The organism is Paenibacillus agri (genome assembly GCF_013359945.1).
GTDB lineage: Bacteria > Bacillota > Bacilli > Paenibacillales > Paenibacillaceae > Paenibacillus_AQ > Paenibacillus_AQ agri.
The window spans coordinates 1-115,343 of sequence record NZ_JABWCS010000218.1 but is presented as its reverse complement, the minus strand read 5'-3'; the positions used below and the strand labels follow the sequence as shown (position 1 = coordinate 115,343).

Sequence of the window (115,343 nt, the reverse complement as noted above, 5' to 3'; positions counted from 1 at the left end):
TGCGGCTGACGCTGCATAAGGGCGGCGTCCGGCCGGATTATCGCGGCGACAAAGGGCTGCATGAGTGTACGTATTCTTTCTATCCGCATGATGAAGGCTTTGCGGCGTCTTCCGTTATTCAACCGGCGTATCAGCTGAATTGTCCGCCGCTTGTGATCGCCGGACAGACGGAGATCGCTCCGCTGGCAACCATTGCAGCGGACAATGTCATTATCGAAACAATCAAGCCGTGCGAAGATGGGGAGCGGGCCTTCATCCTGCGGCTGTACGAGGCGGAAGGCACGTATACAAGAACTCATCTGAAGCTGGGTAGCGCAGGACTGACCGCACAGGCCTTGACCAACATGCTGGAAGAGCCGCTGGAGCCGCTTGGCGGAAGAAGCGAGGCGGAGCTGGTCTTCCGTCCATTTGAGATTAAGACCGTCAAGATTGCTTATTAGAGCGGAGGGAAGATATGAACAAACGTATCTATTTGGATGCCGGCTATTCTGATCAGGAACGGGCAGAGGATCTTGTCAGCCGGATGACACTGGAGGAGAAGGCGGCACAGCTATTGCATCAGGCGCCGGCCATCGAACGGCTAGGTGTGCCGCAATACAACTGGTGGAATGAAGGGCTGCACGGGGTGGCGCGTGCCGGCACAGCGACGATATTTCCGCAGGCAATTGCACTGGCTTCTATCTTTGATGAAGCGTATCTTCAGGAGATTGCAGCTGTGATCGCTACAGAGGCGCGGGCTAAATATAATGAAAGTCTGCGCAAGGGAGACAGGGATATCTATAAAGGACTGACAATGTGGGCGCCGAACATTAATATTTTCCGTGACCCCAGATGGGGGCGGGGACAGGAAACCTATGGAGAATGCCCGTATTTGACGGAGCGTCTGGGCGTGGCCTATATAAAAGGGCTTCAAGGCCAAGGAAAGCGGCTGAAGGTCGCCGCCTGCGCCAAGCACTATGCAGTGCACAGCGGCCCGGAACAGGGACGGCATGAATTCAATGCGGTTGTCTCGCTCAAGGATTTGTATGAGACTTATCTTCCAGCTTTTGAAGCCAGCGTGAAGGAAGGTAAGGTAGAGAGCGTGATGGGCGCCTATAATGCGGTTAACGGTGTACCCTGCTGTGGCAATCATTTTTTGCTGGAAGAGATTTTGCGGCAGAACTGGGGATTTGACGGACATGTCGTCTCGGATTGCGGCGCGATCTGTGATTTCCACAATCATCACAAGGTAACGGCCAATGCCGCAGAGTCCGCCGCAGTGGCCTTGAAGAATGGCTGTGATATCAACTGTGGACATACGTATCTCCATTTAATGCAAGCTTACCGCGAGGGGCTTATCAGAGAGGAGGAAATTACGACGTCAGCCGTGCGCCTGATGCGGACGCGCATTCGGCTGGGGATGTTCGACGAGGCCGGAGAGTACGACAATATTCCTTATGAGGTGAACGATTGCCAGGAGCATCGTGACAAATCATTGGAAGCGGCGCGCAAATCCATGGTGCTGCTCAAAAATAACGGCCTGTTGCCGCTGAACAAAAGCAGCATCTCCTCCATCGCTGTTATTGGCCCTAACGCCGACAGTCAGACCATGCTGCGGGCCAACTATTTTGGCACAGCCTCGAAGTATGTGACGATCCTGGAGGGGATTCAGGCGGCAGTCGAACCAGGCACCCGTGTCTATTATTCCGAAGGCTGCCATCTACTGCGCAGCTCTGTGGAGGAAGGTGCCCGCCGAAATGACCGTCTGTCGGAAGCACTCGCGATGGCTGAGCGCTCCGATGTCGTCGTGTTATGTCTGGGGCTTGACGCTGACATCGAAGGCGAAGAGGGGGATGCCAGCAATCCTTATGCCAGCGGTGATCGGGTTGACCTGGGCCTGCCGGGTGTCCAGCAGGAGCTGCTGGAGCGGATTACTGCTGTAGGCAAGCCGACCGTGTTGATTTTGGGGACGGGAAGCGCGCTGGCTGTGAACTGGGCCGATGAGCATTGCGATGCGATCCTCAATGCCTGGTATCCGGGTAGCCTGGGTGGTATCGCCGCCAGCGATCTGCTGTTCGGGGAATACTCGCCGAGTGGCAAGCTGCCAATTACCTTTTACCGGAGCACGGATGATCTGCCAGCATTTACGGACTATAGTATGGTTGGACGGACCTATCGATATATGGAGCAGGAGAGTTTGTACCCATTCGGCTTTGGCCTGACGTATTCCAGAACGGAGCTGTCCGGCCTGCTTGCGAGAGAGGAAATTGCTGAGGGAGAGGTCTGTGAGGCAACAGTTACGATTACGAATACAGGGGCCTATGCCATCGAAGAGGTGATTCAGCTTTACGTGAAGGATCTGGAGTCGGCTTATGCCGTCACCAACTACAGTCTGGCGGACTTCAAACGTGTGGAGCTGCCGGTCGGGGCGTCACAAACCGTAACGTTGCGGGTTCGACCTGCCTCCATGCAGGTTGTGACAGAGGCGGGAGAACGCCAATTCGACAGCCGGCGCTTCAGAGGATATATCGGCACCTCGCAGCCGGATGAACGGAGCGTGGTGCTGTCCGGAAGCACACCGCTGTCTTTTGAGTGGGGTCTCGTCTAAACCGGCTTCGTTGTATCGTAAAGGATATCTTTTTTCGTTATGAAAACAGGAAAGCGGGCGCTTCTCCCATTATGGGGAAACGCCCGCTTTGCATTTTTTGGTTATAGCTGCTGTAGTCTGTAAATGTGGGTCTCAGGGAATTTCTATTGCTGCAGTTCTTTCTCCAGCGCCGTTCCCATTTCGCGAGAGCGTTCCGCACAGCGGTTCACCGCAGCGATGACGTTCTCGAAGAAATCACCGCGCTCTAGTACTTCAAGCGCCGCCTGGGTGGAACCGTTCGGCGAGGTAACCTTCTTGCGCAGGGCCGCCGGTTCCTCACCGGTCTGCTGTACCATCCGGGCTGCGCCGAGTACGGTCTGGACCGTCAGCTCCGCACTTTGCTCAGAGGATAGCCCGCCACGGATACCGGCGGCGATCATGGCCTCCATCATGTAGTAGATGTAGGCAGGACCGCTGCCGGAGATGCCAGTCAGCGTCTCCATGCGTTCCTCATCGATAACGGTTGTGATGCCTACCGCATCGAAGATGTTAAGTGCCAGACGGCGGCTGTCTTCATCCACTTCTTTGGAGAAGGCCAGGCCGGTTGCGCCAAGCCCGATGGAGCTGGAAGTGTTGGGCATCGAGCGTACAACAGGCTGCGGAGTGCCTAGCAGCCCTTGCATCGTGCGGATGGACATTCCGGCAATCACCGAGATGACAAGCTGGCCGGGAGAGAGCAGCGGTCCCAGATGGCGCAAGGCCTCTGCGGTATCCTTTGGTTTCATAGCCAGCACAATCACGGGAGCGCTGCGGAGATACCCGTTTTTCTGCTCAGGGTCATTCGATCCCTGAACGCCATAGCGGGCCCGAAGCTCAGCCAGGCGTTCGTTGCTGCTGCGGTTCAGCATGATGATATTTTGCGAAGATACCACATTGCGGTTAATCAATCCGCGGACAATAGCTTCAGCCATGGAGCCCGCACCGTAGAACACGATCTCATGATTAAGCAATGGAATGGATTGCTGTTGACACATAAGGTTAACGCCCCTTTGAATAATGAATTTAGCCCCGGATCTGGCCGTTGCCGTATACTTTATATTTTGTTGATGTAAGTGCTGGGAGTCCCATAGGACCACGGGCGTGCAGCTTCTGCGTGCTGATGCCGATCTCAGCTCCGAATCCGAATTCGAAGCCGTCAGTGAAACGGGTGGAAGCATTATGGTATACGGCAGCCGCGTCGACTTCTTGCAGGAAGCGGGCTACATGGTCGGTAGTTTCAGACACGATACACTCCGAATGTTTAGTTCCGTATCGTTCAATATGCCCCATTGCTTCATCCAAATCCCCGACGATTTTGATGTTCAGAATATAATCGTTATATTCTGTCGCATAGTCTTGCTCCGTCGCCGGAAGCGCCCAAGGCACAAGAGCCACGGTCTCTGGACAGCCGCGTAGTTCTACATTGGCTTCGCGGAAGGCTTCAGCCAGCGCTGGCAGATGGACCTGTGCATAGTCCCGGTTTACAATCAAGGTTTCCATGGAGTTGCAGACGGAAGGACGCTGGGCCTTGGCGTTAAGGCTGATATTAAGCGCCATTTCCGGATCTGCATCCGCATCCAGATACGTATGGCAGATCCCGGCACCAGTCTCAATGACAGGTACGGTAGCATTCATTACCACGTTCTGGATCAAAGAGCTGCCGCCGCGCGGGATGATGACATCCAGCAGACCGTTCAGCTTCAGCATTTCATCGACAGAAGCACGGCTAGGGTCTTCGATCAGTTGCAGGGCATTTGGCGGGAGCGCTGTTGTGGCCAGGGCCTTATGCAACACTTCCACGATCTTTCGGTTGGAGGAAAGGGCGGAAGAGCCGCCACGCAGCACAACTGCGTTGCCAGTCTTCAGGCAGAGTCCTGCCGCATCCACTGTGACGTTGGGACGGGCTTCATAGATGATGCCGATCACGCCCAGTGGCACGCGGATTTTCTCAACAGACAGGCCGTTCGGCCGTTCAAAGGTTTCCAAGGTGTCACCTACTGGGTCGGGTAGTACGGCAATTTGCCGCAGTCCTTCAGCGATCCCCGCAATCCGAAGCTCATCCAGTGCCAGCCGATCCAGCATCGATTCTGGCGTGCCATTCTGACGTCCGCGCTCCAGATCTTCAGCGTTGGCGGCGATAATCGCAGCTGCTTCATGCTGAAGCGCTGCAGCCATCACCAGCAAGGCTTCATTTTTCTGGTCGGTGGTCAATTTAACTAAGGATCCTACGGTCTCTTTGGCCAAGGTTGCTTTGTTTACAACTTCACTCATAATATTTCCCCCCTGATTATAAATAGTATGAAAAAGACCCTCTTATCTCAGTGTAATCCATTCGTCGCGGTGGATAACCTCCAACCGGTGAACCTCTCCGAGCTTCGGCACGATTTCGCGGCTGGGCAATCCTTGGATGCTGCGGAGCTGGCTGTCGTCATAATTGACAATGCCGCGCCCCAGCAGATGAGCGTCCGGTCCCAGCACCTCAACAACATCGCCAGCATGAAAGCTGCCGTCAGTTTGCTTGACCCCGATCGGGAGCAGGCTGTGCCCGCCGTTAAGTAGAGCTTCAACGGCTCCTGCATCAATATGCAAGGTGCCGAGTGGGGTAGACATGAAACCCAGCCATTGCTTCTTAACCGGCAGAGAAGATAGGGTAGTGGCGAAGTAAGTGCCTTTGCCGGTTCCGTCGGCTGCAAGCCGGAGATCGCCCGGATCGGCGGCCCTGCCGATGAAGACCGGGACACCGCCACGCGTAGCAATCTTGGCGGCATCGATCTTGGAGCGCATGCCACCGGTACCGACACTGGAGCCAGCTCCCCCGGCGATCGCGTATATCTCGGGCGTGATCTCATCAACTTGATGATACTTCACAGCATCCGGCGTTGTGCGCGGATCACCACTGTACAGGCCGTCCATATCCGTAAGTACCAAGAGGTGGGAAGCCTTGAGCAGATTGGCGACCAGTGCTGACAGCGTGTCATTGTCGCCGAACTTCAATTCATCGACAGAGACCGTGTCGTTCTCATTGAATACGGGTACAGCCCCCTGCCGGAGCAGCTCTTCCACGGTCATTACGGCATTGTTCATGGCCCGGCGGCTGCAAAAGTCAGTCCGGGTGAGCAGGATTTGCGCTGCGATGATACCATGCTTGGTGAAAGCCTCTTGGTAGGCCTGCATAAGCAGCGCCTGGCCTACTGCGGCAGCGGCTTGCTTCTCATGCAGCAGCCGCGGGCGCACCGGGTAGCCGATGCTGCGGAACCCGGCGGCTACCGCTCCGGAGGTGACCAGCAGCACCTCCGCACCCCTCTCGCGCAGCCCGGCAATCTCGGCTGCGAAGAAGGCGATAGCGGCATGGTTCAGGCCGCCCTCCGGTCCGGTCAGCGAGCTGCTGCCGATTTTGACCACTATTCTTGTCGTCACTTTGTGCTTCACTTCCTCAAGATTGATAAGAATCTTCTGAATTCTGGGTAAATGCAAAAAAGCCCCCATCCTTAGACTTAGCAAAGGACGAAAGCTTGAATTCACTTCCGCGGTACCACCTTCATTGATGAGGGTTCATCCGACTTCATTCTCATAACGGGAGGGTCCGTCCTGCTGCATGCAGGCCGCTCAGGGGTAGGCTTCAGAACAAAACCGCGGTAAATTCTCTCAGCCTTCCGGAATTTACTCTCTGGGCGCGGGTGGACTCGTTCTTACTGGTCCCGTCAGCACGTTTCAGTATTTGTCCTATAGAATAACATGGCAAAGGGCGGTTTGCAAAGGGTGGACGGCCTTTTTATTTTAGGAGACTAAAGTGTCCTGAAAAAGATGTTTATCCTCGGGGAGAACGGGTAAAATACTTATAATCTGTTACCAGGAGGTGGATGCAACTTGAGTAAAGACAACAATACCAAACAGGAACAGAACCAATCCGCAAAGGAATCCGCTGAGATTCAGAGCAACGCGTTGCGCGAGTTCATCGAGGACAAGACCGGCAATCCCGGAACCAAAGGACTGGTGGACGAAAGCACTGCAAGACTCTCTGATGATCAGAACCGATTGATTACTCAGCATAATTTACGTAAATAAGGCTGCAGATGTTCTAAATATGGAGACGAAAGAAGCCGCCGGACAACCTTGCAAGGTGTCCGCGGCTTTTCTCATGTGTAAGGACCCGACAGTAAACGCCGGGTTTATCTCATAGCAGAGGATAACAGTTTTTGCATAGTATGCTGTTATGCTTCTTCATCCGTCAGAGCAGCCACAGTTGTGCGAAACGTCTTCATAAAAGCTTCCGCTGCCTTGGAGAGATAACGGCCCCGGCGGTATGCGAAGACCAGCGTCCGGCTCGGTACAGGCTCAGCCAGCGGCAGGTAGACAGGCACAAATTCACTGCGCGGTGCCCGGGCGATGAAATGAGGCACAAGCGTAACCCCCATGCCTGTAGCCACCAGTGACTGCACGGTCTCCATATTGTTGCTCTCAAAAACAATCTTCGGCTCAAACCCCGCCTCCCTGCACAGCTCAATGGTCAGCTTGCGGAAGCCCTGGCCTTCCTTCAGTACAATAAAAGGCTCATTCTTCAGCTCCTCCAGCGAAGTGCGGATTCCATCCTTGCTGCGGGCTGCAAGAGGGTGATCGGCGGGAACCGCCAGATCAATCCGTTCCTCTCCCAGCACTTCATAGGCCAGTGCAGGAACCTCTAAAGGGAGAGACAGCAGACTAAGGTCGGTTTGTCCCCCAGCGGTCAGCTTCTCCAGATTCATAGAGGAGTCTTCGAGCAGCGCAATCTCAATCTCCGGATAGCTTTGCTTGAAGATCGGCAGCACATGCGGAAGCAAATGTGCGCCTGTAATCGGCATGCTGCCGACCACGACACGGCCGGAACGCAGCTCCGAGATATCGGACATTTCCTGGCGGAGCAGCTCTACAGCATCGATAATGATCTGGGCTTGCTCTACAAATTTTGTCCCGGCATGGGTCAGCTCAACGGAGCTGGTATTCCGCTGGAAGAGCAGGACCCCCAGCTCCTTTTCCAGCTTGGAGAGCTGCTGGCTGAGCGAAGGCTGAGCGATATGCAGCTTCTCTGCTGCCCGCGAGAAATTTCTTTCGGCAGCGATTTGTAGTGCATATTGTAATTGTCTGAATTCCATATTCCAAAACTCCCCGGTGTTAAATCACTTCTCTTATAAGTATAACCTATGACCATAACATTTAATATAGGAATCCTGCTGTCAGCCACGGTGGATCTTGTCGATCACCTCACTGCTTCGGCTATTTCGCTTTGTTCATTTTGTTTTTACGTACTGAAAATCATTTTAACGTTCCCTTTATATTAGAACGCTTTTAATTGAATGATATAGAAATTAATGAAAATTTTCGGCGAACAATGTGATTACCCAGCGTTTTTTCTTTACGTATCCGTTCGATTCGGTTAATACCAAACTTATATTCGGACGGTATCTTATAGATGTGGGAACGATCTCATACCTATAAGCGGAGGTAAGCTATGAGCAATATCAAAGAGATCGCTCTTCTATCAGGTGTATCCAAGTCTACTGTATCCAGAGTGATTTCGGGACATGGTTATACAAGCCAGGAGGCCAAAGACAAGGTTCTGAAGGTGATTCAGGAGCTGCAGTACAAGCCGAATGCGATCGCCAGAGCGATGGTCTTGCAGCGTACGCATAATATCGGGATTCTGATCTACCGGAGGGATTATCCCATCGTGTCCCATCCCTTTTACGGTAAAATCATCGACGCCATTCTGGCTACAGCTGCAAGGATGAATTACTCCGTATTTGTAACGACGGACCATGAAATGTCGCTAAGATCCGCCGATTTCATGATGGAGAAGCGGGTAGACGGGCTGATCTTGATCAGCCGCCTGGAGCAGAATGTGATCGATCATATTAGTAAATTCGGCGTTCCTTATGTAATGGTTAACGGCTCCACGAATGTGGATGGTGTGGTTCATATCGTGAACCGGGATCAGGAAGGGGGGCGTGAGGCTGCCCGGCATTTAACCGGCCTTGGACACCGCAAGATCTTCATGCTGGCCGGTCCGCAGGACCATCGAAGCCATCATTTGCGGCTGGAGGGATTTCGGGACTATATGCAGGAGCATCACCTGGATATCTCGGAAGATGCTATCGCCTATCCCGTAGCCTCAACGTTCGAAGCAGGCTACAGAGCGATGAGCGAACATTGGGAGCATTTTAGACAAGGGGCTTATACTGCAGTATTCGGTACCAATGACATGATCGGGCTGGGGGCCATGAAATTTTTGCACGAGCAAGGCCTTAGCGTCCCGGAGCAAGTGGCGGTAATGGGCTTCGATGATATAGATATTTCTTCTATCACGAACCCGCCCTTAACGACCATTCGAGTCGATACCCAGCAAATGGGCCATGTTGCCTGTGTCATGCTAGACAAGCTGATTCGCGAGAATTCTGTCAAAGAGACAATACTGGAGCTTAAGCCTGAACTGGTGATCAGGCATTCTACATCACATCAGGACACTTAATGATTGGAAGGAGCAGGACATGTAATGAAGTGGTATTTAAAATCACTGGGTCCAAAGAAAATTATCGAATTTGTCGCTCTAATCATCTTCGTGATCTTTTTCATGGGACCTCTGTTGAACCTGGCTATTCTCGCATTTACAGGGAACTGGAATTACCCGGACATGCTTCCTAGGGAATGGTCGCTGAAATGGTGGAAGTTTGTCTTCCAGCAGGAGGGAGTCTCGCAGTCTATCGCTCTTTCCTTCCTGATCGCTACTATCGTTACTGCTGTATCGATCGTGCTTTGTGTTCCGGCAGCGTATGCCTTTGCCCGAATTCGTTTTCCGCTCAGCAAGTTCTTCTTGTTCTCGTTCCTGCTGACGCACGCCTTTCCTAAAATGGGGCTATACGTCTCCATCGCAGTGCTGTTCTATAAGCTTGGTCTGATGAACACCCTGCTCGGCGTCATTCTGATTCATATCATCAACGTGCTGATGTACATGACCTGGATTCCGACCTCAGCGTTCCGTAATGTTCACACGGCGCAGGAAGAATCGGCCCGCGACGTAGGGGCAAGCCCGTTCCGGGTCTTCCGCAGTATTACGCTGCCGATGGCGATGCCAGGTATTATCGTCGCTTCAATCTTTACCTTTCTCAACTCTCTGGATGAAGCGCAAGGGACGTTCCTCGTCGGCGTACCCAATTTCAGAACGATGCCTGTTGTGATGTATGGCATTATTAGCGATTACCCGGCTTATGCCGGTGCGGTCTTCTCAATTATTCTGACAGCTCCGACGATTATTTTACTGCTGGCGGCCCAGCGTTTTGTCAGCGCGGATGTTCTGTCGAGCGGCTTCCAGATCAAATAAACTGACGTGCAGGACAGGAGGACATTATGGGAATCCAATTATCCATTCAGAAACTGACAAAACGTTATAAAACAGGCGATGGAGTAAGCGATATTTCACTGGATGTCGGCAAAGGAGAGATGGTCACCCTCTTGGGACCGTCCGGCTGCGGGAAGACAACATTGCTGCGCAGTATCGGCGGCTTCCTTGATCCAGATGCCGGAGACATTCTGATTGAAGGTAAAAGTGTATTAAAAGCACCACCGGAGAAACGTCCGACCTCTATGGTCTTTCAGGGCTACAATCTGTGGCCGCATATGACGGTGTACGATAATTTGGCGTTCGGTCTGAAAATCCGCAAGGTGAAGAAGGCAGAACGTGATCAGGCAATTGAGCAGGTGCTGGAGCTGGTTCGTCTGCCGGGTGCAGGAAAGAAATATCCTGGACAGCTGTCCGGCGGTCAGCAGCAGCGGATCGCCGTGGCCCGCTCACTGCTGTTGAAGCCTGCGGTGCTGCTGCTGGATGAGCCGTTCTCGGCACTGGATGCCAAGCTGCGGCACGAAATGCGGGAGGAACTGCGCGAGATTCAAGCTGACCTCGGTCTGACCATGGTCTTTGTCACGCATGACCAGGAGGAGGCCTTATCGATTTCTGACCGGATTGTGGTGATGAATCATGGACATATCGAGCAGATTGCCACTCCGCAGGAAATATACGATGAGCCCAAATCACTATATGTGGCCCAGTTTATCGGGAAAATGAACTTCTTGAAGGGGGTGGTTGCTGAAGGCGGGATTAAGGTAGGGGAACTGAGTTTCCCGAACCCTAATAAGCTTTCAGGTAAAGTTACGGTGGCTGTCCGGCCGGAAGATATTCAGTTCGGTGGGGGCGCAGAGAGTAGACTACAGGGGACGATTAAGCAGATTATGGTGCTTGGTCATTATGCCGAGGTGTCGGTCGATGTTCAGGATCATGGCACGGTACGTGCATTCCTGGCTCGCGACGAGGTCAGATCGCTTCATCATGGTCAACAGGTGTCGGTAGGCTTTGCCAAGATTCTAGCATATCCGGAACAGTAAAATGAGCAAACACTCAAGGAGGAAATTAGTTCATGTCTAACAAGAAAACAGCATTCACCCTTTTGACAAGTTTGGTTCTGGTCGGATCTTTACTCGCAGGATGTGGAGACAAGAATAGCAATGATTCGGCTGCTGCCGGTAATGGCGCTACGGCTGAGCCTGCTGCCAAGACGACGGAATTCTCTTTCTATTACACAGGCTCCCAGAACGTTGACGATCTCTGGAAAACACTGATTCCGATGTTCGAAGCGAAGAACCCGGATGTTAAGGTCAAGCCGGTGTATGTTGCTTCAGGCACAGGCGCTCAGCCTACCTATGACCGCATTCTGGCTGCCAAGCAGGCGAATAAAGGCTCAGGCGACATTGACCTTTATGAGGACGGCATTGATTCCGTCAACAAAGGCAAGAACGATGACATCTGGGATACGCTCAGCGAGAGCAGCATTCCTAACCTGAAAAATGTGGATGAGAATACCCTGAAAGACGTCTCTAACCTGGCTATTCCTTATCGTGCTTCCGCGGTACTGCTGGCGTATAACAGCGACAAAGTGAAAGACGCGCCGAAGACACTGGACGAGCTGTATGACTGGATTCGTAAAAATCCAGAAAAATTCGCTTACAATGATCCATCCACCGGCGGCGCAGGCAGCTCCTTCGTAACTACAGCCCTCTATAAATTCTTGCCTGAAGAGGCTATTCATAACTCTGATCCAAGCATCATGAGCCAGTGGGGTCAAGGGATCGACCTCTTGAAGGATCTGGGCAAATACGTATACGGTAAAGGCATCTATCCGAAGAAAAACCAAGGTACACTTGATCTCTTGGCTAGCGGAGAAGTGGATATGATTCCGGCCTGGTCTGATATGGTACTTGATCAAATCTCCAAGGGTCAGCTTCCGGCAACAACGAAGATGCAGCAGATTACACCGGGCTTCAACGGCGGACCGACTTACCTGATGGTACCGAAGCTGTCGGAGAAGAAGGACGCAGTATACAAATTCCTCGACTTCGTCGTTTCGCCTGAAGCACAGACTGAAATTGTTAACAAAATGCACGGCTTCCCGGGCATCAAGCTGAGCAACATGCCGCAGGAGATTCAGGATTCCTTCAAAGGTGCTTCAGAAGGCTACCGTACCTTTAACCTTGGCGACCTGGGCAAAGAAATCAACAAAAAATGGCAAAGTGAAGTTGCTGCTCAATGAGTAAACAAGCAAGAAGGGGGCTGCTGGGGATTTCCCTGGTCCTCCCTTCCTTTCTCATTCTGGTGCTAATCGTAGTGCTGCCGATTCTGGGATCTTTGAAGGAAAGTCTCACGAATCACAGTGGCGGTTACGACTTGTCCAATTATAAGTATCTGTTCACTGATAAACTGATGCGCTCGAATATTATTTTTACGCTAGAGGTGACGATTGCTTCCACACTGCTGGTCCTGGTCATTAGCTATGTTCTGGCTGTGTACATGCGCTTTAATCAGGGCATGGCGGTCAACTGGATTCGGCGGATGTACATGATACCGATCTTTATTCCTTCGGTCATTGCTACCTATGGTCTGATCCAATTGCTTGGCAACCGTGGCTGGGCAGCGCGGATCCTTTATCACTTTGGGTCTGAAAGCTTTCCGCGGATTATTTTTGATATGAAAGGGATTATTATCGCCAATCTATGGTTCAACATCCCGTTCACCACAATGCTTCTAGGTTCAGCCTTATCTGCCGTACCGAATTCCGTAATTGAAAGTGCCAAGGATGTGGGTGCAGGGAAGCTCCGTATTTTTTTCAAACTGATCCTTCCATTGACGTTCAAAACACTGCTGGTTGCCTCCACCTTCGTATTCATGGGTGTGATCGGCTCGTTTACGGCCCCGTTCCTGATCGGACCTAATGCGCCGCAGATGCTCGGAGTCTCTATGGAGCAGATCTTCGGGGTATTTCAGGATCGTCAGCTTGCCGCAGCAACTGCGTTCTTCACCTTCCTGATGTGTTCGTTTGTCGGTTATTTCTATATTCGCTCAATGATTAAAGAAGAAGGAATGCGTTCATCATGAAGACTGTTCTCGTAGACGCGCAAGGGAAAGTAACTCCTGCAGGTTCCAAATCGCATATTGCGTACCGTTTCTTTGTTCCAAATGCAGCAGACCGGCTCGGCGTTCATTTCACTTACGGGCCTAAGTATTTAGAAGATCAGGAGAAGGCTAAGCTGCTGATCGAGCAGGGAATCGAGGCCTATTTTGAGGCTGAATATTTGGAGCAGGCAAAAGCACGCTGGCAGTCCTATCTGCCGCTGCAAAATCTAATCACCGTATCTGTCGATGCCCCTGACGGACATCGCGGGGCCGCTCACCGGCATGACCGTGAGCAACTGCATGTTCTATCGCGGCATGAAGCCACTCCGGGACTAGCACAGGGTGAGATCATACCGGGCATGTGGGAGGTCACTTTAAGCCTGCATGCGATTGTGACCGATGTCTGCGATTATACACTAAAGGTCTGGCTGGAAGAGGAGGGTACGCGATGAAATGGGTAGCCTGCGAGCTGCACACACATACATTCCACAGCGACGGCCGGCAATCGCTGGCTGAACTTGCAGCAGGGGCCAAAAATCTTGGCTTCGACTGCATCGCATTGACGGATCACAACACGATGACAGGGCTTGCGGGTAAAGAAGTCATTGAACGTGAGACAGGGCTATCGATCATATCGGGGATGGAATGGACTACATTCTTCGGTCATATGGTGACGATTGGACTGGATGAATTCCTCGACTGGCGCCCGGTCGGCCCGGGTGATATCCATGCCGGACTGTCACGTGTTCATGAACGGGGCGGCCTTGCCGGAATGGCGCATCCGTTCCGCGCCGGCAGTCCGATGTGTACAGGCTGTTACTGGGAGTTTGAAATCAGTGACTGGAACGATATTGATTATATTGAGGTATGGTCAACAACGTTTGCACCTGTGAAAAATAATAACATCCGCGCCTTCCGGTTATGGACGGAGAAGCTGAATGAAGGCTACCGGATTGCTGCCACGTCCGGACGCGATTGGCATCACCAGGACCCTACGGACGATCCGTTGTCCGTAACCTATCTTCAGCTTGAAGAAGGGGATGCACCTATCACCGCGAAGGTTGTGGGGGCCTTATCAGCCAGCCGTGCCTCTGTTACGCTGGGGCCGCTGCTTAATCTTGAAGTGACTTCGCGCGGGACTAATTACGGTATCGGTAGTGCTGTACCGGGAGGCAGAGCGTCTGGAAGCACTTTTGTTGCCGCTGTGTCGGCAGATTTCCAGGTGCGCAAGGGTCACTGGAAGTTGGAAGATCAGCGTTATACACTGAAGCTGGACAGCAACAAGGGAATACTGGCTGAGGAAATCATTACATCAGATGCTCCGCGGCTTGAAGCCGAGATCCCGGATGAAGATTTGCTGTGGATTCGTGCTGAGCTTTGGGGGATGGTGAAAGGTGTGCGTACGATCATTGCCTTTACCAATGCAGTCTATTTCGATTGAAGCAAAGGAGCCGAGAAAATGACTGGACATTTTCCATGGATTACAGCTCATACGGGATGTATGGATACTCTAGACAACACTTTAGCCTCTGTGGAAGAGGGAATCAGGCTGGGAGCAGATATCATAGAGGATGATATCCGGGTCACCCGGGACGGAATCGCGATTCTGGCTCATGATGATATCTGGCAGAGCGTTAATGGCCGTACTATTCAGATCTCAGCATTAAGCTTCGAAGAGCTTAAGAGTGTAGAAGTGATAGTGGACTATGCCGGCAAGACGGGAAAGATGACCTTCTCGACGCTGGAAGATCTGCTGCTGCTGATTAAAGGTTCAGGCCGAACGGTGAATCTGGATCTTAAAGTGAATGAAGCCATCGATGCAGCGGCAGCTTTGGTGCATAAGCACGATATGCTGGACCAAATATTCCTGTCTGGTTGCGGAGCAGACCGGGCCCTGCTGGCACAGCAGCGTCATCCCGAGCTTAAGAAGCTGCTGAACGCTGATAGTGAGCATTTTCTAAACCGATCCTATGAGGAAGCCCTGGAACAGACAGTAAGCGATGCATTGGCTGCAGCCTGCTTCGGGATTAATATCTACCATGAGTTCGTCAAGCCGGAATTAATCGAGCAAGCCAAAGCGAACGGCCTCAAGGTCTATGTCTGGACCGTCAATGATGTCTCGCTAATGAAGCACTATGCGGCACTTGGTGTGGACTCCCTAACCACACGGGCCGTGGAAGATCTGGTACAGCTGAAGAAAAGTATGCAGCAATAATGAGACAAGGTTCAGCCTTATATAAAGCAGGCTGGGCCTTTTTGTGCGTTGTAAGTGACGATCCAGCCGGGGGCATTCTCGCTTATAGTTTACACCGTGATGCTAGTATCTGGAAATCTTTATCTTCATACGGATAAGTACCATGGCGTCCAAGACCACAGCACGGGAGGGCGTTAAGCAGATAGCGGAAAAACAGCCCTATTGCCCGGCCTGAAAACTGCAAGGCGACGGGTTATAGCAGCCTCATCATAATGCATTGCACATCACTAATCCCTCGATTGCTTGGATATAAGCTATTCACAATACACCTCAACATATTAGTCTCTCCTCACCAACAGTGAGCAACTTTCACATGCACCATATGCGGGCAACCATCCCGTTATTAGTGTTTCTGTAATAGTGGCGGGAAATCGTGAAGAATGAAGGCTTTTATGTATTGCATGTTATGTAGTAGCAGCTTTTAGGGCGGTTTAACATCAAATTTCACATCAAGAGGTTGCCTTATGCAATCTATCCATGCAAGAGTAGGCATGGTATAATCGCAGGAGCAATAGAAGGCTTGTAAGGGCGGTCGGCTAATCTCCCGGAAGGGAGGTGAGGCCAATGGAGGTTTATCAAGCATTATCACTAATGTTCATGTTTGGCATGTTCATTATTGCTCTGCTGAACTACCTCAAAAAGAAATAGACCGCCCTGTCCAAAGGAAACGGTCTATCTCATGACTACTATTCCGAAGCCGCGGCCCTTAAAAGCGGCTATTGCAAACGGGGAGTCGTGTTGCCGCACGGCTCTCTTTGCATTGTATGTCTTTTATACCCTTACTATACCACAACATGCTCTTTAAAGTAAAAATAGTTATATGTGAAAATGTGAATTTCCACTTAACTCAGTCTCCTAAAGTTTCTTCGTAGGGTATTACGAACGGAAGACGTGAATCGGCAACAGTGGTGGAGAAGAATTCCTTCTGTTGGGTCGTCTCGTCTTTTTTGGGGAGCGGCCATGTCCCGGCTTTTTCGTCTGGGGATGTTCGTAGGCGACTGCGTTATTAGATGTTGCTTTCGTCACCAAGGGTATGTCGGTTCTAAGAAGCAAGACGGCACGCATTCTGCCGCTCCAAGGCCGGAACCGACAAGAAGTGCCGATCCAGAAGCAGCTGCGGTTGGCCAACCCTTTTGGCAGCTTCGACCCTCTGTCCCCATTCTATGAGTGACGTGGGAGGGGGGGCTCTGGCGCTTCATCGCTGTGCTCCCCATCGTGCGATTAGGAAATAAGAGCATTTTCGAACCTTAATTTAGTTTATATCAAATATAAATGATAATTAAGGGCATTTTTGTATGTTATTTTTTGTGGTACAGCTCTTTTTGAGGGAAACTTGGAGAAATAAGGTACAGTAATGCACTTAAATGGATTTTTTACTCTAAAATGATCAATTTAAGGTACAAAAATGCCGTTAATTTAAACGTTGAACCAAGGTGTTAAGGTCTACCAGTTGAGTTTGTTTCTCGGTTAGAATTCCTAGTAAATCCCCGCTAAATCCCCGCTAAATCCCCGCTAAATCCCCGCTAAATCCCCGCTAAATCCCCGCTAATCCCCGCTAATCCCCGCTAATCCCCGCTAAATCCCCCGGTAAGGCTCATTGTATACGCTGTTCGTGTATAAGCCTCATGAGGCCGGTACTGCTTTGGTAGTGCATAATAGCATAGTGGGTTGGAATTTTTAGACAATCACTTTTGACAGTCCAGTATTCGTCCCCATGGGGACGAAATGTACATTTGACCTCCCCAATTAACCCGCATCACCATATGCAACGCAATTTAAAATCCTTATAAAGCAAAGAATGGTCTAACCTGCCTTATATAAACTTATAGTCCATGCCTATGAACCCTATAGTTTTTATATCTTGGAATAATAAACAGCGCGATGTTATATTTAGTTCATTCAAGAGAGACTCCACACTCTCTTCCAATGAACGATTAAATGATGAGGTGAAATTCATGAGCAAGAAGACAATGTTTGAGAAAATTTGGGACAATCACGTTATTCATCAGGAAGAAGGCAAACCTAGCATTCTGTATATTGACCTTCATTTGGTTCACGAAGTGACTTCTCCACAAGCCTTCGAAGGCCTGCGCCTGGCTGGCCGTAAGGTTCGTCGTCCTGAGCTTACATTCGCGACAATGGACCACAACGTACCTACTAAGGATCGTTTTAACATCAAAGACCCGATCTCCAAACAGCAGATCGACACGCTTTCACAGAACTGTCGTGATTTCGGCGTGAGACTGTTCGACCTTAATGATATTGACCAAGGTGTCGTACACGTTATGGGTCCAGAAATCGGCCTGACTCATCCTGGTAAAACCATTGTTTGCGGCGACAGCCATACTTCCACACACGGCGCATTCGGCGCACTGGCGTTCGGTATCGGGACGAGTGAAGTTGAGCACGTACTGGCAACCCAGTGCTTGCAGCAGGCAAAAGCCAAGACGATGGAAGTCCGCTTCACAGGCAAGCGCAATCCTGGCGTAACCGCTAAAGACATGATTCTCGGCGTTATCGCTAAATATGGTACTGACTTTGCTACAGGTTATGTTATCGAGTACACAGGCGAAGCGATCCGTGAGCTGTCGATGGAAGAGCGCATGACGGTCTGCAACATGTCGATCGAAGGTGGCGCGAGAGCGGGTCTGATCGCTCCTGACCAGACTACATTCGATTACCTGCGTGATCGCCAGTATGTACCGCAAGGTGCTGCTTACGACGCTGCAGTTGAGACCTGGAAAGGACTCGTAAGCGACGAAGGTGCAGAGTATGACACTATTGTTGATTTTGATGTAGAGACCCTGATTCCGCAAGTAACCTGGGGCACAAGCCCGGGCATGGGTACTGACATTACGTCAACTGTGCCGAATCCGGCTGATTTCACAACTGAAAATGAACGCAAAGCTGCTGAAAAAGCACTTGAATATATGGATCTGACTCCAGGTACGCCAATCTCCGAAATTGGCATCGACTATGTCTTTATTGGTTCCTGCACCAACGGCCGGATTGAAGACCTGCGCGCTGCTGCACAGGTTGCCAAAGGCCACAAAGTATCTGATCAAGTAACGGCTATTGTCGTTCCTGGTTCCGGACGTGTTAAAATGCAGGCGGAAAAAGAAGGTCTGGATAAAGTATTTACAGAAGCGGGCTTTGAATGGCGTGAAGCAGGCTGCAGTATGTGCCTTGCGATGAACCCGGATGTTCTGCAACCAGGACAACGCTGCGCATCGACCTCCAACCGTAACTTTGAAGGCCGTCAGGGCCGTGGAGGACGTACGCATCTTGTATCTCCTGCAATGGCTGCCGCTGCGGCAATCAAGGGTCGTTTTACCGACATTCGTGACTGGAACTATAAGACGGAAGCCGTCAATTCATAAGAATCAGATCTAAACGGGAGGGAACTAACATGGAAGCTTTTAAAAAATTAACAGGAATCGTTGCACCGGTTGACCGGGTCAATGTTGATACAGATGCTATCATTCCAAAGCAGTTTTTGAAACGGATTGAACGGACCGGATTCGGACAATTTCTGTTCTACGAATGGCGTTTTGACGAAGAAGGAAATGACAACCCGACATTCGAGATGAATAAGCCGCGCTATAAAGGTGCGTCTGTCCTGATCTCTCGCGCCAACTTTGGTTGCGGCTCCTCCCGGGAGCATGCACCGTGGGCGATTATGGACTATGGCTTCAAGACGGTAATTGCTCCGTCTTATGCAGATATTTTCTATAATAACTGCTTCAAGAACGGTATCCTGCCAATTAAATTGTCTGAAGAGCAAGTGGAAGAATTGTTCCAGCGGACGGCTCAGCATGAAGGCTACGAATTGCACGTAGATTTGGAGAATAAGGTTCTGAGTGATGATCATGGCTTGAACATTGCTTTTGACCTGGATGAGCACCGTCGCCAGTTCCTGCTGCAAGGTCTGGACGATATCGGTCTTACTCTTCAGCATGCGGATGAAATCTCTGCCTACGAAGAGCGTCATGCTGCTAAGTTGTTCGGTTAATGCTTTTCCTGACGACTCTATGAGTTATGTTAGTTTATATTAAAACTGCACCATTTTAACAGAAACTTCTATTTCCGATGTCGGAAATAGAAGTTTTTTTGTTATAATCGATATATTCATTGCCTGTAGAGGCAACTTTTGGAAGGTATCTGTCGTCTGATAGGTCATGGAAGTTCACGAATCCAAATATCAAAGGAGAGAAAAGGATGGGGAGAATCACCCGCTTACTATTTTCGCTACTTTTGCTGCCGCTGATGTTTCTGTCATTTTCCGTCCATGATGCTGCCGCGGCAGGAAAGACACAAGGTAAAATCGTTCTGGACAATAAAGAACTTGCACTGCCCAAAGGGATTGCAATTGAGAATGTGAACGGAAGTGTGATGATCCCCATACGGATTGTAGTAGAGAATTTGGGGTTTGAAGTGCTGTGGGAGCAAACCTCTCGTAAAGTGACCATAAAGCAAGATTTTAAGAGTGTAGAACTTATCGTAGGCAGCAAATCGGCTAATGCCGACGGGATACGCCTGGATTTGAATGCTGCACCCAAACAAACCGGAGGCACGGTGCTGGTGCCCATCCGGTTTGTCAGCGAGCAGTTTGGACTAAAGGTAGGCTGGGACAACCGTGATAAAATCGTTTATTTAACCGGAGGAGCGCCAGCTCCCCAAGTTGCAGCACCCACACCAATACCGTCACCAGTACCATCACCCACTGCTCAGGTTTCATCAGCCACGCCGGGAAATCTGGGCGGGAGTATTCCAGGCATAGTTGTTTCAACACCTTCTCCAACTGCGTCTATTCCGGGCAGCGACGGCGCTATTGCAGGTGCACCAAAGGTGAAGGGTGCTGTATTCAGTGAGAACAAACTGGTAGTTGCCGTTGATGGGAGCGTCAAGCCAAGCATAACGGTAATGAATAATCCGGCCCGCATTATTGTAGATTTACCCGGCGCGGCTTTTGCACCGGAGTTTGCAGGAAGCCTGCAGCAGGGACTGGCGGGTAACGGTAGCCCGCAAGGTAAGCTGGATGTGACCGGCTACCCGCAAGTATCCGAGATCAGGTACGCTTTGTTCAGCGTTAATCCTTCTACAGTAAGGTTTGTCATTCAGACAGCGGTCAGTCAGCCTTACCAGCTAAGTAAGGATGAAAGCACTGGTTTGGTTACCATCGATCTCAACACGCAAGGTGTTCCTTGGAACGGTGGGGGGACAGCCGGGAATACAGGCAAGCCGGTAGTTGTCCTGGATGCGGGGCATGGTGGTTCTAAGCCGGGGGCGGTCAGTATCACGGGCCGATTGGAAAAGGACTTTAATTTGGCCGTGGTCCGTAAAGCGGGAGCACTATTGGAACAGGATGGACGGTTGACAGTGGTGTATACCCGAACTGAAGATACCCACCTGGAGCTGCAGGATCGGGTGGTGATTGCCGAGGCGGCAGGCGCGACTCTTTTTCTCTCGGTACATGCCAATTCTCTTGAGACATCTTTTCCCAACTGGAACAAAATCAACGGAAGTGAAACCTATTACAGTCGAAGTGAGAGCCTGCCTTTTGCGCAAAAGATGCATAAGCATCTTCTTGCCGGAACGGGATTTAAGGACAATGGAGTCCGCTATAAGAGCCTTCATGTAACCAGAGAGACACGCATGCCTGCCGTGCTGCTGGAAGCTGGCTATCTCACCAATGTAGACAACGAAGCTGCGCTGTATACAGACTATCTTCAGAACAATCTTGCAGGAGAGATTGCAGCGGGGATTAAGGAATATCTTGGTTTGTAGATTAGGCTGAGACCGCAGAGATTCTGCAAATCTCAGTTCCCCTATGGAATATATTCGCAACTTTTGAAGAGTGGCGGCGTCTAATAGATGTCGAAGGTTGCTGGTCGTCAGGTCAACAAGAACGTCTTTCTCAGGCGGAATACTAGATTCTTAGAGGTGGAGAATGAAGAAATTTGGTTTTATGCTGTTGCTGTTACTTTTTGTACTGATCTTGCCGGAAAATGGACATGCCGCTGCCTCGGGCAGCAAAATTATTCTGGATGGCAAGGAGATTACGGCGGAACAAGGAGCTCCTGTTGAAAATGTGAACAGCACGGTTATGGTCCCGCTAAGAATGATTGCAGAGAATCTTGGCTACAAGGTGGACTGGGAGCAGAAGAGTCAGACGGTAACCATCTCTGATTCATTCAAGACGATCAAGCTGGTGGTCAATCAGAAAACGGCTTCTGTCGATGACAAGACCGTTACCTTGGTCACTGCTCCGTTACTGCGCAGTAATACGACGCTAGTGCCGATCCGTTTCATCAGCGAACAGTTTGGTCTGCTGGTTGATTGGAACAATTCGCAGAAGATTGTAACATTGACTACACCAAACGCTCCGGGAGATAACGGTTCCCAGCCGGAGAACCCAAGCAATCCAGGAGATGGGCAGCCTCCTGTGGACCCTACTGTAAATCTGGCCCAGGTAAATGGTTTAAGTTTCAATGAGAACCGCTTGACCATTGCTGTCGATGGTAAAGTCGAGCCGAAGGTATCTGTGGTAACCGGCCCGGATCGTATTGTTGTAGATCTGCCGAATGCTACCTTCTCGAATGTTTTTGGTACTGGACAGGCTCTTGATTCCAACCTGAACGGCAGTCTTGCAGTTACTGATTATCCCGATGTGATAGGGGTTCGCTATTCACTGTATAATACGAATCCTTATGTTGTACGCTTTGTCATTGATTTGGCTCATGCGAAGAATTACAGCGTGAATGTTACCGGAGATACTTCAAAGTTAGTGGTCATCGATCTTAATGCACCATCGACAACCGATCCTGTCACTCCACCAGTGAATAACGGCAGAAAGCTGGTTGTTCTGGATGCAGGGCATGGCGCCAAAGATTCCGGTGCTGTGGGTGTAACAGGAAAGTATGAGAAGAACTTTAATCTGGCTGTCGTATTGAAGGCTGCTGACCTGCTTAAGAAGGAGAATAAGGTTGACGTAGTGCTCACACGAAGCGACGATACGTTTATCGAGCTGAAAGATCGTGCAGCCCTGGCGAACAATCTGAAAGCGGATCTTTTTATCTCCGTTCATGCCAACAGTGGTGCGTCCTCCTCAGCCAGCGGGAGTGAAACCTATTATCAGCGTGATGCCAGCAAAGCGTTGGCAAACGTGATGCATAAATACCTTGTACAAGCCACCGGCATAAGCGACCGAGGTGTACGCTATGGCAATTTCCATGTCATACGGGAAACAAAGATGCCTGCGGTGCTTCTGGAGGTTGGCTACCTGAGTAACAAAAACGATGAAGCCCTTTTATTCAATGACGCTTTCCAAAGTAGAGTTGCCGCTGGGATCGTCAGCGGAATCAATGAATATCTCGGAATAAAATAACAGCTTAACGGCAGACCAGCGCCGCACAGTTATTTCCCGCCTGTTTTTCGGCCCGAAAACTATGCGGACAGGTCTGCTCGTATTCATCTAAGGGGGTATTAGGAATGATGAACAAGAAATTAGGTTACGCAGGAATTGCTGCTCTGCTTTTACTCGTAATTGCCGGTTGCGGCGATAAACCGACGGCTGCTCCGGCCAATGGCAACAATCTGGAGCCTGCCGTTGTGAACGGTGCTGGAGAGAACGGAAGCAACAATAATACAGCGGAAGGCGGCGATCAGGTAGTTCCGAGTGCATCGCCTGAAGCTACAGAGGAGCCCGGAAATAATTCGGTCAACAGTACGCCTGCACCGACCGCTACAGAAAAGCCGGCTGCTGCAGAGAAGCAAAGCCAAAGTATCGATGTCTATTATACTGATCCACAGCTATTGGACCTTGTGACTGCGAAGGCCACAATCCATTTTGCCGATCCAGTGGAGAAGTACAGTGATGCCTTCAAAGCGCTGCAAAGCAGCGATAATCAAGAGCAAATTCCGCTGTGGGGCAAAATTGAGCTGAAATCACTCAAATTTGAGGATGGACAGATCCTTATGGATATCCATAAACCACAAGATGCACAATTGGGCGCTGGTGGGGAATCCATGGCGATGTCCGCCCTTGCCAAAACTTTCTTCCAATTCGACGAAGTAAAGAGCATCGAAATGCTGGTGGACGGCCAGAAAGTTGAAAGTTTGATGGGCCATGTTGATCTGGAGCATCCCATGACCAGAGAGAACAGCTTGTAAGACGCAGGAATTCTACAGCTGCTTGGCGAAGTACTAGGTACACAACAATCATGGGTTATTGAGAGGAGAACAACCTATTGTCCAGACAAAAGAGATTGAAACGTAGGGTGAAGCCTTATTCTGCCAAAGCGGTTTCGGCCGTTCTGGCGGGGGTTATGGTTCTGGGTGGAACAGGCGCGGCTTTTGCAGATAGTTCTGCGAGCACTACAGCGAACCCTCCAGCGAATCAGAGCAATGTCTCTGCCCCTAGCACATTTAGCGATGTAAAAACAGGCTTTTGGGCCGAAAAGCATATTTATAAATTAGCGGGGCAGGGGATTATTGTCGGCAACAACGGCTTGTTCCGTCCCGGCGACCCCGTAACCCAGCAAGAAGCTGTATTGATGGCGCTGCGCTTCATGAAACAGGCGGGTAATGCGGACCCTAATACACAAACCGTTCTTCCAACGGGTTTTGAAGTATCGAATTACTACAAGTCCTACGTGATTTATGCACTTCAGCAAGGCTTACTTGATAAGACTGCTGAAATGACAGCAGATAATCAGAAAACTTCCTGGGGTGAGCGCAAAGCTTCCCGGGAGTGGATTGCAGAGCTGCTGATCCGTTCACTCGGCAAGAGTGCTGATGCAGTAGCTTCAGGGAATGCTTCGACAGGATTTGCCGACGATGCTAAGGTGTCCGCGAACAAACGTGGCTACATAAACTTGGCGGTTAGCCTCGGTCTGGCGAACGGGCTGGATGGCAACCGTTTTGATCCGCAGGGTGCTGTAACCCGTGCACAATTGGCGACTTTCTTCAGTAGGGCAGAAGCACAGTCAGGGCTTGTATATGACAATACTGTGGAAGGCTATATCAGCGATCTGAAAAGTGACAGACTATCTGTCTACGATAACGGAAATACGTCTGTGCATGGACTGAATGCCAGCACTGCATATTTTACCAGCACTTCTGAGAATCGAATTAATCTGAGCGATCTTCAGCCGTACACGAAGGTAACTGTTATTGGAGCTACTTATAATGCTTCCTATGTGGAGATAACTGATCCGACACAGCTAATTGAAAGCCTGAGTGGTAATTTTGCCATGGTGGCTCCAGGGAACAAGCTGTGGTTGAAATCGGCAACAGGTTTTACTGAGTACTACTACGATGATACGACAACTTTCTTGGATGCCAGCGGCAATAAAATTGAGCCGTCTGCACTGGTGGCGGATAGTGTCGTAACGTTGACACGGGAAACATATAGCGGTTCTCACAAGGTAGTAAAGGTGCAAGTAACCTCAGGTGTGATCAATAAGACCACAACAGGCACAATTCAAAGTGTTAACCTTACGGATAAGTCCATAACTTTCAAAAATGCTGCCGGTGTACCTGAGACTTTTAAATGGGAAGATGGCAACTCGTTGTTCAGCTCCCAGAACAGTGTTCTGCAGCCTGCTGATTTGAAGGTGGGTGCTGCAGTCAAATACACGATTCAAGAAAATGTAATCCGTTCTTTAGAGGTTACCGAGGGTGTTGAGCGCACCGTCCAAGGTATGCTCAACGAGATTACCGGTACAACCGTTGTGTATAAGAAAAAGGATGGCGGACGCGAGGTGAAGCTGCTGGCGGCTAAGCCGGCGATTGTTATTCCTGGCATTGCGAATCCTTCCAGTGATGATCTGGTGGCAGATGCTACTGGAGGAGACAATATACAGCTTACACTCGGAAGTGATGATCAGGTCACCAAGATTGAGGTCTTGAGCCGGCAGATCGACCAGTTCAGCGGAGCGGCCATTGTAGATTATAATTCCAAAACACAGCTGCTGACGATCAAGGATGTGAGCGGCAAACCGCATGTCATCCAGCTAGATGATAAAACCAAGCTGGCGTATGACGGTATTGCTCCGAACCTGACGACAGTTGGAGCAAGATTGACTGAGGGCCGTAAAATAAACTTGAAGGCGCTCGGCATGCGAGCTCTTTCGCTGGAGCTGCTAACCAAATATGAAGGTACATTGACAGCCGTCAATACCTCAGCCAGAACGATGGTCATCAAGGTCAATGCCGGGGAAAGTCTTACTCTCCCTTATCCAAATTCGGTGGAGCAGTTCGGTAACAGTAACGCTACGATTACCGATGTGCCAATTGGCAGTAGCGTAATAGCAGCGCTGGGTACGAACCAGGATATCATCTCCGTGCTAAAAGTGAAATCCGTTCTGCAACTCGAGACTTCGATGGTCAATTCGGGAACTAATCGTATTGCGATTAAAGTCAATGGAGGCAGCAGCGAGATCAACACTACTCAGTTGCCTTTGACCAATGAAGCTGGGCAGACTGCGAAGTTGACTGAGATGAAGGCAGGAGATTTTGTGAATGTGACCTTTGAAGGTTCGACTCCACTTGCCATTCAGACTGTCAAGCTAACTACAGGCCCGGTTAACGGGGTAGATGCCACTGCGGGAACGCTGACCGTGAAGGATTATTCAGGGGCTGTGCAGACCTTTAACACAAGCAGCGGAATTAAAATTACTAGAGATGGCACAACAACGACGACGCTTGGAAGCTTGACTACTGCAGACCGGATTGAAGCCCGGAAAGATGCTAATGGTTCCATCATCGTACGGGTGCTAACTCAGGCAAGCCGCATCTTCTCACGTTATGAGAGTGCGTCGAACGAAATTGTGGTGAAGCGGGATAACATGAACGATAATTCCAATCGTTTCCGGTTAGCACCTAATGCATATATTCATCAAGGTGACACGACATTATCCGTGCAATCTCTCAAAGAAAATGATAAGATTATAATGTATTTCAATAACGATGTTGCAATAGAAGTTGTGAAACAATAATTGCGAGTGGTGGATTTCTGTGAGAAACACCGTCTTGACGCAAGGGGTTGCCTGCGTCAGGACGTTTTTTTTGAAATATAGCAAGGTATGGTGATCCTTATCTATAGTTATGCATGATCCGTCCTTTCATGGAGTTGAAATGTATGGAGAACTGCGCTATAATACATACTTTGTTTATATTTCCTTACATCAAAATGGGAAGCGCTGGCATGTGCAGCGTAAATTGTGAAGCGGAGGGACGCTATGAAGGTTGCAGAAGTCCGCCACATTCTGGATACGATGGGTGACTTGTTTCCTGATGCGCATTGTGAGCTGATTCATAGCAACGCTTTTGAACTAACGATAGCCGTGCTGCTCTCAGCCCAATGTACGGATGCTACGGTGAACAAAGTGACCGTGGATCTGTTCCAAAAGTATAAGACTCCCCTGGACTACGTCTCCGTACCTATAGAGGAGCTGGAAGGGGATATCCGGCGCATCGGCCTTTACCGCAACAAGGCGAAGCATATACAGAGTCTATGCTCCATCCTGATTGAGCAATACGGGGGCGAAATTCCCCAGGCTCATGATCAACTGGTTACACTGCCAGGTGTTGGCCGGAAGACTGCTAACGTGGTGGTGTCAAATGCTTTTGGTGTGCCTGCGATTGCTGTGGATACGCATGTGGAGCGGGTCGCGAAGCGGCTTGCCCTGGCAGGCTGGAAGGATTCTGTACTGGAAGTGGAGAAGAAGCTGATGAAGGCGGTGCCGAAGGACGAATGGACACTGACGCATCACCGGCTCATTTTTTTCGGAAGATATCACTGCAAGGCCCAGAACCCGGGATGTCAGGTTTGTCCGCTTCTTGATGTATGCCGTGAGGGAAAGAAACGTATGAAATCGTCTGTGATCAGGAAAGATAAAGATCATATGCGAAAGAGCAAAGAGTTAGAGATGAAGAAGAGGATGGGATAGAGATGAAGTGCATTTCTGTGTACACTGACAATTTTGAAGTGTTTTCGGATATTTTTGACCGCGTAGTGGATAGCCCACTGGAAGAGAACGAAGAGCAGGAAGTTGAAGGCATTACGATCAGCCATTCCGGCGAAGTGCCTGAACACTACCTGGAGCGTATGTCGCAAAAGCCTGAGGTAGTTGTTATGAGAGACAAGTCCCGTGGCTTGACTATTCTTCAGCACGGTAAAGTATTCGAAATTCTGCTGCCTGAATTGGAAAGTGCATAACACATTCGGGATGATCTGTGATTTATCCGTAATAAAAGAGTCTGCCCCCTTGGGCAGGCTCTTTTTCGTATTTTCTATATAAGCGAACAAAAGAAAGTAACAAAAAGCGAGGCGGAACGAAGGGGGAAGTTTGGAACTGTAGGAGCGACAGCGCGAGCTAAAAAGCATTCCACAGGAAAGCTGGCATCGGAAGCATAATCTCTCCGGATTTCAACCGTAAACAGCGAAACTATGGAAAGAAATCTGGAGACAACAGTGGCCGGAAGTCCAAACATTCGACCGAAGTGGCATTCAAAGGGAGGGTGAACAGGGATACTGAAATAGGGATGTCGAGGAAGATTTATCAGATGCTAAACGTCAGGGCAGTTCTGTCTGTTCGTAAGGGATTATAGGTTATTTTGTAATTAGTGTGTATTTGATTTGTGGCAGACCGGTGATAAAATGGAATTATTCTATTCTTGCAGATTATAACGGGAATAAATCATGTTATTTCGGCACTTTAGGTGCAGATTTGATATATAACGGGAATTTCTCCCGTTGTTCCGACATATTTGCTACTATGTGAACCTGTTTGATTGTTTTAACTGCATAAATTCCTGTTATTTGGATGTAAAAGGGAGTTTTCTGCGAATTAGCGGGAGTTTTTCCCGTTAATTCACTCAGTACGATTGGACTATAATTGGACTATAAGGCTAGAGTAGAGGTGGAGAGCGGATGGGTGCGGAACAAGCCAAGGCAGAGAGAAAAGCCAGTAATGAAACAACAGCAGAGACAACAGCAGAGACAACAAGCGATAGTGAAACCACAGTAGAGCTTTTGGATTTGAAAGAATTGTCCGAACGTTGGGGTGAAGATGAGACCGGGCAGATTTTTGGTGATTTGCTGGAAAAAGAAAAGGCGAATGAACTGACGATTGCTTTTTGCGGACATTTCTCCGCCGGGAAATCCAGTATGATCAACAAACTGTGCGGAAGTACGGTGCTTCCCTCGGGTCCTGTTCCAACAAGTGCCAATATTGTATCTATCCGCAGCGGCTCCCCGCGTGTACTGATCTATCCTCGAACCGGAGCAGGCGGGACTGTGGTACCTTGGGAAACGACCCAGGAGCGATTGCAGGAATACTGCCGTGATGGCGGGGAATATTCAGCGATTGAGGTTTGGGAGGATGCACCATTGCTCGGTTCCCATGGAGTCTTGATGGATACACCGGGCGTGGATTCCACGGATGACGGTCACCAGACAGCGACACGTTCGGCACTTCATTTGGCGGATGTTGTGTTCTACGTGATGGATTATAACCATGTACAGTCGGAGAATAATTTAGCCTTTGCCAAAAATCTTAGTGATTGGGGTAAACCGTTATATCTGATCATTAACCAGATTGACAAGCACCGCGAACGTGAGATTTCGATCACAGAATATCAGAAGCAACTGGAAAGCGCTTTCCATCACTGGGGGATTAAGCACAGCGGGATGCTGTTTACTTCGTTGAAGGTTAAGGAGCATCCGCTGAATCAATGGGAAGAACTGCTGAAGCTGATTACAAAGCTACTGTCCTCCAGGCAGGAATTGCTGCAATTCAGCCTGTCGCGTTCCATTCATCATACAGGCGACGCATTGCTGGCATCGTACCGGGAGGAGCAGCGTGAAGAGCGGGAGCAGTGGACACAGCAGCTGGATGGTACGAACCGTGAGACTGTAGAGCGGGAACTGACCTCTCTTGAGCAGGAGAAGAAGGACTTGGAAGACCTTCCTGAGCATTCTAGGCAGCAGCTCCGTTCTGCGCTGGAGAATTTGCTAGGCAATGCGAATCTCATGCCCGCCGATGTACGGGAGGCGGCGGGGGCATATGTTGAGAGCATGAGCCCGGGATTCCGGCGGGGGCTGTTCTTTACCGCTGCCAAGCGGGAGAAGGAGCAGAGCGGGCGGCTTGCTGCCTGGCATGCGCTGCTGATCCGCGAGGTGTCCGCCCAGATCGAGTGGCATACTGGGCCACTTCTTCGTGAATGGGCGGAAGCTCTGGAGCTGTGGAGTGAGGATGATGATACGAAGCTGAAGGAGATTTTCCCGGCGGTAAGCCCGGAGTGGCTAGCGGCCTCGGTGAAGCCGGGGAGCGGTCATACGGGTGAGGCGCTGCTCAATCTCTGCCGCAGTCTGGCGGCAGAGATTAAGAGCCGCTACCGCCGCGCGGCGCTGGATCTCGGCGATGAGCTGCTGGCGAAGCTGCCGCCGCTCATGGAGGAGCGGCGCGCAGAGCTTGCGCGCCGCGAAGCAGACCTCGCGCAGCAGGCGGCGGCCGCCGCTGCGCTCGCCGCTCTGGACCGCGCAGCGGAGCAGCGCGCGGCAGAGCTCGCGGCGCTGCTGCCGCCGCGCCGCAGCCTCACCCCCGGCATCCTGCCGGAGGTGAGGACTGCCCAGCACGCGCCTGCCGCAGCGGCGGCGCGTGACACCCGGCCGCCGCTGCGCACAGCGGCCGCTCAAAGCGCCGCCCCAGGCTGGGCGGCGGGAGCTGTGTCGCCGGCCGGTGGACGGCGACGGTTGTCCGCAGCCGCCGGCGCACTGGCGGCGGCAAGCGAACTGCTGCGCGGCGAGCCGGCCATGGCCTCAGCCGCGCGCAGCCTGGCGGCGCGGGCGAAGGACCTCGCCGGCGGCCGCTTTACACTGGCGCTGTTCGGAGCGTTCAGCGCCGGCAAATCCTCCTTCGCCAACGCCTTGCTGGGCGAAGAGGTGCTGCCCGTGTCTCCCCATCCCGCCACGGCGGCGGTCAACCGCATTTTGGCGCCGGAAGGGGACTTCCGGCATGCCAGCGCGGTAGTGACCATGAAGTCGCAGGCTGATGTCTGGGATGACATTACCCATTCCTTCAGCGTGCTGGGGCTTGGCGTGCCGCAGCCCGAATCCTGGAGTGCGGTGTTGTCCAGTCTGCCCCTGGGGGGCATTCATCCCTCCGCACTGCCGCATGCCGGCTTCTTGCGGGCTGCAGCCGCCGGCTGGAAGGAAGCCGAGCCGCTGCTTGGAACTATACGGACTGTAGGGCTGGAGGAGTACCGGCAGCTGGTTGCAGAGGAGACGCGGGCCTGCTTTGTACAAGGCATCGATCTGTATTATGCCTGCCCGCTGACCGAGAGTGGCATTGTGCTGGTAGATACCCCCGGGGCGGATTCCCTGCATGCACGGCACACCGGCGTCACCTTCGGATATATGAAGGAAGCCGATGCCATCGTATTTGTCACGTATTACAATCATGCCTTTTCCAAGGCCGACCGGGGACTGCTGGCACAGCTGGGACGAATCAAGGACAGCTTCGCCCTGGATAAAATGTTCTTCATCATCAATGCCTCTGATCTGGCCTCTGGAGAAGAAGAACTGGAAGAGGTTCGGGGTCATGTGGTCCGAAATTTGCGTGAAGGCGGACTGCATGCACCGCGCATTTATGCGCTGTCGAGCTTGCTGGCACTGGAGGGCAAAACCTCGGACCAGCGTGACATATACGAGAGCTCCCGTTTTCAGCATTTTGAGCAGGCCCTTTCTCAGTTTGCTGGTGAAGAGCTGCCACAGTTATCGCTTGCTGCTGCACAGGATAGCCTGGCCTCAGTCATCCACCGTGCGGAGGAATGGCAAGCCTTGGCTTCCCGTGAGGAGAGCCAGCGGGAGGCGGAAGCGATCCTGCTGAAGGAACGAATGGGGCAGGCGCAAGAACGGCTTGTTCTTCTACAGACCGAAGTCCGTCCAATCAACAGTCTTCGCCGTGAAGGAGAAGAGCTGCTATACCATGTGCGGCAGCGGATCGGATTCACCTTCGGCCGTTTCTTCCAGGAATCCTTCCATCCTTCATTGCTGCGTGAAGAAGCCGGGAATCTGAAGGAAATCTTCTCGGCTTGTGGAGCGGAGCTGTGGCGGACAGTCCAGCGTGAACTGGAACAGGAGCTATGGGCGACGACCCTTCGGCTTGAAGCCGCCGGGAACAGGTTGGTACATGAAGCCGTAGCAGCTGCAGCGGCTGAGTTACCTTTTATGGAGGGTGAAGCTCAACTGGTGGATGATGAAGAAATCCGCTGGAGCCCGCCGGCTGAGATGGACTTGCGACTTCAGCCAATACATTGGACTTCCTTATGGGGGATGTTCAAGTCCCCGCGTCAATTCTTCGAAGGCGGTGGGCGGGATAAGGTCAAATCCGCAGTGGAACCGCTGCTGAAGGAAGCCATTACCGTTGCGGTAGCTGCTCAGGAGCCCAAACTGCTGGAACATTACGCGGTGGGCGCCCAGGCAGCCCTGAATATCGCCGCGGATCGGCTGCGCGAAAGATTATCCGAACAGGAGGAAGCCATGACGAATCTCCAGAAAGGGGGTGATTCGGCGGAGCGTTGGGGCGAATTGGCCCTCCAATTGCGACGTATTGGAGAAACTTTCGACATTTAAAAGTGAAGATTGTAGTAAATTGTCGAAGAACACTTGCAATCTGGCGGATGATGGATGAAAATAAAGAAGTCTGAAAAATACATGGATACTGTCACTTTTACTGAAAATACAGAAAGTGCCAGTCAATTGCCGAAAGAGGTTGAAGTCGACAATGTGGGGAGCTCCTTTTTCAGCTCAAAGCCGCAAGCTGCTGCTGCTGGGCAGTGGTGAACTGGGTAAGGAAGTTATTATTGAAGCTCAACGCCTTGGCGTAGAGACCATAGCAGTAGATCGTTATGAGGGTGCTCCGGCCATGGGAGTGGCTCATCGCTCCCACGTGATCGACATGCTGGATGCGGATGCTCTTAAGGCACTGATCCGTATGGAGAAGCCGGATGTCATTGTGCCGGAGATTGAAGCCATTGCGACCCATGCCCTTCAGGAGCTGGAGGATGAAGGCTTTGCAGTCGTGCCGACGGCACGGGCTGCCCGGTTGACGATGGACCGTGAAGGCATTCGCCGCCTTGCCGCTGAAGAACTGGGTCTGCCAACTGCAGATTACCGCTTTGCGGATAGTTTGGACGAGCTACGGCAGGCAATTGCAGAACTTGGTACACCTTGTGTGATCAAGCCGATTATGAGCTCTTCTGGCAAAGGGCAGAGTGTCTGCCGGAACCCGGAGGATGCGGAGCATTGCTGGAATATCGCTCTGGAAGGTGCAAGAGCCAAGGGAACCAGAGTCATCGTAGAAGCTTTTGTGACTTTTGAGAGTGAGATTACCTTGCTGACGGTTCGTTCGGTGTCGGGAACTGTATTTTGCCCGCCCATCGGACATATTCAGAAGGACGGCGACTACGTGGAATCATGGCAGCCTCATCAGATGGACGAAGGTCAGCTAGCGGAAGCGCAAGCCATTGCCAAAGCGGTAACCGATCAGCTAGGAGGCCGCGGTATTTTTGGAGTGGAGCTGTTCCTGACGTCTAAAGGCGTGTTGTTCAGTGAAGTATCACCAAGGCCGCATGATACCGGCATGGTAACCATGGCCACACAGGATTTATCTCAATTTGCAGTACATGTCAGAGCCATTCTGGGATTTCCGCTGGAATGTGTTCAATTACTCACACCCGGAGCATCGGCAACACTAAAAGCCGAGACCGCGGGACAAGCTTTTGCAGTAACCGGACTGGATGAGGCGCTCGCGCTTCCCCGCACGCAGGTCCGGGTGTTCGGTAAGCCGGAAGCCCGGCCCGGACGGAGAATGGCAGTAGCTTTAAGTGCGGCTGAAGATGTGGAAATTGCACGGACGGTCGCCAGGCAGGCAGCGTCTAAGCTTAAAGTGGAGGTATATGAGAATGGACAGTAGTACCCTAGCACCAGTACTGCAAATTCGCAAATGTGGCATGGAAGATCTGGAGAGAATAACAGCCCTACTGCGGGAACTCGGTTATCCGACAACGGTTAATGTAATGAAAGAGAGAATTGAAGGCATGGAGAACAACCCTCTCCAATGTACACTTGTTGCTGAACTAGATAACGAAGTAGTGGGAATGATCGGCCTCAGGCAGGTAAGCTCCTTTTCCAAACAGCAGGAATCCATCACAGAGATTACTGCGCTCATCGTTTCGGAGGAAATCCGCGGCAACGGACTCGGCAAAAGACTAGTAGCTGCTGGAGAAGAATGGGCACGTCATAAAGGCTGCTGCAAGCTGTTTTTGAGAAGCGGCAACCGTGTGGAGCGTGCACCAGCACATGCTTTTTACCAGCACATCGGGTTCGAAAAAACAGCAGGATACCGCTTTAACAAAGCGCTGCTATAATAATTCTGCGTTACCGATCATACCCATCCCGGCTTGCGGGATGGTTTTTTTTTTTTATAATCTACGAAATTTCTCCGCTCATAAAAGGCCATAACATAACTTAACCATAGATTAGACGGAATGAATCAGATAGAATGTACTTACTGCACACCAGCGTTATAAAATAAACTTGAAACAAATCACAACAGTGTGAAAGTAACAGAGGGGAAGGTTTGGAACTGAAGGAGCGAAGCGTTCGCCTTTGTCCCCAGATTTCAACCGCTAGAAGCGGTTTAAAAAGAAGAAATCTGGAGACAACAGCGACCGTAAGTCCAAAATTTCACCGTAGTGACGACCAAGCTTTAAGTGGAAATCTTAAGTTCGTTTTAATAGAAGAGGTTTATAAAGAAGAAATCTGGAGACATCAGCGACGGTAAGTCCAAACATTCCCCGGAGTGACGACCAGCACCTGTGTGGGCAAACTTCAAGTTTTTTTATAACAAAACCAACCCAAAGAGGGATGATGCATGTATAAATTGATTCTTGCCGAAGATGAGGAAGATGTAAGAGAAGGAATTATCGGACAGATCGACTGGGCAAAGTACGGATTTGAGGTTGTGGATCAGGCGGAGAACGGCCGGGAAGCGGCCGATGCCATTGATCGTTTGCTGCCAGACGTCGTGGTGACCGATATTCAAATGCCATTCATGAACGGACTGCAGTTAGCCGAATGGACACGCAAACGCCATCCGAATACGAAGATCATTATTTTAACCGGGTTCGATGAGTTTGAATATGCACAGCGGGCGATTAAATTGCAAATCGATGAGTATATTTTGAAACCGTTTTCATCACAAGAGTTAATAGATGTGCTGCTGAAGGTGAAGGGGACAATAGAGTCGGAGATTGCGGAGAAAGAGAATATATTCGTACTAAGCGAACATTACCGGAAGAGTCTGCCCGTCCTCCGCGAGCAGTTCTTGTCCTCGCTAGTTTCGCGCCGTCTGACCCGTGCCGAAATTGAGGAAAAGCGTGCGGAATACGACATTCCGCTGGAAGGCCGACTGTTCCAAGCGTCAGTTATTAGTGTGGATTACATCCGGCACACAGGCAGGGAGAACCCGGAGGAAGGTCGACCAGTATCGCTACGTGACACAGGCGATCGCAATTTGCAGCTCTTCGCCGTCCTGAATATTGCCGAGGAAATATGTGAGAAGCATAATTTCGGCAAAGTCTTTATCCACCGGGATAATGTGGTGCTGTTATCTGTCAGCCCGGAGCAGGAAGAAGCCGAAATTACAGGCAAGACCTTCACGATTTTAGAGGAGATCGGACAGAATGTGCAGCGCTTCCTGAAATTGACCGTTACTTCGGGCGCGGGTACTGTATGCCGGTCACCGGAGTTATTGTTTAACTCCTTCGGGGATGCCCTGCAGGCACTGGACTATCGCGTCATTCTGGGGAACAACCGGGTGATCTGGATTGAGGATGTAGAGTCGAGATCAACACAAATGCTGGATTATGATGATCTGACTCAGCAGTCCCTGATTCGCACGATCAAGCTGGGAACGGTTCAGGAGCTGAAGACGGTAGTGGACGGTTTGTTCGCCGGGCTGGATATTGCTCAGGTCTCCATGCAGGATTACCAGATTTTTTTGCTGGAGATTATGACGTCCATTCTCCGCCTTGCCAAAGAGGCTGGCAATGAGACCGCGGAGCTTTTTGGCTCGGGGCTCTCCTCTCTGACGGATATGAACAAGTTCAACAATGTCGAAGAGGCCAAGCAGTGGATCATCAACTTATGTACCCGGATTATGGACTCCATCGCACTGGAACGGCAGTCGAGCTATAAACAGCTCATTGATCAGGCCAAGGATTATATCCGTGATCATTACGAGGAATCCGAAATCTCCATCGGGAAGGTCTGCCAGCATCTGCATATCAGCACAGGGTATTTCAGCAGTATTTTTAAAAAAGAAATGAAGATGACCTTTGTGAGCTATCTTTTGCAAATCCGCCTGGAGGCCGCCAAGGAGCTGCTTCGCTCCACGGAGCTCAAGGCGTTCGAGATCGCTGAGAAAATCGGCTTTGCCGACCCGAACTATTTCAGCTTTTGTTTCCGTAAGAAATACGGCCTTTCTCCCAAAGAGTACAAGAACAGCGCCAGAGGAGGATAAGGCATGTGCAGGGAGAAACCACATTTCTTCCCGCTGCGTCCGCAGCGGCCCTTAGGAGGCACGATTAAATTATCCTCCAAGCTGCGCAGTATCCAGTTGATTATTACAGTTACATTTACATTCGTCGCGGTGCTTGTAGCCGTCCTCGTCAGCTTTATGCTGTACAACAAGTTCGCCAAGACCGCAGAAGAGAATGCCAATCTGAACATGCAGCAGATCATCGAGCAGGTGAATTACAACCTGGAGTTGTACGCCAAGGGGATGCGCAATATTTATGAGAAGGCAGAGGCGCAGATCACGCTGACTCCGGATATTGGCGCCCCCATGCTCAAGGAACGAATGTCCACGCTGCTGGAATCCCGGGAAGATCTGGTCTCTGTCGCTTTGTTTACACCTCAGGGTGAACTGGTCCTGAATGTACCGGGACTTGAAATGCGCCACAATACGCAGCTTGAGAACCAGAGCTGGTATACATCGCCCCGCCGGACCTCAGAAATCTCTTTCTCGGCCCCTCACATCCAGAATCTCTTCAAGAGCAAATACACATGGGTCGTGTCCATGAGCAAGCTTATACAATACCGTGAAGCCGGAGTGCTCAAGACGGGGAACCTTCTGATTGATTTTAACTTCGGCACGATTGATGAACTCAGCAAGCAGGTCAAGCTTGGTAAAAGAGGTTATGCTTACATTCTGGATTCCCTCGGCAATATTGTGTATCATCCGCAGCAGCAGCTGATCTATGCGGGACTGAAATATGAGAATGTGGAGCCTGTTCTGGAGTATGCTTACCGAAGCTATCTGGATGAATCTACTGGTGAGAAACGTTTTATTACTGTGCGTACACTGGCCGAGACGGGATGGAAAATTGTCGGGGTGGCTTATTATGACGAGATCGTGACCACGAAGCGGGACCTGAATCAGTTCCTGTCCTGGTTCCTGGCCGTTGTAATCCTATGTGTGATCATCGTCTCGGTCCTGCTGTCTGCCCGGATTTCCAGCCCGATCCGCAAGCTGGAGCGTACGGTCAAGCAGGTGGGAGAGGGTGATCTCAATACCCCTATCAATGTCAGCGGGGCTTATGAGGTGGAGCAGTTATCCAAGCGCTTTAATCTCATGCTTCAGCGTATCCGCCAGTTGATGGAACAGATCATTTACGAGCAGGAAACGAAGCGTAAGGGCGAGCTTGAAGTGCTGCAATCCCAGATCAACCCGCACTTTTTGTATAATACATTGAATTCGGTCATTCGGCTCGCGGAGCGCGGGAAAACCGATGAGGTGGTCACGATGATTCATTCCCTCTCGAAGTTTTTTCGCATCAGCCTCAGCAAGGGCAAGAATATCATTACCGTTCAAGAGGAACTGGACCACATCCGCCATTATTTGGTGATCCAAAGCTTTCGCTTCAAGAACAAATTCAAGTACGAGATTCACGCCCAGGATGAGGTATTGCAATGCCAGACCATCAAGCTCATATTGCAGCCCATTGTAGAAAATGCCCTGTACCATGGAATTGAAATGATGCCAGATGAGGGATTGATCTCTATCCGGGCAGAGCTGCAGAACAAGCTGATTGTCATTACTATCATGGACAACGGCCTTGGCATGTCTAAGGAGACGCTAAGTACGATTTTGACGGGTGTATGTAAGTCCGGGACTGGATCGGGTGTTGGGGTGCGAAATGTGAATGAGCGGATCAAGCTCTATTACGGGCGTGAATTCGGCATTTCCTTTGAAAGCGCCATAGAGGAAGGCACTACAGTTACGCTTACTTTCCCTGCGCTGGTGTCTCAAGAACTCGATGAAGAGAAGGAGGGGGGAGCTCAGGAATGATGAACAAACGCTTTTGGCTGATCCTATTCTGCTGTGCTGCGGCGGGGTTCGCGCTCAATTCCTGCATAAGTTCGCCTCCTGATTACATCAGCACGGCCAAGACCCGGAGTGTCCATATGATTGTCAAAATGAGCAGGGGCGATTACTGGAATACCGTGAAGCTGGGAGCAGAGGCAGCGGCCCAGGAATTCAACGTCAAGCTGACGTTTAAAGCCCCGGATTCGGAGAGTGACGTCGACGAACAGATCGCGATGGTTGAAAACGCAATTGACGAAAAAGCAGACGTGATCGTACTGGCGGCCAGCAGTTACATGGGGCTTGCACAGGTAGTGGATAAGGCAGCGGTTTTTAACAAAATCCCCGTGATTTCGGTGGATGCTGAGGTAGGATCAGCCAGAGTCTCCACTTATATTGGATCCAACGGATATGAAGCTGGGCAAAAATCAGCCGAGCGCCTGATCAAGCTGCTGGACGCACATGGAGAGATTGGCATCATCAACTTTACGAGTTCAACCGAGAATGCCCAGTCGGTGTCGTCGACCGCGATAGATTATGGGGCGAGGGATGCAGATGAACGGGAAAAGGGTTTTCTGAACTACGCTGCCCGTTATCCCGATATCCATGTTGTCGAGATTGCTTACACGCCCTCCAATATTGCCAATGCAGAGGAATTGACCAGGCAAATGCTGAACCAGCACCCCAGATTGAGAGGGATAGCTACCTTGAATGAAACAGGCTCACAGGGAGCGGCCAAGGCGATACAGCAGCTGGGACTGAAGGGGATCAGAATGGTGGCCTTTGACAGCTCTCCATCGATGATGGAGCTGCTACAGGACGGAACGGTCCAGGCTACGGTAGTGCAGAATCCATTCAGCAACGGGTATTTGGCCATTAAGCACGCTGTGGAGATTCTCGAAGGTATCAAAGTCCCGGAACGGGTGGATACAGGAACCAAAATCATAGATTTGGACAACATGCTATGGCCGGAGAACCAGAAGCTGTTGTTCCCTTTTGTAAGATAATCAGGCTGGTAGCCGGTGCGCATAAATCAGGAGGGCATGATTTCCCGATATGTGGCCCGGCTTTTTTATGTGCAGACAGATGGCGGGAAATCTTATATCGCCAAAACAGGAAGGTGAAGTTCTCCTAGCGCCAAGGGATAAACTTAGTGGACGTAATATAAGAATAAGGAACCCTTTTGTACATGAGAATTTTTATAAAACAGAGTAGTATTTTATATTCGCAACCGTTTTCAAATGAAGCATAATGTAGATATTCCCAGAGTGAGCGGGGAAAATGAAAAAGAAATGAATCAGGAGGTCAATGAATAATGAGAAAAATCACTTCCGTATTACTGGCCAGCGCATTGCTGGGTGCTGCTCTTGCAGGCTGCGGCGGCAATAATAATTCTGCTAGTACAACTAACTCCGGGGCCGGTACCACTAACACAACAAATTCCGGTAACAGCGGAGGAAAAAGCGCGGAAACGCCTAAGGTCGGTGTAGCCATTTACAAATTCGATGACACATTCATGACGGGTGTTCGTAACGCGATTCAAAAATCGGCTGAAGGCATCGCCACTGTGGATATTGTAGACAGCCAAAACTCCCAGCCTACCCAGAATGACAAGGTTGACCTCTTCATCACCAAAAAATATAACGGCATGCTGATCAACCCGGTTGACCGCACTGCTGCCGGCGTCATTATCGATAAAGCTAAAACAGCAAATATTCCAGTTGTGTTCCTGAACCGTGAACCGCTTCCGGAAGATATGAAGAAATGGGACAAAGTCTACTATGTAGGCGCTAAAGCCGAAGAATCCGGTACGATGTCCGGCCAACTGATCGTTGACTATTGGAAAGCACACCCTGAGGCTGATAAGAACGGCGATGGCGTGCTCCAATACGTAATGCTTAAAGGTGAGCCTGGACACCAAGATGCTGAGCTCCGTACTACTTACTCCATTCAAGCTGTAGAAGATGCTGGTATTAAGGTTGAAAAGCTGGCTGAAGATACTGCGATGTGGGATCGCGTAAAAGGCCAGGAGAAAATGGCTGCATTCCTCGGTTCCCATGGCGACAAGATTGAAGCTGTGTTCGCGAATAACGATGACATGGCTCTCGGGGCTATCGAAGCTTTGAAAGCTGCCGGTTACTTCTCTGGGGATAAATACATGCCGGTAGTCGGCGTGGATGCTACAGCTCCTGCGGTTCAAGCTCTGCAAGATGGCACGATGCTTGGTACCGTTCTGAACGATGCTAACAACCAAGGTAAAGCTGCGATCACTGTAGCTTCACTGCTTGCCAAAGGCGAAACACCAACGAAAGACAATGTTGGCTTTGACATCACTGACAACCAGTATGTCTGGATCTCCTACAAGAAGATCACCAAAGACAACGTTGCGGATGCGAAGTAATCATTCTATTAGTAACATTCTTAAAAAGATAGACACGGGGAGCGGCTATCCGCTCCCTGATATTCCTTACGGGTAGGGAACAGGATGGAACCGCTGTGCCTCTCATGGAAAAGAAAAAAAGCGTAGGGGGCGTAACAACATGGCTCAAGCCGAGTTTTTGCTGGAAATGAACAATATCTCGAAAGAGTTCCCCGGCGTCAAGGCGCTGGATGATGTCAGCTTGAAGGTTAGACCAGGATCGGTTCATGCTCTGATGGGTGAGAACGGTGCTGGTAAATCTACATTAATGAAATGTCTCTTCGGAATCTACGCGCCGGATGCCGGTGAAATCTATCTGGATGGCGACAAGGTCTCCATCACAAGCTCCAACGATGCGCTTAAAAATGGAATCTCAATGATTCACCAGGAATTGCATCCTGTGCCGTTCCGCAGTGTGATGGAGAACATCTGGCTGGGACGTTTTCCGACCAAAGGCATCGGACCGATTCAATTCATTGACCACAAAAAGATGTTTACGGATACAGAAAATCTTTTTAAAGATCTGGACATTGACCTGAAGCCCGAGACTTTGGTGGGTAAATTGTCCGTATCCAAAATCCAATCCATTGAAATCGCGAAGGCCGTCTCTTTCCATTCCCGCGTCATTGTGATGGATGAACCTACTTCGTCCCTGACCAGTGTGGAAGTGGAGCACTTATTCCGGATTATCCGGGATTTGAAAAAAAGAGGCGTAGCTATTATCTATATATCGCACAAAATGGAGGAAATTCTCGAGATCTCCGATGATGTCACCATCATGCGCGACGGTAAAAAGATTGGCACCTGGCCGGCCGCGGAGATGACCACCGATTTAATTATCTCCAAAATGGTAGGCCGTGATTTGACCAACCGCTTCCCTGAGCGCTTCAATGTGCCGGGTGAAGTCTATTTGAAAGTGGAGAGCTTGACCTCAACGGAACAACGCTCGTTCAAGGACATCTCTTTTGAATTGCGGCGCGGTGAAATTCTGGGAATCGGCGGCCTCGTCGGGGCGCAGCGTACGGAAGTTATTGAAGCACTGTTCGGTCTTCGTAACATCAAATCAGGTTCCATTTCGATTAAGGGAAAGCAGGTCAAGATCAACTCGCCTAAAGATGCAAAGAAACATGGCCTTGCACTGTTGACGGAGGAACGGCGTGTTACGGGGATTTTCCCGGTATTATCTGTGCATGAGAATGGGGCCATTGCCAACCTTGACCGTTATCAGAAGCCTTATATGCTGCTGAACGGGAAGAAGAAAAAAGCAGAAGTCGATAAAATGATCGAAAAACTCCGTACCAAAACACCGACGACCAAGACCCAAATTATGAACCTGTCCGGCGGCAATCAGCAAAAGGTGCTGCTGGCCAGATGGCTGCTCACCGAACCGGAAGTTCTGCTTCTGGATGAGCCGACACGGGGGATCGACGTAGGTGCAAAGTTCGAAATTTATACGATCATCGCGGATTTGGCGAAGCAGGGCAAGAGCATCATTATGATTTCCTCAGAAATGCCAGAGCTGCTGGGCATGTCCGACAGGGTTATGGTTATGTCTGAAGGGAAACTGACAGGGATATTAGAAGGCGAGCAAGCTACGGAAACGGAAGTTATGCGCCTCGCCGCACAGCACTAGAATAGGAACAAGTTTAGCTTGTGAAAAGAAATAAACTTCCTATAACAAGGTATTTGTTGAGGATGAAATTCAACATCTAGTAACTGATTTATGATTATCATAAAAACAAATATTCGCATAACAAGGCGATAATTACGGTTTTAGTTGCGCTGTGCGTAACAGATTATGCTTACGATGGGAGTTACGCTACGCGTAACAGATTATGCTTACGATGAGAGTTACGCTGCGCGTAACTTTTGAGGAGGAACATACTAATGAACGTAAAAAAAGCTCAGTCCTTTGTCACCCAAAATGCCATATACATCGTATTGGTGTTGCTTATTTTGGGAATAGCACTGTATGAACCAAGTTTCATTTCTGTGAATACTCTGCGTGACATTATGATTCAATCATCCACACGGATTATCATCGCGCTTGGCGTTGCTTTCATTCTGATTACAGCGGGTACGGACTTGTCGGCCGGACGGGTTGTTGGTTTCACGGCGGTGATTTCTGCTTCGATGCTGCAGATTCCCGATTATTCACGTCGCTTCTTCCCCGATCTACCGCAACTGAATGTACTGCTTCCTATTGTGATCGCTATCATCGCAGGTCTTATCTGTGGACTCATAAATGGTCTGGTTGTCTCCAAGCTCAGTGTACCACCGTTTATCGCAACGCTAGGCACAATGGTTATCGTGTACGGTCTTAATTCCCTGTACTTTGATATGGAGCCCAACCAGTCCCAGCCCATCGGCGGTCTGCGTCCCGACTTCACCAAAATTGGTTCCGGCTTCTTTGGAAGCGGCCAATATTCGATACCGTTTATAGTCATCATAGCCCTCGTCGTCGCAGCCATAGTCTGGGTAGTTTTTAACAAAACCAAACTTGGCAAGAACATGTACGCTATCGGGGGTAACATTCAAGCGGCAAAAGTATCCGGTATTGACGTATCCAAGAACTTGATCTACATCTACGCAATTGCAGGTGCCCTCTACGGTCTGGCAGGTGTCCTTGAAGCTGCAAGAACAGGCGGCGCTACCAACAACTATGGCAACATGTATGAACTTGACGCCATCGCAGCCTGCGTAGTCGGCGGTGTATCTACCACAGGCGGTATCGGTACCGTGCCGGGCGTTCTGGTTGGGGTTATCATCTTCACCCTGATCAACTACGGTTTGACCTTTATCGGCATCAGCCCGTACTACCAGCTGATTATCAAAGGTCTGATAATTATCGCGGCAGTGGCGTTTGATATGCGGAAGTATTCATCTAAAAGATAGTCGGGCTTGAGGATAACGTTGTGACTGCGGGGAATGCTTGGACTTTCGGCCGTTGTTGTCTCCAGATTTCTTCGATTGAAACCGCTGAGCGCGGTTGAAATCCGGAGACAGCTTATGCTTCCGATGCGAGCTTTCCTGCGGAAAGCTTTTGGACGGACGCTTCGCTCCTACAGTCCCAAGCATCCTCTTCGTCACGCCTCGATCCTCTCGCTGAGGGGGAAGGTCAGTAAAAAGCGTTTGCTATTTCTCGCAAACGCTTTTTGGTATATCGATTGCTTCGCTCTGAAATGAACAATTATGATAGCCATCAAATTCACTTCACAAATCGTTACGAAATGATGTGACTTTAATCACACTGATAGGGGCTTTTCTTTTCATATACTTGACATATTCCAAGTAGATGAAAGCGAGGACTGCTTTATGCTTAGCGAAAAAACAATAAAAATCATACAATCTACGGTTCCGGTTCTAGAAATACACGGGACGGAAATTACCAAGCGGTTCTATCACTTGTTGTTCAGCAGCCATCCTGAACTATTGAATATTTTCAATCACGCGAATCAAAGCCAGGGTAGACAGCGAACAGCCCTCGCCAACGCAATCATCGCCGCGGCTAAACATATCGACAAACTGGAATCGATTCTCCCGGTAGTGAAACAGATTGCCCACAAGCATCGCAGTCTTGGCGTGCAAGCAGAGCATTACCCTATTGTTGGACAAAACTTGCTTACAGCAATTAAAGATGTTCTAGGTGATGGCGCGACGGAGGAGATTCTTCAGGCCTGGGGAGAGGCCTATGGAGTCATTGCGGGTGTCTTTATCGAGGTAGAAGCCGAAATGTACGGGCAGGCACAACAGCAGCAAGGAGGATGGGCCGACTACAGAGCCTTCCGGGTGGAACAAAAAGTGAAAGAGAGTGGCGTTATCACCTCCTTTTATCTAGTACCGCAGGATGGAGGAGAACTGGCTTCCTTTGAGCCGGGACAGTACGTTAGTGTAAAAGTGGAAATCCCAGGTGAAATAAATACACATATTCGTCAGTACAGTCTTTCCGACGCCCCGGGTAAACCGTACTACAGAATTTCCGTTAAGCGTGAGGATGAGGGGGCTGGTCGGCCAGCGGGGAAGGTCTCGGTGTTCTTACATGATCAGGTCAAGGCGGGAGATGTGTTATGGTTGTCGGCGCCTGCAGGCGAATTCACACTGGATCAGCAGGATTCCCGTCCGGTCGTGCTCATTAGCGGGGGCGTGGGATTAACACCACTCGTCAGCATGCTAAATACTTTGGCTGCTGCGAAGACGGAGCGTCAAGTCACTTTTATCCACGCCGCTTTGAATAGTGATGTGCATGCGCTCAGACGACAGGTAGAGGAGCTCTCCGAGCGCTCTCAGAACATCCATACCTATTTTTGCTATGAAAAGCCAACTGCCCAGGATAGAGAGCAGAAGGCTTATGATAAAGAGGGATATATCGACTTGCCTTGGTTGAAGCAGGTAGTTCCTACCCAAGACGCGAGCTTTTATTTTTGCGGGCCCGTTCCGTTTATGCGAACTGTACATGGCCTGTTGAAGGCCTGGGGTGTTCCTGCTGCAGATGTTCATTATGAGTTTTTTGGACCTGCCGGCAGCTTGGAAGGGGATGCGGACAGCTCCAAAGAGGGCAACTCCAAAGAGGGCAACTCCAAAGAGGGCAACTCCAAAGAGGACGTTTCCCTACAGCGTTAATTGGTGGAATGAGACTCTGATTTCATCTGGCTGCGCAGCAGGCGGTTAATCGTCTCACGGCGAAGCCCGATGAATTGGCCGATCTCATCTTGTGTTAATACATCGGTTAGCGTGGCTGGAGATATATAGACTTGGAACCATGACTGCAATTTCTGAAGTTTTTCCGCGGGAGAGACGGTGGTAAGCTGATCTATTCGCTGCTGCATGATCCGCAGCCTATCCTGTAATTGAATAGCAATTTCCCGATAGCGGTCAGGGCTTTGTTCCAAGTGCTGATACCACTCCATTTCGGGCAAAATTTCGATTTCACAAGTGACAAGCGCAATGGCTGTACCGTAATATGGGTTCGAACTGATCAACGAGTGATGCGGAATGATTTCTCCCGGCACGATGAGATTGACCAAAATCTGTGATCCATCCTGATGGAGCCGCACGATTTTTAACATGCCACTTTTTAAGTGATACAGTGGTCCGGAGTCGCCTTGCCTGAATAATGTTTCACCTTTATGTAATATCATAGTTAACCTCCGTAAAGATAAAGAAGCGAAAATCGGTATAACTGATTTTCGCTTGTATTCTTTTTTAACAGTATAGCAGGTTTGAAAGCATCGGGTTCGTTCTGAGTGCGAGAGGAGTTAGAACGCTAAGGTGGAAAAAGTATATATCTGACTTTTCAATCAAGCATAATTTTGCTTAATCTGGAGGAACGTATGCTATGAAACTACCTGTCCAAATTCGCCACATGTAGATGCGCTCGAAGAGCAAGCTTTTGCCAAGTCGGATAAGGTGGGGATTGGTTTTGGTCTGTACGCGGACTATGGAACCGCACAAAGGTTATATGTGCAGCGTGGATATATCCCTGATGGTAGGGGAATTATGTACGACAACATGCCAGTAGAGCCTGGCCGTCAAGTGCGTGTGGATGATGATTGGTCTTGTTCTTAATAAAATCAAAATGAAATATATAAGACGAACAAAAGAAAACAAAAAGCGTAGATGAGCGAAGGGGAAGTTTGGAGGAAGTTTGGAACTGTAGGCGCAAAGCACTCGCCTGAAAGCATTCCATAGGAAAACTAGTACCGGAACATAGATTGTCGACAGATTTCAACCTCTAGAAGCTGAAATTCCCCTTCACCATCGTCTTTACAGTGAAAAGAAGGGGTACATCCTCAACTAACGGCATTTTTGTACCTTATTTTTCTTCATTATAGGCAAATGAGGGAAATAAGGACATTTTTGTATCCTATTTTTCGAAAAAGCACGCTGGACAGGGTATTCTGGAAGATTTAAGGTACAATATTGCACTTAATCTCCATTAACCCCTACTTGCAGAGGATTTAAGGTACAAAAATGCCGTTAATTACACTTCGATCCTTTTTATATAAGCCCCTTTTTTCTTGGTTATGTTTGTTTCTTTAATGCGTTCTACATAGATGGCGGTTCAATCCAGAAATGTGAAAACAACAGCGATCGAAGCAACCTCCCGTTCACGGAGCGTCCGCCCAGCCGTCCAGCCTACTTCCATACGATTAAATGGCACACAAACGCCCGCACTCCCATATCCTATAGGCAAATGCCTGTGTTAAAGGGGAGCGACTGAATGCTGAGTATCAAGCTGAATGAGCTGAGGGGCGGCGGGAACGAAGGCAGCTTCATAAAGGCCGATGTGTGGAAATGGGACGGGATTGAGTGGAGCGAGTATATCGTTCAGCAGGAAGAAGAGTTTATTCGGGCGGATGATGACCTGTTCGTTAGTCTTCCGGCTGAACCGGGATTGTACCGTGTGGACTATTCCAGCAAGTCCTTAGAGGCTCCGTTTGAGCAGACTCAGGCGGAGATCAAGGATCATCGGACGACATCCTTGCATCCGGCTCCTTTCAAGCTGAAAGAAGGGACACTTTGGGGGTATATCAACGACGAAGGAACTACAGTGATTGAGCCCCGGTATGAGTATGCGGAGGATTTTCAGCCGAATGGGCTGGCTGTGGTGCAGTTGAAAGGTAACAGCGGGCTGATTGACAATACAGGACAAGAGCGGGTGAAGCCGGTTTATTCTTTTATCGGGCCTTTTTTAGAGGGCCGGGCCGTCGTCTCCGATGCGAAAGGGTATACCTTTATTGATGAGCAAGGTCATGAAGTGACTTCGGCGCGGGTGGATTATCTGAATTCGCTGCATGAAGGCCGTGCTCTTTTTTCTAAACAGGGGTCAGGCCAGGCATCACGTTACGGCTATTGGGATCGTCAAGGCAAAGAGGTGCTCCCTGCGGTCTATGAGGATGCGAGCGATTTTATGAACGGAACCGCGCTGGTAAAGATCGCAAATGGTGAATACGCGCTCATTGACCCCGATGGACATCGTCTTTACACGTACAAACATCCTTTTGTAGGCAGCCTAGGGGAGGGACTGCTGTCCTATCAGGAGACGGAGAACGGCAGATACGGGTATCTGAATAAGGACGGAAGTGTGGCTATCCAGCCGCAATTTACGGCCGCACTTCCTTTTTACGAGGGCCGGGCAGTAGTGAATACAGCAGAGAACTTCGGCAATGCTTACGGTCTCATTGACAAGCAGGGACGAATGATTATCCCGGCCAAGTATTATGAGCTCCAGCAGCTTGGAGAGGGCCGGGTTGCATTGGGAACGCCGATATATCCCTCACAGCCGTATCGCGGTTCCCGCTACGTGATTGCGGACGCAGAGAATGGCCGAATACTAAGTACCCATACCCTGCTCGGCGTGAATAATTACCATGAGGGTCTGGCCTCCGTCTTTGACGCCAAAGAAACCTATTTTATCGACAAAAGTGGCAGGCGGGCAGCTCAGCCCCCAGTTATTCCAGGTACGGGAACTCTCAGCTTCAGCGGGCGCCTGATTCGGGCGAATATTGATCAGCGTACTTCCTATTATGACCGTAGCGGCAAACAAGTCTGGCGGCAGAACGGCGTTATTCCCCTGCGTGCCCCATACTCTGTACTTGAGAAGAAATATAAGCCGAATTTTGATTATCTGGTGTATTATCCTGTTGTGGAGGGGATCTCCAATAAGGAGGTGGCCAGGGAGGTTAACGACAAGCTGCGGAAGCTTTCGAAGGCGGAAGATATCGGCAGTGGCGGTCCCTCGCAGGATTTTAGCTATACCGGTGACTTTGCTGTAACCTTTTTCCGCAAAAATCTGCTGGTGCTTGAGCTGAACGGCTACCGTTTTCCTTTCGGGGCAGCCCACGGCATGCCGACCAAAATCCATACCCATATCAATCTGCGCAACGGCAGATTTTATAAACTGCGTGACTTGTTTAAGCCGGGGAGCAAATATGTAGAGAAACTGAGTGATATTGTCGGAAAACAGATACAAAATGACCCGCAGTACTCGTATGTGTTCCCTGGAACGTACAAGGGGATTGCTGCCGACCAGCCTTTCTTTGTAGATGAGGATGCGCTGTCCCTTTATTTTGCACCTTATGAGATTGCTCCTTATTCTGCAGGATTTCCAACCTTCCGTATTCCCTATGCAGAGATCATGGGTCTGATTTCGACAGAGGGCGAATTCTGGCAGTCCTTTCATTGAGATCTTGCAACCATCGAATGCTCGCTAATCAGGCGTGCATTCTTTTTTTATGCCCAGACATATTTCCTATCGCTCGAATATTGTCAGAAATTAGAAACGCACAGCAAAGTGATGTGTGCTACAATGACTGAGGAACTTATTACAGTTTTGTAATTATTGCAGCCGCGTTGTCCTGGCATACCGCAAATCACAACACAAGAATAGGGAGATGGCAGAATGAAGAGCAGAACTTTAAGAGCAATGATAGGCGGAAGTGTAGCAGCTGTTATGGCGCTTAGCATTACTCTTCCATTAACGGCCAATGCGGCCAGCAGTGTACAGGTGACTACCACCACCTCAACCATCAGCTATGATGAACTATTGAAATACCTTAGCAATTTAAATATAAAAGGCTTTCCTTTTAATTTTGACAATGTTACCGGGGTGTCCAAGCCTCAAACGACACCAGCGCCTGTAGCGACGCCAGCACCAGCTAAACCTGTGGTAACCCCAAAACCGGTTAAACCAGTAGCAACACCAGCGCCAACAGCACCACCGAAAGCTACCCCGGTTCCAGCTAAGCCAGTGCCAACTCAGGCACCAGCTGCGGGACAAGCAGGTACGTATACCCAGCAAATTGTGACACTCGTGAACAAGGAGCGTGCGGCGGCAGGTCTGCCTCCAGTAAGTGCACTGGATAGCTTGAATAAAGTAGCAGCGGCAAAAGCAACGGATATGCGGTCAAATAACTATTTCGATCATAATTCTCCAACCTATGGATCACCATTTGATATGATGAAATCCTTCGGAATTACGTACAGAGCGGCAGGCGAGAACATCGCCATGGGTCAACGCTCTCCGGAAGAAGTAATGACAGCCTGGATGAACAGCCCGGGTCACCGTGCTAACATCCTGAACAAGGATTTTAACTACATCGGTGTTGGTTTTGACAACAACTACTGGGTGCAGGAGTTTATCGGAAAATAGAATGTTAGGTCTAGCACTATATGCATCGTTCTCCCGGCAGAGCCGGGGGGACGATTTTTTTTATGGTTTTGGTCTAAAATGGCGGTTTTTTGTATGCTGTATATTTGCAAATTATGCATAGAAGAATTATGTTTATCTACATAGTTAAGAACTTTGTAAAATGTGGAACAATACAGAATAGTACGGCATACGGAGGGATAGCTTTGAATGATTCCAAATGGACCTGGCGCAGTGTAAGCCTGATCTCCATAGCAACAACTCTTGTTTTGATCACTGGATTTGGATATGCAGTAAGTGACGTCCTCTTTCCAAAGGGTGATATACCGTTGACTTCCTTGCCACAGGCGACGCCTGCACCCGAGAATGGGGCAGTGAAGTCCTTTAAAGTGGTAGCTCTGGGGGATTCTCTGGCCAAGGGAACCGGGGACAACACAGGGAACGGTTATGTGAAGAATACCGTAGCAGGGTTGGCTGCAAGTGGAGTGTCGGCTGAGTTACTTGGCAATATGGGGATTAACGGGCTGACAACAGCCGGGCTGCAAAATAAACTTAAGGACGCTGGCATACAGTATTCACTGCGCCAGGCTAATGTGATCCTGCTCTCCATCGGAGGCAATGATCTGTTTCGGGGAGCCGATCTGCTGCAAAATGGCGGCGCCGGGAATACTCCGGCCGGATCTTCCGTAGGGACTACGGGGGAAACGGGAACAGGGACGAAGCCGGGCACTGCTGAAGGAAAGCACTCAGGCACAGGAACAACACCCGGTGCTTCCGGGGAAAAAGAAACGAACGACTTGACTCCTGAGTCGCTGCTCGCTGCGCTGCCGGAAGCTGCCGAGAGACTCGGTAAGATTTTGAACACTATATCAGAGATTAACCCGGCAGCACGAATCTATTATGTGGGTCTTTACAATCCGTTCGGCGATGTTCAAGAAATGCTGGTTCCGGGTAATCAGGCGGTAACGGCCTGGAACAATGCTGCTATGGACATCATTAACCGGAATAGCAAGATCACGCTTGTTCCTACCTTTGATCTGTTTAACAACCATTTGGACAAATATCTGTCCTCGGACCATTTTCACCCCAACAGTGACGGATACAAGCGGATCGGGGAGCGGATTGTACAAGCTATTCAATGAAGCAGATAAACCTTGGGTATAGCTCATGAAGCAAGACCGAAATGATGTAATAAGGAGCAGTGGCATATGGCAAAAGAGATGAAGGATGGCTCCGGAACAGTGGTTCTCTCGGTTGACGGGGTCCGCAAGAAAATCGGCCGCAAATGGATTATCGATAATGTGACTTTTGATGTGCGTGAAGGTGAAATTTTCGGGTTTCTCGGACCTAACGGAGCCGGGAAAACGACAACCATCCGCATGCTTGTAGATTTGATCCGTCCTAGCGAGGGGAAGATCACGGTTTGCGGCTACAACGTGAATAAAGACCCGGAGAAGGCGCTGCAATATGTGGGCTCCATCGTTGAGAATCCGGAAGTATATACTTATCTGACAGGGTGGGAGAATTTGCAGCATTTTGCCCGGATGCAGCCGGGAGTGGATGAGGCCCGGATTGCCGAGGTAGTAGACACCGTTCGGCTGGATCAGCGTATTCATGATAAGGTCAGTACATATTCGCTTGGGATGAGACAACGTCTCGGAATTGCACAGGCGCTGCTGGGCCGTCCAAGGCTGTTGATTCTGGATGAACCCACCAACGGCCTGGATCCCAAGGGAATCAAGGAACTGCGGGAATTCATCCGCAACCTTGCCGACGGGGGCCTCGCAGTATTCGTATCCAGCCACCTACTCAGCGAGATTCAATTGCTGTGCGACCGGGTTGCCATTATCAGCAAGGGCCGTGTGCTTGCCGTGGGCGGAGTGGATGAACTGGTTGCCCGCAACTCCCCATACGTCTTGTGGGAGCTGGAGCCTTTTGACAAAGGGAGACAGCTGCTGGCCGAACGGCCAGATGTCATATTGGCTGATCCTGCAGAAATTACGCTGGATGACAGTGTGATCGCAGGCATGGGGCCAAACTCATTGATTACGATTATGGATGACAGTCTGATCCCGGAGATTGTGGCTGTGCTTGTCATGGCTGGAGTGGAAGTCCGGGGCGTGCATAAAATCAACCCGACACTGGAACAGCTATTCCTGAAACTGACGGAGGGTGAGACTATTGATTAACTTGTTGCCGCTCATCCGTAATGAGTGTCTGAAGATTATTAAAAAGAAGCGTTTTTATGTCATTTTGTTGATTCTGATCGTGCTGGTACCGATGTTTACTTATGCTCAAATGCGGATTGCTGAACGCAGCCGGGATAAGTTCAATTCGGACTGGCGGCTGGAAATCCAGCAGCAGATTACGGACAATGAAAACTCACTTGGAAGTGACCGGATTCCGGAGGAATGGAAATCATACCGGCGAATCTTTGTGCAGCAGCTGCAGTATTATCTGGACCATAATGTGAATCCGAACGAGCCGAGTGGTGTGACGTTTACCCGTCAATTTCTTGACAATTCGGTGTCGTTGTTCATTCCTTTGCTGATTATGGCGATAGCGTCAGATCTTGTATCGGGTGAAAGGACTACAGGAACGATTAAAATGCTGCTGACCCGTCCGGTCAGACGCTGGAAGGTGCTTTTCAGTAAAATGACGGCGCTTTTAATGTTCGTCTCGCTGATCGTATTGTCGACCTTTATCATCAGTTACCTGATTTCAGGTCTGGTGTTCGGGTTCAAGGGTTTTAACGTGCCTGTCTTTACGGGCTTTCAGATTAGCGGCGATACGGTAGACATGTCAGGCGTACACGCAGTACCGCAGTGGAAATATTTGCTGATGCAGGGTGGATTGATTTGGTACGTCAGTGTAGTTGTTGCGCTGCTGGCCTTCATGGTCTCTGTGCTTGTGAGAAGTACGGCGGCAAGTATTGTCGTGATGATGGCAGCGCTGATCGCAGGGACCATCCTGACGAACATGGCTTCTGCCTGGACGACAGCCAAATACTTGTTTATGGTCAATCTAGGACTAACAGGATATTTGTCCGGAACACCTGCGCCGATTGAGGGGATGAGCCTGTCCTTTTCCTTGATTGTGCTTGCCATTTGGGCCGCTGTTTCTGTGATCATTTCATTCGCCGTCTTTACGAAACGGGATATTTTGAATTAGAATGTACAAAGTGAACGAAAACGTTTGTTTGCATTTACAGGTTAAAGTGATGTGAAGAGAAGGAGGAGCATGAATGCTCGAACAGATCGATATGTTTGCAAAAGTCTCCAGTGAAGGCGGAACAGGCCCGACTGGATATGATGCTGACGACATTCAGGTGCTCGAAGGTCTGGTTGCGGTCCGCAAACGGCCCGGCATGTATATCGGCAGTACGAGTTCGTCGGGACTGCACCATCTGGTATGGGAAATAGTGGATAATGCCGTAGATGAGCATTTAGCCAAATTTTGTTCCAAGATTGAGATTACCCTGCGCAAGGACGGCTCGGTAACCGTAACGGATAATGGACGGGGCATACCGACAGGAATGCACAAAACGGGTGTGCCCACACCTCAGGTCGTATTTACAATGCTGCATGCGGGCGGCAAGTTCGGTGGCTCCGGTTATAAGAAATCGGGCGGACTGCACGGCGTTGGCGCCTCAGTAACGAATGCATTGTCAGAATGGCTGGAAGTGGAGATCTACCGGGATGGTAAAATCCATCGTCAGCGCTTTGAATATTGGGTGGACGACAGCGGCAAGGAGCATGTCGGTGAGCCGGTGACCGGCCTCGACATTCTGGGCAATACGAACAGAACCGGTTCGAAGATTACATTCAAGCCGGATATTCGTGTCTTCCAGCACGGCATTGCCCTGAATTATGATACGCTCTCCGAGCGGGTACAGGAAATTGCTTTCCTGAACTCCGGGCTAAGAATTATATTGACGGACGAACGCAGCGGTCGCCAGGACGAATTTTTCTACGAAGGCGGCGCTAGTCAATTTGTGCAATACCTGAACGAAGGCAAGGATGTACTGCATGATGTCATCCATTTTAGTGCCGAGAAGGATGATATTGAGGTCGAAATTGCGATTCAATATAATGCGGGCTATACAGAAACTATTGCCTCCTTTGTTAACTCGATTCCGACGCGGAGCGGGGGAACGCATGAGACTGGCTTTAAGACAGCTTACACCCGGGTCATGAACGACTATGCCCGCCGCACGCAATTGCTCAAGGAGAAGGATAAGAACCTTGAGGGTAATGATTTGCGTGAAGGTATGATGGTTGTTATTAGCATCAAAATGGCTGAGGTAGAGTTTGTGGGCCAGACGAAAGACCAGCTCGGCAGCTCCTCGGCCCGTAGTGCAGTGGATTATATCGTTGCCGAGAACATGGCGCGTTTTCTGGAAGAGAACCCGCAGGTCGGACAGAGCCTGCTGAAAAAGTCGATTCAGGCCTCCAAGGCACGTGAAGCGGCGCGCAAAGCCCGTGACGAGATCCGCAGCGGCAAGAAACGTAGCGAGAGCTCCAATCTGGGTGGCAAGCTGACTCCGGCGCAATCCAAGGACTTTTCGCGGACCGAATTGTTTATTGTAGAGGGTGATTCTGCGGGCGGTTCGGCCAAGCAGGGCCGGGATTCCAAGATTCAGGCCATCCTTCCGCTGAAAGGCAAGCCGATGAATCCCGAGAAATCCAAGCTGTTGGATATTCTAAAGAACGACGAGTATAAAGCGATCATCGCCGCAATTGGAGCGGGGATTGGTACTGAGTTTGCGGTAGAAGACAGCAATTATTCCAAAATCATCATCATGACCGACGCGGATACGGATGGCGCGCATATCCAGGTACTGCTGCTAACCTTTTTCTACCGTTATATGAAGCCTTTGATTGACGCAGGCAAAGTCTTTATCGCCCAGCCTCCGCTCTACAAGCTGACCCGCAAATCCGGCAAGCTGGAGACTGTACGTTATGCCTGGACTGACGAGCAGCTGCAGAACTACTTGAAGGAATTCGGCAAAAATTTCGAGTTACAGCGTTACAAAGGTCTTGGGGAAATGAACCCTGACCAGCTGTGGGAAACGACGATGAATCCCGAATCCCGCACATTGCTGCAGGTACAAGTCGACGATACTGCCAAGGCTGAACGCCGGGTATCGACGCTGATGGGTGATAAGGTCGATCCGCGCAAGCGCTGGATTGTTGAGAACGTCGATTTCACCGAGATTGTGGAGTAGTAGATTGAGGAATAGAAGGTGAGTGCCAATGAGTAGTTTATCAGAACAATTTTTACCGGCTATTCTGGAAGAGGTCGTCGGTGACCGCTTTGGCCGGTATTCCAAATATATCATTCAAGACCGTGCCATTCCCGATGTCCGGGACGGTCTGAAGCCGGTGCAGCGCCGTATCCTGTACGCGATGTACGATTCAGGCAATACACCAGACAAACCCTATCGTAAGTCTGCGAAGACTGTAGGGGATGTAATGGGTAACTATCATCCACACGGTGATTCATCCATCTACGAAGGCATGGTGCGCATGGCGCAGCCTTGGAAAATGGGGCATGTACTGGTGGACGGACACGGCAACTGGGGTTCGATGGACGATGATCCGGCAGCGGCAATGCGTTATACCGAAGCCCGGCTGTCACCGATTGCCATGGAGATGATGCGTGACATTGAGAAGCGTACGGTACTCTTCAAGGACAACTTTGACAATACGGCCAAAGAGCCGGTAGTTGTTCCATCCCGTTATCCGAACCTGTTAGTGAACGGTACTAGCGGAATTTCCGCTGGTTTTGCAACCGAAATTCCGCCGCATAACCTGCGGGAAGTCATTGATGCCTGCATTGCGGTGATGCAAAAGCCGGATATCGCGCTTGAGGATGTTATGACCTTCATCAAAGGGCCGGATTTCCCTACAGGCGGCACCATTATGGGCGGTGAAGGCATTATGGATGCCTACCGGACAGGCAAAGGCCGTATCTATCTTCGCTCCAAGACCGAGATTGAGAACCTGCGCGGCGGCAAGCAGCAGATTGTAATCACCGAAGTTCCATTCCAAGTGGTGAAGTCACGGCTTGTTACAGCCATGGAAAATATCCGTCTGGAGAAAAAGGTCGAGGGCATCGCCGAAGTCCGCGACGAAAGTGGTCGCGAAGGACTGCGGATCGTGGTTGAACTGAAGAAGGATGCGGACGCTCAGGGGATTTTGGCTTATTTGCTCAAAAAAACCGACCTGCAGGTTACCTACAATTTTAATATGGTGGCCATCGTTGATAAAGCGCCACAGCAGCTCGGACTTAAAGCCATTTTAGAAGCCTATATCGGTCATCAACGCGAGGTAGTTACGCACCGGACCCAGTTTGATCTGGAACGCGCCGAGGACCGTGCCCATGTATTAGAGGGACTGGTTAAGGCGCTTAATATTCTGGATGAGGTTATCGCCGCGATCAAAGCATCGAAGAACCGCCAAGACGCCCAGAACAACCTGGTCTGGATGTTCGGCTTCACTGAACGTCAGGCAGATGCCATTCTTACGCTCCAATTGTATCGTCTGACCAATCTGGAGATCACATCGCTCCAGAAGGAGCTTGATGAGTTGCAGGCACGGATTGAGAAGCTGCGCGGCATTCTGGAGAGCGACAAGAAGCTGATCGCCGTGATCCGCAAGGAGCTGCTGGAGATCCGTGATAAATACGGCATCGACCGCCGTTCCATTATTCAGGAAGAAGTAGAGGAGATCAAGGTCAGCCTTGAGGTCCTGGTTAACGCGGAGGATGTGCTGGTAGCCCTTTCGGCAGACGGCTACATCAAGCGGACCAGCCTGTTGTCCTTTACCCGCTCAGGCGGGGAACGTCAGACCTCGGGCGTCAAGGAAGGCGATCATATCGTCAAGCTGCTGGATTTGAACACAAGGGATAACCTGCTAATCTTCACCCGTAAAGGGCAATACTTCCTCTTACCGGTGCACCAGATTCCAGACTTTAAGTGGAAAGAGCCGGGGACGGCTATTGTCAATGTTATCGGGCTCGCCAAGGGCGATGGTATCGTCAGTGTGTTGCCTGTGAATAACCTGGATGATCCGCTGACCAGTCTGGTCTTCGTTACCCGTAAGGGCCAGGTGAAGCGTACGGAGCTCAAGGAGTACTCTACAAGCCGTTCCGGCGCGGTTGCCGCATGCAAGGTAGGTGCAGGTGATGAAATCCTTACAGTGGCTCCTAGCCGGGGTGACAAGGAACTGGTGCTGGTCACCCGCGAGGGCATGAGCATTAGGTTCCGTGAGAATGAAGTGAATCCAATGGGCCGAGTCGCTTCTGGTGTACGGGGAATTCAACTGCGCGAAGGCGATGAAGTGGTGTCCTGCTTCTGGGTTAGCGAGGATGAAGGCGAGATTCTGACGATCTCCGACCTGGGGTATGCCAAGCGTTCCCTGCTGCTGGATTATCCGTCGCAAAGCCGTGGCGGCAAAGGCATGCCGACCTTTGAATTCAAGGAAGGCAAGCGTGTCCGTCCGAATGGCAGTCGCTTGGTCGGTGCTTTTTACTGTAAAGAACCAGTGGGACTACTTGCTATTACGCGTGACGGATTGTCTCATGTTTTCTCCTCGGAATCAGCACCGCTGGGTGAACGGAAATCGACCGGCAAGCAGATTGTGCCTGTAGAGAAAAAGGATGAGATCATCACCTTGTTCCCGGCCATACAATAATAGATTCATTTAGCTTAGGGATTGCAGGTGTGGAAATAAGTCTCTCCCAAGGTGAACATAAAGGAAGATACGCTGATTTAAAGGTGTACAGATTTGAAGGCGTTGATTTGAATATGTTGCTCTGAAGATGCTCTGAAGATGCTTTGAAGATGCTCTGAAGATGCTCTGAAGATGCTTTGAAGATGCTCTGAAGACGCTTTGAATATGCTCTGAAGATGCTCTGAATATGCTCTGAAGATGTTCTGAAGATGCTCTGAAGACGCTATGAAGAATGCTCTGAAGATGCTCTGAGGATGCTTTGAAGATGTTCTGAAGATGCTCTGAAGACGCTTTGAAGATGCTCTGAAGATGCTTTGACTTAAATATGCTTTGACTTTGGTGTCCTTCTGCTTTCCTTAAGAAAGCGGTTGGGCACCATTTTTCTTAAGTAGAGGGTGGAAGTTGCGGCTGCTGGGATTATTTATTTTCCAAGTTAGCAGGAAATGGAATCTCTTTCTCGAAAATGTAATATAAACCGGTAGGGAGAACACCAGAACGACAGTAACGCAAGGAAAGGAAGGAATACGTGTGCACGCCACTGAATTCAGTAAGATATGGCATAAGATTCTGAAAGACTATAAGCTTCATATGGACAGCAAGCTCGCTCCGACGCTTACCGATGCCCAATTGACCGTACTGGAACTGCTTCAGGAACGTGATGCGATGAAGCCTTCCGATCTGGCTCCGCATCTGGCAACCAGCCCGGCGGCGGTGACCATGCTGCTGGACCGGATGGAGAAGCATGACCTTATCGCAAGAGAACGTGATGGAGGGGATCGCCGCATTGTCTGGGTCAGCATTACAGAGACAGGTAAGCGCGAGTCTGCACGAGGGCTGAAGATCCGCAGCGATTTTTTTGCCGAGGCCCTGGACCCGATCTCATCGCATAACCAGCAGCTGCTCCTGTATCTGATGGGCAAAATGGTTGTCGCTCCAACCCCCGCCCCGACACCGGAAGGCTCTACTCCGTAACAACACAACTTCATAGTTGGGCGAGTTCATTGTATCGCTCAAAGTGAGCATGTTATTCGACAATGATCAAAGGAGCATCTCCGAAATATTAAAGCACAGTAGCTGAGGGTTGCATGAGCTGAGGGTTGCACAAACTGAGGGTTGCATGAACTGAGGGTGGCATGAATTGAGAGTTTCATGAACTGAGGGTGGCATGAGTTGAGAGTTTCATGAATTGAGGATGGCATGAACTGAGAGTCTCATGAACTTAAGGAATTCATGGCTGAGAGATCCATGCAACTTTCGAAGGGTATTAAAATAACGAGCACTTCAACATTTCGCAAGAACGTACTTTACTTGGAATGATGAATTCCAATAATTATCAGTCTTTTCTGCTGGCGGTTGTTTGTGGATGGAGATCAATGAAGTGAATCAAAACCAATGAAGTAAATCAAAGATCATTAACGGGAAAAACTCCTGTTAATGGAGCGATAATATAGTTATTTTAGAAAATAACAGGAAAAACTCCCGTTAATATGGCTGATAGACTGACTTATTGTGTCAAGTGAGGCTAATAACAGGAGAAAATCCTGTTATTTTTGCTGTGGGCATCGATTTGGATGAATTAACAGGAGAAAATCCTGTTAATGTTTCTTCTTTGGTTTACGGTACTAAGTTTAGTGAGAGTTGCAGCCTTGACAGGCTGCGCAATTAATGTAAGCGCTCAATAAAATTACTATCAGATCACTTTAACCTTACTCTGTCCTCACTGTAGGATCGATACAATCTCACTGTAACCTCGATAGCTGGATTTCTAAGAAGCAGTAGCATCGTTAATAGTGGTGCTAGCAGTACCATCAGTAGCAGTGGTACATAGCAGAAGCAGCAATGGGTGCCAGCAGTAGCATTGGTATGAGCAGAAGCAGCAGTGGTACGTAGTGGTACATAGCAGTAGCATCGTTAATAGTGGTGCTAGCAGTACCATCAGTAGCAGTGGTACATAGCAGAAGCAGCAATGGGTGCCAGTAGTAGCATTGGTATGAGCAGAAGCAGCAGTGGTACGAAGTGGTACATAGCAATAACAGCGGTAGTAGCAGCAGCATCGGCACCAGCATTACCAGTATTACCAGCGGCACAGAATTAGCAGACTACTAAACACTCGGATCGTCGCCGAGCATAGCTTACAAAAAAAACAGGCCCTCCTTAACGGACGGCCTGTTTTTGCAATTCCTGTGCCCAGAGGTTCCAAGGGAAGCTCTGTGGCGGTAAGGAGATTAGTTCGATTTCATCCTTCGTCACAGGATGCGGGAAGGCAACCACTGACGACCAGAGAGCAATCTGCTGCCCTGGCTTGTTCACGGCAGCGCCGTACTTCTGGTCGCCGTACAGCGGACAGCCGATCGAGCTGAGCTGGACGCGGATCTGATGCGAGCGTCCAGTGAGCAGGTCGATCTTCAGCAGGCTGTAGCCCTCTGCGGTACCGAGCACAGTATAGTCGAGGATGGCTTCTTTGCCTCCCGGTGTGCCTTTACGGACCACGGAGACGGTGTTGGTGGCAGAATCCTTAAGCAGCGTGTCCACGAGCCGTCCGCTGAGAGCCGGAGGCTTCCCATGCACCACCGTAAGGTACACCTTGCGGAAGCTGTGGGTACGAACGCTGTCCGACAATCTGGACGCGGCCTTGGAGGTCTTGGCGAAGATCATCGCGCCGCCAACAGGACGGTCCAGACGGTGAACTAGCCCCATATAGACGTTGCCTGGCTTGTTGCACCGCTTCTTGACATCTTCTTTAAGCAGGGTAAGCACATCGTTATCCCCAGTAGCGTCTTCCTGAACGGGGACGTTTACTGGTTTGACGATCCCTAGCAGATGGTTATCTTCATACAGGATTTCAAAAGCAGAGGAGACGCTGTTAGCGTCGTCCTGTCCGCCTTGTACATGCGGGGCCATGGCTTAGGACTCCCAGCGGCCCAAGATGCCGCAAGGCAGGTTCAAGCCGGAGGAGGTAATCGGCAAGCCGATTTCACCGGAGGTGATTTTCCCGCCATAGCTTTGTCCCATCGTCATGGAGAGCATGTTGCTCAGCACGGTCGGCGAGATACCTGTAGTGTAGGAATTAATGAGCATGAACAGCGGATTGTCGCTCAGAATCTGCATGCAGCTCTCCAGGAACGGATACAGACTCGATTCCAGCTTCCACATTTCACCGCCGGGTCCTCTTCCATAGGATGGCGGGTCCATGATGATGGCATCGTATTTGCTTCCACGGCGTTGTTCACGCTGTACGAATTTGAAGACGTCATCGGTAATGAAGCGAACCGGACGCTCGCCCAGGCCCGACAGCTGTACATTTTCCTTGGCCCACTGGACCATGCCTTTGGCTGCATCGACATGCACAACGGAAGCGCCGGCGCTGGCAGAAGCTACAGTAGCACCGCCGGTGTAGGCGAACAGGTTCAGCACCTGGATAGGTCGATTAGCCGATGAGATCTTGTCCATCATCCAGTTCCAGTTGGCAGCCTGCTCCGGGAACAATCCCGTATGTTTGAAGTTGGTAGGGCGCAGGTTAAACTTCAGATTCCCGTAGCTGATCCGCCAGTTGTCAGGAATGGTCTTCTTCATTTCCCATTGTCCGCCGCCTGCAGAGCTACGGTGATAGTGACCGTGCACATCCCGCCATTGTTGCGTTTCGTTGTTAAGCGGCCAGATGATCTGCGGGTCCGGACGGCGCAGTATCACATCGCCCCAGCGTTCCAGCTTTTCTCCGCCACCAGTATCAATGACTTCATAGTCTTTCCAATCACTTGCTATATACATTTCTTTATCCATCCTTCAAAAATTCATTTAGCCTTTATTGTACAACATTTCGCCGCATAGCTACAAACAAATTGGCCTGATTTCCTCATGTATTTGCGGTTGTACGCTGGCGCCGGACAAGCGGGTTGTGTATGATCAGGTTAGATTATCCTGCTGCATCCCCTGCACAGACTATTACTCGGCTATCAGACCGGAAAGGAACGCCTATGTACAACCTCGCACAGCACTATCATCCGATCACGGCAACGCCGGCAATGAGCAATGAAATTCCGCCTTCCAAGCTGCTGGCACCATACATACGTTGCTTCTGGGGCTCGGACGATATGTCAGTGTCATGGACTCCAGCACCGTCTGCCGACTCTGAAATCATCATTCCTGATACATGTATGGATATCATATGGGATTTGGATGAAGATACGGGCCGAAGCAGCACGCTTTTTCATGGCATCAATGATGCGCCTTTCGCAGTACCGGCAGATCGGGTGACAGCGGGGGGTTCCAGGTTTGCGATCCGGTTTTACTTTTGGGGTGTGCATTATTTCGCCGACGATCATCTACGAGATGTTCTAAATGCCCATGTTGATGTCGAAGCTTATTTTGGCACCTTTAGACGCGAGCTGGGGGAGTTGTTGACCCATACAAGCACGATGCCAAGCAGGATTGCAGCTGCCGAAGCTTATTTGTTACGTAGGTTAGAGAATCGATGTAGAACGAATGATAACGTGATGAATGCCGTGAACACAATTCTTCAATCAAGAGGTGTCGTTACTGCCGAGGAGCTGCAGAGAGGTTCAGGACTCAGCCAGCGCCAACTGGAGAGGTTATTCCGTGAATATATAGGGATTACTCCCAAGAAAACCGCGGATCTGGTCCGCTTTCAGAATACATGGCAGGAACTGTATCATCTGACTCGTGAAAAGCTCAATATGCAGGATCTTGTGTATGCGTACCGCTTCAGCGATCAATCTCATTTCAATAACAGTTTTAAAAAATATGCCGGAAGAACGCCCCTTGAGGCACTGGCTGCTGCCGGGCGGTAATGTCGTTTTTTTGCAATACTTCGCTGGGAGAATTGGTTACATTAGTGATGAGAGTACAAAAGAAGTCCATAGCATCAACACATATGAAAGGGGAATCTCTTATGATTTCAGCATTCGAAAGTATTAATATCTACACGAAAGACACTGCCGCATTGACGGCATTTTACCGCGATGTACTGGGTATTCCAGTACCCTTCGAGGGGTATGGCAATTTTGACGGAGCCAAAATCGCTTTTGACAGCAGCCAGCCAGGCATTATCGTCTGGGACGAGAACAAATGGGACAAGCTAACTACAGGGCAGGTCAATCTCGTATTTTCCTGTAGCAATCTTGACGAAACTTTTGCCGAGCTGAAGTCCAGAGGGCTGGACTGTAAGCCTCCAGTTGTCATGGAATACGGTGGCAAGGAAATGAATTTCTGCGATCCGGATGGCAATAGCATCACCTTGCTGGAGGGTGCGTACTAACTTTCTTTTTAGGTCGGAATAACACCGCCACTGAGTCTTAATAACAGGGTTATTTTTCAGAAAAATAAGAATGTCGGCTATTCTAACCAGAGATTATCTGGGTTGGAATGGCCGGCTTTTTTGGGATTCAGACAACTAGAACTGAAGGGGAAGTATTATTTATAGTTGACATTGATAATCATTATCAAATAGAATGGTTATGAAAATGTTAACCTTATGATTGCAGGAGTAGAAATCGAGAAATGTTCACAACCATAGGTGAGTCAGACTATAGGATGTTTACAGCGATAAAGTTGGATTGGGGAGGAACAGATTTATGGCTAAAGTATTAGTAGCGTATGCCAGTCTTACTGGAAATACAGAAGAGATTGCTGAATTGATCGTAGAAGGAATAAAACAGGCAGGCGGAGAGGCTGTATTGAAATCAGTCACCGACTGTAATGCTGATGAGATAAAAGAATATGAGGGTGTATTGCTGGGTGCCTACACATGGGGCGACGGTGAGTTGCCGGATGAATTCCTTGATTTCTATGAAGAAATGGATGAACTGAATCTGTCTGGCTTCAAGGCGGCGGCCTTCGGTAGCGGTGATACCGGGTATGAGATCTATTGCGGTGCCGTAGACACCATTGAGCAGAAGCTGAAGGAACTGGGCGCAGAGATCGTGCAGGAGAGTCTGAAGATCGAATACGGGCCGAGCGCTACTGAGAAAGATGCCTGCCGGCAGTTCGGGCGCCAATTCATCGAAGCCTGCGCGGCGGTTTCATAGGGATGGGCCGGCTGGCAGGCAGTATGGCAGCAAGCACAGGAGGCGAACCAGTCGCAGAATACAGCCGTCTGCATGACTACCGGATGGAGCATATTATGCAAGGCGGATCGGTAAAACAGGGCAAAGGCGCTTTAGCGACAGGGCTTCCCCGCTGGCGGCAGCAGGTGCAGTATGCGGTAGGGCATACACTGAACGATTTCTACAGTCTTCAGCCCGAGGTACGCAGAGAGACCCCTGTACAGTTTCTACTGGAACGCCGGTGGCCGCCCAAGGGTGAGGCGTTTCCATCACTGCTGCATTATTGGGACATCAAGACTACCATCGCCGATGAACTGATGCGGATTGTCTCTGTCAATCATTTGCGGGAAATTCCTGTGATGCTCTATGAGCAGTGGTTCGTCCCTGTCCCCGAATTGGAAGTGGACTTGTCGATGATCTTTCAGTTGGCCTGGAATTCCGGGACACCGGGGCGTAGCCTCAGCATACAGAAATTCATGGTCAACGGGAACGAGGACGTGATCACTGGATTTCTACATATGGCCAACGTGTTTTGCAACCAAGCATACGGACAACCGCCAGAAACGGTGGAAATCTATTCGCTGCTGGATGGACGCAAGCATTCCTTCGATGGCGGGGCAGTTTCATATGCGGAATCTCTGGATTATGTGCGCTTGTTGTCGGTGTTTCTGGACCAAGCAGAACTGGCAGACCGAGTCGTTTGCTCCAGTAACCGCAGGAGCGACAAGAATGAGGATGTCTGCGGACGTTACGGATTGATGTAACAGAGCATAAGCGATGTTTCTAATCGAAAAAAACAAAGAACACCCTTTCCTCCGGTCATACAGACCAGACTAGAAAGGGTGTTCTGTTTACATTTTATTCGTTAACAGGCCGTATCAGCACTGACTTAACCGATAAACTGATAATAGTCCTGCTTGTTCAAAATTACAAAACCGCAGCTTTCATACAGCTTTAGCGCGTTGGGATTATCCAGCGCAACTTCCAGATTGATGCCATTGTAATTACGCTGCTCGCGCTCAATCGTCTGCAGCAAGGCACTGCGACCGATGCCGAGACCCCGCACGGTTTTATCTACAGTAAAGCCATAAATCCAGGTTTCATTATTTTCTGTGTTCAGGCGCATTTTGCCTACAGGCCGTCCGTCAAATTCAAGGATGATATGCTCTTCCGCTGCATCATGCTTGTTCAATTCGGTAGCTTCCTCGAGCGACAGGCCAAAACCATCGGCATCCAGTTGGTTCAAGAAGGCAGTCTCATCTGCATGTGCCGGGCGCATATTCACAGAGGCTCTCGCTGAACTTTCACCACCGCTATAGCGCTTGGCAGCTGCGCTGTCCCATTTCATCTGATATTCGGCATGATTAAAAGTCAGCGGCAGTGTAGCAAGAAATCCTGTCCCTGAGGTAGAGGCCCCAGGCGCATTCAGTAGAATCTTCTTGAACGCTTTAGCCTTGATGATATCCAGTGCCTGGTTCCATAGCTTTGTGAAAATCCCCCGTCGCCGGTAGCCTGGACGAACCATTCCGCAGATTTCCACCTCGCTGCCAAAAGCATAAAGGCCAATAAATCCAACGAGCAATCCGTCCTCGTAGCTTACAAGCCATTCCGCTCCACCGGGAGCAGAGCCTAAGCGCAATGATTCCCAGTTCAGCTTGAGCGAGATGCCATCATACTGCTCGCATTTTTGTTGCAATTCTTCTATATCTTTCAATGTGTTCTTTGTAGTCAAACCCGTTCCCTCCAAATGTGACGGTATCCCGCCCGATTATAGTAGTTCTGGGGAAACGGGGGCCGACCTTCAGGAAGACCGGCTTCCGTCTCCGCTCAGTACATCCTGATACTCAGGATGCTTCTTGAATTGATGCGCAGCGTAGGAGCATTCCGGTACTATTTTCAAATGCTCTGCACGCGCTTTGTCCACGACAGCCTTAACGAGATCTTCCCCGGCACCTTGGCCGCGCAGCTCTTCAGAGACGAATGTATGGTCAATGACCAGGTCTCCAGTCTTTTCATCAGCTGCATATGTAATCTCGGCAAGGTCTTTGTCGTCACCGGCAACAAAAAAACGACCTTCTCCATGTTGAATTTTCATCTTATTAATCAACCCCCGATAAGTTAATGCCTATATCTTACTACTCCTGCTTTCAAAAAGCGAGAGAAGAGCGCACGCAAACCGAATGCTTGCGCGTTTGCCGGGATATACAATAAGATAAAAGCACTAATCTGGCACTGAACAGAAGCTGCAAAAGGAGGAATGCCCATGAATTACGAGGTTGAGGTTCAATTTGAACCTGTCTATGAATTACTGAACAGCGTACATACGTTTATATGCAGGAAGTCCTATAAGAAGATTGATCTGGGCCAGGCTTGGGCGGTGGAAACACGAAATATGCTGAGCAAGGAACTGCTGAACCTTCTGGATGAGACGGAGCTGAATAATGATTGGAAGACGCTGAACCTGCTCATTTACCAGTGTCCCTGTAAGGAGAGTGTGGAAAGTGTTCTGGACTGGATCGAAGGGTTGACGGTCGGGGAAATTTACGAGACCCTTTCGGAATTTGTCACAGTGTTTCCTGCTCAGATGGAGGCGTTTCGCGGTAAAATGCTCTTTTTACTGAGAGAGTGGAACGCACAGTATTTCAGCCAGCAGAAGCCAGAGGTTACCCGGCGGCTGCAAGGTCATGCGGATCAGAAGAAGGAAGAACTGAAGGCGTTGGCCCCGGAAGATTTTATTAATCAGACTACGAACGGCTTTTATTTTAACCCCATAGACGGACTTGAGAAGCTGATACTAATTCCGCAGTTTCATTTTCAACCAGCCAACATAATCTACCACTATGGCAAAATAACAATCTGTCATTATTCCGCACGGATTTCACTGGCCGAGGAGGAAGAGCTGTCCCCGTTCATGTACCGGACGATCCGCAGTTTAGGGGAGAAGAGTCGTCTACGAATTCTGCAATCTCTCAGTGGAGAGCGTAAAACTTTTACCGAAATCGTCAAGGATGCCGGTATCTCCAAGGGAATTGTCCATGATCATATTTTCAACCTGCGCTGCGCGGGTCTGCTGTACGCCTATATTGACGGAGAGAATGTAACGACTTATAGCTTGCGTCTGGACGGGCTGCACAAGATGAACGAGCAATTGCTGGATTATTTAAAATAACATCATTTTGAATGAACAAAAGGGCGCCCTGAGGCGCTCTTTTTGCTTTATTTGGAATATATTTTAACATTTAAATTCTTTACAAACAGAAAAAATATTAAGTTCTCTATTTACAGAACTAAAATTCCTTTCTATAATGTGAACTATCGGTCCTTAATCATACTTAGTGGGTAGGAATAATAGTTATTGCCGAAAACCATAGAAAAACAGGGAGATGAGTCCATGAAACAACGATTAATGCTGATCACTACATTGCTGCTTACCGGTTCACTGCTGCTGTCCGCTTGCGGAGGCAACAATGCCAATACGGACGGAAACGATGCGGCTAAAGGGAATACAGGAACAACGAACACAAGTACGGCTCAAAGTACCGCCACGAATGCTCCGGGAGCGGAAGTTGTACCGGCCGGTGCGCTAAGCGAACCATTCACAGCCACCGATTTGTCCAAGCTTCCGGCTACCGCGCAGAAACGCAATGACACGATTATTGTAGGTTTGACCGATCCCAGCGGGGCGTTCACCCCTTATTTTCAACAAAGCGGATATGACGGCAACGTTTCTTCCTTGCTCTATGCCTCACTCGTAACGGTGGATGAAAAAGGTGTGCCAACACCGGAGCTGGCGGAGAGCTGGGATATATCAGAGGATGGACTTACATACACTTTCCACCTTCGCAAGGATCTGAAGTTCAGCGATGGTTCACCATTGACTGCGGATGATGTGGCTTTTACCTGGACGATTCAATATGACAAGGCTTATGACGGCGGTTCCCAGCTTCCGACGCTGAATGTGAAGGGTGGCAAAGCATACAAGGAAGGCACTGCTCAAAGCATCGAAGGTATCAAGGTCATTGATCCACAGACGATCTCAGCCACACTTGAAGTACCTAACGCGACAGCGCTGGTGACCTTGGGCTCGAACGTATTGTCGAAAGCTTACTATGGCAAGGACTACAAGTTCGGTCATCTGGAATATATCAAGAAGCTTCATGAACATCCGCTCGGCGATGGCCCTTACAAGCTGGAGAAGTTTATTCCGGGGCAGGAAGTCCGCTTCGTCGCCAACGAGAATTATTTTAAAGGCAAGCCTAAGACGGAACACTTCATCTACAAAACAACTGAAGGCGATGTATGGCAGTTCCTGGAGACCGGAGAAGTGGATTATGCATCGTTCAGTGCAACAGAAGAGAATATCGAGAAGCTGAAGGGCCTTGGTTTTGTGAATATCATTCCTTATACGCCAAGCACCTATGGTTATATGCAAGTTAATCTAAAGCATGAGCAGGTAAAAGATAAGCTGGTGCGTCAGGCGATTGTATACGGTCTGGACCGGCAAAGTATCTATGTAGATGCCGCCCAAGGTGCAGGCTCTGTAGCCAATATTCCGGCATCGCCGATCTCATGGGCCTATACGGAAGAAGGCATCAATCCATACAAATATGATCCGGAAAAAGCTAAACAGCTTCTGGATGAAGCAGGCTGGAAGGCAGGAGCTAATGGAATCCGTGAAAAGGACGGCAAGCCGCTGTCGATTCATTACTTGGGCTCGAAGAGCAAGAACACGGATATTTTTATCGCTGTAGCCAAGGAGAACTTTGCAGCGATCGGCATTGATTTCCAGCCGGAAGTGTTCGCTGACTTTAACTCGCTGGTCTCCAAGGTCGAAGGCGGGGATTATGATCTCGTTTCCTTTTCTACCAGCATGCTGACAGACCCATCCGAGGGCTTCATGCAATTCTTTAATGGTGAAATCAAGGATTACGATAATCCAAAATTCATAGAGCTGTACAACAAGGCGCTGGCGACCACGGATATTGAACAGCGCAAGGTGGTTTACAAAGAGCTGTATCAGCTTTTCAACGACGAACTGCCGATTATTTTTACCAACTACAAGAAGACAGTGTATGCCTATAACGGCCGCATCGGCAATCTCACCGTCAGTCCGTACATCGGACTCGCTGGCAGCCTGCCGGAGTGGACGCTGAAATAAAACAGCAAACGTCCCCTGCTTGCACGACTCTGGGCAGGGGATGTTTGATAAGGAGCCTGTCATGAGCACTTATTTAACTAAACGATTACTGTACATGATTATTATCCTGTTCGGGGCCTCGCTGCTGATCTTCTGTCTGTATGCCTCGACACCCGGGGATTTCATCACTGGCAACATCAAATTGACGGCGGAACGTAAAGCCGAGCTGCGGGAGATCTACGGTCTTAATAAGCCAGTGCTGGAACGTTATGGGCTCTGGATGAAGAACGCGCTGCACGGTGACTTTGGTTACTCGCTGGCTCAGCAGAAGCCGGTGCTGCAACTGTTCAATGATTACATTTGGAATTCATTTCTGCTGGCCGCTGTATCCACGTTTCTAACCTGGGTGATTGCGGTCATTATCGGTGTAGTCTCGGCCTATAAGCAGTATTCCTGGTTCGATACATTGGTGATGGTGGCGATTTTTGCGGCGATGTCGCTCCCGTCCTTCTTTATTGGTCTCTTCCTGATTAAGATTCTGGCCGTGGACCTGAAATGGCTGCCGCCGGGCGGAATCATAACGACAGGCAGTAACGCCACCGGGTGGGAATACATCAAGGAAGTCGTGAGGCATATGGCACTGCCGGTTATCGTCATGACGCTGCTGGGACTCGGCTCACTGACCCGCTATTTCCGCAGCAATATGATTGATGTGCTGAGACAGGATTATATCCGCACAGCCCGGGCCAAAGGCTTAAGGGAACGCAAGGTGCTGTTCACGCATGCACTTCGCAATGCCCTGCTTCCAGCGATTACCCTGGTTGGATTCGAGCTTCCGGCGTTGTTCGGCGGGTCGCTGATTATTGAGAAGATTTTCAATTGGCCAGGCATTGGCCAGCTATACATGCAGTCCTTCGGACTGAGGGATTATCCTCTGCTGATGGGCTTTACGATGTTTATTGCAATATTGACCGTAATCGGAACGCTGCTATCGGACTTGCTCTATCGCATTGCCGATCCGCGGGTCCGGTTGCAGTGAGGAGGGGACTACATTGGCTGTTAACAGCAGTTTAGCTCCGGTACGCCGGGCAGGGGCAGCAAGCGGGAGATCCTCGTTATTCAGGCAGTCTGTGCGGAGGCTGCTTCATAACAAGCTGGCGATGTCCGGATTTGTGGTTGTCCTGTTTATGTTCGCGCTGTGTTTTGTGGGCCCGCTATTCTCCCCTTATACAGACAACAAGATCAATATGGCGATGATGAACAAGGCGCCAGGACTGAAGCATTGGCTCGGGACGGATGCCTTGGGAAGAGATATCCTGACCCGTGTCATGCAGGCCGGGCGTATATCCCTTACAGTCGGGCTGGCTTCTATGGTCTTGTCCGTCTTTATTGGTGCTCTACTGGGAGCAGTGGCTGGGTATTATCGTGGCGTCGCTGACCAGATTATCATGCGGGTCGCCGATCTATTGCTTACTATTCCCGGTCTGCCGTTACTGTTCATCTTCGGTGCGTTGTTGTCGGAGTGGAAAATTCCGACAGATTATCGTATGTATATCGTTATGCTGATGCTCAGTATTGTGAACTGGCCGGGGATGGCCCGGATGGTCAGAGGTCAGATGCTCAGCTTACGCGAGCGTGAATTTATGCAGGCAGCCGTTGTGCTGGGCCTTCGTGACCGGCGTAAGCTGTTCAATCATCTGCTGCCAAATATCATCCCGCTGCTGATTGTAATGGCCACGCTTAATATCGGCGGGGCGATACTCAGTGAATCGGTACTCAGCTTCTTTGGCCTGGGGGTTATGCCGCCTACGCCAACCTGGGGCAACATGATTGATGCGGCAAATAACATGATTGATTTTCAGCAGCGGCCATGGTTGTGGATTCCGCCGGGACTTTCTATTTTTGCTACAGTAATTGCCATTAACATATTCGGGGATGGTCTCAGAGATGTGCTGGACCCGAAACAGAAGAGGTAGGTGACCAGCATCATGAACAACTTAATGCGCATAGACGGTCTCAGCACGCACTTCTTCACGGAAGACGGTGAAGTCAAAGCCGTGGACGATGTCAGCTTCCGGGTGCGGGAAGGGGAGACCGTCTGTATTGTCGGCGAGTCCGGCTGCGGGAAAAGCGTGACGGCAATGTCCATCATGGGGCTTGTCGAGTCACCGGGCGGCAAAGTCACCAGCGGCAGCATTGAGTTTCAGGGAGAAGACCTGCTGCAACTGGATAAGCATACACTGCGCAGTATGCGTGGTCATGAGCTCGCAATGATTTTCCAGGAGCCGATGTCTTCACTGAATCCGGTGATCAAGATCGGGGAACAAATCATGGAACCGCTGCGGGTTCATCTGAAGCTGAACAAGAAGGAGGCACGCGCCAAAGCTATTGAACTGATTAGCCAAGTCGGTATTTCCCGGCCTGAGCAGATTGCGGATAGCTATCCGCATGAACTGAGCGGCGGGATGCTGCAGCGGATTATGATCGCCATCGCGATTTCCTGCGGCCCGAAGCTGCTCATCGCCGACGAACCGACTACAGCGCTGGATGTGACGATTCAAGCGCAGATTCTGGACATGCTGCGACAGTTCAAAGCCGACTCGGGTATGTCCATTCTGCTGATCACACATGATCTTGGCGTGGTAGCGGAGATGGCTGATTATGTGATCGTGATGTACTCCGGCAAGATTGTGGAGGAGGGCGAGGTTGTAGAATTATTCAGCAATCCCAAGCATCCGTACACCCGGGGATTGCTTAAATCGAAGCCGGTGATCAACCAGCGGCAGGAAGAGCTGTACTCGATTCCGGGACAGGTGCCCAATCCCCTGGAGCTTGCACCGTCATGTTATTTTCATGACCGCTGTGAACACTGCATGCCGGTGTGCCGCAGCAAGCAGCCTGTGCTACAAGACGTTGGCAATGGACAAAAGGTGTCTTGCTGGCTTTATGAGGAGGCGTTAATCCATGCCTGAGACGTTGCTGGAAGTGAATCACTTGAAGAAGTATTTTCCAATTACGAAAGGCTTGCTTAACCGCACAGTGGGTCAGGTCAAGGCCGTGGATGACATTAGCATCCGGCTGCAGCCCGGGGAGACCTTCGGGCTGGTCGGAGAATCCGGCAGCGGCAAAAGCACGGTTGGCCGCACCATTCTCCGCCTGACGGAGAAGACGGCCGGCGAGGTGAAGTTCAAAGGTGTGGATATCCACACCCTGCCGCCCGAAGAGCTGCGTGGGCTGCGGCCCAAGATGCAGCTGATCTTCCAGGACCCGTACAGCTCGCTGAATCCGCGGGTACGGGTAGGGGATGCCATCGGCGAAGCGCTGCTGGACCACGGGTTATGTTCCCGTAGCGATGTACGCGATTTGGTGCTGGAAACGCTGGAATCCTGCGGATTATCGTCGTACCATATCGACCGTTTCCCGCATGAATTCTCGGGTGGGCAACGGCAGCGGATTGGCATTGCGCGGGCGCTGATTCTGAATCCCGAGCTGATTATCGCCGACGAGCCGGTCTCTGCGCTGGATGTATCGATCCAGGCTCAGATCATCAACCTGTTCAGCAAGCTGCAGCAGAGCCGTGGACTGACGTATTTGTTCATCTCCCATGATCTCAGCGTCGTGGAGCATTTATGCACAACCATCGGAGTCATGTACCTCGGCTCTATGGTCGAGACGGCCTCCCGGGACGAGCTGTTCCGTCATCCGCTGCATCCCTATACGAAGGCGCTGCTGTCGGCGGTGCCGATTCCGATCCCGAAGCTGAAGCGGGAGCGAATTGTACTGAAGGGTGATATTCCGAGCCCGGCGAATCCGCCATCGGGCTGTAAATTCCATACGCGCTGCCCCTTCGCCGAGGAGGTCTGCCGCTCACAGGTTCCCGTCTTCCGGGATGCCGGAGGCGGACATTTTGTAGCGTGTCATCTGGTTTAGGTGCGCCGAAAAGCTTACCTTTACTTGATAGGGTACTGGAATAACGGAATGGCTCCTGACCCTTGTATACCAAGGATTTCACCCATCCAGGACGTTAGATTTTTAAGTTCACACTACGTTAGTTGCCTCAGCCCTGTGAAAAAATGATAAAATGGGTTTTATTACCTACGAACAGGGGATGGAGAGACATGAGGGTGACACTTGCAAAGGCTGTGGAGTCAGACGCGGAAGCTCTTCACAACATTCAAGTCCAAGCTTTTCTGCCTTCGTTGGAAAAATACAAGGATGAGGATACCAGTCCGGCCAATGAAGACATTGAAAAGGTGATGGGCAGAATTACGAATCCTCAGGGCGGATTTTATAAAATTGTGCTGGATGACGTGCTCGTCGGGGGCATACGCGCGACTTGGAAAGAGGATGAGACCCGGATGTGGGTGGGGCCACTCTTTATCCTTCCTGAATACCAGGGAAAGGGGATAGCCCAAAGAGCGCTTAATCTGATCATAGAGATGTTCCCGCAGGCGGCTACTTGGGAGCTAGCGACGATTGCACAGGAAAAACGAAACTGCTGGCTGTATGAAAAAATGGGTTTTGCAAAGACGGGGGAACATAAGGTGTTAAATGATAAAGCAACGCTTGTCTTTTATCTGCGGATAGGGTGATTGCTTAATGATTAATCCGTTCATTTGGGGTTTTGCTCTCGGTAGGATCAAAGCACAGAACAGTGTGGATTATGGATATTTATATCATTTATGACTTTTTTGACTTGTCCCATCCGCAGTGCTATACTGATTCCAATGCAGCTAAATATGGTTAATAAGAGACTGATTAGACATACATATCTAATCGGTCTTGTTTTTTAAATCCCTACTTAGGAGGAATTGTTATGAATACAACAGTACGTTTGACCGAAAGATCCGGCAAGGCCGCTTCCCAGCGGCGTAAAGGCTTTGTACCGGTCGTTGTCTACGGTGCAGGTTCAGATACTCACTCCTTTTCTGCGGATGCAAAAACGATCAACGAAATTTTGAGCAAGAATCCGCGGGCGATCCTGAAGCTTGAACTACCGGGCGCAGGCGCCAAAAATGCTGTGATTCAAGAAGCGCAACGCCAGCCGCTATCGCGCCATTTGCTGCATGTGGATTTTCAACAAATTGATATGAAGGCAGAACTGGATACCAAGGTTGCCTTTCATTTTACAGGAGACCCGGCAGGTGTGAAGAGCGGGGGCGTGCAGCAGGTAGAGCTGTATGAACTGGATATTCGCACACTGCCAGATAAATTGACGGCAACGTTCGATGTGGACATCAGCAGCCTGGAGATTGGTGATCAGCTGCTCGTCTCCGACCTGCCGAAGCATGAGGGCTGGGAGATATTGACTCCGGAAGATACGCTAATCATCCGGATCGCACCTCCGGTAGCTGCAGAGGCGCCAGACGCTGAAGAAGCTGGTGAACCGGCTGCAGACGCTGCTGCCGAGGCCCAGGCTGAGGAATAAGACAGGCCGCGTTGGCGGCGCTGGAACAGGTTTAAATCACAGGAGCAGACAATTTCCTTTGGGGAATTGTCTGCTCTTTTTTGTCACTATGAATAGGACGATTTATGGATCACTTGGTGCTAAAAGCTTGAATATACTTGTTCAGATCACTCCTGAACTTCCGGAGAATCATAAAATCATAAATAACATGGGTGGGATCAGGATCTGTATCCTGATACAGGTAGTAACTGAAGCATGCTCATTTCTCCTATTTAGAAGTCTGTGACCAATCTGGCTTGCCTAGAAAGGACGTCCCAACATCCAGTAAGATCCTCGCAGTGGTACATAGCCTAGGCACCGGTTGATCTTTAGGATCGGAGCGTTAGTGGAATCGTTGTCTGTTCGGATATAATCTGCACGAACACGTCTGGCAAGCTGGATTGCTTTGAGTTTAAGTCCCAGCCCGACTTTACGGCCGCGATAGGCACGGCTTACCCCGGTATACTCGTGATACATGCCATTGGACTGCTGATTGTACAGCACATTGGATACTCCGACATACTTGTCGCCAACCGCAGCAATAATTACCTGTTCCGGCGCATAACCGTCTACCATCAAGTGCCATTTACGCCATTCCTCAATCACAGGAAAATCACCTGTATATCCTGGAATATCGAACGCAGTTTCCTTATAAAGCTCATAAAGCTTCTGCTCAGAGACTTCGCCGGGCTCCTCCGCGAGTGTCGTGAAACGCAGGCCAGATTGCTCCAGCGATAAAATGATGCGTTCCTCGTCAAATTTCTCCCAGTCTAACTTCCTTATGTCCAGCACGGATTGAAAAATATGCCGCTCCATAGGGAAAAAACCGATATAGCAGTTTCTGCCCATCTCTCAATCTAGACACCTTAGGGGGATGTACTCCTTGGGGTAACCATAAAATCATCCTCTGGGCGGAGGTTCATCCGCAATGTTCTGGTATAAAATCAGGATGGAAAAACGCAGGGAGAATGAACTATTCAAATATTCACCATAATGACGACCGAATTTTATGTGAGGGCTTAAGTTCGTCCTAAATAGTCTTGAATAGATTTAGGTATAGTTTTAGATTTACAACGTAACAGTGTTATGTTACGATGGTCGCGAGGAGTGATCAATATGGAAGAAAATCTGATATCCAAAAAGGATTTGCTGGATTTAACCGGCATATCCTACGGCCAACTCTACCGCTGGAAGCGGAAGCAGCTGATTCCTGAAGAATGGTTTATCCGCAAATCAACCTTTACTGGGCAAGAAACCTTTTTTCCGAGAAAGATGATTCTGGCCCGCATCGATAACATTATAAGCATGAAAGACGACCTCTCGCTGGATGAGCTGGCAGATAAATTATCTTCAGCCCCGCCGATCAGCAAAACAGTAATATCAGGTAAAGAGCTGTTGGAACGTAACATTGTTTCGACATTAGTGTTAGAACGCTTTGGCAAGCCGCTGGAAGCAGAGGGGAAATACACGATTGATGAAGTGATGTATCTGTTCGTTATTGACAGCCTACTGAGCAGTGGAGAGATGAACCTTGAAGAAGGTGATCTGCTCTTCCGTACCTTACAGGAGAATTCGGCGAGATTGGAAGGGAAGGCATGGGAACTGTTTTTTATCCGCAAAATGGGTGTGACGTCGTTCCTTATTGCATATGCACCAACTGAGCTGATCTTTGATGCAGGGGTGCGGCTTGTCAACAGGATCACCGTAGGTAGTCTAATGGAGCAGTTAAGAGGAAAGCTTAATTAATGGAGGGAATGAGCATGGTGAAGCAACACGGTGATTTGGTCATTGCTGGCGTAGGAGGGGCCTCTGGAGGCACTTATGATATGGTTAGGCTGGATGGCGTAGCTACCGTTAACGGTTCGGTGGAAGCGCGAATTTTTAAAGGAAATGGTCATGTTCATATGAAGGGTGATCTTCGGGCAGAAGAACTGGAATGCAACGGTAATATGAATGTTAAGGGAAGTCTGAAAATTGGAACGCTCAAGGCGGAAGGTATGGTCCGAATCGGAGGTTCCTTACGGGGAGAATCCTGTGTGCTCAATGGTGTGATCAGTACAAAGGCGGATTGCGAGCTAGAGGAATTAACCGGAGAAGGGGCTTTTACGGTCAATGGTCTGCTGAGCGCGGGGCATGTGGATTTTGTCCTGCATGGACCAGGCAAGGCCAATGAGATTGGTGTCGAGAGTCTCGTGATTCGTCAGAACAATCAAGGGACGTGGAACAGGCTGCTAGGAGGAATGTTCCCTAAACTCAAGCCGGAGCTGAACGCCGGGACTATTGAGGGTGATTTCATTGATTTGGAATACACGAATGCCGATGTTATCAGAGGCAATATTGTGATCATTGGAGAGGGCTGCACGGTTGGAGCCGTGGAATATCGTTCACAGCTAACCGTACATCCGGGAGCCAGAGTAGGAAGGGAGGAGAAGATCGGTGTCTGACAATACTACGCTTAACAACCTCAGTATGGTGGGGACTAGCACATCAGGGGGAGGTTCCTTCCTGAACGTCAAAGTGACAGGTGAATGCCAATTCAACGATACTGTAGACTGCCGGAGATTGAGTCTAACCGGTAATGTAAGGGTGGATGGTGACCTGCGGTTGGAGAAGCTGAAAGTGACAGGTGAACTTGCTGTAGCTGGAGTGCTTACAGGGCAGTCCTTGCGTGGAACCGGAGAGGTTAAAGCCGCCTCAGCTCGAATGGAGCAAATAGACTTTAGTGGAAGTCTTGTGGTACATGGTGATTGTGAAGCAGAGCAGCTGGAGATTTCCGGCGCAGCCGTGGTGGAAGGTCTGCTCAGTGCAGAGCGAATGCAGATCAACTTGTATGGGGCTGGTAAGGCCCGGGAGGTTGGCGGCGGTACTATTGTTATTAAGCAAAACAAGACAGGCAAACTGCTTAACTTAATAAAAGCGAAGCAGGATGTTATTTTCAGAGCAGATCTGATTGAAGGGGATACTATAGAACTGCAATGTACAGTAGCCGATACTGTTCGTGGCGGATCAGTGATCATCGGTCCGGATTGTGTAATTCAAACGGTGGAATACCGGGAGAAGCTGGAGATTCACAAGAATGCCATGGTGAAGCAACAGGTGAAGATCTGACAGGCTGCTCAGAGCAATATAGTGTGATATACAGAAATTAAGGAGTGGAAAAGATGAGTGCAGCCAAATCGCCCAATTTGGGCATAGTCATTGCAGGATTGCTGCTGGGGATATTGATGGCTTCTATGGACAGTACGATTGTTGCAACGGCTATGGGCAATATTGTAGGAGAACTAGGGGGCATGGACAAATTTGTCTGGGTAACCTCCGCCTATCTCGTTGCAGAAATGGCAGGTATGCCGATCTTTGGCAAGCTGTCGGATATGTATGGACGGAAGAAGTTCTTTATCTTTGGAATTATTGTTTTTATGGCAGGTTCAGCCCTGTGCGGAACTGCCAGCACGATAACGGAGCTTGCGGCCTATCGGGCGGTGCAGGGTATTGGCGGTGGAGCACTCGTGCCGATTGCTTTTGCGATTATGTTCGATGCCGTTCCGCTGGAGTCGCGCGGTAAGCTGGGCGGGGCATTCGGCGCGGTATTCGGCTTGTCGAGTGTGTTTGGCCCGCTGCTGGGGGCGTACATTACAGACCATATCGCCTGGCAATGGGTGTTCTACATTAATCTGCCGCTCGGACTGATTGCCTTTGTGATGGTAGTGTTCTTTTACAGAGAATCGCATGAGCACTCCAAGCTGCCGATCGACTGGCTGGGTGCAGGCACATTGCTTGGGGCGGTCATCTCTTTAATGTTCGCGCTGGAGCTTGGTGGCAAGGAGTATGCTTGGGATTCAGCGATGATTCTAGGATTATTCGCAGCGTTCGCCGTGTTGGCAGCCGTATTCCTGTATGTGGAGACGAAGGCTGCAGAGCCGATCATTTCGTTTGCACTATTTAAAAAACGGCTGTACGCCTTCAGCATCCTGTGCGCATTGTTTAGCGGAGCGGCATTTATTGTGGCTTCTGTATATATCCCGATCTTTATTCAGGGAGTTATGGGCGGTTCGGCGACGAATTCGGGGATGGTACTGTTGCCTATGATGGTTGGTTCAGTAGTTACAGCATCAACAGGCGGCTTCTTGATGTCTAAAACAAGCTACCGCAGCCTGCTGATTCCTACACTAGCGCTGCTGGTGGTGGGAACAGGGCTTGTGGCGACACTTACGCCTGATGCTTCACGTCTACTTGTAACTGTGTATATGATCCTGATCGGTCTTGGTATTGGCGCTTCGTTCTCGGTGCTAAGCACAGCTGCTATTCACGGGCTGACCGCTCAGCAGCGCGGCTCTGCCAGCGCAACGCTTAATTTCCTGCGTTCGCTGGGGATGACTGTCGGGATTACCAGCTTTGGTATTATCCAAAGCCATTACTTCACCGGCAGCTTGGCCAGCATGTTCGCCGGAGGTGGGGGCGGAGGAGCTCCAGCCGGAGCGCTGGATTTCAAAGACCCGCATTCATTGCTGTCGCCGGAAGCTAGAGCGATGATCCCACCTGAAATTTTATCCAAAATTACAGAAGGATTATCCTCATCCATCACGCACACCTTTGCCTGGGCACTCGTTCCGGCGGCCTTAGCACTGCTGGCTTCCTTCTTCATGGGCCGGCAGAAGATGGACGCCTCGGCAGCCGGGGACTCGGCGGTGTCCGGGCACTAGGTAGTTCTGGGTACGGAGGGTGGAGGGGCGGGTTGCCTTGTTTGGCCTATCCAGTTTGACATAACAGGTGTGGCGTATCGGAATGGTTATCCGGTATGGTTTAGCTGATGTGGCGTATCTGGAATGGTTATCCGGTATGGTTTTCTGGTGTGGCGTATCTGGAATGGTTATCCGGTATGGTTTAGCTGGTTTGGCGTATCTGGAATGGTTATCCGGTATGGTTTTCTGGTGTGGCGTATCTGGAATGGTTATCCGGTAGGGTTTAGCTGGTGTGGCGTATCTGGAATGATTATCCGGTATGGTTTAGCTGGTGTGGCGTATCTGGTTCGCCTCGTCTGGTTAGTCTTATCCCGTATGTTCATCCAGCATGGTTTATCGTTTTCCCTTACCGTTCTGCCCCAATCGGTTTGGTCCTATTAGTTCCGGTTAACTTTGAATCTGAGGACAGTCTTCAGCTTGTCGGGGCGGGTTCTTCGGGCGTCCGTCAGGTATATTTCCTTATGGGTCTTGGAGGCTCGTATCAACCCATTACGCATGCAGTAGTCCTCCATAGCTGCAAAGCTTTCCGGCTCATCGTCATATGATCCGTAATGGAGCATTTGTACACTTAGGCCATCTTCGACCTTGCCGAAGATGGCCTTTTCCATCAGCACATGTGGCTTGGTGAGCTTCACCATCTTTATAATTTCAGCTGCTAAGTCGGCGGTGACGAACTCAGGCTGTCTAATCATCAGCGTATATAGCAACTCGTCTTTATCCAGAACATCTTTCTGTCTTCCTTCTTCGGTGAGATCCCAGACGCCTTCCAGCGGAAAGACGGAGTAATCGTAATAGCCCTCGGTGAGCAGTCTTCCTTTTTTGGGAAGCATTTTGGCGGCATAGGAGAGGGAGTATAGTACGGCTACAGCTTCAGTGAATAAGTTACTGTTGGGATTGCCGCTCCCCTCCAGCATAAAATAATTAAAGCCGGGAACCGTGATCAGCTCTGGTTTCGCTTGTGGCAGGTAGAAGGATTTGTCCTGTTTCTTCCATTCGTATTTCATCTGATTAGCGCCTCCTTTTAAGGTAGAATAGCACAGGCAACTGGACAGCACAGTGTCATGTTTGGAACGGTGTATTCAAATGAAAAAAGCTCCCGCCTTAGATTCCGGCAGGAGCTTATTTTTTCTACGTTAAAATTATATAAAGTGAACTCAAGATTCAAACGTAAAGCTCAGTCGTTCCTACGGTGCAATGCTTGGACTTCCGGTCGCGATCTATATAGAACGAATAAAAATAACAACTCAAAGCCTAGAAGTTACTCCCGAAGTGCAAATAACGGCATTTTTGTACCTTAAATACTCTGCAACTCAGGTTTATTGGGAATTAAGTGCAATATTGTACCTTAAATCTTCCTGAATATCCTCTTCAGCGTACTTTTTCGGAAATTAAGATACAATAATGCCCTTATTTGCTTTTTTTACCTATAATCAAGGAAAATAAGGTACAAAAATGCACTTAGTTAGGAGGTGGACCATTTTCGGGGTTAAGAAGACAGCTTAGTTTAGGAGGTAGACCATTTTTCGGGGTTAAGAAGACAGGGAAGGGGGAGGGGGATCGGAGGCTAGCGCCCTAAAGCCCTATCTTAGATCCCTTCTTAAAGCCCCAATTCCACCAGAATAACGCCTGAAATCGTAATCCCCTTCGTCACGCAGTCTTCCATTCTGACACTCTTCCGTGAGAATTTTAATTTCGCTTAATACGTTTAAAACCTGGAGAAAGCTTAGAATTGCGATACCGGCTTCCCTACGGAGAGCTTGCATCTGAGCATCTCGCTCACACAGTCTAAACTTTCCCCGTGCTTCTTCTTACTTCTCGTTACTTTTTTTGTTCAGCTTATATTGTTTCTTTGTTCCAAGGTGGCACTACGAAGTGATACCGGCAGCTCCAGCTTTATGTGGCCTAATACACCGCAGTTGGCTCAGTGAAGGTCTGGCGGATAAGATGCGCGCCCAGGCTACATTTCATGAATTGCTGGCGTTGATCATAGAGTACCAAGGTCAAGAAACGGTGAAGCTGCTCGCTAAAGTGAAGGCAGAGATCGACCGCTATTATTCCGAGGAGATCACGATTGAGCGTTTGGCTGTAGCTTCCGGGATCAGCGGGCACCTTCCTAATTGAACTTACTTTTATATATGAAGTGTTTTAATTGATAATTATTATCAACGTCAAACCTTATGCAGGGAATTATAGGTCTGACAGGGGACAGAAAGGGCAAAAAGGCTCAAATTTCTGTATTAAAAAGATCTATCGTTCGTGTTTGGAGTGACTTACATGTTATGTTTGCCTTTTTTCTTGCCTGAAACGCAATAATTATGTATAATGGCATTAAATATTGATGTGATTGTACGATATTCTGTTGTTGAAGGTGGTTTCATGGCAGAACTGGACAGTAATGATAACAAGAAGAAGATGTGCCAGATCTACAATGAGCTCTCCAAGGAATTGTTTGGTTTCGGGACGACCCTGCTCCGCGTAACTGTCGATCAGCGGGTCATTACCTTTCACGCCAAACACCGCCGTTCTCCCCGTTCTTCCGCATTGGAAGGCGAGGCGCCGGAGCTTAAGCAGGAAGTGGACTTTCGGATGTCGCTCCTGTTCAAGAAGAAGTTCCAGGAGAGGTTAGAGGAAGAGATGGAGCTAAAGATTGAGGTTCTGCTGAGAGATTATGATGCGCGAACCCAATGGGCTTTTACGAACATGATTTTGGCTGAAGATTAAAATACCTACACGGATTTTTGCTTTTGATCTATCTTAAGCGAAGACCGTCTTTCTATAACGGGTAGCTCTTTCCTTTGTTTACACGGAGAAAAGTGTTCTTGTTCCTACAAGAATACTTTTCTTTTTTTATGAGGAAAACTGGGAACCATAGAATTTAATTAAGGTTAGGAGGTGCTGTCAACATCGCCGGGTGCCCGAAATGCGGGCTGAAATGAACGATTGCCAACGAGAATGATGAGATTTAAGCCATATTAGCTTCATACACACACATCAGGGAGGTCTATTGGATTATGAAAAAGATTTGGGGAACAGCACTTGCGCTTACACTTACTGCGGCACTGACCGCTTGCGGATCATCGGGAAGTAATTCCGCTACTACAGCTAACGGAACGAACAGCGGAACCGCTGGGGACAATGGGAAATCAGGAGCACCCAAGGAACTGGTAATCTCCACCTGGGGCTTCTCGGAAGACTTCTTCAAGGAAGCAGTGTACGCACCTTTTGAGAAAGAACACAACGTCAAGATTGTCGTGGAGATTGGTAACAACGCTGAGCGCCTGAACAAGATCCGTCAGGGTAGCTCGAACGTGGATGTCATTTACCTATCCGATTACTACGCTCAGCAAGGTATTAATGAAGGATTGATTGATACCATCGATACCGCAAAGGTGCCGAATCTCCAGCATGTCTATGATATTGCCAAAGCTCCACTGGGTGAGGGCTACGGCCCGGCTTATACGATCGGACGTCTCGGTATCGCCTACAATCCGGCTTTGGTCAAGGGTGAGATCACATCCTGGAAAGATCTTTGGACGGCGTTTGACCGCAATCTGACGCTTCCGGCGATTACGGCGACTGCAGGACCGATGATGGTGGATGCGGCTTCTGTGGTGGCAGGCAACACCGATTTCAATGAAGATCAAGCCTTTGCAAAGCTGAAGGAAATTAACCCAAGCGTGATTAAATACTACAGCCAGACTTCCGAATACGTGAACATGTTCAGCCAGGAGGAAATTGCCGGAGGACCGATCATGGAGATGTACTTCAAGGATCTGCAAGCCGCAGTTCCGGATGCGAAGTTTGTGGCTCCGTCTGAAGGCGCATTTGCTGTTATGAACACCATCAACGTAGTCAAAGGTACGGATAACAAGGAATTGGCCGAAGAGTTCATCAACTGGCAGCTGAGCAAGGAAGTTCAAGAGAAATCCGCTAAAGCCAAGGTTGATTCCCCGGTAAACACTGAAGTTGTTCTGAACGAAGAGGAAGCCAAGGGCGTAACTTACGGTGCAGATGTGGTGGGCAAGCTGCGTAAGCTGGATATGAAATTCGTCAACGATAACATCAAAGCATGGACGGATCGCTGGAACAAAGAGATCGGTGGCTAAGGATGACTATTCGTAAAAAAGTAATTCTCGATGTGGATACCGGCGTGGACGACGCCTTGGCCATCATGCTGGCGGTGAAGAGCGGAGCGCTCGACATCCTTGGGATTACTACGGTCAATGGCAATGTATCGCTGGATCAGGCGACGGAGAACACTTGCAAAATTCTGCAGTTTCTCGGCGTTCAGAACGAGATTCCGGTGTACCGGGGGGCGGACAAGCCGCTGGCCCGCGAGGTACATTTCGAGCATCGGGTGCATGGACGCGACGGCATCGGTGGGGCATTGTCGGATATGGTAGTCAGTAAGCGTGCGGAGGAAGAATCCGCAGCAGACTTCATCATCCGTCAGGTGATGAGTCAGCCGGGAGAGGTCACGCTGATTATGACCGCTCCCCTGACCAATCTGGCCGAAGTGCTGCAGAAATGTCCGGAGCTGGTGCAGCATACCGCCGAGGTCATCATCATGGGCGGCGTGGTGCGCGGTTCAGGGAATATCACCCCTACGGCAGAGTACAACATTTATGTTGATCCCGAAGCCGCCAAGCTGGTGATGGGTGCGGGCTTCCCGCACCTCACTCTGGTGGGTCTGGATGTCACTCGCAAGGCGCTGCTGTCGCAAGAGGATATTGCCAAGCTGACGAATCCCGAGATCGCAGCGTATGTGGAGCAGAGTACGGCTGATTACCGCCAGCGGTATTACGAGCGCAACGGCGTTGAAGCCTGTGCCCTGCATGATCCATTGGCGGTAGGTGTGGCGATTAATCCGGACCTGGTGACAAAACTGGATTATTACGTGGATGTAGAGACCCGGAGCGAGCTGTGCGACGGGCAGACGGTCTGTGATTTTCAGAACCGGCTGAACAAGCCGCATAATGTCAGTGTCTGCCTGGAGGTGGATGGCCCTGCTTTTCTTACGCTATTCACCGGGAGTCTGAACCAAGAGCTGAAGACAGACGGGAGTTAACTCAATGAATAAAAGATATTTATATCTGCTGCTGTTGCCGGGATTTCTGTTCCTGGCAGCATTCATGCTGATCCCTATCATTCTTACAATTGTTTCAACCTTTATGCCGGATGGCAGTCTGACGCTGGAAGGGTATATGACCTTTTTCCGCGACGGGTATTTCAATAAAATCCTGCTCACCACCCTTCGGGTGAGTGTAGTGACAACCTTGGTATGCGTGGTGCTGGGCTATCCAGCCGCCTATTATATTTCTCGTGCGGGCATCCGCAAGAAAAGCATTCTGCTCGCACTGTCCATTTTCCCGCTGCTGACCAGCCCAGTTGTCCGTTCTTTCAGCTGGATGATCATTTTGGGGAAGAAGGGGCTGCTCAATACGTTCCTGATGAACATCGGCTTGATTCAAAAGCCGCTCGAGATTCTCTATACACCGGTGGCTATGATGGTCGGTCTCGTGCATCTCTTCCTGCCGCTGATCATTATCACCCTGCTGGGCGTCATGGAGAATCTGGATTATGAGCTGGTGCGGGCTGCCCGCAGTCTGGGCGCTTCATCGTTCACAGCTTTCCGCAAAATCATCTTCCCGCTCACCGTACCGGGGCTGATTATCGGCAGTATTCTCGTGTTCGTAGGCAGCTTGACAGCCTATACGACTCCTGCGCTGCTAGGCGGTAAAGAACGCGTCGTTGCAACGTTCCTGTACCAAAATGCTATGACCTTAAATGATTGGCAGGCGGCGTCTGTCATTGCCGTGATAATGATTGTGATTACATTTGTGGTGGTTGGTCTGATGAATGCCTGGGCGAACCGACTAAATCCGAAGGGGTGAGAAGATGAAGGAAGGAAACCGTGGGCTCTCGCTGTACACGTTGCTGGTGTTTGTGTTTCTGCTAGGCCCGCTCGTGATTATTTCTATTACTTCATTTGAGCCGGGCACTGTCCTGAAATTCCCCCCGGAGGGCTTTTCGCTACGATGGTACCGTAATATCTTTGAAGTAAGCATGTTCATGGAGACATTCAAGACCTCCATTATAGTGTCGATGCTAGGCAATCTGCTGGCGCTGCTGCTGGGTGTGCCGGCGGCCTATGCCCTGAGCCGGTTCGAGTTCCGGGGCCGTGATACGCTTAACGCGTTATTCCTGTCACCAGTGCTCATTCCCGGCATTGTGCTGGGGTTCACACTGCTGCGCTATTTGATTGTGGTATACGGACTGCCGATTTATGCCGGTCTTCTGATCGGCCACACGGTGATTATGCTCCCGTTTATTATCAGAGTCATTGCCTCAAGCTTGGCCAATTTCGATTTTGCCGTAGAAGAAGCTGCACAGAGTCTGGGCGCGGGCCGTCTAGAGACCTTTTTCAAAGTAGTGCTGCCCAACATTCGCTCCGGCATTCTGGCTGCGGTACTGATCGCATTCCTGGAATCCTTCAATAACGTGGACATCTCCGTGTTTATGACCGGTCCAGGGGTAAGCACCTTGCCGATTCAAATGCTGACCTATGTGCAGAATTATTTTGACCCTACAATTGCAGCGATTTCGGTCATCCTGATGGTGCTGACGGCAGCGCTGATGTTTATCATCGAGCGGCTGATGGGATTCGCCTATTTTACCAAACGATAACGGAGGCATACGGTAATGGCACTAATAAGTCTAGAACAAGTATCGGTTGCTTACGACAACCGTTTTATATTGGAAGATTTCAATTTGCAGATTGAAAAAGGGAAGCTCCTGTCCCTGCTCGGCCCCAGCGGCTGTGGCAAAACAACTACCCTGCGCTTAATCGCCGGCTTCCTGAATGCCGAGCAGGGCAAGTTCATGTTCGGAGGCAAGGATTACACCAATGTGCCGGTGAACAAGCGGAACTTTGGCTTTGTATTCCAGAGCTATGCCTTGTTCCCGCATATGTCGGTGTACGATAACGTGGCCTTCGGCCTGCGTCTGCGCAAGATGAAGGAAGCGGAAGTGAAGCAGCGGGTGACCCGTATGCTGGAGATCGTTAGCCTGGGCGGATTTGAGAAAAGATTGCCGAAGGCGCTCTCCGGTGGACAACGGCAGCGTGTTGCGATTGCGCGGGCATTGGTCATCGAGCCGGATCTGCTGCTCTTCGACGAGCCGCTGAGTAACCTTGACGCGAACCTGCGGGTGAATATGCGCGTCGAGATCCGCCGGATTCAGCAGGAACTTGGGATTACAACGGTCTACGTCTCCCATGATCAGGAGGAATGCTTCTCCATCTCCGATCAGGTAGCCGTGATGAACAGCGGAAAGATTGAACAGTTGGCTCATCCTACGACTATTTTTAAATATCCGGCTAGTGAATATGTGGCCCGGTTTATCGGCTTCGGCAACTTTATTGCCTTCGAGAGCCGCAGCGATGCAGGTGAAGATATCGAGCTGAGCCGGGGAGCTTTGAAGTTCCTGGCAGCCAAACGCCCGAATGGGGCAGGCAACCTTGGGATGCTGGGCGCGATCAGGCCGGATGACCTTCAACTGTGGCCTAGTACACAGGAAGCGCCTCTCTCAGGCAATACCCTTTCAGGCAGAGTGCAAGTAAGCACTTATCTGGGACGGAGTTACCAGTATGAAGTAGAGACGGAGCTAGGCGTATTTACGGTCAATCAGGAGATGGATGTACCCTTTGCACAAGGGGAACAGGTTACGATTTATTTTCCAAAAGACAAGCTAGTGCTGGTGCAGTAAGCCGCAGTAAGGAGCATATACGATGGTTACGGATCAACTAATTCTGAATGTGAATGTGTATAACAGTTACTATAAAAGATTTGAGCTGGCCAATGTGGCTGTCAAGGATGGGCGATTCCTGTATATCGGTGGTCTAGGCGCGGATACATTCACTGCGAATGAGATCATTGAGGGCCAAGGGAGATATATGGTTCCCGGTCTGATTGACATCCATCTGCATATTGAGAGCACCATGATTACACCGGAGACGTTCTCGTATGGCATTCTGCGTCATGGGGTGACAACGATCGTTCCGGAACCGCATGAGATGGCCAATGTGTTCGGTGTCGAAGGTGTACATGAGATGATTCGGGCTAGTGAAGACTGCACGGTGGACATGTTCTATGCAATTCCAAGCTCTGTACCGGCGACACTATTGGAAACTACCGGCGGTTCTATAGAGATTGAGGATATCGACCAACTGATGGCGACTGAGCAGATGATCTGTCTTGGGGAAGTTATGAACTATGTGGATGTCATTCGTGACCCGGATGGCAAAAGCAACCGTATACTCCAGCATATCCGCAGCCGCTATCCGGAGCTGGTGATTGAGGGGCATACCCCGAAGCTGCTGGATCTCGATCTGCATCAGCTGATTTATGCGGGCATTGACTCGGATCATACCCACCAGAGCATTGAAGGGCTGACTGCCCGCATTGCTGCCGGGATGTTCATTGAAATTCAGGAGAAGTCCATGACCCCTGATGTAGTGGACTACCTGATTCAGCATCCTGTCGGTGAGCATTTTTGCTTCGTGACCGATGATGTGATGACGGACTCGCTAGTGGCAACCGGACATCTGGACCATCTGGTGCGCAAAGCGATCAAGATGGGCATGACGCCTGAGGATGCTGTCTATGCAGCAACCTTTACCCCTGCCCGGCGGATGAGAATGCAGGACCGTGGTGTGATTGCGCCGAACAAGATCGCAGATTATCTGCTCTTGTCTGATCTGCATTCGTTTGAATTGGACGCGGTCTACAAAGGCGGCAAGCAGGCTTATGACCGCCATCAGCCGCAGTCCCAGCCAGAGTCACAGCCCCGGTTCCCGGCGCATTTTTACCAGAGTGTGAAGCTTAGCCCCGTAACCGCAGCCGACTTTACGGTTGTCTCGGAGAAGACGGATGGACGTTATGGCTGCCGTGTAATGATGGTCAACAACGTATCCACCTTCACAGAGGAGAAGCATAGCGAGGCAGAGGTTCGTAACGGTCTGCTGCAATGGCAGGAGAGCGGCTATGGCCTTATCGCTACCTTTGAGCGATACGGTAAGAACGGCAACCGGGCCTACGGCTTGATTGGCGGCGATACTATCAAACGTGGCGCCATCGCGACTACCTATTCACACGATAACCACAATCTGCTGGTCGTCGGACATAACCCCGGGGATATGGCACTGGCGGCGAACGAAGTTATCGCTGGTCAAGGCGGGTTCTGTGTGGTCTGTGACGGACAGGTGCTCGCTCATCTGGCTCTGCCGGTCGGCGGTATTCTTACCGAGGAGCCACTGGAGATCACTGCCCAGAAGGTGAAGGAGCTGCGGTCGGCCATGGAATCGCTCGGCTATAATCACTACAATCCGATTATGTCCATCAGCACACATTCCCTGCCAGTCAGTCCGGCACTTAAGATCACCGACCTTGGTCTGATCGATGTAGGCAAAGGCGAGGTTGTTCCGCTGCTGTTCGATTTGGATAAATAATAACTATAGATATTGAATAGAAAAATAACCTTCAGTCCACTTTCCAGTGGCGCTGAAGGTTATTTTGTTTGGTGAAGCAGTGCTATGTTGGTAAAGCACTGCTTTGTTTGTGATGCACTGCTTTGCTAGACGAGACTGTACTTTGATTATGGCGTGGTTGTAATTTGACCCACTCCGCCAGCATTGCGCCGCGAAATGGCGTAGCTGAGCCATGCACCTAGGAAGCCCAGAATCGCAAGGGATGCGGACAGCCAAGGAATGGACTCCAGTCCAAAGTGGGTGATCGCAAGCCCGCCGAAGTAGGCGCCACCAGCATTACCCAGATTAAGCGCAGAGTGGCTGGATGTGGTAGCCAGCAAGGGAGCCTTATGCGCCAGATTCATGATGCGCAGCTGAATGCCAGGCATAATGCCGAATGCGGCGATGCCCCAGAAGAAGATATTGATGACGGACAGCACCGGGCTGTCGAGCGTGAGATTAAGGATGGAAATCACAACGGCCAGAACCGCGAAATTAACAATCAGGGAAGGCATCAGCTTCCAGTCTGCGAGTTTGCCGCCGACAATGTTACCGATGGTCACGCCAAGTCCGAACAGTACCAGAATCCAGGTGACACTGTGTTCGGCGTAGCCAGTGATATTCTCCAGCATTGGCGTAATATAGGTGAACAGGGAGAAGAGACTGCCACAGCCGAGTGCTCCAGTCAACAGGATCAGCAGGACCTGCGGATTGATCAGTCCGCGGAACTGCTCGCCCAGGCTGTTGATTTTATCCTGAGTGATTACAGGAATGAAGCGGATAATGCCGAGCAGGGATACAATACCCAGCAGGGTAATAGCGCCGAACGAGGCTCTCCAGCCCAGCTGTTGGCCGATAAAAGTTCCGAACGGTACGCCGATGATATTGGCAACCGTCAATCCCGCCAATACGATTGAGACGGCGCCGGCCCTCTTCTCCGGCCTTACAAGTCGTGCAGCGATAATTGTGCCTACCCCTAAAAAGGTGCCATGCGCGAAAGCGGTGATCACGCGCGCTCCGATCAGCAGGGAGTAGGTTGGGGCGATGACGGATACGGCATTGCCCGCGATGAAGATGAGCATCAGGATGACGAGCAGCTTTTTCTGAGGCAGCTTATGGGTGAATACGGTCAAGATTGGAGCGCCGATGGCAACCCCGAGGGCGTAGCTGGTAATGAGCTGTCCGGCTTGCGGAATCGTTACGCCAAGGTCATGAGCCACATTGGGCAGCAGACCCATAATAATAAACTCTGTCATTCCTATCGCGAAGGCGCCAAGGGTTAGACATAGCAGCGATAAAGGAAAACGTTCCTTTTTCGCCGGGGGTGACGCGTTGCTTGTTGATGAATTCATGTGGTGTCTTCGCTCCTAATCTATAATGTATGTGTATCCTTTCTGAAATGGTCTGTATTTTCATGCAAGTTTCATTTTAAACGCTCCAGAGTCATTGGGCAAAATGTTTTTTTAAAATTTGTGATAAAATGATCGCGTAGATCAATGACGGCCGCTTTTAGTGACCATGAAGGGAAGAGAATACCATGCCACAGCAGAAAAGAGTGCTGATTCCACTACCGTCCCAAGACTTTGATACCACAGAAGTGGTGGTACCGTGGCATCTCTGCCGGGAAGCGGGCTTCCAGGTGGATTTTGCCACACCTGACGGGAAGCGCGCCTATACCGATCCCTATTTGTTGACAGGAGTTGTGTTCGGGCAGCTTGGGGCGGACCAAGTGGTTGTGCAGCGGTACCACCAGCAGCTGGAGCTGGACTCTGGCTTTTTGCACCCGCTTGCATATGGGGGTATTGATCCCGAAGCCTATGACGGTCTTATTTTGCCTGGAGGACATGCGAAGGGAATGACAGTATACCTGGAGAGCGTTACTTTGCAGGAGAAGGTGCTGCAGTTCTGGAAGCTGGGCAGACCGGTCGGTGCGATCTGTCACGGCCCCATCGTTCTGGCCCGGACTATTGATCCTCAGACCGGTCAAGCGGTGGTATACGGAAAAAAGATGACGAGTCTGACCAAGTCCCTGGAGCGGACCGCCTATTGGTTAACTGCCTGGGCTCGCGGACGTTATTACCGTACATATCCAGAATATGTTCAGGATGAGGTGACCCGGCATCTGCAGAAGCGGGAGGACTATGTGAAGGGCCCTTCATTTAATACGCCATTCATCGTGGAGGATGGTCAATTGCTGACCGCCAGATGGCCAAAGGATGCAGCTCTGTTCGCAGAGACGTTTATACGTAAAGTAGGGGGATAAAAGTAGTTGCCTATATAATGGAGCGCTAAACTCTATAGTGCAAATTGAATTTTATTAATAAGGTGGAGTATTGAACTGACAATAGATGAAAATGGACTTAAAAAATAACCGCAAGCCATCCGTCATCGCGGAAAAGCTTGCGGTTATTTTTAGTGATATGGAGTAAAAATATGGGGAAAGGTTATTCATCTTCCTGGCTAATTCGCTTTAGCAGGGAAATGAGCTGTGTTTCCTCTTCATCCGTCAGATGACGGGAAAGCTTGCGGTTAAGTCCATTCAGAATCTCCTGCAAGATCGGCGCAAAGTCCATGGCTTTGGGTGTTGGATAGAGCAGGTAGGAGCGGCGGTCATCAGGATCGACTTTCCGCTCGATGTAGCCGGATTGCTCCAACAGCTTCACGGCTCTTGCAGTAGTTGCCTTATCGAATTTTAATTCATTCGTTAACTGATCCTGGGTGATGCCCGGCCGCCCTATGATTAGCTTGAGAAAACTGTGCTGTCCACCGCTACCGATTCCATAGGTAACCAGCTGTCTGGACAGCGTTTTTTGGTTCTGACGATGAATCAGGGAGATCAGCTTCCCTATAGGTTCCTTGTTCAACTTGCACACCTCTTTGGTTAGATTGCTTGAATGCGAGGTCAGCGCTCAATATGAATAAAAGTGTACAACAATATTGTTGCGCACGCAACTAATATGCTGTACACTGGGGATTATTGAACTGGTTGCGTGCGCAACTAAAATTCCTCTGGATTCGACAACCCTCTTTTCGGTTCCACCATTCTAAGTTTAACGAGGTGTAATTATGAGTTCAATTCCTGCAACCTATCAGGAGAACAGCGATATTCAGAAAAGGCGCTGGATGATTCTGATTGTGTTGAATCTCTTTACGTTCATGGCGACGCTGGACGGGAGCATTGTCAATATTGCGCTGCCGGTATTGTCCAAGAGCCTAGGCCTGCCAATTGCGCAGATTGAGTGGGTGACGACAGGTTACCTGATGGCGATCTGTGCTGCGATTCTATTCTTTGGAAAACTGGGGGATATCGCGGGGAAGATCCGAATTTTCAAAATCGGAACTGTGGTGTTCATTATTGGTTCACTGCTGTGCGGACTTAGTACTACTTTGCCTTTGCTTATTGCGTCACGTGTTATTCAGGCTATCGGCGCTTCGATGACGATGGCCAACAGCCAAGGGATCGTAACCGATATCTTCCCGGCCAGTGAGCGCGGTAAGGCGCTCGGCTTCATCGGCACGTTCGTCTCGCTCGGCAGCATCGCTGGGCCAAGTCTAGGCGGGATTATCGTGTCCTCGCTAGGCTGGGAGTACATCTTCTGGGTAAACGTCCCGATTGGTCTGATTGCTATTATTCTAGGCTGGAAGGTGCTTCCGAAGGATTTGGTCCGGGTTCAGGATAAAATCGACATTCCCGGCAGTATATTGTTCGCTTTCTTTATCGTTCTTTTGTTCGCCGGATTACTGCTTGGACAGCAGATCGGCTATGGCGATACACGAATTGTTATATCACTGGTTGTAGCGGTATGTGCCTTTGCAGCGTTTATCTGGGTTGAAATCCGTAAGACACAACCGTTGCTGAATCTGTCCCTGTTCAAAAATCCGCTATTTTCGGTCAGCATCCTTTGTGGCTTCCTCGTCTTCGCGGCGAATTTTTGCTTCAACATTATCGCCCCGTTCTATGCACAGAACATGCTGAACCTGTCGCCGTTCGACGCCGGCTTCCTGCTGATGCTGCTGCCGATCTCCATGGTCATTGTGGCGCCGATAAGTGGCGCATTGTCGGATAAGATTGGCTCAGAGCTGCTGACCTTTGCTGGTCTTATCGTCATGGTCGTAGCCCAGATTGGGCTGGCGAAGCTACACGCTGGCAGCTCAGTCCTGCTTGTCGGACTGTGGATTGCCATGCTTGGTATCGGAAGCGGCCTGTTCCAATCGCCGAACAATTCACTGATTATGTCCAAAGTGCCGCGCACTCAGCTCGGCTCTGCAGGCAGTGTCAATTCACTGATTCGCAATGTCGGCATGGTCGTCGGTATTACGCTGGCGACAACGATCCTGTTCCATGTCATGAGCAACGAGGCAGGCTATCGTGTGACCGGGTTGATCCCGGGCCGTCCGGATATTTTCCTGGAAGGCATGCATGTAGTCTTTATGACCTCTGCATCCATCTGCTTTGTGGCGGCAGTACTTACCGGATGGCGGTTAATTGATGCCCGGCGTGTGAAGATGCAGGCGGAAAAAGGGTAAAGTCTCAATTTAATTCCACGAGCAGAGGAACAGCTTCTCGGATCTGTCCGGACATGGATACCGGATCTTCGCGCAGCCAGTCCTCCGAACCTAGATATACCCGGCGGTTCTGAACAGCCGGCAGGCTATTCCAGGTCTCGCTTTGCCGGAGCTCACGGAAGTGCTGCTGTGAGACAGGGTCCGGTGAGACCACAACAAACAGATGATCGCCCACATAATGAGGCAGTTCCTGAACCGGAATATTGGATTTGAAGGGATGGCCCTTGGTCTTCTGAACGGCAGCTACCGGAGGTGGAGCCTGAAATCCCAAATCCTGATAAAGAACCTTCATGTCGTAATAGACCTGCACTGTCTCCGGGAGTCCTCTTGTCCAGATAAAAGAGAGAGTATGTCCGGCTTGCAAATGCCATTTCAAAGCATTCCTGGCCGCAAAGGTCTGCTCCTCGTATCGGCTGAGCCATTGCTCAGCCTCTTGGTGTTTGCCGATCAAATCGGCAATAAAGCGGAACCGGTCAAAAACAGGCTGTGACCAGGACATATCCAGTGTAGGAGCGATTTTGGCATAAGTATCGTAATGATGGCCGTCAAAGGTAAGAATCACATCCGGCTTTAAGGTGGCAAGCCTGTCCAAGTATGGTGCCACTACGGATTTGCCGATGTCGGTAATGCCCTCCACATGGCCTTGCAAATAACGGCCCTTTAGAAGCTGGGAAGGTGCGCCGACAGGTTTGATGCCCAAGGCGAGTAGTTCGCCCAGATACTGAAGAGAGGCGATCCTGCTGCTATGCTTGCGCAGATTAATGTACAGACGGGGAGAGACACCTGTATGCTGCTTGAAGCTGCGGCTGAAGTGAAAGGGATCATGAAATCCCACGCTCCCGGCTACCTCACCAACCGATACCTCCCGGCTCTGAAGCAGGGTCTTTGCTTTGTTCATTCGGAGTTCGATGAGGTAGTCGATAGGGCTTTTGCCGGTCAATCCCTTGAATATCCGCGAATAATGCCGGGTGGAGACCCCGGCCATTTCGGCAAGCTGTCCATGCGTGAGATCGAAGGCGTAAGCATTCTCCATGAAGGCAATGGATTTCTGAACCGCACTTGTGGCATCCTGTTCCTTGTTGCATTCAGCGTTCTTCAAGATCATCAAAATGATCTCTTGGAAAATAAAGTGGCTTTTGTACTCTTCAAGCGGCCCGGAGAGAGCCCGCCGTTCGTATAGATTGTGCACTAGCCCGGAAAAATGGCTGAATGAGGCCAATTCGATTACACCTGCAGAAACCGGAAGCTGCTCAGCAGAAATCTCCTCGGAAGAGCCCGGCAAGCGCAATTCATCAAATTCGATAAGATACAGGCGTAGGGGGCCTGTGCCGGCATTTTGGATAGAAACATTGTCCTTTGGGTTCAGAATGCCACAGTGGTTTTCGTAGAGAACATGGCGTTGCTCGTCACTGCATACCTCAGCAGACCCTTCAACGGGGACGACAAGCATTTTTTCGGAAAGGCTGCAGATCGTCTGTTCCTCAGCACCTTCTTCCAGTGTATATAAATAAATCTGAGACCAGGTATACATAATAGTGAGACGCGCCGAGCGCCTACTTGGTGGAATTAACATAGCTATTCACCTCCTTGGATGAAAGAAAGGAGCTCTTCAGCTGACGCTGAAGAACCCCGTATGGTATGAACATGTTACCATTTATTTTTTTAACAACTCAACTGCGTTATCCAATTGCGCCTTAAGAGACATGACGTCATAAGAGAACCATAATGATTCATCCACTACGTAGACCTTGTTATTCTTGACCGCCGGGAGGTTATTCCAGAGTCTGCTATTTTCCACTTCATGCAGGAAATCGGGATCATTATCAAATTTAACAACAAACAGCCGGTCGGCAGAAGCATACTCAGGGAGTTTTTCCAGGGAAATCTTGAGTCCCAGTTCATGGTCTTTAGTCTCCCATTCGTGCTTAACGAAGTCTGTCATTTTAAAGTGAAGGGTATCGTATAAAGTATAACCGACGTTCCCCGGTCCGTACACTCTAAGCTGTCCTTTTTCATAACCGCCAATAACGACAGCGCCGAACGTTTCTCCTTCTTGTACAGAAGCGGCCAGATCTTGACGCGCTTGCTCACTCTTCTTATTAAAATCTGCAATCCATTGGTCAGCTTCCGCACTCTTGCCCAGAACCGCCGCAACATCTGTGAAGTGCTTGAAAGCGTCATTGCCTACCCATTGCACCGCCACTGTTGGAGCAATTTTGTTTAGGTCGTCAATTTTATCTTTATCCATCTCTGTGGCAATGATCAGATCTGGCTGAAGGGACAGGACCTTCTCCATATTGATGGCATTGGCAGGGCCAACATCCTCAATACCACCGATCTGATCCTTGATGGATACAAAGTTATTCAGCAAATGGGTGACTGCGCCAATAGGCTTGGTTCCTGCGGCGATCATTTCCGGCAGATATTGAGTCGTGATGATTCTTTGCGGATGTGCTGGAATAACGACTTCACGTCCCAAACTGTCGGTGTAGTTTATTGTAGCAGCTGAATCCGAAGTTTCAGCAGAGGACTCACTTGGTGCAGTGGTTGCCGCGGGTTCATTGGCTGGAGCAGCCGAGTTAGAATTCCCGCAAGCGGACAGAACCGATAAAACCAGCATTAAAGTAGCTAAAAGCAGAAAATTACGGTGACGATGCATGTTGACAAACCCCTTCTCTCCATCTAATTGATAATAATAATCATTATTATAGCAGGAATCAAAAAAAGGAGAACATGTTATATTTGGACATGACCATGCATGATTTGGCCCTGTCAACGATTTGAATTTTTCTATAAGCAAGTTGTCACAAAAAGAATGACTCCTTTGTCTACAGTAATGTAAGACATTTTAAGGAGGATGATTGAGATGAGTTTGAGATTAAATTACAGTAAGGCTAACCCTAAAGCTGCGACAGCGATGATGGGTTTGGAGACATATGCAGGGAACGCGATTAAAGACAAGGTTCTGTATGAACTGATTAAATTACGGGTGTCGCAAATTAACGGCTGCGCCTTTTGTCTGGATATGCACGCGAAGGACCTGCTAAAGCTTGGCGATCATGGCGACCGTATTCTGCTGCTTAGTGTGTGGCATGAAGTGCCGCATCTTTTTACAGAGCAGGAGCGGGTTGTATTGGAACTCTCCGAAGCGGTGACAACCATTTCCAAGGGCGGTGTACCGAAAGCACTGTATGATAAAGTAAGAGGACACTTTAGTGAAGCGGAATATGTAGACCTGATAATGGCCATTAATACGATCAACTGCTGGAACCGGATTGCGATCTCGACAGGCATGTATCCAGGCTGCTTTAATTAATCTCAGGGCAGGTATTGAAGGAGGACGTATTGTGAAAAGCTTGGACAAGGTGCAGGATGACAGCCTGCCGACTGAGAATGAGCGGAGTATGGAGGAGCTGTATCTGACTTATAAAGGGTACGCTTTTTCCATCGCCTATCGGATGTTGGGTGTGGTTGCTGATGCCGAAGATGTCGTGCAGGATTGTTTTGCTGAGCTGCAGCGCAAGGACCGGAGTGAGATTCGGAATATGAAGGCATATGTAGCCAAAGGGATTACTAACCGCTGCCTGAATTTTCTGAATTCTCCGCGCAATAAGCGTGAGGCCTACGAGGGAGAGTGGCTTCCTGAGCCGGTGGCGGAGATTTACGACGGACCGGAAGCGACGGCTGAACGTAAGGATACCTTGTCCTATGCTTTTCTGGTTCTGCTAGAGCGGCTGACGCCCACTGAGCGTGCAGTATTCATCCTGCGTGAAGTGTTCCAGTACGAATATGAAGATATTGCCGAGATGGTAGATAAGTCGGAAACCAATTGCCGTAAAATCTTCAGTCGTGCCAAACGGAATCTTCAACCAGTCCCGGCAGGTGAGCGTACGGAGCCGGTGATCAAGCACTCCAGAGAGGCACTCATGAAAAGATTTATTGATGCCTTTGATTCTTATGATATCAACGGAATGCTGGAATTGCTGGGTGATCATCCGGTGCTGATCTCTGACGGCGGTGGCCAGGTGCATACCGTGCTCCGGCCAATGATCGGGCGGAAAGGGGTCGCAGCCCTGTTGTCCTCACGCCGGGTGCTTAACAGGCTACGGGAGTTGGAAGCTTCGTTCGCTAGCGTCAATGGAGAATCCCACATTATTTATCGCCAGCATGGAGAGATTGTAGGTGTACTCTGCCTGGAGTTGACCCGTTCAGGTGACCGGATTCAGGGAGTGTATCTGATGCTTGATCCTGATAAATTGAGTCATGTGAATCCTTAGGATGCCGTAATCGTTGTGGAGGAGAAAGCACAAGCTGTGCCCGGATTTCAACCGCTAAGTGGCTTTTTAATCGAAGAAATCTGGACAATGTATCTGTAGTGACGACCGAGCCTTAAGTGAAGATCTTAAGTTCGTCATATATAGAAGGAAAATTTTCTGTTATTCCATTACGTATAGGCCATATCAAAAAATTAACTGGAATCTCTTCAGTTAATTTTTTTATTTTCAGCGATATTTGGCGAAGACACGAATAATAACAGGAATGGTTGAGGATGGTAACTGCTTATGGATTTCCTTGGAATTGTTGGGGATACTGTTTTTTTCTATGCTTTAGCTCATAGATTCAGTATAATACTGTTCAGCACAGGGACTAAGGTCACCTTTATCATCTGCTGCTGGTCGTGACATGATTTTTATACGATGAGACTAAAGAAAAGGAAAGACAGTACAGTATTTCTGTCAACTAATCAATCCTATGATATCTAAAGCCAATCTTCATACGTTGAAAAAGCATGGACTCATTCTTCTTCTCACGCTTGCTCTGCTGTCTGGGCTGCGGCTGGTATGGTATGCTGTTCAGGCTCCATCGAAAGCTCCGCAAGCAGTGAACGGTGTACTGGACATGAGGGGCTGGAATTTTGAGGGTTCCAAGTCCATTACCTTAAATGGGGAATGGGAGTTCTACCCTGATAAGCTGCTGACAGACGGGAACGGAGAACTGCCGGAACCAGCAAGATATGTCAAGGTCCCTGGGGATTGGAGGAGCGGGTTCAGCGACACTAAGGCCAACTCCTATGGTATAGGTACATATCGCCTGCGCATTTTGGTCGATCAGCCGCTGAACCAGCCTTACTCGCTATGGATCCGTAAAATCGAGAACAGTTCAGCGATCTTCATCAACGGTGAGCAGCAATCTGCATTCGGAGTGTTTTCGGAACGGAAAGACCAATCCCAATCGCGTGTAAGTTCCTATACGATAACCTACACAGCGAATGGACAACAGGAGCTTGATGTGCTGGTCCAGGCTGCCAACCATGACAATCCGTCTTTGGGTGGAATTCTTAAATCTATAAAATTCGGTTCACAGGCCGCCATTGACAAGGAGCGGCTTTATTCAATCGGATTTCAGCTGGTCATTTTTATTGTGCTACTACTACATAGTGTCTATGCTATTATTCTATTCTTCTTTAATCCGAAGGAGAAGAGCTTTATCTACTTTTGTATGCTGCTTATAGTGACAGCACTCTCGATCGCGTCCGATCATGATAATCTGCTCCAGCTATGGCTGCCCATCAACTACACCTGGGGGCTAAAGACCCGACTGCTGTCCTATGCTTCCATCTCCTTTTTCATGCTCTTACTGACCCGCACCTTCCACAATGGTGTCGAGAACAGCAGAAGGTACCTGTTCCGTACTTACGTAGCTTGTTTTGTCCTTTTTGTCTTATTTATTCTGGTATCACCCGCGAACTGGGTCTTGTACTCCTACCATTTCAAAGTTTTTGGCTTAATCTATTTACTGCCGATGATCGGAGTGGTCTATTTAATTGCCAAGATGGTCATCCAATCCCAGCGTGATGCACTTTTTCTGCTGCTGGCAGCCGGAGGCGTTTCTTCCAGCGTGTTCTGGGGCGTGCTGCAAAACGGGGGAGTTGTGGATAGTATTTTTTATCCGGTCGACATGATTGCTGCCATCATCAGCTTCTGTGCGTACTGGTTCAAGCGGTATTTCCGTAACACGGAGGAGAATGCAGAATTGACGGGACGGCTCCGTCAGGCAGATAAGGTGAAGGATGAATTTCTGGCCAATACTTCGCATGAGCTAAGAACGCCACTACATGGCATTATGAACATTGCTCAAACGGTGATCGTTAACGAACAGCAGGGGATGAATCCCAAAAGTATCAAAGATATGGAGCTTCTCATTACTATCAGTAAGAGAATGTCTAGCCTCCTTGGCGATCTTCTGGATATCACCAGGCTTCAGGATAATAAAATCGTGCTACGGAAGGAACGACTCCAGATGCAGGCTGTCGTGCCGAGTGTGCTAGCCATGCTGGGTTACTTGCTAGATGGTAAGCCGTTACGTATGGTGATGAAGATCCCTGATGATTTCCCGCCGGTGTATGGTGATGAGAAGAGGCTGATGCAGATCTTAGTCAATCTCCTGCATAATGCCATCAAATACACGGATGCCGGAACGATAACCGTCAGCGCGGAAATTGTGAACGGCAAGGCTATCATTCGTGTGGCAGATACCGGTGCGGGGATGGATGAGGAAACAGTTGCAAGAGTCTTCAAGCCATATGAGCAGGGCGCGCTTGGCATCAATGACGGTGGAGGTTTCGGACTTGGGCTTAGTATCTGTAAGCAGTTTGTAGAGCTGCACGGCGGAGTACTTGTTCTGGATTCTGCACCTGGGCAGGGCTCCGTATTCTCGTTCGCACTTCCATTCTATACAGGCTTAAGCAGTGATCCCAGCGGTGAAGTGGCTGCTGCAGAGGATTCGGAACTATTCGGTACGTCGAATACTCACAGTGTGGCTGCTCTTTCGGCTGAGGGAGAGCCGGAGCCTTCTGACTTGAATTATACCCGGAGCATAGCCGCGTTGCCGGTTGTACCGGTATTACAGGATACAAGCTCATTTCCTGTCAGTGGCAGCCTGAACATCCTGGTCGTAGATGATGATCCTGTCAATCTGCGGGTGCTTGGGGGGATGCTTTCTGATGCCCACTATTATCTGGTGCCGGCATTGTCCGGCAAGGAAGCACTGGAACTGCTGGACAGGGGGCGCTGGGATCTGGTGATCGCCGATGTCATGATGCCTCATATGTCAGGTTATGACCTGACGAGGATCATCCGTGAGCGTTACAGCATATCGGAGCTTCCCGTGCTGCTGCTGACGGCCCGCGCTCAGCCGGAGGATATCTACACCGGATTCCTGGCCGGAGCCAGCGATTATGTGATTAAGCCAGTGGATGGGCTGGAATTGCAATATCGTGTACGCTCGTTGACGATGCTGAAGCAGTCCCTTGATGAACGGCTGCGTATGGAAGCGGCCTACCTTCAGGCACAGATAAGGCCGCATTTCCTGTTCAATGCGCTGAACTCTATTCTGGCCCTTAGCGACATCGATTCTGAAAAAATGGCCCGGCTCGGGGAAGCCTTCACGTCGTACCTAAGAATTAACTTTGATTTACTGAATGCCGAAGAGCTTGTGCCGCTCTCTCATGAGTTGGAGCTTGTCCGGGCGTATCTCTATATTGAGCAGGAACGGTTCGAGGACAGATTGTCCGTGGAATGGCAGATGGAGGAAGATATGGAGAGCGACAAGGTGAACGGGCCTCAGCTGCCTCCACTAACGATTCAGCCTCTAGTGGAAAATGCGGTCAGACACGGGTTACTTAGTCAGGCCCGTGGGGGTGTGCTAAAGATTTCTATCACCCGCCATGCAAGGGAAATACGAATTGAAGTTACAGATGATGGGAAAGGCATGGAGCCTGATCAGGTTGTATCTTTGCTCGAACCCTCCCAACAGGGTAAAGGCGGGATTGGACTGCAGAATACGAACCGCCGGCTGAAGCGGCTCTATGGCAAGGGGTTGATCATTCAGAGCCAGCCGGGTGCTGGCACGACCGTGTCCTTTGCAATTCCTGATCAACGAGGCGCAGATTTTGGTACCATAACGATAGATTAAGACTGGGTATGGTCGAACATGGCTCGTAACTCATGGCTGTGACTCTGTCGCTCCCGTCGTCACATGACTGGATGAATGAGCCTCATTGCTCATCGCAGAGGACTTTGTAGCTCATGGCTCGTAGCTCATCGCTCCGCCGAACATGGCTTGTAGCTCATGGCTCGTCACTCGGCGGCACATAGTTCTGTCTTATGCATCTTGTACCTCCGTCGCTCAAATTAACTGCAATTCTGTACCTTAATTGCACGGATAATCAATATAATTGGTAAATAAGTGCATTATTGTACTCTAAATCTACCAGTAAAGCTTATTTTCAGGCCAAGTAGGGGAATTAACATACAATTATGTCCTTAAATTACTATATTTCAGTTATTGATATGAAATAAGGTACATATTTGCATCTATTTCTAATACTCCCGACCTTCCAGACAGGAAATTGATCATGGAAAGAGGATGTAATTCGAATGTCCCAAAAACCATGAACGGGTTGCTTGGGATAGAGGATAGACTTTGCTTTTTGAGTAGAAACAGTTAGGTTTGAGGCCGGCTGGTTTTCTCATGCTTATAACAGGGTTGAGCAGATCGCAACGAAACAAAAAAGCCAAGCAGCTTCTCAATTACGGGAGAAACGCTGCTTGGCTTATTTTTACACTATCTAATTGACTGGGTTTTTATGTTAACTAAATTGAAGGTATGCTGTTACTTTAGTGAAAATAGAATGATGAGGCATCCTCTTAGTTTGCTTGTAACCTGCCTTACTGTCGTTAATGACATTGCCTCAGATAGCGCCGCCTTCACTAGTAATGCCCCTGCCAGCGTTGCACAGCTTTAGTTCTTGAAGCTGTGAATCGGCGCTGGAATACGTCCGCCGCGGTTTACAAAGCCCGCACAATTAAACGAGTTGACTGCCATCACGGGCGCATAGCCCAGCAGGCCGCCGAATTCGACCATTTCGCCAACATCCTTGCCGATGACAGGGATGACGCGAACTGCAGTGGTCTTGTTGTTGACCATACCGATGGCTGCCTCGTCGGCAATGATTCCCGAGAGAGTCTCTTTGGACGTGCTGCCGGGGATTGCAATCATATCCAGACCTACCGAGCAGACGCAGGTCATGGCTTCCAGCTTCTCAAGCGTCAGTGCGCCGCGCTGAACAGCCTGAATCATGCCATGGTCCTCGCTGACCGGGATGAACGCACCGCTAAGCCCGCCGACGTAGGAGGAGGCCATCACGCCACCTTTTTTAACATTATCATTCAAGATTGCTAGCGCTGCGGTTGTTCCCGGAGCACCAGCTTCTTCTAGCCCCATGACCTGGAAGATTTCCGCAATGGAATCCCCGATCAATGGTGTGGGCGCAAGGGACAGATCGATGATCCCGAATGGAACGCCCATCCGCTTGGAGGCTTCCTGGGCAACGAGCTGCCCCACACGCGTAACCTTGAAGGCCGTCCGTTTGATAGTCTCGCACAGGGTCTCAAAATCCTGGCCTTTGACTTCTTCCAGCGCTCTCTTGATTACACCGGGTCCGCTAACCCCTACATTAATAACGCATTCACGCTCGCCTACCCCGTGAAAGGCTCCTGCCATGAAGGGGTTGTCCTCTACAGCATTACAGAAGACAACCAGCTTCGCACAACCGATAGAGTCTCTGTCCTTGGTGCGTTCGGCAGTCTGCAGAATGATATCGCCCATCAGCTTCACGGCATCCATGTTAATGCCGCTGCGGGATGAACCCACATTGACCGAGGAGCATACGCGCTCCGTCACGGCCAGCGCCTCTGGGATGCTGTCGATCAGAATGCGGTCGCCCTTGGTACAGCCTTTCTGTACAAGAGCGGAGAAGCCACCTATGAAGTTAACGCCAACTTCTTTGGCAGCCCTGTCGAGCGCCTCAGCTACCGGTACGTAAGTATCGGTGTGAACAGATCCCGCGGCAATGGCAATTGGAGTGACCGAAATTCGTTTGTTGACAATCGGCACGCCGAATTGTTTTTCCAAATCTTCACCAGTCTTGACGAGCTTTTCGGCAGAGCGGGTGATTTTGTCATATACGTTCTGGTTAAAGGTCTTTAGATCACTATGTGCGCAGTCCATTAGGCTAATCCCCATGGTTATGGTACGCACATCGAGATTCATTTCACGGATCATTTTATTCGTTTCCTGTACTTCAACAAGTGAGATCATTGGGCTTACTCCTCCTAAATTCGATGCATAATATTGAAGATATCTTCATGCTGAAGCTTGATTTCGACGCCAATTTCGGTGCCAATCAGCTGCAGTTCCTCTACAATCACCTCGAAGCTTTTGGTAGCCCCGGTAAGTTCGACGATCATCATCATGTTGAAATAGTCCTGAACAATGGTTTGTGAAATGTCCAGAATGTTCAAGTTGTGTTCAGCGAGATAAGTACATACTTTGGCAATAATCCCAACCTTGTCTTTCCCCAATACCGTTATGATCCCCTTCAATCGAAACAGCCTCCCTTTATATGTAAGTGTTCTTCCGCCAACTGGGGGCGAAAATGACCATTTCAATCATTATTGCAAATGATGTTGCAAGCTTCAACCAAAGGTTTTTTGTCAGGTTGATCAACTTTTTAATCCTTACATGTTCTTTACAAAGGATATTAATTGACAACGCATTGAAAATATGATGAACTGGACTTTTGACAGGCTCAAAATTTGGGAATAGCATGATGTGAAATGTCCGTATTTAAAGGAGTTGCTATGACAACACGTAAATATAAAGACCTGGTTGAGCAGAGAACCAGACAGACCCTGGAGGAATGGTCAAAACTGCCTTCAGTGGAAGAAAAGGATATCCATCGGTTCCTGCATAATCTCAAAGGAACTGCCGGAACGGTAGGACTCAAGGAGATTGAGGAGCTGGCAGAGCAGACGCAGCCTTTGTTCGGGGATGATAGCCGAAAAGAGTGGTTGCCCGTCGAATGGGGACGTTATTTATACCCGCTGCTGGCCTTGCTTAATGACAACGCCTCTTCCGCCCTTAAGCCCTCGGGTCTGCCGGATGGGAATAAGACAGAGGATGCCCGGCCGCAGTATGAGATCCTCATTATTGATGATGATGTGCAGCTTGTAGCCTACCTGAAAGAGTCGCTAGAGAAGAATCCCTACTATGTCAGCATCGCTTTGTCAGCGGAACGGGGCCTGAAGATCTTTTACGAGAGCAAACCGGACATGATCCTTCTTGATATTATGCTGCCAGACCAAAGCGGGATTGAAGTGCTGAATCAGATTATTGGCAAGGCCAAAAAAGAACGGATTCCGATTATTATGATCAGCGCGGAGCACTCCAAGGAGGTACAGATGCATGCCTATTCCCTTGGTGTCATGGATTTTATCAAAAAGCCGGTGGATATAGATATTTTCCTGACCCTGATCCAAAATCGCTTTGAACTGAAAAGAGAGTGGCAGGAGTCGATCATTGTCGATGAACTGACAGGTGCTTTTAACCGCAAGCATTTCAACCAGACAATGAAACAGCTATTGTCGGATTACAGACGCACGAACAGAGTATTCTCGCTCGTACTTATAGATCTAGATCATTTCAAGGCGATTAATGATACATACGGGCATTTGGCCGGGGATGAAGTTCTGCATTCATTCACAGAATTTGTTCAGGCTTCCATCCGGTTGGAGGATGTTTTCTGCCGCTACGGCGGGGAGGAATTTGCTCTTTTTCTGCCCAACACGGAGGCCTCTTCCGCGAAGCTGGTGGTTGAGCGGATTCAGAGGCGTTTTTCGGCAAAAGAGTTCCGTACCAAGAAGCAAGCCTTTAATGTGACCTTCTCCAGTGGGATTACTGAAGTTAAAGCTGGGGAAGAGCAGCATGCCGTAAAGCTGGTGGAAGAAGCCGACAAAGCGCTGTATGCCAGCAAGCATGGGGGCCGAAATCAGACGACAATATACACTGAGCAGCTGCTCGCTACTAAATTTGACTCTGTGCTTAATGTGATCATTATAGATGATGATGCGTTGGTGCGCCGAATTGTGACCAGCGAGTTTGCTGACTGGAAGCCCTCCAACATGGCCAAGGTCAATATCAGCAGTTATGCCAGCGGTCCCGAGTTTTTGCAATCTGACTGGTATAGCAGTGAAGAGAAGTACGTTGTGCTGCTGGATGGCATTATGCCGGAGCTGGACGGAATTGAGGTGCTGGAACGTATTCGCGGGAACTATCCGCAGGAGAATATTGTTGTGATTATGCTGACCGGTCGAAATAATCAGGCGGATATTGTTCATGCACTGCAGATGGGTGCCGATGATTATGTAATAAAGCCGTTTGACATGAATGAACTGATGCTGCGTATTGAGCGTCTGGCTTTCCGGTTCCTGTTCTAGGCAGGTAGCAAGCGATGACAACCAAGAAGCTAAACAAATGGAGGTTAGGATGCAAAAAGTATTAGTGGTAGATGACGAAGAAGTATTGCGCATGCTGATTACGGATACGTTGGAGGATCTGGAGGATGTGGAGATTTATACGGCGGAGAACGGTGAGGATGCGCTGGAGAAGCTGGAAGCAGATACCTATGATCTGGTCATTCTGGATTATATGATGCCGAAGATGACGGGGATCGAAGTGCTTGGACAGGTAGATGATGAGAAGAAAAAGAATACCCCGTTTCTTATGCTGACCGCGAAGGCACAGGAAATGGACCGCAACCGGGCGATTGAGGCGGGTGTGCGCTACTTCATGCCCAAGCCGTTCAGTCCGCTGGAGCTGTTGCAGGTCGTGGAGGGGATACTGAAGTGACCAAAGTCAACCGCTTCGGCAGCACGAGCCTGAAGAACCGATATTTTCGCATCATTGCGAGTGTCTTCGCACTGATTATTCTGTGTGGCATGGCTTTTTTCCTGTATATCAACAAAGAGCAGGAGAAGCTGAACAACGACAGGGATACACTACATAAGAAGACCCAAACGATCAATCAACTCTCGGATAATCTTAATGAGATTTTTCTTCGGGCCAGAGGATTTATTGCGCTGAAAAATGAAAATGAATTGATGCTGCTGAATCAAGCTCTTCATGATTTTGACGGTGTGTTGAAAGACTATTCCCAGCTTACATTGTCAGCAGAAGAATCGAAGTACCGGGATGACCTGAAGGCTTTTTTCACCGAGTACAAATACACACTCCTGCCACGAGCACTTAAACTGGCGGAAGAAGGAAATTATGAAGCGCTTCGGTCAACCTCGGGAGGGGGAACCACGGCTAAAGTCAATGAGTTTCTTGATTATACGAAGGGGTATCAAAAACGTGCAGACACTGCATTGAATGAGATGGCCAAGAATTCCATACACAAGGCCAATGAGTTTACAGTAGTCGCTTTCTTGTTCAGTACGGCGATTCTCTTTCTCTTCACCCTGCTGGTGTGGCGTATTCTCAGGAATCTGATTGTTCCCATCCTGAAGCTGGAAGAGGCTACCCACTCCCTGGCGGCCGGAGAACAAATCCTGCTCGGCACCTTGCATCAAAAGGATGAGATTGGGCGTCTGTACAATGCATTCCTGGATATGGCTCATAGCATTCAGGATAAAGAAGAAGAACTGATGATGCAGAATGAAGAACTGCATGCCCAGCAAGACGAGCTTCATGATCAGCAGCATAGACTGCAACGCTCGCTAAATGAGATTGAAAGTATGATGAAGGCATTGGATCAATCGGCTGCCGTGGGCATTCTCTCCGCTAAAGGTGTCTTTACTTATGCCAATGACAATCTGAGCAGTTATACGGGCTACCGGAACTCCGAGATTATCGGCTATACGTACAAGCTGTTCGAGATGCCGGATATGTTGGAGCATGACATGCAGCAGATGTACCGTAAGCTGAAGAGTGGCGGTGTCTGGACTCATGAAATCGGGCTGCAAACGAAGTCCGGTGCCACAACCTGGCTGAATCTGACCATTGTTCCTTACCTCAATAGTGAGGGCACAATCTACCAGTATATCTTGATTGCCAGCGATATCACTTCACTGAAGAGTGTTCAGCAGGAGCTGGCGCTGACGCTTAAGGCGACGGAACAGACGAAGACTATGCTGGAGCTCAACAATCAGCTCAATCACGATATTTCCTATACGCTTAACAAAAATGAATTTACTGAAAAGTTCTTGCATTTCATGAACCGGCTATATTCCTTTGATTCAAGCTTCTTCTTGCTTACCAAGGATACAATCTATGCGGCCAAAGGTATTCCCCAGGACCGGATCGAGCGTTATGTGGAAAGCAGTTGCAGCGAAATGCTGCATCGATTGCAGACAGAAAGCTCCTATGTCATCAAACGGCCGGCAACTGAGGCGGAACAGGGAATCGCGCCGGATCAGATGTACTGCTATGATTTCTATACGAAAGTGGTTAATGCCGAGGATGAGATTTTAGCCGTCTTCTGCGGCAGCCGGATTGGGCTATCTTTCAGTGACGAAGAGCTAAATGAGGTCCAGGGTCTGATGAACCGGGTGTCACTGGCCATTGAGCGGCTGTTCATGTACGAGGAAATCGAGCATGCCCGGAAGCTGAACCAGGATATCGTCAACAATGTGAATGAGGGTATTCAGTTTGTGGATACTGAAGGCACGATGCTCCATGCTAATAAAGCACTGTGTCAAATGACCGATTACAGCAGATGGACTGAAGGCGGTCATGAATCCAAAGATGAGTGGATGGCCCATTTCATGCAGGCTGCCAACGAATCAAACGACATTTGCGGCTTCTTCCAGAAGGCACTGGGTGAAGAGGCGGCAGAATCGGCCAGCATGCGTTATTCGATCGGAACCGAGTCTGTGAAGCATATCGATGTATATGCTATACCGGTGTTCCGGCGCGATGCACGGATTGGTACCTTGTTCGTTCACCGTGATATTACAAGGGAATATGAGCTGGACCTGATGAAATCCGAGCTGGTAAGTACGGTCAGTCATGAGCTGAGAACACCGCTGTCAAGCGTACTGGGGTTCACGGAGCTGCTGCTGGCCAGAACGATGAAGCCGGAGAAGCAACTGAAATATCTGGAGACGATTCACAAGGAAGCGAAGCGATTAACGGAGCTGATCAATGATTTCCTGGATCTTCAGCGGATGGAGTCTGGCAAGCAGCAGTATACAACGGAATCTGCGAACCTGAGTGAAATCGTGCTCGGTGTACTGGACCAATACAAGCTGGGTTCACATAATGTGCTGCTGGTAGACGAAGCATTTAATTCCGAAGTGGAAGTGGACAGAGACAAAATCATTCAGGTGCTGACCAATCTGCTGAGTAACGCCATCAAGTTCTCGCCAGATAGCAATGAGGTGAATGTTCATCTGCATAATGAGGAAGACCGTATCGTGGTCAGAATTCAGGATCATGGTCTGGGGATTCCGAAGGATCAGATCGGACACTTATTCCAGAAATTCAGAAGAGTGGACAATAGCGCTTCGAAGCGCATTGGCGGAACAGGGCTTGGCCTCGCCATCTGCAAGGAGATCATCGACAAGCAGAAGGGCGAAATCGGCATTGAATCTGTCGAAGGCAAAGGAACTACGGTCTGGTTCAGCCTTCCGAACCTCTACTCCGAGCATAAGCAGTACGAAGAAGACGGGGGCAGATGGAATCCGGATAAAGAAGTCAAGCCCAATGTCATGATCGTGGAGGATGATTACAGCCTTTCACTGCTGTTGTCGGAGGAACTGAAGGGTAAGGGCTTCCGGGTCACCCATCACTATCATCCGCAAAAAGCGTTTGATCAGGCGCTGAAGACGCCGTTCGTAGCCATCGTAATCGACCTGATGCTTGGTGACGAACTGGACGGCTGGGATCTCATCCGCATGCTCAAGGAAGATCAGAGAACCGAGACGATTCCGCTGGTGATTTCCTCGGCCCTGGACAAATCGGATAAAAACGCACTTAATAACGTTATTCAAACATATCTTACCAAGCCATATCCGCCTGGCGAACTGTCCCAGACTCTCGAAGAGATTGTGAAGATTAGACAGGCCAGCGGCGAAGTATTATTCCCGGACAATAGTCCGGAGAAGGAAGAAGACAAGTCCTGATGGGGCTTGTCTTTTTTTTGAAGAAACGGGTGTAGCATTCGCTGGGTGATTGACATAGATAGTCGAATGGTTGCAAAAATCTACGCTCTAATGTGAGTAAAGGCATTGCGATTTAACTAGAAAGTAATGGACAGGCTTGTTTTTTAGGCGGGATGCGATTAGTTTATAGATAGCACATCAGAGTAAAACCTGGCTATCAATAGAGGTTAAAGGGGAGGCTAACAGCCGGTGATTTTTTATTTGATATCTGTACTCGTCATTCTTGTTGATCAAGTGTCAAAATGGCTGGTGCGCACTCATATGGAAGTAGGGGAGACGATCCCGTTCTGGGCCCATCTCTTGAAATTTACGTTTTATGAAAATAGCGGTGCAGCCTTCAGCTCCTTTCAGGGCTTTGGTCGATATTTTGTCATCGTCGCAGTGGGATTTGTCGTGGCTATCTTCTATTATCGTCGCAAAGGTGAGATTAAAGGCCTTCTGCTAAATGCAGCTGCCGGTTTCCTGGTAGGAGGGGCGATTGGCAATGCTATAGACCGTGTGCTGTTCAACAAAGTAACGGATTTTCTGGTCTTCGGCGGTAGCAACGGCATTCTTAATATTGCGGATGTGGCTATCAATGCCGGGGTTGTACTAGTTCTTTGTTATATGATTGTAGGTCAGTTGAAGCGGATTATTTGAACCGAAACACATTTTAATATCATCAATCAGAGAAGTCGCCTGAGCCGATCACAGAATAGATCAGCGGGGGGCTTCTCTTTTTTAATAAAGTTGACATTACACTAACCTGTAACTATAATGATTACAAGTTAGTTTTTTAAACATTATTCGGGAGGAATAGAGCATGAGTAAAACAAATGAAGCGGTATTAGTTACAGGTGCAAGCGGACAACTCGGGCAATTGGCCATTGAATGGCTGCTTAAGCATCATCAGGGCCCTATCATTGTTACAAGTCGTGATCCGCAGAAGTTATCTGCTCTCACGGAACGTGGAGTCATTGTCCGACAAGCGGACTTTGATCAGCCGGAGACGCTGCCGGAAGCTTTTGCCGGGGCCAAACGCCTGCTGCTGATTAGCACTGATGCACTTAGTGTTCCGGGACAGCGTGTGCAGCAGCATCTCAATGCTGTAGATGCAGCGGTCCAAGCGGGTGTGGAGCATTTGGTATATACCTCGTTACCTAGCCCAGAACCGGGTACAGCTTGCCTGCTGGCAGGAGATCATTACGCTACGGAAGAGAAGATCAAGAGTAGTGGTTTGTCGTACACCATTCTCCGTAATAACCTTTATACCCATAGTCTAATTCCTGCGCTGCAGCAAGCGGCAGCATCCGGGCAATACGCCGCTGCTACCGGTGACGGCGCGACCGCCTATGTTACACGTGAAGACTGTGCCCATGCTGCTGCAGCGGCACTCATAGCTGCTGTCTCGGAGAGCCAGACGCTGGATGTATCAGGGCCGGAAGCATTGACTGGCAAGGATATCGCTGCAATCGCCAGCGAGTTCACCGGCAGAGCTATTGAATTCGTTCCACTGACAACGGAGCAACTGGTAGGCATCTATGAAACTGCCGGACTGCCGAATGGCGCGGCACAGGTCTTTGCTTCGTTCCAGACCGCTTCTTCTAAAGGAGAGTATGGTCAAGTCACAACGACTGTAAAAGATTTTACAGGACAAGCACCGGTTGGCTTGAAGGCAGTACTGGCAACGAACAAGAGTGCTTTTGCCAGGGCTGAATAATTAACTCGTCCTAACAGATAGATAACTTTAATATAGTTTTCACGAACAAGGGTAGGCCTCGGCCTATCCTTTTTATATTTTCAGAGTGTTAACGGATAGATCATTTTATCAATTTATCTAATACAACTTATTACTTATTGTAATGAAGTGAGGGAAAACGGGGTGTTTTACTGTGATTTCGATCGTTTTTTAGCGGTTTATAGCCAATATTGCATGATTATACAAAAAATAGCGGAATTACGATTCATTGCCCGTTTCCATTTATTATGTTAGCCTGAATCCATGAGGTGAGGATATGAGGCTGCATCAGCCCTATATACGGAGCAAGATTTCTTGTTTAGGAGAGGTGGATATTGTTGCAATTACAAGTCACTAACAGTCCGTTTACCCCGGAGCAGGCAGAGCTTCTTAACCGTCTGTTACCAACCTTGACGCCATCGCAGCAAATATGGCTCAGCGGCTACCTGTCCGCTCTTCAGGCAGCGGTGCCGACAACTGCGGTTTTATCATCCGCACCTGTTCTGGCCGAAGAGAGTGCTACCCCGGTCAGTCAACCGGCCATTTCCCGAGAGGTGACGGTATTGTTCGGCTCCCAGACCGGCAATTGCCAGCGGCTAGCCGGTAGCCTGTCCCGCAAGCTGGAGGAGCAAGGGTTTCAGGTCACACAGTCCTCCATGAACAGCTTCAAGCCGAATGGACTGAAGAAAGTGGAGAATTTGCTGATTCTGGTCAGTACGCATGGTGAAGGAGACCCGCCGGACAATGCGCGTGCGTTTCATGAATTCCTCTATAGTAAGAGAGCACCGGGACTGGAGCATCTGCGCTTCTCTGTCCTGGCTTTGGGCGATACTTCCTACGAATTCTTCTGCCAGACTGGTAAAGACTTCGACCAGCGTCTGGAGGAGCTTGGCGGGCAGCGCTTGTACCCGCGTGTAGATTGCGATTTGGATTATGATGAACCGGTGGCGGAATGGATTGAAGGTGTACTGCAATCCTTTCAAGAACGCCTTAATCCCTCAGCCATCGCTACGGAAGCTGTAAAGGCTGCTGACAAAGCGCCGGGGCAAGAGACATCTGAATATTCACGAAGCAATCCTTTTCAAGCTGAAATTCTTGAGAATATTAATCTGAACGGACGCGGCTCAGATCGTGAAACACGGCATTTGGAGCTGTCTCTTGCCGGATCTAATCTGCAGTTCGAGCCAGGAGATTCCCTTGGTGTCTACCCTGAGAATCATCCGCAGCTGATTGACGAGATTATCGCAGCGTTCGGCTGGAATCCGGAAGAGAAGGTTCCTTTTAATAAGAAGGGCGACGAAGGTTCTTTACTAGATGCGCTCAAATATCATTATGAGATTACGGTGCTGACCAAGCCGCTACTGGAGCAGGCGGTGCAGTTCTCTAACGGTAGTCAGCTTCAGGAACTGCTGTCGCCGGATCGCCAGCAGGAGCTGAAAGAATATATCCATGGCCGTGACCTGCTGGATCTGGTGCAAGACTTCGGGCCTTGGCAGGCACCAGCCCGCAGTTTTGTAACGATTCTGCGCAAGCTGCCAGCCCGTCTGTACTCCATCGCAAGCAGCTATAATGCGAATCCGGACGAGGTTCATTTCACCGTTCGGGCAGTACGTTATCAGATCCACGGCCGGGACCGGTACGGCGTATGCTCTGTACACTGCGCAGAACGGGTGCAACCAGGCGATACTTTGCCGATTTATATCCAAAACAACCCCAACTTCAAGCTGCCAGCTAGTGGCGACGCTCCGATCATCATGATTGGACCGGGTACGGGTGTAGCGCCATTCCGTTCGTTCTTGGAGGAGCGGGAGGAGCTTGGTGCCGAAGGGAAATCGTGGCTGTTTTATGGAGACCGTCACTTTGTGACAGACTTCCTGTATCAGACCGACTGGCAGCGGATGCTGAAGGACGGTGTGCTGACGAAGCTGGACGTGGCATTTTCCCGTGATACAGAGGAAAAGGTATATGTTCAGCACAGATTACTAGAGAAGAGCCGTGAGCTATATCAATGGCTGCAAGAGGGTGCACATGTCTATGTGTGCGGTGACGAGAAGCATATGGCGCATGACGTCCATACTGCACTGATCACGGTCATTCAGCAGGAGGGCGGACTTAGCCCCGAGGATGCTGGCGCTTATCTGGAGCAAATGCAGCAGGAACAACGCTACCAACGCGATGTATATTGAGATATAGGGTCCGCGAGGGCACCGGGATGATCTGCGAGAGGAGATGACAGCATTGGCGAATAAACTATCGGTAACGCCTATTGGCGGTCCGCCAAGCGATGTTGAGCATATAAAGAGTGAGAGTAATTATTTACGGGGCGCCTTGGTGGAGACCCTGCAGAATCCGATAACCGGAGGTTTGCCGGAGGATGATAACCGTTTGCTGAAATTCCACGGCAGCTATATGCAGGATGATCGGGATCTGCGGAATGAGCGGGAGCGCCAGAAGCTGGAGCCGGCCTACCAATTTATGCTGCGGGTCGTAGCTCCTGGCGGGGTGGCGACATCGGCCCAATGGCTGGAGATGGACAGACTGGCCCAGCTATACGGTAATGGCACTCTGCGTATTACGACGAGACAGGCTTTTCAAATGCATGGGGTGCTGAAATGGAATCTGAAAAAGACGATTAAAAGCATCAATGATTCGCTGATGACAACACTTGCGGCATGCGGCGACGTGAACCGTAATGTCATGAGCAACCCCAATCCATATCAGTCGGATGTACACGGTGAGGTTTATGAATGGGCAAGACGGATCAGCGATCATCTGTCGCCGCGCACACCGGCTTATCATGAGATCTGGCTGGATGGGGAAAAGGTAGTGGACAGTCTTGCAGACCAACCAGAGGTAGAACCGATTTACGGTCCGGTATACTTGCCGCGTAAATTCAAGATTGGCCTGGCGGTGCCGCCTTCCAATGATGTGGATGTGTTCTCCCAGGACCTGGGTTTCATCGCTATTATTGAAGATAACAAGCTGGTCGGTTTCAATGTCACTGTGGGCGGTGGGATGGGAATGACCCATGGCGATACCAATACTTATCCGCAGCTTGGCCGGGTCATCGGTTTCTGCAAGCCGGAGCAGTTGATTGATGTCGCCGAGAAGACGGTAACGATCCAGCGTGATTATGGCAACCGTTCTGTACGGAAGAACGCCCGCTTCAAGTATACCATCGACCGTCACGGTATCGAGTGGTTCACTGAAGAGCTGTATGACCGGCTGGGCTGGCAGCTGGAGGCGGCACGCGATTTTTATTTTGAGCACAACGGCGACCGTTATGGTTGGATCAAAGGCAGCAATGGCCGCTGGAATCTGACGCTCTACGTTCAGAGCGGACGGATTCACGATCAGGAAGGTTATGAGCTGATGACTGGCCTCCGGGAGATTGCCAAGATCCATACCGGTGATTTCCGCCTGACCCCGAACCAGAATCTGATTATTGCCAACATCACTACAGCGAAGAAACGTAAGATTATGGAGTTGGCTCAGCAATACGGGCTGACCGATGGTGCTCATCATTCGGCACTGCGGAGAAGCTCGCTGTCTTGTGTGGCTCTGCCGACTTGTGGTCTGGCAATGGCCGAAGCCGAGCGTTATTTGCCGCTGCTGTTGGATAAGCTGGAGCTGGTGATTGACGAGGCGGGTCTCCGCGACAAAGAAATCGTTATCCGGATGACCGGCTGCCCGAATGGCTGTGCGCGTCCGGCACTGGGTGAGATTTCGTTCATCGGCAAGTCACCGGGCAAATATAATATGTACCTGGGTGCAGGCTTCACCGGCGACCGGCTAAACAAGATCTATCGGGAAAATATCGGTGAGGATGAAATTCTTTCGCTGCTCACGCCGATGCTTCATCATTATGCCAAAGAGCGTCAATCGGGCGAGCATTTTGGCGACTTTGTTATCCGTGCCGGGTATGTTAAGGCGGTAACGTCAGGGCTTAATTTTCACAACGTATAAACAAGAAAGATAGAATAGACAATGGGATCAACAAAGCTCTGGCATTACGCCGGAGCTTTGTTTTTTTTTTTGTAATTTACAAAGTTGACAACAAAACAGAGCTGATCCTCAGATCTTGTTAGATCTTTGGACCAGCTTTATTGTTAAAGGAATATTAGGATATCCGAGTAATTATTAAAGTATTAGCTGATTGTGACACCTGCTCTAGCATATCCACCAATGGTGTTCAGCAGGCTTAGACCTGAAGCTGTTGCGGAGAAGACCAAGAGCAGGCTCTCTTGGATTGTAACGGCTATCGATAAACCAGATGACAATCCGTTACTAATCTGACCAATAGGGATAATTCCTGTGAGTGCGGGGGCTAAAGTAACACTCGCTCCAGGGATCGGCGTAAAGGTATTGTTAGGAGTAACTGATCTATATAATTGAGCTGTAATCGTAATCGATGAGCCGACTAATGAAAGACCGGAAGTTGTGCTGAAGAAAGCAGCTATACTCGTAATTGTGCCAGGCCGAGGGCATTGGAACGCAAAGTTGAGCAGGGTACCTGCAGAACCGGTCAAATCGATGGTTCCACCTGAAGCGCTGACACCTGTTACAGAGTTACCAAAGCCTACAAGGCTTGTTGTTCCGATTAATCCACCAACAATAGTGGTCATAGTGATTGGCACACCTGATGCGTACGGAATGATCGCCCCGGGACCAGTGGTACCAGTAGTACCCGTGGCGCCAGTCGATCCCGTGGCGCCAGTGGAGCCCGTGGCGCCAGTCGATCCCGTGGCGCCAGTCGATCCCGTGGCGCCAGTCGATCCCGTGGCGCCGGTAGAGCCCGTGGCGCCGGTAGAGCCCGTGGCACCAGTCGAGCCCGTGGCGCCAGTGGAGCCCGTGGCGCCGGTAGAGCCCGTGGCACCAGTCGAGCCCGTGGCGCCAGTGGAGCCCGTGGTGCCAGTCGATCCCGTGGCGCCAGTGGAGCCCGTGGCGCCAGTAGAGCCTGTGGCGCCAGTAGAGCCTGTGGCGCCAGTAGAGCCTGTGGCGCCAGTAGAGCCTG

The 115,343-nt window shown here is 49.9% G+C and carries 95 protein-coding genes (1 of these 95 running past the window's edge); 77 read left to right on the top strand and 18 right to left on the bottom strand.

Going from position 1 to position 115,343, the window contains the following annotated elements:
* Together HPT30_RS22935 and HPT30_RS22930 are read left to right on the top strand one after the other, a co-directional pair.
* Positions 1-440 carry the final stretch of an alpha-mannosidase gene (locus HPT30_RS22935; RefSeq protein ID WP_175373639.1) on the top strand. It extends 2,674 nt beyond the left edge of the window, so 440 of the gene's 3,114 nt are visible here — the last part of the coding sequence; the start codon falls outside the window, past its left edge; its stop codon occupies positions 438-440.
* 14 nt (positions 441-454) lie between these two features.
* Positions 455-2,587 carry a glycoside hydrolase family 3 C-terminal domain-containing protein gene (locus tag HPT30_RS22930; RefSeq protein ID WP_175373638.1) on the top strand — a complete coding sequence of 711 codons (2,133 nt, stop codon included), beginning with the start codon at positions 455-457 and terminating at the stop codon, positions 2,585-2,587.
* 143 nt (positions 2,588-2,730) lie between these two features.
* Here HPT30_RS22930 and proC read toward each other — a convergent pair whose 3' ends face one another.
* The 3 genes from proC to proB are packed head-to-tail and all read right to left on the bottom strand — an operon-like array spanning position 2,731 to position 6,022.
* Positions 2,731-3,600 carry a pyrroline-5-carboxylate reductase gene (gene proC / locus HPT30_RS22925; protein ID WP_175373637.1) on the bottom strand — a complete coding sequence of 290 codons (870 nt, stop codon included), beginning with the start codon at positions 3,598-3,600 and terminating at the stop codon, positions 2,731-2,733.
* Positions 3,601-3,628: 28 nt separating this feature from the next.
* Positions 3,629-4,876, bottom strand: a complete 1,248-nt coding sequence (locus HPT30_RS22920; RefSeq protein WP_175373636.1) for a glutamate-5-semialdehyde dehydrogenase — start codon at positions 4,874-4,876, stop codon at positions 3,629-3,631.
* 42 nt (positions 4,877-4,918) lie between these two features.
* Entirely contained in the window at positions 4,919-6,022 is a 1,104-nt protein-coding gene (gene proB / locus HPT30_RS22915) for a glutamate 5-kinase (RefSeq protein ID WP_312876366.1), read from the bottom strand.
* A gap of 450 nt (positions 6,023-6,472) precedes the next feature.
* On the opposite strand from proB, the gene HPT30_RS22910 reads away from it, so the two are divergent.
* Positions 6,473-6,670, top strand: coding sequence for a hypothetical protein (locus HPT30_RS22910; RefSeq protein WP_175373635.1), 198 nt, complete (start codon positions 6,473-6,475; stop codon positions 6,668-6,670).
* A 146-nt stretch (positions 6,671-6,816) separates the two neighbouring features.
* On the opposite strand, the gene HPT30_RS22905 is transcribed toward HPT30_RS22910, so the two are convergent.
* Entirely contained in the window at positions 6,817-7,734 is a 918-nt protein-coding gene (locus HPT30_RS22905) for a LysR family transcriptional regulator (protein ID WP_175373634.1), read from the bottom strand.
* A gap of 356 nt (positions 7,735-8,090) precedes the next feature.
* Between HPT30_RS22905 and HPT30_RS22900 the strand changes: the two genes are divergently transcribed.
* The 28 genes from HPT30_RS22900 (at position 8,091) to hmpA (ending at position 44,808) form a co-directional block, all read left to right on the top strand.
* Complete coding sequence (locus HPT30_RS22900; protein WP_175373633.1) at positions 8,091-9,107, top strand: LacI family DNA-binding transcriptional regulator; 1,017 nt, start codon at positions 8,091-8,093, stop codon at positions 9,105-9,107.
* Between the two features lie 24 nt (positions 9,108-9,131).
* Positions 9,132-9,956, top strand: coding sequence for an ABC transporter permease (locus tag HPT30_RS22895; RefSeq protein ID WP_066363069.1), 825 nt, complete (start codon positions 9,132-9,134; stop codon positions 9,954-9,956).
* 26 nt (positions 9,957-9,982) lie between these two features.
* Positions 9,983-11,014, top strand: coding sequence for an ABC transporter ATP-binding protein (locus tag HPT30_RS22890; protein ID WP_175373632.1), 1,032 nt, complete (start codon positions 9,983-9,985; stop codon positions 11,012-11,014).
* A 32-nt stretch (positions 11,015-11,046) separates the two neighbouring features.
* Positions 11,047-12,216 (top strand): extracellular solute-binding protein, encoded by a 1,170-nt coding sequence (locus HPT30_RS22885; protein WP_175373631.1) that lies wholly within the window; start codon positions 11,047-11,049, stop codon positions 12,214-12,216.
* The gene (locus tag HPT30_RS22880; protein ID WP_175373630.1) at positions 12,213-13,058 is read left to right on the top strand and encodes an ABC transporter permease; all 846 of its coding nucleotides are present in this window, start codon (positions 12,213-12,215) and stop codon (positions 13,056-13,058) included. Before HPT30_RS22885 ends, HPT30_RS22880 begins: the two co-directional genes overlap by 4 nt.
* On the top strand, positions 13,055-13,528 hold the full coding sequence (locus HPT30_RS22875) for a hypothetical protein (RefSeq protein ID WP_175373629.1): 474 nt from the start codon (positions 13,055-13,057) through the stop codon (positions 13,526-13,528). Before HPT30_RS22880 ends, HPT30_RS22875 begins: the two co-directional genes overlap by 4 nt.
* A complete protein-coding gene (locus HPT30_RS22870; RefSeq protein ID WP_175373628.1) occupies positions 13,525-14,517 on the top strand; it encodes a CehA/McbA family metallohydrolase in 993 nt (330 codons plus the stop codon). The genes HPT30_RS22875 and HPT30_RS22870 overlap by 4 nt, the downstream gene beginning before the upstream one ends.
* A gap of 18 nt (positions 14,518-14,535) precedes the next feature.
* Positions 14,536-15,291 (top strand): glycerophosphodiester phosphodiesterase, encoded by a 756-nt coding sequence (locus HPT30_RS22865; protein WP_175373627.1) that lies wholly within the window; start codon positions 14,536-14,538, stop codon positions 15,289-15,291.
* A gap of 603 nt (positions 15,292-15,894) precedes the next feature.
* Positions 15,895-15,978, top strand: a complete 84-nt coding sequence (locus HPT30_RS30720) for a putative holin-like toxin (protein WP_219214875.1) — start codon at positions 15,895-15,897, stop codon at positions 15,976-15,978.
* 385 nt (positions 15,979-16,363) lie between these two features.
* Complete coding sequence (locus HPT30_RS22860; protein WP_175373626.1) at positions 16,364-16,501, top strand: hypothetical protein; 138 nt, start codon at positions 16,364-16,366, stop codon at positions 16,499-16,501.
* 784 nt (positions 16,502-17,285) lie between these two features.
* Positions 17,286-18,710 (top strand): 3-isopropylmalate dehydratase large subunit, encoded by a 1,425-nt coding sequence (leuC, locus tag HPT30_RS22855; protein ID WP_175373625.1) that lies wholly within the window; start codon positions 17,286-17,288, stop codon positions 18,708-18,710.
* Positions 18,711-18,739: 29 nt separating this feature from the next.
* On the top strand, positions 18,740-19,342 hold the full coding sequence (leuD, locus tag HPT30_RS22850; RefSeq protein WP_175373624.1) for a 3-isopropylmalate dehydratase small subunit: 603 nt from the start codon (positions 18,740-18,742) through the stop codon (positions 19,340-19,342).
* 206 nt (positions 19,343-19,548) lie between these two features.
* Positions 19,549-21,117 carry an N-acetylmuramoyl-L-alanine amidase gene (locus tag HPT30_RS22845; protein WP_175373623.1) on the top strand — a complete coding sequence of 523 codons (1,569 nt, stop codon included), beginning with the start codon at positions 19,549-19,551 and terminating at the stop codon, positions 21,115-21,117.
* A 163-nt stretch (positions 21,118-21,280) separates the two neighbouring features.
* Positions 21,281-22,717: an N-acetylmuramoyl-L-alanine amidase family protein gene (locus tag HPT30_RS22840; RefSeq protein ID WP_175373622.1), complete on the top strand. Its 1,437-nt coding sequence runs from the start codon at positions 21,281-21,283 to the stop codon at positions 22,715-22,717.
* 104 nt (positions 22,718-22,821) lie between these two features.
* Positions 22,822-23,502: a GerMN domain-containing protein gene (locus HPT30_RS22835; RefSeq protein ID WP_246317360.1), complete on the top strand. Its 681-nt coding sequence runs from the start codon at positions 22,822-22,824 to the stop codon at positions 23,500-23,502.
* Between the two features lie 77 nt (positions 23,503-23,579).
* Entirely contained in the window at positions 23,580-26,330 is a 2,751-nt protein-coding gene (locus HPT30_RS22830; RefSeq protein WP_175373621.1) for an S-layer homology domain-containing protein, read from the top strand.
* Between the two features lie 243 nt (positions 26,331-26,573).
* Entirely contained in the window at positions 26,574-27,284 is a 711-nt protein-coding gene (gene nth / locus HPT30_RS22825; protein WP_175373620.1) for an endonuclease III, read from the top strand.
* Between the two features lie 2 nt (positions 27,285-27,286).
* Positions 27,287-27,553 (top strand): NAD/NADP transhydrogenase alpha subunit, encoded by a 267-nt coding sequence (locus tag HPT30_RS22820; RefSeq protein ID WP_066363024.1) that lies wholly within the window; start codon positions 27,287-27,289, stop codon positions 27,551-27,553.
* A 714-nt stretch (positions 27,554-28,267) separates the two neighbouring features.
* On the top strand, positions 28,268-31,972 hold the full coding sequence (locus HPT30_RS22815; protein WP_175373619.1) for a dynamin family protein: 3,705 nt from the start codon (positions 28,268-28,270) through the stop codon (positions 31,970-31,972).
* A gap of 151 nt (positions 31,973-32,123) precedes the next feature.
* Entirely contained in the window at positions 32,124-33,314 is a 1,191-nt protein-coding gene (gene purT, locus HPT30_RS22810; protein WP_175373799.1) for a formate-dependent phosphoribosylglycinamide formyltransferase, read from the top strand.
* Positions 33,304-33,768 (top strand): GNAT family N-acetyltransferase, encoded by a 465-nt coding sequence (locus tag HPT30_RS22805; RefSeq protein ID WP_246317358.1) that lies wholly within the window; start codon positions 33,304-33,306, stop codon positions 33,766-33,768. The genes purT and HPT30_RS22805 overlap by 11 nt, the downstream gene beginning before the upstream one ends.
* A 506-nt stretch (positions 33,769-34,274) precedes the next feature.
* A complete protein-coding gene (locus tag HPT30_RS22800; protein WP_175373617.1) occupies positions 34,275-35,924 on the top strand; it encodes a response regulator in 1,650 nt (549 codons plus the stop codon).
* Positions 35,925-35,927: 3 nt separating this feature from the next.
* Positions 35,928-37,754, top strand: a complete 1,827-nt coding sequence (locus tag HPT30_RS22795; RefSeq protein ID WP_175373616.1) for a sensor histidine kinase — start codon at positions 35,928-35,930, stop codon at positions 37,752-37,754.
* The gene (locus HPT30_RS22790; protein WP_246317356.1) at positions 37,751-38,776 is read left to right on the top strand and encodes a substrate-binding domain-containing protein; all 1,026 of its coding nucleotides are present in this window, start codon (positions 37,751-37,753) and stop codon (positions 38,774-38,776) included. The genes HPT30_RS22795 and HPT30_RS22790 overlap by 4 nt, the downstream gene beginning before the upstream one ends.
* A gap of 308 nt (positions 38,777-39,084) precedes the next feature.
* Positions 39,085-40,170: a galactose ABC transporter substrate-binding protein gene (locus HPT30_RS22785; RefSeq protein WP_175373615.1), complete on the top strand. Its 1,086-nt coding sequence runs from the start codon at positions 39,085-39,087 to the stop codon at positions 40,168-40,170.
* 139 nt (positions 40,171-40,309) lie between these two features.
* Positions 40,310-41,821, top strand: a complete 1,512-nt coding sequence (locus HPT30_RS22780) for a sugar ABC transporter ATP-binding protein (RefSeq protein ID WP_175373614.1) — start codon at positions 40,310-40,312, stop codon at positions 41,819-41,821.
* Between the two features lie 254 nt (positions 41,822-42,075).
* Positions 42,076-43,083 (top strand): galactose/methyl galactoside ABC transporter permease MglC, encoded by a 1,008-nt coding sequence (mglC, locus tag HPT30_RS22775; protein ID WP_175373613.1) that lies wholly within the window; start codon positions 42,076-42,078, stop codon positions 43,081-43,083.
* A 420-nt stretch (positions 43,084-43,503) separates the two neighbouring features.
* A complete protein-coding gene (gene hmpA, locus HPT30_RS22770; protein ID WP_175373612.1) occupies positions 43,504-44,808 on the top strand; it encodes an NO-inducible flavohemoprotein in 1,305 nt (434 codons plus the stop codon).
* Here the strand turns inward: hmpA and HPT30_RS22765 are convergent.
* The gene (locus HPT30_RS22765; protein WP_175373611.1) at positions 44,805-45,326 is read right to left on the bottom strand and encodes a Crp/Fnr family transcriptional regulator; all 522 of its coding nucleotides are present in this window, start codon (positions 45,324-45,326) and stop codon (positions 44,805-44,807) included. The genes hmpA and HPT30_RS22765 overlap by 4 nt on opposite strands.
* Before the next feature lie 1,082 nt (positions 45,327-46,408).
* Here HPT30_RS22765 and HPT30_RS22760 point away from each other — a divergent pair.
* The 9 genes from HPT30_RS22760 (at position 46,409) to HPT30_RS30485 (ending at position 59,167) form a co-directional block, all read left to right on the top strand.
* A complete protein-coding gene (locus HPT30_RS22760; RefSeq protein WP_175373610.1) occupies positions 46,409-48,373 on the top strand; it encodes a WG repeat-containing protein in 1,965 nt (654 codons plus the stop codon).
* A gap of 216 nt (positions 48,374-48,589) precedes the next feature.
* The gene (locus tag HPT30_RS22755; protein ID WP_175373609.1) at positions 48,590-49,339 is read left to right on the top strand and encodes a CAP domain-containing protein; all 750 of its coding nucleotides are present in this window, start codon (positions 48,590-48,592) and stop codon (positions 49,337-49,339) included.
* A 203-nt stretch (positions 49,340-49,542) separates the two neighbouring features.
* Positions 49,543-50,478: a GDSL-type esterase/lipase family protein gene (locus HPT30_RS22750; protein ID WP_246317354.1), complete on the top strand. Its 936-nt coding sequence runs from the start codon at positions 49,543-49,545 to the stop codon at positions 50,476-50,478.
* 78 nt (positions 50,479-50,556) lie between these two features.
* On the top strand, positions 50,557-51,525 hold the full coding sequence (locus tag HPT30_RS22745; RefSeq protein WP_376767057.1) for an ABC transporter ATP-binding protein: 969 nt from the start codon (positions 50,557-50,559) through the stop codon (positions 51,523-51,525).
* Positions 51,518-52,507, top strand: a complete 990-nt coding sequence (locus tag HPT30_RS22740; protein WP_175373606.1) for an ABC transporter permease — start codon at positions 51,518-51,520, stop codon at positions 52,505-52,507. Before HPT30_RS22745 ends, HPT30_RS22740 begins: the two co-directional genes overlap by 8 nt.
* Before the next feature lie 73 nt (positions 52,508-52,580).
* Positions 52,581-54,563, top strand: a complete 1,983-nt coding sequence (parE, locus tag HPT30_RS22735; RefSeq protein ID WP_175373605.1) for a DNA topoisomerase IV subunit B — start codon at positions 52,581-52,583, stop codon at positions 54,561-54,563.
* Between the two features lie 28 nt (positions 54,564-54,591).
* Complete coding sequence (gene gyrA, locus HPT30_RS22730; protein ID WP_175373604.1) at positions 54,592-57,033, top strand: DNA gyrase subunit A; 2,442 nt, start codon at positions 54,592-54,594, stop codon at positions 57,031-57,033.
* A 567-nt stretch (positions 57,034-57,600) separates the two neighbouring features.
* Positions 57,601-58,044, top strand: a complete 444-nt coding sequence (locus HPT30_RS22725) for a MarR family winged helix-turn-helix transcriptional regulator (protein ID WP_175373603.1) — start codon at positions 57,601-57,603, stop codon at positions 58,042-58,044.
* Between the two features lie 994 nt (positions 58,045-59,038).
* Positions 59,039-59,167 (top strand): hypothetical protein, encoded by a 129-nt coding sequence (locus HPT30_RS30485; RefSeq protein ID WP_281364530.1) that lies wholly within the window; start codon positions 59,039-59,041, stop codon positions 59,165-59,167.
* A gap of 59 nt (positions 59,168-59,226) precedes the next feature.
* Here HPT30_RS30485 and HPT30_RS22720 read toward each other — a convergent pair whose 3' ends face one another.
* Positions 59,227-59,973 carry an RluA family pseudouridine synthase gene (locus HPT30_RS22720; protein ID WP_175373602.1) on the bottom strand — a complete coding sequence of 249 codons (747 nt, stop codon included), beginning with the start codon at positions 59,971-59,973 and terminating at the stop codon, positions 59,227-59,229.
* A gap of 3 nt (positions 59,974-59,976) precedes the next feature.
* Positions 59,977-60,840, bottom strand: a complete 864-nt coding sequence (locus HPT30_RS22715; RefSeq protein ID WP_175373601.1) for a class I SAM-dependent methyltransferase — start codon at positions 60,838-60,840, stop codon at positions 59,977-59,979.
* A gap of 131 nt (positions 60,841-60,971) precedes the next feature.
* Here HPT30_RS22715 and HPT30_RS22710 point away from each other — a divergent pair, with 131 nt between their 5' ends.
* The 4 genes from HPT30_RS22710 (at position 60,972) to HPT30_RS22695 (ending at position 63,898) form a co-directional block, all read left to right on the top strand.
* Positions 60,972-61,880 (top strand): helix-turn-helix domain-containing protein, encoded by a 909-nt coding sequence (locus HPT30_RS22710; RefSeq protein ID WP_175373600.1) that lies wholly within the window; start codon positions 60,972-60,974, stop codon positions 61,878-61,880.
* Between the two features lie 101 nt (positions 61,881-61,981).
* Positions 61,982-62,347, top strand: a complete 366-nt coding sequence (locus HPT30_RS22705) for a VOC family protein (RefSeq protein WP_175373599.1) — start codon at positions 61,982-61,984, stop codon at positions 62,345-62,347.
* A 316-nt stretch (positions 62,348-62,663) separates the two neighbouring features.
* Positions 62,664-63,116, top strand: coding sequence for a flavodoxin (locus tag HPT30_RS22700; protein WP_175373598.1), 453 nt, complete (start codon positions 62,664-62,666; stop codon positions 63,114-63,116).
* Positions 63,117-63,118: 2 nt separating this feature from the next.
* On the top strand, positions 63,119-63,898 hold the full coding sequence (locus tag HPT30_RS22695) for a hypothetical protein (RefSeq protein ID WP_175373597.1): 780 nt from the start codon (positions 63,119-63,121) through the stop codon (positions 63,896-63,898).
* Between the two features lie 125 nt (positions 63,899-64,023).
* Here the strand turns inward: HPT30_RS22695 and HPT30_RS22690 are convergent, their stop codons facing one another.
* Positions 64,024-64,866 carry a GNAT family N-acetyltransferase gene (locus tag HPT30_RS22690; RefSeq protein WP_175373596.1) on the bottom strand — a complete coding sequence of 281 codons (843 nt, stop codon included), beginning with the start codon at positions 64,864-64,866 and terminating at the stop codon, positions 64,024-64,026.
* Positions 64,867-64,935: 69 nt separating this feature from the next.
* Complete coding sequence (locus HPT30_RS22685; RefSeq protein ID WP_175373595.1) at positions 64,936-65,229, bottom strand: GNAT family N-acetyltransferase; 294 nt, start codon at positions 65,227-65,229, stop codon at positions 64,936-64,938.
* A 168-nt stretch (positions 65,230-65,397) separates the two neighbouring features.
* Between HPT30_RS22685 and HPT30_RS22680 the strand changes: the two genes are divergently transcribed.
* The 8 genes from HPT30_RS22680 to HPT30_RS22645 all read left to right on the top strand — a co-directional run bounded on the left by HPT30_RS22680 (position 65,398) and on the right by HPT30_RS22645 (position 73,699).
* Positions 65,398-66,303 (top strand): ArsR/SmtB family transcription factor, encoded by a 906-nt coding sequence (locus tag HPT30_RS22680; protein WP_175373594.1) that lies wholly within the window; start codon positions 65,398-65,400, stop codon positions 66,301-66,303.
* A gap of 222 nt (positions 66,304-66,525) precedes the next feature.
* A complete protein-coding gene (locus HPT30_RS22675; RefSeq protein ID WP_175373593.1) occupies positions 66,526-68,292 on the top strand; it encodes an ABC transporter substrate-binding protein in 1,767 nt (588 codons plus the stop codon).
* A 61-nt stretch (positions 68,293-68,353) separates the two neighbouring features.
* The gene (locus HPT30_RS22670) at positions 68,354-69,310 is read left to right on the top strand and encodes an ABC transporter permease (protein WP_066362923.1); all 957 of its coding nucleotides are present in this window, start codon (positions 68,354-68,356) and stop codon (positions 69,308-69,310) included.
* Positions 69,311-69,323: 13 nt separating this feature from the next.
* On the top strand, positions 69,324-70,247 hold the full coding sequence (gene opp4C, locus HPT30_RS22665) for an oligopeptide ABC transporter permease (protein ID WP_175373592.1): 924 nt from the start codon (positions 69,324-69,326) through the stop codon (positions 70,245-70,247).
* 12 nt (positions 70,248-70,259) lie between these two features.
* Positions 70,260-71,243 (top strand): ABC transporter ATP-binding protein, encoded by a 984-nt coding sequence (locus tag HPT30_RS22660; protein WP_175373591.1) that lies wholly within the window; start codon positions 70,260-70,262, stop codon positions 71,241-71,243.
* Positions 71,236-72,201, top strand: a complete 966-nt coding sequence (locus HPT30_RS22655) for an ABC transporter ATP-binding protein (RefSeq protein WP_175373590.1) — start codon at positions 71,236-71,238, stop codon at positions 72,199-72,201. The genes HPT30_RS22660 and HPT30_RS22655 overlap by 8 nt, the downstream gene beginning before the upstream one ends.
* Positions 72,202-72,389: 188 nt before the next feature.
* A complete protein-coding gene (locus tag HPT30_RS22650; RefSeq protein WP_175373589.1) occupies positions 72,390-72,863 on the top strand; it encodes a GNAT family N-acetyltransferase in 474 nt (157 codons plus the stop codon).
* Positions 72,864-73,087: 224 nt separating this feature from the next.
* Positions 73,088-73,699 (top strand): 50S ribosomal protein L25, encoded by a 612-nt coding sequence (locus HPT30_RS22645; protein WP_175373588.1) that lies wholly within the window; start codon positions 73,088-73,090, stop codon positions 73,697-73,699.
* Between the two features lie 279 nt (positions 73,700-73,978).
* Here HPT30_RS22645 and HPT30_RS22640 read toward each other — a convergent pair whose 3' ends face one another.
* Complete coding sequence (locus tag HPT30_RS22640; protein ID WP_175373587.1) at positions 73,979-74,566, bottom strand: GNAT family N-acetyltransferase; 588 nt, start codon at positions 74,564-74,566, stop codon at positions 73,979-73,981.
* A 267-nt stretch (positions 74,567-74,833) separates the two neighbouring features.
* Between HPT30_RS22640 and HPT30_RS22635 the strand changes: the two genes are divergently transcribed.
* The 5 genes from HPT30_RS22635 (at position 74,834) to HPT30_RS22615 (ending at position 78,837) form a co-directional block, all read left to right on the top strand.
* Positions 74,834-75,463 (top strand): YhbD family protein, encoded by a 630-nt coding sequence (locus HPT30_RS22635; protein WP_175373586.1) that lies wholly within the window; start codon positions 74,834-74,836, stop codon positions 75,461-75,463.
* Positions 75,464-75,477: 14 nt separating this feature from the next.
* A complete protein-coding gene (locus tag HPT30_RS22630) occupies positions 75,478-76,161 on the top strand; it encodes a hypothetical protein (protein WP_175373585.1) in 684 nt (227 codons plus the stop codon).
* Entirely contained in the window at positions 76,154-76,825 is a 672-nt protein-coding gene (locus tag HPT30_RS22625) for a polymer-forming cytoskeletal protein (protein WP_175373584.1), read from the top strand. Before HPT30_RS22630 ends, HPT30_RS22625 begins: the two co-directional genes overlap by 8 nt.
* Before the next feature lie 53 nt (positions 76,826-76,878).
* A complete protein-coding gene (locus HPT30_RS22620) occupies positions 76,879-78,417 on the top strand; it encodes an MDR family MFS transporter (protein WP_175373583.1) in 1,539 nt (512 codons plus the stop codon).
* 123 nt (positions 78,418-78,540) lie between these two features.
* Positions 78,541-78,837: a hypothetical protein gene (locus tag HPT30_RS22615; protein WP_175373582.1), complete on the top strand. Its 297-nt coding sequence runs from the start codon at positions 78,541-78,543 to the stop codon at positions 78,835-78,837.
* On the opposite strand, the gene HPT30_RS22610 is transcribed toward HPT30_RS22615, so the two are convergent.
* The gene (locus HPT30_RS22610; protein WP_175373581.1) at positions 78,834-79,460 is read right to left on the bottom strand and encodes a GyrI-like domain-containing protein; all 627 of its coding nucleotides are present in this window, start codon (positions 79,458-79,460) and stop codon (positions 78,834-78,836) included. The genes HPT30_RS22615 and HPT30_RS22610 overlap by 4 nt on opposite strands.
* An 868-nt stretch (positions 79,461-80,328) precedes the next feature.
* On the opposite strand from HPT30_RS22610, the gene HPT30_RS22605 reads away from it, so the two are divergent.
* The 8 genes from HPT30_RS22605 to HPT30_RS22570 all read left to right on the top strand — a co-directional run bounded on the left by HPT30_RS22605 (position 80,329) and on the right by HPT30_RS22570 (position 87,964).
* On the top strand, positions 80,329-80,577 hold the full coding sequence (locus HPT30_RS22605; protein ID WP_175373580.1) for a hypothetical protein: 249 nt from the start codon (positions 80,329-80,331) through the stop codon (positions 80,575-80,577).
* Positions 80,578-80,832: 255 nt separating this feature from the next.
* Entirely contained in the window at positions 80,833-81,177 is a 345-nt protein-coding gene (locus tag HPT30_RS22600; RefSeq protein ID WP_066362899.1) for a DUF2294 domain-containing protein, read from the top strand.
* A 290-nt stretch (positions 81,178-81,467) separates the two neighbouring features.
* The gene (locus HPT30_RS22595; protein WP_175373579.1) at positions 81,468-82,562 is read left to right on the top strand and encodes an ABC transporter substrate-binding protein; all 1,095 of its coding nucleotides are present in this window, start codon (positions 81,468-81,470) and stop codon (positions 82,560-82,562) included.
* A 2-nt stretch (positions 82,563-82,564) separates the two neighbouring features.
* Positions 82,565-83,524: a nucleoside hydrolase gene (locus HPT30_RS22590; RefSeq protein WP_175373578.1), complete on the top strand. Its 960-nt coding sequence runs from the start codon at positions 82,565-82,567 to the stop codon at positions 83,522-83,524.
* 4 nt (positions 83,525-83,528) lie between these two features.
* The gene (locus HPT30_RS22585; protein ID WP_175373577.1) at positions 83,529-84,350 is read left to right on the top strand and encodes an ABC transporter permease; all 822 of its coding nucleotides are present in this window, start codon (positions 83,529-83,531) and stop codon (positions 84,348-84,350) included.
* Positions 84,351-84,354: 4 nt separating this feature from the next.
* Positions 84,355-85,143 (top strand): ABC transporter permease, encoded by a 789-nt coding sequence (locus HPT30_RS22580; protein WP_175373576.1) that lies wholly within the window; start codon positions 84,355-84,357, stop codon positions 85,141-85,143.
* Between the two features lie 15 nt (positions 85,144-85,158).
* Positions 85,159-86,223: an ABC transporter ATP-binding protein gene (locus HPT30_RS22575; RefSeq protein WP_175373575.1), complete on the top strand. Its 1,065-nt coding sequence runs from the start codon at positions 85,159-85,161 to the stop codon at positions 86,221-86,223.
* A gap of 22 nt (positions 86,224-86,245) precedes the next feature.
* Complete coding sequence (locus tag HPT30_RS22570) at positions 86,246-87,964, top strand: adenine deaminase C-terminal domain-containing protein (RefSeq protein WP_175373574.1); 1,719 nt, start codon at positions 86,246-86,248, stop codon at positions 87,962-87,964.
* Positions 87,965-88,110: 146 nt separating this feature from the next.
* Here the strand turns inward: HPT30_RS22570 and HPT30_RS22565 are convergent, their stop codons facing one another.
* A complete protein-coding gene (locus HPT30_RS22565) occupies positions 88,111-89,334 on the bottom strand; it encodes an MFS transporter (RefSeq protein ID WP_175373573.1) in 1,224 nt (407 codons plus the stop codon).
* 185 nt (positions 89,335-89,519) lie between these two features.
* On the opposite strand from HPT30_RS22565, the gene HPT30_RS22560 reads away from it, so the two are divergent.
* Positions 89,520-90,245, top strand: a complete 726-nt coding sequence (locus tag HPT30_RS22560) for a type 1 glutamine amidotransferase domain-containing protein (protein ID WP_175373572.1) — start codon at positions 89,520-89,522, stop codon at positions 90,243-90,245.
* Positions 90,246-90,426: 181 nt separating this feature from the next.
* Here HPT30_RS22560 and HPT30_RS22555 read toward each other — a convergent pair whose 3' ends face one another.
* Positions 90,427-90,846, bottom strand: coding sequence for a MarR family winged helix-turn-helix transcriptional regulator (locus HPT30_RS22555; RefSeq protein ID WP_175373571.1), 420 nt, complete (start codon positions 90,844-90,846; stop codon positions 90,427-90,429).
* A 202-nt stretch (positions 90,847-91,048) separates the two neighbouring features.
* Between HPT30_RS22555 and HPT30_RS22550 the strand changes: the two genes are divergently transcribed.
* On the top strand, positions 91,049-92,509 hold the full coding sequence (locus HPT30_RS22550; RefSeq protein ID WP_175373570.1) for an MFS transporter: 1,461 nt from the start codon (positions 91,049-91,051) through the stop codon (positions 92,507-92,509).
* A gap of 4 nt (positions 92,510-92,513) precedes the next feature.
* Here the strand turns inward: HPT30_RS22550 and HPT30_RS22545 are convergent, their stop codons facing one another.
* Positions 92,514-94,121, bottom strand: coding sequence for an AraC family transcriptional regulator (locus HPT30_RS22545; RefSeq protein WP_175373569.1), 1,608 nt, complete (start codon positions 94,119-94,121; stop codon positions 92,514-92,516).
* Positions 94,122-94,202: 81 nt separating this feature from the next.
* On the bottom strand, positions 94,203-95,207 hold the full coding sequence (locus HPT30_RS22540) for an ABC transporter substrate-binding protein (protein WP_175373568.1): 1,005 nt from the start codon (positions 95,205-95,207) through the stop codon (positions 94,203-94,205).
* A 207-nt stretch (positions 95,208-95,414) separates the two neighbouring features.
* Between HPT30_RS22540 and HPT30_RS22535 the strand changes: the two genes are divergently transcribed.
* From HPT30_RS22535 to HPT30_RS22525, 3 genes are all read left to right on the top strand, one after another.
* Positions 95,415-95,864: a carboxymuconolactone decarboxylase family protein gene (locus HPT30_RS22535; RefSeq protein WP_175373567.1), complete on the top strand. Its 450-nt coding sequence runs from the start codon at positions 95,415-95,417 to the stop codon at positions 95,862-95,864.
* Positions 95,865-95,952: 88 nt separating this feature from the next.
* Positions 95,953-96,825 (top strand): sigma-70 family RNA polymerase sigma factor, encoded by an 873-nt coding sequence (locus HPT30_RS22530; protein ID WP_175373797.1) that lies wholly within the window; start codon positions 95,953-95,955, stop codon positions 96,823-96,825.
* 502 nt (positions 96,826-97,327) lie between these two features.
* Positions 97,328-100,522: an ATP-binding protein gene (locus tag HPT30_RS22525; RefSeq protein ID WP_312876360.1), complete on the top strand. Its 3,195-nt coding sequence runs from the start codon at positions 97,328-97,330 to the stop codon at positions 100,520-100,522.
* An 828-nt stretch (positions 100,523-101,350) separates the two neighbouring features.
* Here HPT30_RS22525 and HPT30_RS22520 read toward each other — a convergent pair.
* Together HPT30_RS22520 and HPT30_RS22515 are read right to left on the bottom strand one after the other, a co-directional pair.
* Positions 101,351-102,706, bottom strand: coding sequence for a PFL family protein (locus HPT30_RS22520; protein ID WP_312876365.1), 1,356 nt, complete (start codon positions 102,704-102,706; stop codon positions 101,351-101,353).
* Between the two features lie 17 nt (positions 102,707-102,723).
* On the bottom strand, positions 102,724-102,993 hold the full coding sequence (locus tag HPT30_RS22515; RefSeq protein ID WP_175373564.1) for an ACT domain-containing protein: 270 nt from the start codon (positions 102,991-102,993) through the stop codon (positions 102,724-102,726).
* A gap of 258 nt (positions 102,994-103,251) precedes the next feature.
* On the opposite strand from HPT30_RS22515, the gene HPT30_RS22510 reads away from it, so the two are divergent.
* From HPT30_RS22510 to cysI, 7 genes are all read left to right on the top strand, one after another.
* On the top strand, positions 103,252-104,886 hold the full coding sequence (locus HPT30_RS22510; protein ID WP_175373563.1) for a diguanylate cyclase: 1,635 nt from the start codon (positions 103,252-103,254) through the stop codon (positions 104,884-104,886).
* Positions 104,887-104,935: 49 nt separating this feature from the next.
* Complete coding sequence (locus tag HPT30_RS22505; protein WP_175373562.1) at positions 104,936-105,298, top strand: response regulator; 363 nt, start codon at positions 104,936-104,938, stop codon at positions 105,296-105,298.
* Entirely contained in the window at positions 105,295-108,573 is a 3,279-nt protein-coding gene (locus tag HPT30_RS22500; protein WP_175373561.1) for an ATP-binding protein, read from the top strand. Before HPT30_RS22505 ends, HPT30_RS22500 begins: the two co-directional genes overlap by 4 nt.
* A 228-nt stretch (positions 108,574-108,801) precedes the next feature.
* A complete protein-coding gene (lspA, locus tag HPT30_RS22495) occupies positions 108,802-109,251 on the top strand; it encodes a signal peptidase II (protein WP_175373560.1) in 450 nt (149 codons plus the stop codon).
* 163 nt (positions 109,252-109,414) lie between these two features.
* Positions 109,415-110,311 (top strand): NmrA family NAD(P)-binding protein, encoded by an 897-nt coding sequence (locus HPT30_RS22490; protein WP_175373559.1) that lies wholly within the window; start codon positions 109,415-109,417, stop codon positions 110,309-110,311.
* A gap of 356 nt (positions 110,312-110,667) precedes the next feature.
* A complete protein-coding gene (locus tag HPT30_RS22485) occupies positions 110,668-112,515 on the top strand; it encodes an assimilatory sulfite reductase (NADPH) flavoprotein subunit (RefSeq protein WP_175373796.1) in 1,848 nt (615 codons plus the stop codon).
* Between the two features lie 52 nt (positions 112,516-112,567).
* A complete protein-coding gene (gene cysI, locus HPT30_RS22480; RefSeq protein ID WP_246317351.1) occupies positions 112,568-114,295 on the top strand; it encodes an assimilatory sulfite reductase (NADPH) hemoprotein subunit in 1,728 nt (575 codons plus the stop codon).
* A 182-nt stretch (positions 114,296-114,477) separates the two neighbouring features.
* On the opposite strand, the gene HPT30_RS22475 is transcribed toward cysI, so the two are convergent.
* A partial coding sequence (locus HPT30_RS22475; protein WP_281364529.1) for an exosporium glycoprotein BclB-related protein occupies positions 114,478-115,343 on the bottom strand: 866 nt, incomplete at its 5' end.

Bases quoted from the DNA above. Each gene is read 5' to 3' on its own strand.
- HPT30_RS22805 (WP_246317358.1), top strand. From the start codon at position 33,304: ATGGACAGTAGTACCCTAGCACCAGTACTGCAAATTCGCAAATGTGGC.
- HPT30_RS22745 (WP_376767057.1), top strand. From the start codon at position 50,557: ATGAAGGATGGCTCCGGAACAGTGGTTCTCTCGGTTGACGGGGTCCGC.
- HPT30_RS22545 (WP_175373569.1), bottom strand. From the start codon at position 94,121: ATGTTAATTCCACCAAGTAGGCGCTCGGCGCGTCTCACTATTATGTAT.
- HPT30_RS22835 (WP_246317360.1), top strand. From the start codon at position 22,822: ATGATGAACAAGAAATTAGGTTACGCAGGAATTGCTGCTCTGCTTTTA.
- HPT30_RS22570 (WP_175373574.1), top strand. From the start codon at position 86,246: ATGGTTACGGATCAACTAATTCTGAATGTGAATGTGTATAACAGTTAC.
- HPT30_RS22640 (WP_175373587.1), bottom strand. From the start codon at position 74,566: ATGGGCAGAAACTGCTATATCGGTTTTTTCCCTATGGAGCGGCATATT.
- HPT30_RS22675 (WP_175373593.1), top strand. From the start codon at position 66,526: ATGAAACAACGATTAATGCTGATCACTACATTGCTGCTTACCGGTTCA.
- HPT30_RS22600 (WP_066362899.1), top strand. From the start codon at position 80,833: ATGGCAGAACTGGACAGTAATGATAACAAGAAGAAGATGTGCCAGATC.
- HPT30_RS22695 (WP_175373597.1), top strand. From the start codon at position 63,119: ATGGGCCGGCTGGCAGGCAGTATGGCAGCAAGCACAGGAGGCGAACCA.
- proC (WP_175373637.1), bottom strand. From the start codon at position 3,600: ATGTGTCAACAGCAATCCATTCCATTGCTTAATCATGAGATCGTGTTC.
- HPT30_RS22490 (WP_175373559.1), top strand. From the start codon at position 109,415: ATGAGTAAAACAAATGAAGCGGTATTAGTTACAGGTGCAAGCGGACAA.
- HPT30_RS22550 (WP_175373570.1), top strand. From the start codon at position 91,049: ATGAGTTCAATTCCTGCAACCTATCAGGAGAACAGCGATATTCAGAAA.
- HPT30_RS22505 (WP_175373562.1), top strand. From the start codon at position 104,936: ATGCAAAAAGTATTAGTGGTAGATGACGAAGAAGTATTGCGCATGCTG.
- HPT30_RS22705 (WP_175373599.1), top strand. From the start codon at position 61,982: ATGATTTCAGCATTCGAAAGTATTAATATCTACACGAAAGACACTGCC.
- HPT30_RS22890 (WP_175373632.1), top strand. From the start codon at position 9,983: ATGGGAATCCAATTATCCATTCAGAAACTGACAAAACGTTATAAAACA.
- leuC (WP_175373625.1), top strand. From the start codon at position 17,286: ATGAGCAAGAAGACAATGTTTGAGAAAATTTGGGACAATCACGTTATT.
- HPT30_RS22620 (WP_175373583.1), top strand. From the start codon at position 76,879: ATGAGTGCAGCCAAATCGCCCAATTTGGGCATAGTCATTGCAGGATTG.
- HPT30_RS22765 (WP_175373611.1), bottom strand. From the start codon at position 45,326: ATGATATTACATAAAGGTGAAACATTATTCAGGCAAGGCGACTCCGGA.
- HPT30_RS22635 (WP_175373586.1), top strand. From the start codon at position 74,834: ATGGAAGAAAATCTGATATCCAAAAAGGATTTGCTGGATTTAACCGGC.
- leuD (WP_175373624.1), top strand. From the start codon at position 18,740: ATGGAAGCTTTTAAAAAATTAACAGGAATCGTTGCACCGGTTGACCGG.
- HPT30_RS22610 (WP_175373581.1), bottom strand. From the start codon at position 79,460: ATGAAATACGAATGGAAGAAACAGGACAAATCCTTCTACCTGCCACAA.
- HPT30_RS22885 (WP_175373631.1), top strand. From the start codon at position 11,047: ATGTCTAACAAGAAAACAGCATTCACCCTTTTGACAAGTTTGGTTCTG.
- HPT30_RS22815 (WP_175373619.1), top strand. From the start codon at position 28,268: ATGGGTGCGGAACAAGCCAAGGCAGAGAGAAAAGCCAGTAATGAAACA.
- HPT30_RS22645 (WP_175373588.1), top strand. From the start codon at position 73,088: ATGAATACAACAGTACGTTTGACCGAAAGATCCGGCAAGGCCGCTTCC.
- nth (WP_175373620.1), top strand. From the start codon at position 26,574: ATGAAGGTTGCAGAAGTCCGCCACATTCTGGATACGATGGGTGACTTG.
- hmpA (WP_175373612.1), top strand. From the start codon at position 43,504: ATGCTTAGCGAAAAAACAATAAAAATCATACAATCTACGGTTCCGGTT.
- HPT30_RS22535 (WP_175373567.1), top strand. From the start codon at position 95,415: ATGAGTTTGAGATTAAATTACAGTAAGGCTAACCCTAAAGCTGCGACA.
- HPT30_RS22790 (WP_246317356.1), top strand. From the start codon at position 37,751: ATGATGAACAAACGCTTTTGGCTGATCCTATTCTGCTGTGCTGCGGCG.
- HPT30_RS22840 (WP_175373622.1), top strand. From the start codon at position 21,281: ATGAAGAAATTTGGTTTTATGCTGTTGCTGTTACTTTTTGTACTGATC.
- HPT30_RS22800 (WP_175373617.1), top strand. From the start codon at position 34,275: ATGTATAAATTGATTCTTGCCGAAGATGAGGAAGATGTAAGAGAAGGA.
- HPT30_RS22530 (WP_175373797.1), top strand. From the start codon at position 95,953: ATGGAGGAGCTGTATCTGACTTATAAAGGGTACGCTTTTTCCATCGCC.
- HPT30_RS22720 (WP_175373602.1), bottom strand. From the start codon at position 59,973: ATGGCCCCGCATGTACAAGGCGGACAGGACGACGCTAACAGCGTCTCC.
- HPT30_RS22710 (WP_175373600.1), top strand. From the start codon at position 60,972: ATGATCAGGTTAGATTATCCTGCTGCATCCCCTGCACAGACTATTACT.
- HPT30_RS22700 (WP_175373598.1), top strand. From the start codon at position 62,664: ATGGCTAAAGTATTAGTAGCGTATGCCAGTCTTACTGGAAATACAGAA.
- parE (WP_175373605.1), top strand. From the start codon at position 52,581: ATGCTCGAACAGATCGATATGTTTGCAAAAGTCTCCAGTGAAGGCGGA.
- HPT30_RS22660 (WP_175373591.1), top strand. From the start codon at position 70,260: ATGAACAACTTAATGCGCATAGACGGTCTCAGCACGCACTTCTTCACG.
- gyrA (WP_175373604.1), top strand. From the start codon at position 54,592: ATGAGTAGTTTATCAGAACAATTTTTACCGGCTATTCTGGAAGAGGTC.
- HPT30_RS22900 (WP_175373633.1), top strand. From the start codon at position 8,091: ATGAGCAATATCAAAGAGATCGCTCTTCTATCAGGTGTATCCAAGTCT.
- HPT30_RS22540 (WP_175373568.1), bottom strand. From the start codon at position 95,207: ATGCATCGTCACCGTAATTTTCTGCTTTTAGCTACTTTAATGCTGGTT.
- HPT30_RS22895 (WP_066363069.1), top strand. From the start codon at position 9,132: ATGAAGTGGTATTTAAAATCACTGGGTCCAAAGAAAATTATCGAATTT.
- HPT30_RS22575 (WP_175373575.1), top strand. From the start codon at position 85,159: ATGGCACTAATAAGTCTAGAACAAGTATCGGTTGCTTACGACAACCGT.
- HPT30_RS22590 (WP_175373578.1), top strand. From the start codon at position 82,565: ATGACTATTCGTAAAAAAGTAATTCTCGATGTGGATACCGGCGTGGAC.
- HPT30_RS22560 (WP_175373572.1), top strand. From the start codon at position 89,520: ATGCCACAGCAGAAAAGAGTGCTGATTCCACTACCGTCCCAAGACTTT.
- HPT30_RS22715 (WP_175373601.1), bottom strand. From the start codon at position 60,840: ATGTATATAGCAAGTGATTGGAAAGACTATGAAGTCATTGATACTGGT.
- HPT30_RS22680 (WP_175373594.1), top strand. From the start codon at position 65,398: ATGAATTACGAGGTTGAGGTTCAATTTGAACCTGTCTATGAATTACTG.
- HPT30_RS22510 (WP_175373563.1), top strand. From the start codon at position 103,252: ATGACAACACGTAAATATAAAGACCTGGTTGAGCAGAGAACCAGACAG.
- HPT30_RS22795 (WP_175373616.1), top strand. From the start codon at position 35,928: ATGTGCAGGGAGAAACCACATTTCTTCCCGCTGCGTCCGCAGCGGCCC.
- HPT30_RS22785 (WP_175373615.1), top strand. From the start codon at position 39,085: ATGAGAAAAATCACTTCCGTATTACTGGCCAGCGCATTGCTGGGTGCT.
- HPT30_RS22685 (WP_175373595.1), bottom strand. From the start codon at position 65,229: ATGAAAATTCAACATGGAGAAGGTCGTTTTTTTGTTGCCGGTGACGAC.
- mglC (WP_175373613.1), top strand. From the start codon at position 42,076: ATGAACGTAAAAAAAGCTCAGTCCTTTGTCACCCAAAATGCCATATAC.
- HPT30_RS30720 (WP_219214875.1), top strand. From the start codon at position 15,895: ATGGAGGTTTATCAAGCATTATCACTAATGTTCATGTTTGGCATGTTC.
- HPT30_RS30485 (WP_281364530.1), top strand. From the start codon at position 59,039: ATGGGTGCCAGTAGTAGCATTGGTATGAGCAGAAGCAGCAGTGGTACG.
- HPT30_RS22615 (WP_175373582.1), top strand. From the start codon at position 78,541: ATGGTTATCCGGTATGGTTTTCTGGTGTGGCGTATCTGGAATGGTTAT.
- HPT30_RS22580 (WP_175373576.1), top strand. From the start codon at position 84,355: ATGAAGGAAGGAAACCGTGGGCTCTCGCTGTACACGTTGCTGGTGTTT.
- HPT30_RS22880 (WP_175373630.1), top strand. From the start codon at position 12,213: ATGAGTAAACAAGCAAGAAGGGGGCTGCTGGGGATTTCCCTGGTCCTC.
- HPT30_RS22865 (WP_175373627.1), top strand. From the start codon at position 14,536: ATGACTGGACATTTTCCATGGATTACAGCTCATACGGGATGTATGGAT.
- HPT30_RS22760 (WP_175373610.1), top strand. From the start codon at position 46,409: ATGCTGAGTATCAAGCTGAATGAGCTGAGGGGCGGCGGGAACGAAGGC.
- HPT30_RS22930 (WP_175373638.1), top strand. From the start codon at position 455: ATGAACAAACGTATCTATTTGGATGCCGGCTATTCTGATCAGGAACGG.
- HPT30_RS22870 (WP_175373628.1), top strand. From the start codon at position 13,525: ATGAAATGGGTAGCCTGCGAGCTGCACACACATACATTCCACAGCGAC.
- HPT30_RS22630 (WP_175373585.1), top strand. From the start codon at position 75,478: ATGGTGAAGCAACACGGTGATTTGGTCATTGCTGGCGTAGGAGGGGCC.
- HPT30_RS22820 (WP_066363024.1), top strand. From the start codon at position 27,287: ATGAAGTGCATTTCTGTGTACACTGACAATTTTGAAGTGTTTTCGGAT.
- HPT30_RS22585 (WP_175373577.1), top strand. From the start codon at position 83,529: ATGAATAAAAGATATTTATATCTGCTGCTGTTGCCGGGATTTCTGTTC.
- HPT30_RS22780 (WP_175373614.1), top strand. From the start codon at position 40,310: ATGGCTCAAGCCGAGTTTTTGCTGGAAATGAACAATATCTCGAAAGAG.
- HPT30_RS22650 (WP_175373589.1), top strand. From the start codon at position 72,390: ATGAGGGTGACACTTGCAAAGGCTGTGGAGTCAGACGCGGAAGCTCTT.
- HPT30_RS22655 (WP_175373590.1), top strand. From the start codon at position 71,236: ATGCCTGAGACGTTGCTGGAAGTGAATCACTTGAAGAAGTATTTTCCA.
- HPT30_RS22595 (WP_175373579.1), top strand. From the start codon at position 81,468: ATGAAAAAGATTTGGGGAACAGCACTTGCGCTTACACTTACTGCGGCA.
- HPT30_RS22860 (WP_175373626.1), top strand. From the start codon at position 16,364: ATGTCGGTTCTAAGAAGCAAGACGGCACGCATTCTGCCGCTCCAAGGC.
- HPT30_RS22905 (WP_175373634.1), bottom strand. From the start codon at position 7,734: ATGGAATTCAGACAATTACAATATGCACTACAAATCGCTGCCGAAAGA.
- HPT30_RS22875 (WP_175373629.1), top strand. From the start codon at position 13,055: ATGAAGACTGTTCTCGTAGACGCGCAAGGGAAAGTAACTCCTGCAGGT.
- purT (WP_175373799.1), top strand. From the start codon at position 32,124: ATGTGGGGAGCTCCTTTTTCAGCTCAAAGCCGCAAGCTGCTGCTGCTG.
- HPT30_RS22845 (WP_175373623.1), top strand. From the start codon at position 19,549: ATGGGGAGAATCACCCGCTTACTATTTTCGCTACTTTTGCTGCCGCTG.
- HPT30_RS22755 (WP_175373609.1), top strand. From the start codon at position 48,590: ATGAAGAGCAGAACTTTAAGAGCAATGATAGGCGGAAGTGTAGCAGCT.
- HPT30_RS22565 (WP_175373573.1), bottom strand. From the start codon at position 89,334: ATGAATTCATCAACAAGCAACGCGTCACCCCCGGCGAAAAAGGAACGT.
- HPT30_RS22920 (WP_175373636.1), bottom strand. From the start codon at position 4,876: ATGAGTGAAGTTGTAAACAAAGCAACCTTGGCCAAAGAGACCGTAGGA.
- HPT30_RS22670 (WP_066362923.1), top strand. From the start codon at position 68,354: ATGAGCACTTATTTAACTAAACGATTACTGTACATGATTATTATCCTG.